At 73.9% G+C, this 114,637-nt stretch carries 97 protein-coding genes and 1 tRNA gene (2 of these 98 only partly in view); 39 read left to right on the top strand and 59 right to left on the bottom strand.

Annotated features, from left to right (window positions below; all coding sequences use genetic code 11):
• Positions 1-6 carry the 3' end of an NAD(P)/FAD-dependent oxidoreductase gene (locus tag ACZ6O5_RS12570; RefSeq protein ID WP_465976659.1) on the top strand. The gene continues 1,371 nt to the left of window position 1, outside the view, so only the last 6 of its 1,377 coding nucleotides appear in the window; its start codon lies beyond the left edge, outside the window; the stop codon is at positions 4-6.
• Between the two features lie 23 nt (positions 7-29).
• Here ACZ6O5_RS12570 and ACZ6O5_RS12565 read toward each other — a convergent pair whose 3' ends face one another.
• Positions 30-407: a DUF3499 domain-containing protein gene (locus ACZ6O5_RS12565; protein WP_107157757.1), complete on the bottom strand. Its 378-nt coding sequence runs from the start codon at positions 405-407 to the stop codon at positions 30-32.
• Between the two features lie 155 nt (positions 408-562).
• Between ACZ6O5_RS12565 and ACZ6O5_RS12560 the strand changes: the two genes are divergently transcribed.
• Complete coding sequence (locus ACZ6O5_RS12560; RefSeq protein WP_107157758.1) at positions 563-1,012, top strand: metallopeptidase family protein; 450 nt, start codon at positions 563-565, stop codon at positions 1,010-1,012.
• A gap of 75 nt (positions 1,013-1,087) precedes the next feature.
• Here ACZ6O5_RS12560 and ACZ6O5_RS12555 read toward each other — a convergent pair whose 3' ends face one another.
• The 6 genes from ACZ6O5_RS12555 to ACZ6O5_RS12530 all read right to left on the bottom strand — a co-directional run bounded on the left by ACZ6O5_RS12555 (position 1,088) and on the right by ACZ6O5_RS12530 (position 7,724).
• Positions 1,088-1,348, bottom strand: a complete 261-nt coding sequence (locus ACZ6O5_RS12555; protein WP_013284161.1) for a WhiB family transcriptional regulator — start codon at positions 1,346-1,348, stop codon at positions 1,088-1,090.
• A gap of 455 nt (positions 1,349-1,803) precedes the next feature.
• Positions 1,804-2,142, bottom strand: a complete 339-nt coding sequence (locus tag ACZ6O5_RS12550) for a phospholipase (RefSeq protein WP_465976656.1) — start codon at positions 2,140-2,142, stop codon at positions 1,804-1,806.
• Positions 2,143-2,155: 13 nt separating this feature from the next.
• A complete protein-coding gene (locus tag ACZ6O5_RS12545; protein ID WP_465976654.1) occupies positions 2,156-3,553 on the bottom strand; it encodes a DUF4331 domain-containing protein in 1,398 nt (465 codons plus the stop codon).
• A 71-nt stretch (positions 3,554-3,624) separates the two neighbouring features.
• The gene (locus tag ACZ6O5_RS12540) at positions 3,625-3,915 is read right to left on the bottom strand and encodes a hypothetical protein (RefSeq protein ID WP_107157760.1); all 291 of its coding nucleotides are present in this window, start codon (positions 3,913-3,915) and stop codon (positions 3,625-3,627) included.
• 152 nt (positions 3,916-4,067) lie between these two features.
• Entirely contained in the window at positions 4,068-6,581 is a 2,514-nt protein-coding gene (locus tag ACZ6O5_RS12535) for a bifunctional FO biosynthesis protein CofGH (RefSeq protein WP_465976653.1), read from the bottom strand.
• A gap of 135 nt (positions 6,582-6,716) precedes the next feature.
• Positions 6,717-7,724 (bottom strand): hypothetical protein, encoded by a 1,008-nt coding sequence (locus ACZ6O5_RS12530; protein WP_465976652.1) that lies wholly within the window; start codon positions 7,722-7,724, stop codon positions 6,717-6,719.
• 99 nt (positions 7,725-7,823) lie between these two features.
• On the opposite strand from ACZ6O5_RS12530, the gene cofD reads away from it, so the two are divergent.
• Together cofD and ACZ6O5_RS12520 are read left to right on the top strand one after the other, a co-directional pair.
• The gene (gene cofD, locus ACZ6O5_RS12525; protein ID WP_465976651.1) at positions 7,824-8,825 is read left to right on the top strand and encodes a 2-phospho-L-lactate transferase; all 1,002 of its coding nucleotides are present in this window, start codon (positions 7,824-7,826) and stop codon (positions 8,823-8,825) included.
• Positions 8,822-9,907, top strand: coding sequence for a coenzyme F420-0:L-glutamate ligase (locus ACZ6O5_RS12520; protein ID WP_465976650.1), 1,086 nt, complete (start codon positions 8,822-8,824; stop codon positions 9,905-9,907). The genes cofD and ACZ6O5_RS12520 overlap by 4 nt, the downstream gene beginning before the upstream one ends.
• A gap of 139 nt (positions 9,908-10,046) precedes the next feature.
• On the opposite strand, the gene ACZ6O5_RS12515 is transcribed toward ACZ6O5_RS12520, so the two are convergent.
• A complete protein-coding gene (locus ACZ6O5_RS12515; RefSeq protein ID WP_465976649.1) occupies positions 10,047-11,027 on the bottom strand; it encodes an ArsR/SmtB family transcription factor in 981 nt (326 codons plus the stop codon).
• A 245-nt stretch (positions 11,028-11,272) separates the two neighbouring features.
• Entirely contained in the window at positions 11,273-12,313 is a 1,041-nt protein-coding gene (locus ACZ6O5_RS12510; protein ID WP_465976648.1) for a hypothetical protein, read from the bottom strand.
• A 39-nt stretch (positions 12,314-12,352) separates the two neighbouring features.
• On the opposite strand from ACZ6O5_RS12510, the gene ACZ6O5_RS12505 reads away from it, so the two are divergent.
• Entirely contained in the window at positions 12,353-12,931 is a 579-nt protein-coding gene (locus tag ACZ6O5_RS12505; RefSeq protein WP_465976646.1) for an NUDIX hydrolase, read from the top strand.
• Positions 12,932-12,956: 25 nt separating this feature from the next.
• Here the strand turns inward: ACZ6O5_RS12505 and ACZ6O5_RS12500 are convergent, their stop codons facing one another.
• Complete coding sequence (locus ACZ6O5_RS12500; RefSeq protein WP_465976645.1) at positions 12,957-14,048, bottom strand: mannose-1-phosphate guanylyltransferase; 1,092 nt, start codon at positions 14,046-14,048, stop codon at positions 12,957-12,959.
• Positions 14,049-14,111: 63 nt separating this feature from the next.
• Entirely contained in the window at positions 14,112-15,257 is a 1,146-nt protein-coding gene (locus tag ACZ6O5_RS12495) for a glycosyltransferase family 4 protein (protein WP_465976643.1), read from the bottom strand.
• Positions 15,258-15,407: 150 nt separating this feature from the next.
• Between ACZ6O5_RS12495 and ACZ6O5_RS12490 the strand changes: the two genes are divergently transcribed.
• The gene (locus ACZ6O5_RS12490; RefSeq protein ID WP_465976641.1) at positions 15,408-16,097 is read left to right on the top strand and encodes a TIGR03089 family protein; all 690 of its coding nucleotides are present in this window, start codon (positions 15,408-15,410) and stop codon (positions 16,095-16,097) included.
• A gap of 128 nt (positions 16,098-16,225) precedes the next feature.
• Here ACZ6O5_RS12490 and ACZ6O5_RS12485 read toward each other — a convergent pair whose 3' ends face one another.
• Both ACZ6O5_RS12485 and ACZ6O5_RS12480 read right to left on the bottom strand, forming a co-directional pair.
• Complete coding sequence (locus tag ACZ6O5_RS12485; protein ID WP_465976639.1) at positions 16,226-18,193, bottom strand: acetoacetate--CoA ligase; 1,968 nt, start codon at positions 18,191-18,193, stop codon at positions 16,226-16,228.
• Positions 18,194-18,374: 181 nt separating this feature from the next.
• Positions 18,375-18,908: an acyl-CoA thioesterase gene (locus ACZ6O5_RS12480; RefSeq protein WP_281944081.1), complete on the bottom strand. Its 534-nt coding sequence runs from the start codon at positions 18,906-18,908 to the stop codon at positions 18,375-18,377.
• Positions 18,909-18,931: 23 nt separating this feature from the next.
• On the opposite strand from ACZ6O5_RS12480, the gene ACZ6O5_RS12475 reads away from it, so the two are divergent.
• The 4 genes from ACZ6O5_RS12475 to ACZ6O5_RS12460 all read left to right on the top strand — a co-directional run bounded on the left by ACZ6O5_RS12475 (position 18,932) and on the right by ACZ6O5_RS12460 (position 23,755).
• Positions 18,932-19,591 carry a hypothetical protein gene (locus ACZ6O5_RS12475; protein WP_396777163.1) on the top strand — a complete coding sequence of 220 codons (660 nt, stop codon included), beginning with the start codon at positions 18,932-18,934 and terminating at the stop codon, positions 19,589-19,591.
• Positions 19,592-19,728: 137 nt separating this feature from the next.
• Positions 19,729-20,568 (top strand): hypothetical protein, encoded by an 840-nt coding sequence (locus tag ACZ6O5_RS12470; RefSeq protein WP_465976637.1) that lies wholly within the window; start codon positions 19,729-19,731, stop codon positions 20,566-20,568.
• Positions 20,569-20,636: 68 nt separating this feature from the next.
• Positions 20,637-21,494 carry a tetraspanin family protein gene (locus ACZ6O5_RS12465; protein WP_465976635.1) on the top strand — a complete coding sequence of 286 codons (858 nt, stop codon included), beginning with the start codon at positions 20,637-20,639 and terminating at the stop codon, positions 21,492-21,494.
• Positions 21,494-23,755 (top strand): AAA family ATPase, encoded by a 2,262-nt coding sequence (locus ACZ6O5_RS12460; RefSeq protein ID WP_465976633.1) that lies wholly within the window; start codon positions 21,494-21,496, stop codon positions 23,753-23,755. Before ACZ6O5_RS12465 ends, ACZ6O5_RS12460 begins: the two co-directional genes overlap by 1 nt.
• On the opposite strand, the gene ACZ6O5_RS12455 is transcribed toward ACZ6O5_RS12460, so the two are convergent.
• From ACZ6O5_RS12455 to ACZ6O5_RS12440, 4 genes are read right to left on the bottom strand one after another with little or no spacing between them, the layout of a single operon-like run.
• The gene (locus ACZ6O5_RS12455; protein ID WP_465976631.1) at positions 23,700-24,926 is read right to left on the bottom strand and encodes a hypothetical protein; all 1,227 of its coding nucleotides are present in this window, start codon (positions 24,924-24,926) and stop codon (positions 23,700-23,702) included. The genes ACZ6O5_RS12460 and ACZ6O5_RS12455 overlap by 56 nt on opposite strands.
• Positions 24,923-25,942 (bottom strand): hypothetical protein, encoded by a 1,020-nt coding sequence (locus ACZ6O5_RS12450; RefSeq protein WP_465976629.1) that lies wholly within the window; start codon positions 25,940-25,942, stop codon positions 24,923-24,925. Before ACZ6O5_RS12450 ends, ACZ6O5_RS12455 begins: the two co-directional genes overlap by 4 nt.
• Positions 25,939-29,775 (bottom strand): FxSxx-COOH system tetratricopeptide repeat protein, encoded by a 3,837-nt coding sequence (gene fxsT / locus ACZ6O5_RS12445; protein WP_465976627.1) that lies wholly within the window; start codon positions 29,773-29,775, stop codon positions 25,939-25,941. Before fxsT ends, ACZ6O5_RS12450 begins: the two co-directional genes overlap by 4 nt.
• A complete protein-coding gene (locus ACZ6O5_RS12440; RefSeq protein ID WP_465976625.1) occupies positions 29,772-30,017 on the bottom strand; it encodes a hypothetical protein in 246 nt (81 codons plus the stop codon). The genes fxsT and ACZ6O5_RS12440 overlap by 4 nt, the downstream gene beginning before the upstream one ends.
• A gap of 135 nt (positions 30,018-30,152) precedes the next feature.
• Between ACZ6O5_RS12440 and ACZ6O5_RS12435 the strand changes: the two genes are divergently transcribed.
• Positions 30,153-31,541, top strand: coding sequence for an aKG-HExxH-type peptide beta-hydroxylase (locus tag ACZ6O5_RS12435; protein WP_465976624.1), 1,389 nt, complete (start codon positions 30,153-30,155; stop codon positions 31,539-31,541).
• On the opposite strand, the gene ACZ6O5_RS12430 is transcribed toward ACZ6O5_RS12435, so the two are convergent.
• Positions 31,531-32,694: an acyl-CoA dehydrogenase family protein gene (locus tag ACZ6O5_RS12430; RefSeq protein ID WP_465976622.1), complete on the bottom strand. Its 1,164-nt coding sequence runs from the start codon at positions 32,692-32,694 to the stop codon at positions 31,531-31,533. The two genes, ACZ6O5_RS12435 and ACZ6O5_RS12430, sit on opposite strands and share 11 nt — an antisense overlap.
• A gap of 245 nt (positions 32,695-32,939) precedes the next feature.
• On the opposite strand from ACZ6O5_RS12430, the gene ACZ6O5_RS12425 reads away from it, so the two are divergent.
• On the top strand, positions 32,940-34,367 hold the full coding sequence (locus ACZ6O5_RS12425; RefSeq protein WP_425785826.1) for a UDP-glucose dehydrogenase family protein: 1,428 nt from the start codon (positions 32,940-32,942) through the stop codon (positions 34,365-34,367).
• A gap of 162 nt (positions 34,368-34,529) precedes the next feature.
• Positions 34,530-39,443 carry an SCO7613 C-terminal domain-containing membrane protein gene (locus ACZ6O5_RS12420; RefSeq protein ID WP_465976619.1) on the top strand — a complete coding sequence of 1,638 codons (4,914 nt, stop codon included), beginning with the start codon at positions 34,530-34,532 and terminating at the stop codon, positions 39,441-39,443.
• A 310-nt stretch (positions 39,444-39,753) separates the two neighbouring features.
• On the opposite strand, the gene purE is transcribed toward ACZ6O5_RS12420, so the two are convergent.
• The 3 genes from purE to ACZ6O5_RS12405 form a co-directional block, all read right to left on the bottom strand.
• Positions 39,754-40,245 (bottom strand): 5-(carboxyamino)imidazole ribonucleotide mutase, encoded by a 492-nt coding sequence (gene purE, locus ACZ6O5_RS12415; RefSeq protein WP_281944104.1) that lies wholly within the window; start codon positions 40,243-40,245, stop codon positions 39,754-39,756.
• Positions 40,242-41,402, bottom strand: a complete 1,161-nt coding sequence (locus tag ACZ6O5_RS12410; RefSeq protein ID WP_465976617.1) for a 5-(carboxyamino)imidazole ribonucleotide synthase — start codon at positions 41,400-41,402, stop codon at positions 40,242-40,244. Before ACZ6O5_RS12410 ends, purE begins: the two co-directional genes overlap by 4 nt.
• 64 nt (positions 41,403-41,466) lie before the next feature.
• Positions 41,467-43,503: a thioredoxin domain-containing protein gene (locus tag ACZ6O5_RS12405; protein WP_465976615.1), complete on the bottom strand. Its 2,037-nt coding sequence runs from the start codon at positions 43,501-43,503 to the stop codon at positions 41,467-41,469.
• A gap of 193 nt (positions 43,504-43,696) precedes the next feature.
• Here ACZ6O5_RS12405 and ACZ6O5_RS12400 point away from each other — a divergent pair, with 193 nt between their 5' ends.
• Entirely contained in the window at positions 43,697-44,731 is a 1,035-nt protein-coding gene (locus ACZ6O5_RS12400) for a phosphatidylinositol-specific phospholipase C domain-containing protein (RefSeq protein ID WP_465976613.1), read from the top strand.
• Between the two features lie 101 nt (positions 44,732-44,832).
• Here ACZ6O5_RS12400 and ACZ6O5_RS12395 read toward each other — a convergent pair whose 3' ends face one another.
• From ACZ6O5_RS12395 to mca, 3 genes are all read right to left on the bottom strand, one after another.
• Entirely contained in the window at positions 44,833-47,322 is a 2,490-nt protein-coding gene (locus ACZ6O5_RS12395; RefSeq protein ID WP_465976727.1) for a putative bifunctional diguanylate cyclase/phosphodiesterase, read from the bottom strand.
• A 222-nt stretch (positions 47,323-47,544) separates the two neighbouring features.
• Positions 47,545-47,829 carry a hypothetical protein gene (locus tag ACZ6O5_RS12390; protein ID WP_405092474.1) on the bottom strand — a complete coding sequence of 95 codons (285 nt, stop codon included), beginning with the start codon at positions 47,827-47,829 and terminating at the stop codon, positions 47,545-47,547.
• 48 nt (positions 47,830-47,877) lie between these two features.
• On the bottom strand, positions 47,878-48,759 hold the full coding sequence (gene mca, locus ACZ6O5_RS12385) for a mycothiol conjugate amidase Mca (protein WP_465976611.1): 882 nt from the start codon (positions 48,757-48,759) through the stop codon (positions 47,878-47,880).
• Positions 48,760-49,002: 243 nt separating this feature from the next.
• Here mca and ACZ6O5_RS12380 point away from each other — a divergent pair, with 243 nt between their 5' ends.
• Both ACZ6O5_RS12380 and greA read left to right on the top strand, forming a co-directional pair.
• Positions 49,003-49,434 carry a DUF4307 domain-containing protein gene (locus ACZ6O5_RS12380; protein WP_396777201.1) on the top strand — a complete coding sequence of 144 codons (432 nt, stop codon included), beginning with the start codon at positions 49,003-49,005 and terminating at the stop codon, positions 49,432-49,434.
• Positions 49,435-49,582: 148 nt separating this feature from the next.
• Positions 49,583-50,083, top strand: coding sequence for a transcription elongation factor GreA (gene greA / locus ACZ6O5_RS12375; protein WP_405092471.1), 501 nt, complete (start codon positions 49,583-49,585; stop codon positions 50,081-50,083).
• Between the two features lie 125 nt (positions 50,084-50,208).
• Here the strand turns inward: greA and ilvA are convergent, their stop codons facing one another.
• From ilvA to ACZ6O5_RS12355, 4 genes are read right to left on the bottom strand one after another with little or no spacing between them, the layout of a single operon-like run.
• Positions 50,209-51,429 carry a threonine ammonia-lyase gene (gene ilvA, locus ACZ6O5_RS12370; RefSeq protein ID WP_281944119.1) on the bottom strand — a complete coding sequence of 407 codons (1,221 nt, stop codon included), beginning with the start codon at positions 51,427-51,429 and terminating at the stop codon, positions 50,209-50,211.
• Positions 51,426-52,385 carry a DUF4328 domain-containing protein gene (locus tag ACZ6O5_RS12365; RefSeq protein WP_465976608.1) on the bottom strand — a complete coding sequence of 320 codons (960 nt, stop codon included), beginning with the start codon at positions 52,383-52,385 and terminating at the stop codon, positions 51,426-51,428. The genes ilvA and ACZ6O5_RS12365 overlap by 4 nt, the downstream gene beginning before the upstream one ends.
• A 51-nt stretch (positions 52,386-52,436) precedes the next feature.
• Positions 52,437-53,849 (bottom strand): amidase, encoded by a 1,413-nt coding sequence (locus ACZ6O5_RS12360; protein WP_465976606.1) that lies wholly within the window; start codon positions 53,847-53,849, stop codon positions 52,437-52,439.
• Between the two features lie 15 nt (positions 53,850-53,864).
• On the bottom strand, positions 53,865-55,007 hold the full coding sequence (locus tag ACZ6O5_RS12355) for a cystathionine gamma-synthase (protein ID WP_465976604.1): 1,143 nt from the start codon (positions 55,005-55,007) through the stop codon (positions 53,865-53,867).
• Positions 55,008-55,175: 168 nt separating this feature from the next.
• Between ACZ6O5_RS12355 and ACZ6O5_RS12350 the strand changes: the two genes are divergently transcribed.
• Both ACZ6O5_RS12350 and msrA read left to right on the top strand, forming a co-directional pair.
• The gene (locus ACZ6O5_RS12350) at positions 55,176-55,589 is read left to right on the top strand and encodes an HIT family protein (RefSeq protein ID WP_405092465.1); all 414 of its coding nucleotides are present in this window, start codon (positions 55,176-55,178) and stop codon (positions 55,587-55,589) included.
• A gap of 74 nt (positions 55,590-55,663) precedes the next feature.
• On the top strand, positions 55,664-56,326 hold the full coding sequence (msrA, locus tag ACZ6O5_RS12345; protein WP_465976602.1) for a peptide-methionine (S)-S-oxide reductase MsrA: 663 nt from the start codon (positions 55,664-55,666) through the stop codon (positions 56,324-56,326).
• Positions 56,327-56,401: 75 nt separating this feature from the next.
• On the opposite strand, the gene ACZ6O5_RS12340 is transcribed toward msrA, so the two are convergent.
• The gene (locus ACZ6O5_RS12340) at positions 56,402-58,531 is read right to left on the bottom strand and encodes a HelD family protein (RefSeq protein ID WP_465976600.1); all 2,130 of its coding nucleotides are present in this window, start codon (positions 58,529-58,531) and stop codon (positions 56,402-56,404) included.
• 373 nt (positions 58,532-58,904) lie between these two features.
• Here ACZ6O5_RS12340 and ACZ6O5_RS12335 point away from each other — a divergent pair, with 373 nt between their 5' ends.
• The 5 genes from ACZ6O5_RS12335 to ACZ6O5_RS12315 all read left to right on the top strand — a co-directional run bounded on the left by ACZ6O5_RS12335 (position 58,905) and on the right by ACZ6O5_RS12315 (position 65,460).
• Positions 58,905-60,695: an N-acetylglutaminylglutamine amidotransferase gene (locus ACZ6O5_RS12335; RefSeq protein ID WP_465976598.1), complete on the top strand. Its 1,791-nt coding sequence runs from the start codon at positions 58,905-58,907 to the stop codon at positions 60,693-60,695.
• 2 nt (positions 60,696-60,697) lie between these two features.
• Positions 60,698-62,539: an N-acetylglutaminylglutamine synthetase gene (ngg, locus tag ACZ6O5_RS12330; protein ID WP_465976596.1), complete on the top strand. Its 1,842-nt coding sequence runs from the start codon at positions 60,698-60,700 to the stop codon at positions 62,537-62,539.
• On the top strand, positions 62,536-63,720 hold the full coding sequence (locus tag ACZ6O5_RS12325) for an osmoprotectant NAGGN system M42 family peptidase (RefSeq protein ID WP_465976594.1): 1,185 nt from the start codon (positions 62,536-62,538) through the stop codon (positions 63,718-63,720). The genes ngg and ACZ6O5_RS12325 overlap by 4 nt, the downstream gene beginning before the upstream one ends.
• A gap of 304 nt (positions 63,721-64,024) precedes the next feature.
• Positions 64,025-64,954, top strand: a complete 930-nt coding sequence (locus tag ACZ6O5_RS12320; RefSeq protein WP_465976592.1) for a ribonuclease Z — start codon at positions 64,025-64,027, stop codon at positions 64,952-64,954.
• Positions 64,951-65,460: a GNAT family N-acetyltransferase gene (locus tag ACZ6O5_RS12315; RefSeq protein ID WP_465976590.1), complete on the top strand. Its 510-nt coding sequence runs from the start codon at positions 64,951-64,953 to the stop codon at positions 65,458-65,460. The genes ACZ6O5_RS12320 and ACZ6O5_RS12315 overlap by 4 nt, the downstream gene beginning before the upstream one ends.
• A 31-nt stretch (positions 65,461-65,491) precedes the next feature.
• On the opposite strand, the gene ACZ6O5_RS12310 is transcribed toward ACZ6O5_RS12315, so the two are convergent.
• A complete protein-coding gene (locus ACZ6O5_RS12310) occupies positions 65,492-66,862 on the bottom strand; it encodes a cystathionine beta-synthase (RefSeq protein WP_357291793.1) in 1,371 nt (456 codons plus the stop codon).
• Positions 66,863-66,935: 73 nt separating this feature from the next.
• On the bottom strand, positions 66,936-67,292 hold the full coding sequence (locus ACZ6O5_RS12305) for a YkvA family protein (RefSeq protein WP_465976588.1): 357 nt from the start codon (positions 67,290-67,292) through the stop codon (positions 66,936-66,938).
• A 132-nt stretch (positions 67,293-67,424) separates the two neighbouring features.
• Here ACZ6O5_RS12305 and ACZ6O5_RS12300 point away from each other — a divergent pair, with 132 nt between their 5' ends.
• From ACZ6O5_RS12300 to ACZ6O5_RS12285, 4 genes are read left to right on the top strand one after another with little or no spacing between them, the layout of a single operon-like run.
• Positions 67,425-68,471 (top strand): SGNH/GDSL hydrolase family protein, encoded by a 1,047-nt coding sequence (locus ACZ6O5_RS12300; protein WP_465976586.1) that lies wholly within the window; start codon positions 67,425-67,427, stop codon positions 68,469-68,471.
• 22 nt (positions 68,472-68,493) lie between these two features.
• Positions 68,494-69,309 carry an SGNH/GDSL hydrolase family protein gene (locus tag ACZ6O5_RS12295; RefSeq protein WP_425785809.1) on the top strand — a complete coding sequence of 272 codons (816 nt, stop codon included), beginning with the start codon at positions 68,494-68,496 and terminating at the stop codon, positions 69,307-69,309.
• A 58-nt stretch (positions 69,310-69,367) separates the two neighbouring features.
• Positions 69,368-70,630, top strand: coding sequence for an acetyl-CoA C-acetyltransferase (locus ACZ6O5_RS12290; RefSeq protein WP_465976584.1), 1,263 nt, complete (start codon positions 69,368-69,370; stop codon positions 70,628-70,630).
• Between the two features lie 40 nt (positions 70,631-70,670).
• On the top strand, positions 70,671-72,158 hold the full coding sequence (locus ACZ6O5_RS12285; RefSeq protein ID WP_465976582.1) for a CYTH and CHAD domain-containing protein: 1,488 nt from the start codon (positions 70,671-70,673) through the stop codon (positions 72,156-72,158).
• A gap of 371 nt (positions 72,159-72,529) precedes the next feature.
• Here ACZ6O5_RS12285 and ACZ6O5_RS12280 read toward each other — a convergent pair whose 3' ends face one another.
• The 3 genes from ACZ6O5_RS12280 to ACZ6O5_RS12270 all read right to left on the bottom strand — a co-directional run bounded on the left by ACZ6O5_RS12280 (position 72,530) and on the right by ACZ6O5_RS12270 (position 73,948).
• Positions 72,530-72,850: a hypothetical protein gene (locus ACZ6O5_RS12280; RefSeq protein ID WP_465976580.1), complete on the bottom strand. Its 321-nt coding sequence runs from the start codon at positions 72,848-72,850 to the stop codon at positions 72,530-72,532.
• Positions 72,851-72,923: 73 nt separating this feature from the next.
• The gene (locus ACZ6O5_RS12275; protein WP_281944166.1) at positions 72,924-73,757 is read right to left on the bottom strand and encodes a Bax inhibitor-1/YccA family protein; all 834 of its coding nucleotides are present in this window, start codon (positions 73,755-73,757) and stop codon (positions 72,924-72,926) included.
• Positions 73,758-73,867: 110 nt separating this feature from the next.
• Positions 73,868-73,948 (bottom strand) — tRNA-Leu (locus ACZ6O5_RS12270).
• 101 nt (positions 73,949-74,049) lie between these two features.
• Between ACZ6O5_RS12270 and ACZ6O5_RS12265 the strand changes: the two genes are divergently transcribed.
• Positions 74,050-75,879 carry a hypothetical protein gene (locus ACZ6O5_RS12265; RefSeq protein WP_465976578.1) on the top strand — a complete coding sequence of 610 codons (1,830 nt, stop codon included), beginning with the start codon at positions 74,050-74,052 and terminating at the stop codon, positions 75,877-75,879.
• 54 nt (positions 75,880-75,933) lie between these two features.
• On the opposite strand, the gene ACZ6O5_RS12260 is transcribed toward ACZ6O5_RS12265, so the two are convergent.
• The 8 genes from ACZ6O5_RS12260 to ACZ6O5_RS12225 all read right to left on the bottom strand — a co-directional run bounded on the left by ACZ6O5_RS12260 (position 75,934) and on the right by ACZ6O5_RS12225 (position 83,053).
• Positions 75,934-77,265, bottom strand: a complete 1,332-nt coding sequence (locus ACZ6O5_RS12260) for an NAD(P)/FAD-dependent oxidoreductase (RefSeq protein ID WP_465976576.1) — start codon at positions 77,263-77,265, stop codon at positions 75,934-75,936.
• Positions 77,266-77,367: 102 nt separating this feature from the next.
• Complete coding sequence (locus tag ACZ6O5_RS12255; protein WP_465976725.1) at positions 77,368-77,931, bottom strand: hypothetical protein; 564 nt, start codon at positions 77,929-77,931, stop codon at positions 77,368-77,370.
• Between the two features lie 5 nt (positions 77,932-77,936).
• Positions 77,937-79,301 (bottom strand): DUF58 domain-containing protein, encoded by a 1,365-nt coding sequence (locus ACZ6O5_RS12250; protein ID WP_465976574.1) that lies wholly within the window; start codon positions 79,299-79,301, stop codon positions 77,937-77,939.
• Entirely contained in the window at positions 79,301-80,296 is a 996-nt protein-coding gene (locus ACZ6O5_RS12245; protein ID WP_405092448.1) for an AAA family ATPase, read from the bottom strand. Before ACZ6O5_RS12245 ends, ACZ6O5_RS12250 begins: the two co-directional genes overlap by 1 nt.
• Positions 80,296-80,880: a hypothetical protein gene (locus tag ACZ6O5_RS12240; protein WP_465976572.1), complete on the bottom strand. Its 585-nt coding sequence runs from the start codon at positions 80,878-80,880 to the stop codon at positions 80,296-80,298. The genes ACZ6O5_RS12245 and ACZ6O5_RS12240 overlap by 1 nt, the downstream gene beginning before the upstream one ends.
• On the bottom strand, positions 80,877-81,611 hold the full coding sequence (locus tag ACZ6O5_RS12235; protein ID WP_465976570.1) for a DUF4129 domain-containing protein: 735 nt from the start codon (positions 81,609-81,611) through the stop codon (positions 80,877-80,879). The genes ACZ6O5_RS12240 and ACZ6O5_RS12235 overlap by 4 nt, the downstream gene beginning before the upstream one ends.
• A 22-nt stretch (positions 81,612-81,633) precedes the next feature.
• Complete coding sequence (locus ACZ6O5_RS12230) at positions 81,634-82,347, bottom strand: uracil-DNA glycosylase (RefSeq protein WP_465976723.1); 714 nt, start codon at positions 82,345-82,347, stop codon at positions 81,634-81,636.
• Between the two features lie 19 nt (positions 82,348-82,366).
• Entirely contained in the window at positions 82,367-83,053 is a 687-nt protein-coding gene (locus tag ACZ6O5_RS12225; RefSeq protein WP_465976568.1) for a dienelactone hydrolase family protein, read from the bottom strand.
• A 165-nt stretch (positions 83,054-83,218) separates the two neighbouring features.
• On the opposite strand from ACZ6O5_RS12225, the gene ACZ6O5_RS12220 reads away from it, so the two are divergent.
• Together ACZ6O5_RS12220 and ACZ6O5_RS12215 are read left to right on the top strand one after the other, a co-directional pair.
• Complete coding sequence (locus ACZ6O5_RS12220) at positions 83,219-83,584, top strand: type II toxin-antitoxin system RelE/ParE family toxin (RefSeq protein ID WP_465976566.1); 366 nt, start codon at positions 83,219-83,221, stop codon at positions 83,582-83,584.
• Positions 83,581-83,898 (top strand): helix-turn-helix domain-containing protein, encoded by a 318-nt coding sequence (locus ACZ6O5_RS12215; protein ID WP_396773106.1) that lies wholly within the window; start codon positions 83,581-83,583, stop codon positions 83,896-83,898. Before ACZ6O5_RS12220 ends, ACZ6O5_RS12215 begins: the two co-directional genes overlap by 4 nt.
• Positions 83,899-83,949: 51 nt before the next feature.
• Here the strand turns inward: ACZ6O5_RS12215 and ACZ6O5_RS12210 are convergent, their stop codons facing one another.
• The 7 genes from ACZ6O5_RS12210 to eno all read right to left on the bottom strand — a co-directional run bounded on the left by ACZ6O5_RS12210 (position 83,950) and on the right by eno (position 89,561).
• On the bottom strand, positions 83,950-84,972 hold the full coding sequence (locus tag ACZ6O5_RS12210; RefSeq protein WP_465976564.1) for an HAAS signaling domain-containing protein: 1,023 nt from the start codon (positions 84,970-84,972) through the stop codon (positions 83,950-83,952).
• Positions 84,969-85,301 carry a PadR family transcriptional regulator gene (locus ACZ6O5_RS12205; protein ID WP_465976562.1) on the bottom strand — a complete coding sequence of 111 codons (333 nt, stop codon included), beginning with the start codon at positions 85,299-85,301 and terminating at the stop codon, positions 84,969-84,971. Before ACZ6O5_RS12205 ends, ACZ6O5_RS12210 begins: the two co-directional genes overlap by 4 nt.
• Before the next feature lie 247 nt (positions 85,302-85,548).
• On the bottom strand, positions 85,549-86,478 hold the full coding sequence (locus ACZ6O5_RS12200) for a Ppx/GppA phosphatase family protein (RefSeq protein WP_465976721.1): 930 nt from the start codon (positions 86,476-86,478) through the stop codon (positions 85,549-85,551).
• A 43-nt stretch (positions 86,479-86,521) separates the two neighbouring features.
• A complete protein-coding gene (locus ACZ6O5_RS12195; protein WP_465976560.1) occupies positions 86,522-87,034 on the bottom strand; it encodes an amino-acid N-acetyltransferase in 513 nt (170 codons plus the stop codon).
• Position 87,035: 1 nt separating this feature from the next.
• A complete protein-coding gene (locus ACZ6O5_RS12190; protein WP_465976558.1) occupies positions 87,036-87,593 on the bottom strand; it encodes a DUF501 domain-containing protein in 558 nt (185 codons plus the stop codon).
• A 22-nt stretch (positions 87,594-87,615) separates the two neighbouring features.
• Positions 87,616-88,248: an FtsB family cell division protein gene (locus ACZ6O5_RS12185; protein WP_465976556.1), complete on the bottom strand. Its 633-nt coding sequence runs from the start codon at positions 88,246-88,248 to the stop codon at positions 87,616-87,618.
• A gap of 29 nt (positions 88,249-88,277) precedes the next feature.
• On the bottom strand, positions 88,278-89,561 hold the full coding sequence (eno, locus tag ACZ6O5_RS12180) for a phosphopyruvate hydratase (protein ID WP_107162353.1): 1,284 nt from the start codon (positions 89,559-89,561) through the stop codon (positions 88,278-88,280).
• 212 nt (positions 89,562-89,773) lie between these two features.
• Between eno and ACZ6O5_RS12175 the strand changes: the two genes are divergently transcribed.
• Positions 89,774-90,466, top strand: coding sequence for a hypothetical protein (locus ACZ6O5_RS12175; protein ID WP_465976553.1), 693 nt, complete (start codon positions 89,774-89,776; stop codon positions 90,464-90,466).
• Between the two features lie 3 nt (positions 90,467-90,469).
• Here ACZ6O5_RS12175 and ACZ6O5_RS12170 read toward each other — a convergent pair whose 3' ends face one another.
• The 4 genes from ACZ6O5_RS12170 to mfd form a co-directional block, all read right to left on the bottom strand.
• The gene (locus tag ACZ6O5_RS12170) at positions 90,470-92,089 is read right to left on the bottom strand and encodes a DUF885 domain-containing protein (protein WP_465976551.1); all 1,620 of its coding nucleotides are present in this window, start codon (positions 92,087-92,089) and stop codon (positions 90,470-90,472) included.
• Positions 92,090-92,207: 118 nt separating this feature from the next.
• Positions 92,208-93,179 carry a nucleoside triphosphate pyrophosphohydrolase gene (locus ACZ6O5_RS12165; RefSeq protein WP_465976549.1) on the bottom strand — a complete coding sequence of 324 codons (972 nt, stop codon included), beginning with the start codon at positions 93,177-93,179 and terminating at the stop codon, positions 92,208-92,210.
• Positions 93,176-93,931 carry a hypothetical protein gene (locus ACZ6O5_RS12160; protein ID WP_465976547.1) on the bottom strand — a complete coding sequence of 252 codons (756 nt, stop codon included), beginning with the start codon at positions 93,929-93,931 and terminating at the stop codon, positions 93,176-93,178. The genes ACZ6O5_RS12165 and ACZ6O5_RS12160 overlap by 4 nt, the downstream gene beginning before the upstream one ends.
• A 95-nt stretch (positions 93,932-94,026) precedes the next feature.
• Positions 94,027-97,671 carry a transcription-repair coupling factor gene (gene mfd / locus ACZ6O5_RS12155; protein ID WP_465976545.1) on the bottom strand — a complete coding sequence of 1,215 codons (3,645 nt, stop codon included), beginning with the start codon at positions 97,669-97,671 and terminating at the stop codon, positions 94,027-94,029.
• 243 nt (positions 97,672-97,914) lie between these two features.
• On the opposite strand from mfd, the gene ACZ6O5_RS12150 reads away from it, so the two are divergent.
• Positions 97,915-98,823: a cyclase family protein gene (locus tag ACZ6O5_RS12150; protein ID WP_465976543.1), complete on the top strand. Its 909-nt coding sequence runs from the start codon at positions 97,915-97,917 to the stop codon at positions 98,821-98,823.
• A gap of 51 nt (positions 98,824-98,874) precedes the next feature.
• Here ACZ6O5_RS12150 and ACZ6O5_RS12145 read toward each other — a convergent pair whose 3' ends face one another.
• Positions 98,875-99,915: a S66 family peptidase gene (locus tag ACZ6O5_RS12145; RefSeq protein ID WP_465976541.1), complete on the bottom strand. Its 1,041-nt coding sequence runs from the start codon at positions 99,913-99,915 to the stop codon at positions 98,875-98,877.
• An 85-nt stretch (positions 99,916-100,000) separates the two neighbouring features.
• On the opposite strand from ACZ6O5_RS12145, the gene ACZ6O5_RS12140 reads away from it, so the two are divergent.
• On the top strand, positions 100,001-101,035 hold the full coding sequence (locus ACZ6O5_RS12140; RefSeq protein WP_465976539.1) for a hypothetical protein: 1,035 nt from the start codon (positions 100,001-100,003) through the stop codon (positions 101,033-101,035).
• A 124-nt stretch (positions 101,036-101,159) separates the two neighbouring features.
• Positions 101,160-103,946 (top strand): phosphoenolpyruvate carboxylase, encoded by a 2,787-nt coding sequence (gene ppc / locus ACZ6O5_RS12135; protein ID WP_465976537.1) that lies wholly within the window; start codon positions 101,160-101,162, stop codon positions 103,944-103,946.
• Positions 103,947-104,017: 71 nt separating this feature from the next.
• Here the strand turns inward: ppc and ACZ6O5_RS12130 are convergent, their stop codons facing one another.
• The gene (locus ACZ6O5_RS12130; RefSeq protein WP_465976536.1) at positions 104,018-104,854 is read right to left on the bottom strand and encodes a hypothetical protein; all 837 of its coding nucleotides are present in this window, start codon (positions 104,852-104,854) and stop codon (positions 104,018-104,020) included.
• A 55-nt stretch (positions 104,855-104,909) separates the two neighbouring features.
• On the opposite strand from ACZ6O5_RS12130, the gene rmuC reads away from it, so the two are divergent.
• Positions 104,910-106,088: a DNA recombination protein RmuC gene (rmuC, locus tag ACZ6O5_RS12125; protein WP_465976534.1), complete on the top strand. Its 1,179-nt coding sequence runs from the start codon at positions 104,910-104,912 to the stop codon at positions 106,086-106,088.
• A gap of 148 nt (positions 106,089-106,236) precedes the next feature.
• Positions 106,237-109,530 carry a S8 family serine peptidase gene (locus tag ACZ6O5_RS12120; RefSeq protein ID WP_465976532.1) on the top strand — a complete coding sequence of 1,098 codons (3,294 nt, stop codon included), beginning with the start codon at positions 106,237-106,239 and terminating at the stop codon, positions 109,528-109,530.
• Between the two features lie 97 nt (positions 109,531-109,627).
• Here the strand turns inward: ACZ6O5_RS12120 and ACZ6O5_RS12115 are convergent, their stop codons facing one another.
• Positions 109,628-110,038 carry a hypothetical protein gene (locus tag ACZ6O5_RS12115; protein WP_465976530.1) on the bottom strand — a complete coding sequence of 137 codons (411 nt, stop codon included), beginning with the start codon at positions 110,036-110,038 and terminating at the stop codon, positions 109,628-109,630.
• Positions 110,039-110,075: 37 nt separating this feature from the next.
• On the bottom strand, positions 110,076-111,062 hold the full coding sequence (locus ACZ6O5_RS12110; protein WP_465976528.1) for a 4-hydroxy-3-methylbut-2-enyl diphosphate reductase: 987 nt from the start codon (positions 111,060-111,062) through the stop codon (positions 110,076-110,078).
• A 69-nt stretch (positions 111,063-111,131) separates the two neighbouring features.
• Here ACZ6O5_RS12110 and xseA point away from each other — a divergent pair, with 69 nt between their 5' ends.
• Both xseA and ACZ6O5_RS12100 read left to right on the top strand, forming a co-directional pair.
• Positions 111,132-112,388 (top strand): exodeoxyribonuclease VII large subunit, encoded by a 1,257-nt coding sequence (gene xseA / locus ACZ6O5_RS12105; RefSeq protein WP_465976526.1) that lies wholly within the window; start codon positions 111,132-111,134, stop codon positions 112,386-112,388.
• Between the two features lie 13 nt (positions 112,389-112,401).
• Positions 112,402-112,614 carry an exodeoxyribonuclease VII small subunit gene (locus ACZ6O5_RS12100; protein WP_465976524.1) on the top strand — a complete coding sequence of 71 codons (213 nt, stop codon included), beginning with the start codon at positions 112,402-112,404 and terminating at the stop codon, positions 112,612-112,614.
• Positions 112,615-112,689: 75 nt separating this feature from the next.
• On the opposite strand, the gene ACZ6O5_RS12095 is transcribed toward ACZ6O5_RS12100, so the two are convergent.
• Positions 112,690-113,532, bottom strand: coding sequence for a hypothetical protein (locus ACZ6O5_RS12095; protein WP_396773072.1), 843 nt, complete (start codon positions 113,530-113,532; stop codon positions 112,690-112,692).
• 89 nt (positions 113,533-113,621) lie between these two features.
• Positions 113,622-114,329, bottom strand: a complete 708-nt coding sequence (locus tag ACZ6O5_RS12090) for a DUF4245 domain-containing protein (protein ID WP_465976522.1) — start codon at positions 114,327-114,329, stop codon at positions 113,622-113,624.
• A 148-nt stretch (positions 114,330-114,477) separates the two neighbouring features.
• On the opposite strand from ACZ6O5_RS12090, the gene glpX reads away from it, so the two are divergent.
• A protein-coding gene (gene glpX / locus ACZ6O5_RS12085) for a class II fructose-bisphosphatase (RefSeq protein WP_107162337.1) crosses the window boundary here: on the top strand, positions 114,478-114,637 show its beginning. 872 nt of this gene lie beyond the right edge of the window; the window shows 160 of its 1,032 coding nt (coding positions 1-160); its start codon is at positions 114,478-114,480; its stop codon lies beyond the right edge, outside the window.

The following is a 114,637-nucleotide window of genomic DNA, read 5'->3' as shown; positions in this document are numbered from 1 at the left end:
CACTGACTCCTGGGTCACTGACCCGACGGTCAGTGGTTGGGCGGGATCACCCGGAGGTGGCCGCGACGGCCCTGCTGGTGCGGAGGCTGGGAGTTCGGCTTGGGGTGGGGGTCCTCGGGGGGACGCGGCGGCGCCGGGCGGGCGGCCTCGCGGACCGCCTCGGCCAACGCGACCAGGTCGTCGGTGGTGGGCGGCGGCGGCTCGAACTCGCCCTCGTGCCGTACCACGTCCCAGCCGCGCGGGGCGGTCAGGCTGCGGGCGTGCTGCTCACACAGGTCGTACGTGTGCGGTTCGGCGAACGCCGCGAGCGGACCCACCACCGCTGTCGACTCGTTGTAGACATAGGTCAATGTGGCGACCGCTTGCCGGGGGCAGCCGTTACGGGAGCAGCGCCGTGGTGACCTCACGTGCGGCAGGGTATCCCCATTACCGGGTCCGGCGCACCGCTTCGCGTTACGACACGCCCGTCACGGTGATCACAATTCGTCCGATCGGCGCACCGGCGCGCCGGGCGTGCCGCGCGACGGCGGAGCGGCCCTGTCACCGGGCTACCCTGTGCGTCATGACGAGCCCGCAGAACAGCCGCCCCGGCTCGGGCCGGCGCACCCACCGCGACCGGCACGGTCGCGGGCTGCGCGGGCGGCTCGTGCCGGCCACCGTGCCGCTGGCCCGGACCAAGGCCGAGGTCTTCGACGACCTGGTGCTCGACACGGTGGAGACGCTCGAACGCCGGTTCGCCAAGGAGCTGGCCGGGGTGGAATTCGCCGTCGAGGACGTCCCACCGGATCTGAACGTCTACGACTCGGACGTGCTGGAGGACGGCGAGGTGCCGCTCGCCCGACTGCTGCCGGGTCGCCCCGGCCGGCAGGAGGTGCCGCCGCGCATCGTGCTCTACCGGCGCCCGTTGGAGTTCCGCGCGATGGACCGGGAGGACCTCGCGGATCTCGTGCACGACGTGATCATCGAGCAGGTGGCGAACCTGCTCGGGGTCGACCCCGACGAGCTGGCCTGATCGCCGGCCCCGTCGCACCCCGCACACCGCGACCCCACGGACCCGGGCGGCCCCCACCGCCCGGTCCATGTCGGGTCAGGCGGCCACCCGCCGCTTGAGCTTGCGCCGCTCCCGTTCGGAGAGCCCGCCCCAGATCCCGAACCGCTCGTCGTGGCCGAGCGCGTACTCCAGACATTCCGTCTTGACTTCACACCGCGAGCAGATGCGCTTCGCCTCGCGGGTCGAGCCGCCCTTCTCGGGAAAGAACGCCTCCGGGTCGGTCTGCGAGCAGAGCGCCCGCTCCTGCCACTCCGGCGCGTTCCCGAGCAGGTCGGCCACCTCGAGCTGGCCGTCCATCGATTGCCTCCTTGTCGCGCACCGGCGTCATTCGCCGCTGCAACCCCCCACGCGAAAGGCGTGCTTGTCCGTACGGACCCAATTAGTGCGTTCCGCGCGAACAACCCCATTCAAATTACACGCGTGTAATGCGTGCGCCGTCAAGCCAAACTTGATAATGGAGTCGCCCTCCCGACACGTCCGGCGCGACCGCTGCGGCCGTCCGTAGCCTCGCAACCTGCCCTATCGATTCAGACCCCGGGCGAGTAACGCCCTCCCCGGCGAGTTGCCCCAAGTTTTCTGCCGTGGCGCAACACCGGCGGGCCGGCCGGACGCCCCCGTCGGCCGCCGCCCAAGATCACTAATGGTGGGGCAAAGGTTAACGCGCTCGGCGCGGTACCGCCCGCCCAGCCCGTCAACGCCGACCGCGCCCCGTCCAACATGTGGACGGGGCGCGTAGGTAGCTGAGCGTTCGATCAGTCGGTTCGCGGTGGTGAACTGGTCGGCCAGACGAATTCGGTGATCGCCCCGCCGGTGACGGAGATCGCGCCGGCCGATGTGTCCTCGTCCCACCAGACGGTATAAAGGCCCGCCTCCAGGTCCGGGTAGACGGCACTGTGGAACACCCCGTCCAGGACGTGCCGCTCCCGTACCGCCGAGTGGGTACGCGGGCCGTCCCGGTCCGCGCGACTGATCTCGATCTCCCGCCCGCGCAGGTCCCGGCCGGTGTGGATGATCAGTGCGCCGGTGTCGCCGCCGAGGTCGAGCATCACCGTCCCGCGGTACGACGGGCCGAGGTCGTGGTGCCGGTGCATGCCGCCCATCCCCTCAGGACCGCTTCACCGGCGGGTTGCCGAACCCGTCGTACGGGGTGCCGAGGAACGGGAAGTCACCGAGGAACGGCGCGGTCACGTCCGTCGCGTCCAGACCCGGCGTGACGGCCGCCGCCGCGGCGTCCGGCTTGAACGTCCTGTCGACCAGCGGGACGGTCAACCCGGCGATCGCGCGCAGCGCGATGGTCACCACGTCGTCGGTGACCCGGCGGCCGTTGGGGAAGCCGGCCAGGTCGCCGCCGAGCACCCCGAACCGGTCCGGCCGGGCACTGGGCCGGATCGCCGTGTTCAGCCGCAGCATGTCGGCCTGGGTGTCGCCGGTGGTGTTCGCGAAGCCGTCCACCAGCCCGGCCGGTACGCCGGTGAGCAGCAGCGCCACCAGGTCGGCGCGCGGCTTCTTCGCCTTGTTCAACGCGTCCAGGTTGGGAAAGACACCCGGGTAGAGCACCGGCAGCAGCGCGGCCAGCTCGGGCCGCTCGACGAACCCGGCGAACCGCTTGTCCTCCGACGGCGGCAGCGTGTTCCACAGGTCCTTCTTCGACATCGGCACGATCACCTCGTTGAACAACGGGTTGCCGAGCCGGGACACCTGGACGAAGGGGCCGGTGGCGGTGTCCGCGGACACCCGGTCGCCGAGCACCCGCACCTGCTGCCGGGACGCGGTGGTCCAGACGCCGATCGTCGACGCGCGGTCGGCGTAGCCGTACCGGGCGGCCTTCCGGCGCACCTTGCCCAACGGCACCTGGACCGCGATGCTGTGCACGTTCAGCCGGTCCAACGCGTTGACCGGCTCGCCCTCGGTCCTGAACAGCTTCTTGCCGGCCACGTGGAGCTGCTGGAACGGCCGCAGCGTACCCAGGTCGAACACCGCGCCCAGGTCGACGAAGAACCCGTCGGCGCGCTGGCCGGCGAACACCTTCTCGCCGGTGGACAGCTTGAACGTCGCCTGCTTCACCAGGTTCTGGTAGTTCGGCGTGGACAGCGGGCCGACGTTGCACGGCGGGCAGGGCAGCTTGTTCGCCAGCACGTGCTCCCGGCCGTCCGCGATCCGGGTCAGCCGGTAGAACTGCCGCCGGTTCCAGTTCTTGCTGTCCAGCGACTCGATCGGCCCGGTGTTGTAGAGGAAACTGTTCTGGTTCGTGATCTCGGTGGTGAATTCGAAACGATAGGTGACGTCCGGGTAACCGTCGCCGTCGTTGTCGACGTGGATCTCGTACCGGACGTCGTCACCGAACTCGAAGAAGTTGGGGCCGCCGGAGGGAAGCTGAACCGGCACGTAGTTGGCGATCAACGTGATCGTGTCCGGCCGGGTCGGGCTGACGAACGCGTACAGGTCGGAACTGTCGGCGACCGGATCCTTGGCGATCTCCGGGGCCTCGCGGTGAGAGGACATGGCGGACCACACCTTCGTCGGGGAAACGTCTGTCGGACCGGCGCCGGGAGCCCGCGCCGGGAGGAACGGGGTCAGCGGCGGGCGGCGCGCACCAGACGGTCGGCCAGCCCACGGTCGCGCACCTGGACCCGGGTCGTGCCGACGAAGACGTCCATCGTGCCGGTGGCGGCGTCGCGCAGGTGGACCACGATCGGCTCGTCGCGCCGGCCCGCGGTGGGGGCGTTCTGCGCGGCGGACAGGCCCGGCACGGTGAGCGCCGCCGCGCCCAGGGTGGCGCTCGCGGCGGCGGTCAGCGTCTGCCGGCGGGTCAGCCGCGGCCAGGGCCGCCGCTTCGGCGCGTCGGTGGTCTCGTCAGTGCTCATCGGCAACCTTTCCGCAACCGGCGCCGCAGCGCCGCGGGGGCCGGGCACCCGGACGCCGCCGGGTCCCCGGGCTGGGGGTCACCGGCGGCGGTCCTCGCCGCAACCGCCGCCGGCACCCACAGGTACGGCGCGGCGCGGCGAAAGGTTCGACGTCAGGCGCGGGCGTGACCGTACGCGGTCGTCCGCTTGCGGAACGGCCGCCCGGCCGCCGTGGCGATCGACCGCAACTGCTCCTCGGTACGAGCCGAACCGTTGCCCGAGCCGGCCATCCGGGAGATGGTCTCCTCCATCAGCGTGCCGCCGAGGTCGTTGCAGCCGCCGCGCAGCATCTCCACCGTGCCGGCGTCGCCGAGCTTCACCCAGGAGCACTGGATGTTGTCGATCCGGCCGTGCAGCAGCAGCCGGGCCATCGCGTGCACCACCCGGTTCTCCCGCCAGGTCGGCCCCGGCCGGGCGATGCCGGCCAGGTAGATCGGCGCGTTGGTGTGCACGAACGGCAGCGCCACGAACTCGGTGAACCCGCCGGTACGGTCCTGCACGCCGGCCAGCACCCGCAGGTGGGCCAGCCACTGGCCGGGGTGGTCGACGTGCCCGTACATCATCGTGGAGCTGGACCGGATGCCCAGCTCGTGGGCCGTGCTGACCACCTCGACCCAGGCGGCGGCCGGCAGTTTGCCCTTGGTGAGCACCCAGCGCACGTCGTCGTCGAGGATCTCGGCGGCGGTGCCCGGGATGGTGTCCAGCCCGGCCTCGCGCAGCCTGCCCAGCCACTCCCGCACCGGCACGCCGGCCTTCGCGGCGGCGGTGACGATCTCCATCGGGGAGAACGCGTGCACGTGCATCCCGGGCACCCGCGCCTTGATCGCGCGGACGATGTCGGCGTAGCCGGTGACCGGCATCTTCGGGTCGATGCCGCCCTGGAGGCAGACCTCGGTGGCGCCGGCCGTCCACGCCTCCTCGGCCCGGTCGGCCACCTGGTCGAGGGAGAGCCGGAACGCGTCCGCGTCGCTCTCCCGCTGCGCGAACGCGCAGAACCGGCAACCCACGTAGCAGACGTTCGTGAAGTTGATGTTCCGGTTGACCACGTAGGTCACGTCGTCGCCGACCGCGTCCCGGCGCACGTCGTCGGCGATCCGGCACAACTCGTCCAGCGCCGGGCCGTCCGCGCCGAACAACGCCAGCGCCGCCGTCTCGTGCGCCGGCGTCAGCAGCGCGGCCGGGTCGTCCGCCGCCAGCCGCAGGCCGGCGCGCAGGTCGGCGTCCCCGCCGCCGGCCCCGGGCACCGGGCGGGTGACCTTGTTCGCCACCTCGGACCAGTCGCCGTAGACGCTGTCGAAGTCGCCGCGCCGGTCCTCCGTCCGCCCGGTCACGTCGATGGTGACGTGCAGGTCGGTCCGGCCGCCGAAGACCTCCTCCGGCTCCTGCCAGGGCCGCCCCACCGGGCGGGCCGCCTCGACCGCCAGCCCCGTCGCCGGGTCGGCGAGCGCGGTGACGTGCGGCAGCAGGCGCGGGTCCAGCCACGGCCCGCCGGGCCGCACGTACTCCGGGTAGACGGTCAACCGCTCGCGCAGCGTGAAGCCCGCGCCGGCGGTCCGCGCGGCCAGCTCGTCGAGCTGCGGCCAGGGCCGCTCCGGGTTGACGTGGTCCGGCGTCACCGGGGAGACGCCGCCCCAGTCGTCGATGCCGGCGCGCAGCAGCAGGTCGTACTCGCCGGCGATCAGGTTCGGCGGGGCCTGGATGCGCGCCCTCGGGCCGAGCAGCACCCGGGCCACCGCCACGGTCGCGGCCAGGTCGTGCAGCTCCGCGTCCGGCATGCCGCGCATCGCGGTGTCCGGCTTGGCGCGGAAGTTCTGCACGATCACCTCCTGGAGGTGGCCGTACTCCCGCATCGCGCGACGGATCGCGAACAACGCGTCGACCCGCTCGGCGAGGTGCTCGCCGATGCCGATCAGGATGCCGGTGGTGAACGGCACGCCGACCCGGCCGGCGTCGTCGAGCACCCGCAGCCGCACCGCGGGTTCCTTGTCCGGCGAGCCGAAGTGCGGACCGCCCGGCTCCGACCAGAGCCGGGTCGCGGTGGTCTCCAGCATCATGCCCATGCTCGGCGCGACCGGCTTGAGCCGCTGCAACTCCGACCAGGACAGCACGCCCGGGTTCAGGTGCGGCAGCAGGCCGGTCTCCTCCAGCACCGCCACCGCGCAGGCGCGCAGGTAGTCGAGCGTGGAGTCGTACCCCCGCTCGTCCAGCCACTCGCGGGCCGCCGGCCAGCGCTCCTCCGGCCGGTCGCCGAGCGTGAACAGCGCCTCCTTGCAGCCCTGTGCCGCGCCCTCCCGGGCGATGGCGAGGACCTCGTCGCGCTCCAGGTAGGCGGCGGGCAGCCGGTGCGGCACGGTGGCGAACGTGCAGTAGTGGCAGCGGTCCCGGCAGAGCCGGGTCAGCGGGATGAAGACCTTCTTGGAGTACGTGACCACGCCCGGCCGGCCGGCCTCACGCAGCCCGGCGTCGCGGATCTCCCCGGCGATGCGGAACAGCTCGTCGAGCGCCGCGCCGCGCGCGGTGAGCAGGGCCGCCGCCTCGTCCGCGTCCAACGCCCGACCGGTGGCGGCGCGGCCCAGCGCCCGCCGAACGCTCGCCTCGGTCGGTACGAACTCGCTGCGCTCACCCATCCCCCCAGCCTATGCGCTGCCGACGGCGCAAGGCGGGGCCCTCTTTTAACGCCTCGGGTAGAGAAGGGTCCCCGCCTCACACCTCCGGGGGCGCGGCGGCGGGCGATGGGATCCACCGCCCGCCGCCGCCGGGACTCACCGGGGCTGGTTCGGGTCCTCGCGGTCGAAGCGCTGGGTGCGCTCGTCGTCGGCCGGGGACGCCGGCTGGCCCGGCTCGGCGCTCTGGCGCGGGATCGCCTGGGTCGGGTCGGCCGACGGCGGCTGACCGAACGGCGGCGCCGACGGCGCCGAACCGGCCGGCGGGGCACCGAACTGGGGGGCGCCGAACTGCGGGCCCCCCGCCTGCGGGCCGGCCTGCGGCCCACCGAACTGCTGGCCCGGCTGCTGGCCGGCGAACGGCGGGGCCGACTGCGGGGCGTGCGGCGGGGCGGTGTTGAACGGCGGCGCCGACTGCGGCTGGCCGTACGGACCGGCCTGCGGCCAACCGGGCTGCGGGGGCGCGCCCGCCGACGGGTAGCCCGCGGGGGCCTGGCCCGGCTGCGGCGGCACCCCGGCCGGCGGGTAACCGCCCTGGGCGGGGTAGCCGCCGGGCTGGCCGGGCTGCTGCGGCCAGCCGGGCTGGGCCTGACCGTAGACGCCGGGCTGCGGCTTGGGCTTCGGCACGAAGTAGAGCGTGCGCCAGATCTTGAACACCACGAACCCGGCGATCGCGAAGACGGCCAGCCAGGCCACCCGGGTGAGCAGCCCGAGGAACGCATCAAGCACCTCGCCGTCGGCGAGCCGGTTCACCAGCCAGATCAGGAACGTCAGCGCACCGAAGACGGCGGAGACGGCGAACTCGATCAACGCCACCTGGGTGATCAGTTTCGCCTTCGGCAGCACCGGACGGATGTGCGTGGCGAGCAGCACGGCCAGCAGCGGCAGGACCGTCGACTCCAGCCCGACGAAGGTGAAGTAGGTGCTGCCGGCCCGACCGCCGAACGTGCTGTAGTCGTCGACCGGCACCAGCAGGCGCAGCAGGCCGACGAAGAGCAGCACGGCGTTCGCGCCGAGCAGAACGAGCGCGGCCAGTTCGCGCAGCGGCTTGGTCAGTTGGCTGGCCTGCGCGGCGTCACCGGACGCGGGCTCGGTGGGGCTGGTCACGGACTCCCCCAGGGGACGAAAGCGGACAGTTGGCGACGTGAGCCTAGTCTCTCCGGCCACCGGGCGATCCACGGCGGCACGTGCGGAAGGATGGACGGCATGCGCATCGTGGTACTGACCGGCGGCATCGGGGGTGCCCGGTTCCTGCTCGGCGTCCGGGCGTACGCCCGGGAGACCGGCGCCGAGGTGACCGCCGTGGTCAACGTCGGTGACGACCTGCTGCTGCACGGGCTGAAGGTCTGCCCCGACCTGGACAGCGTGCTCTACACGCTGGGCGGCGGCGCCGATCCGGAGCGTGGCTGGGGGCGGGTCGGTGAGACCTGGACGGTGAAGACCGAGCTGGCCGCGTACGGGGCGGAGCCGAGCTGGTTCGGCCTCGGCGACAAGGACCTCGCCACCCACCTGGTACGCACCTCCATGCTCAACGCCGGCTACCCGCTGTCCCAGGTCACCGAGGCGCTGGCCACCCGCTGGCAGCCCGGCGTACGCCTGCTGCCGGCCACCGACGAGCGGCTGGAGACGCACGCGATCGTGAGCGGGAGGAGTGAGCCTGCGAGCCCCGCAGGCGCGAACAGCGCCGGCACTGTCTCCGACGAGCAGGGGCGACGGGCGGTCCACTTCCAGGAGTGGTGGGTGCGGTACCGGGCCGAGGTGCCGACCGAGCAGTTCGTCTTCGTCGGCGCGGAGGCGGCGAAACCCGCGCCCGGTGTGGTCGAGGCGATCGCCGCCGCGGACGTGGTGCTGATCGCGCCGAGCAACCCGGTGGTCAGCGTCGCCCCGGTGCTGGCCGTGCCCGGCCTGCGCGACGCGGTGGTCGGCGGTCCGGCCCCGGTGATCGGGGTGTCGCCGATCATCGGCGGCGCGCCGGTACGCGGCATGGCCGACCGCTGCCTGGCCGTGCTCGGCGTGGAGTGCAGCGCGGCCGGGGTGGGCGCCCTCTACGGCAGCCGGTCCGGCGGCGGGCTGCTCGACGGCTGGCTGGTCGCCCCGGAGGACGAGGCCGCCGTGGTGCCGGGCGTGACCGTCCGCGCGGCGCCGCTGCGGATGACCGACGAGGCGGCGACCGCCGCGATGGTGCGCGCCGCGTTGGAGTTGATGTGAGGCTGGAGATCCTGCCGGTGCCGGGCATCGGCCACGTGACCGAGGGCGACGACCTGGCGGCGCTGATCGCCGGCGCGGCACCCTGGCTGCGCGACGGCGACGTGCTGGTGGTCACCAGCAAGATCGTGTCGAAGGCGGAGGGCCGACTGGTCGACGTGCCCGCCGACGGTCCGGAGCGCCTCGCCGCGCGGGACCGGGTGCTGGCCGCCGAGACCGCCCGGGTGGTCGCCACCCGGGGCGCGACCCGGATCGTGCAGACCCACCACGGCTTCGTGATGGCCTCCGCCGGCATCGACGCGTCCAACGTGGACAAGACCCGCCTGGTGCTGCTGCCGGTCGACCCGGACGCGTCCGCCCGGGCGTTGCGGGCCGCGCTGCGCGAGCGGCACGGTCTGGACGTCGCGGTCATCGTCAGCGACACCATGGGCCGCCCGTGGCGCAACGGCCTGACCGACGTGGCGCTCGGCGTGGCCGGCATGCCGGCGATCCGCGACCACCGGGGCGAGGTCGACCCGTACGGCAACGAACTCCAGCTCACCCAGATGGCGGTGGTCGACGAGCTGGCCGCCGCGGGTGAGCTGATCAAGGGCAAGTGCGACCAGGTGCCCGTCGCCGTGGTCCGCGGTTACCTCGGCGCGACCCGGGACGACGACGAGGGCGCCCGCGCGCTGGTGCGCGACGCCGCGCTGGACCTCTTCTCGCTGGGCACCGCCGAGGCGCACGCCGCCGGCCTCCGGGCGGCGGCCACGCTCCCCGACGGGACCGGCCCGACGCCCCCCGACCCGGCCGCGGTGGACCGGGCGATCGCCGCGGTCGCCGACGTGGTCGCCCCGGGCACCGTGTTCACCCACGTCACCGACGACGAGGTACGCGCCGGGTTCGCCGCCACGGTGCCCGACTGGCCGACCACCGCCACCGGTCTCCTGCTCGGCGCGGCGCCGACGCCTGTCGACCGGCCGGACCTGGTCCGGTTCGGCGCGGACCTGCAACGCCTGCGCACCGCGCTGGCCGCCGAGGGCATCGGGTCGGTGCTGCTGCCACCGCCGGCGGGCAGCACCGCCAGCGCCACGCTGGCACTCTGACCGCCCCGGCGCGGTCGGGCGCGGTCGGGCCCGGCCCCGAGGACCGCGCGGGCAGGTAGCGAGGACCGCGCGGGCAGATTGCGAGGACGGCGCGCTCAGGCACCGTGGACGCACGCGTGAGCCACCGTGGACGGCGCGGTCAGGCGTCGAGGACGGCGCGGCCCAGCGGGGTCAGCGTGTGCAGCACGGTGTTGCGGTCCCGGTGGCTGACCAGCAGCCCGGCGTTGCGCAGCACGGTGGTGTGCTGACTGGCCGCGGCGGGGGAGATACGCAGCCGCCGGGCCATCTCGCCGGTGGTGCAGCCCTCGTCGGCGACCTGGAGCACCGCCGCGCGGGTGCGGCCGAGCAGCGCGGCGAGCGCCTCGCTCTGCCCGGCGCCGAGGCCGGGCGTGAGGCCGCCGAGCCGGTCGACCGGGTAGACCAGCACCGGGGGCAACGTCGGATCGACAAGCGCCACCGGAGTGCGGGAACAGAAGAAGGACGGGACGAGCAGCAGCCCTCGGCCGTCCAGGTGCAACTCCCGGCTGTCCGGGTAGTCGAGCACCTCGAGCACCCCGCCGCCCCACCGCATGGCGGGTCGCAGGCTGGCGAGCAACCCCTCGGCGCCACCGTCGAGCATGGCGCGGGCACGGCGGGCCCGGTCCGCCTCGACGGCGGCCTGGACCCGGGCCCAGTAGGGCGTGACGGCCAGGGACTGGTAGCGCGCCATGGCGTCGGTGAGGTTCTCCAACACCTCGGGTTCGCCCCGGGCGAGCGTGGTCGCCGAGGGCGGCAGCGGGGTCTCCGTGGCCAGCATGGTCAGGTCACGGCGCAGCATGCCGCGCGGGGTGCCGCGGACCGCCTCCAGCCCCGCTTCGATGCCGTCCTTGCTGGCGGACGGCGTGAGGAAGTCGGGAAAGTAGCCGCGCGGTGGATTGAGCGCGAGGAGCAACCGGTAGCGCTCGGCGCTGTTCTCGGCCCGCAGCCCCTGCGCGACGGCGCGCCGCCAGGTGGTCATCATGGGGTCACGGCCGCGCCCCTGGAGCAGGTGCAGGCTGAGGACCAGTTCCCAGAGCGGGTCCGCGGCCGGGGCGACCCGGGTCCGCAGAATGTCCTCACTCGAGAAAATAATCTTCAGCATGGAGAGCGCTCCCGGGTGGACGGCGGAGGTGCCCGCCACCCCTGGCACTTTACCCGCCGGCAGTAATCTCCATCTTTAAGCGTGACGTGAAAGACCTCGACGGTAGGGCGGCCGGTTCGGCAGACTCTCCCTTGCCCGCCGACGCCGGGGCGCAGTGTCGACCCAGGCGCCGGCTGACGGGCGTGGCCGGGCGGCACCACGAGGGTCTGCGGATTCGTTCCGCAGGGGTGCCGCCCGGCCCTCGCTCATCCGATCCAGAGCGCCACCCGGTGGTCCTCGTCGGTCACATAAAAGCAGCGTCCCGACTCCTCCGCCAGCCCTTCCACGTGGTGGAACGGGGCCAGCTCGGCCACCAGCTCCGCGCCCACCCGGGCGTCGTCCGCGGCACAGTGGCGGAACCGCACGTGGCGGGACGTCACCTTCCCGCCGTGCGGATGGTCGTCGAGCAGCACCGACCCCTTGCCCAGCGCGTCGATCGACCCGATCACCGCCGCGTAGCCACCGTCGTCGGTCGGCGTGATCGCGCGGAAGCCGGCCAGCGCGCCGGCCGGCGTCACCCCGGTCAGCGCGTACGCCCCGAGCGCCCGGGGCCAGCTCGGCGCGACCCGGTCGAACATCCCCGCCACCCCGGCCAGCTCCACGTAGATCGGCTCACCGGCGGCGGTCACCGGGAAACGCAGCCCGAGCAGCGCCGTCCCGGCCGGCGTGAACGCCGCCGCCTCCACGTTCAGCGGCAGGTCGTCCTCGGCCAGCCGACTCACCCAGCCCTTGGCCCGGGCGGTGCCCCGCGCCACGGTCTCCGTCACGAACCGCTGCCGGACCCGCTCGCCCGGCGGCAGCGTGGCCAGCGGCGCGGCGACGAGCGCGTCGTTGATCACCCGGTGCAGCCGGAACCGGTTGCGCACCACGTGCACGGCGAGCGGCCCGGACACCGCCTCGTCCTCCCGGAACCGGGCCACGAACGCGCGCCGGGGCCGCAACGGCCCGGCCTTCGACCCGAAGTGCGAGCCGAAGACGTAGACCCAGCCGTCGTGGTGGGCGAGCGCCTCGCCGTCCTCGGTGCGGCCGTTCTCCGGGCCCGCGTCGGCGGGCACGTGGTGCGCCACCCACTCACCGTCGTCGCGCTCCAGCAGCAACGCCAGGCACTGCTCGACCGGCCCCTCGTCCAGGACGGTCCAGAAGCCGCGCCGCGCGCCGTACGCCCGCAGCAGCGTCGGCGAACGGACCGGCAGCAGGTCGCTGGCCTCGTTGCCGGCCACCAGGAACTCGACGAGTCGAAGGGTCACCGGGTCAGGGTACGGAGGCCGCGCTCGTACAGTGTCCGGGTGCCCGACACCGATCACACCGCGTACGCCGACCTGCACGCCGACGCCACGACGACGCTGAGCCGCTGGACGGCGACCAGCCCGGCCGCCGCCGCCAACCGGGACCGGACGCTGGCGCTGCTGGCCGCCGGGCCGGTGGCGATGAGCCGCGCGCACCGGCCCGGGCACGTCACCGCCAGCGCGTTGGTCCTCGACCCGACCGGGGGTCGGGTGCTGCTCTGCCTGCACGGCAGGTTCCGCAAGTGGGTGCAGCTCGGCGGGCACTGCGAGCCCGGCGACCGGACGCTGGCGGCGGCGGCGCTGCGCGAGGCGACCGAGGAGTCCGGGATCACCGGCCTGACCCTGGACCCGGAACCGATCGACGTGGACGTCCACCAGGTCGCCTGCCAGGGCGGCTCCCTGCACTACGACGTCCGGTACGCGGGGTTCGCCCCGGCCGGCGCGGTCGAACGGGTCAGCGACGAGTCCGAGGCGCTGGGCTGGTTCCCGCCGGACCGGCTGCCGGAACCGCTGGCCGGCGGGACCGTCCAACTGGTGGCACCGGCGCTCGCGGCGCTGGCCCGTCGCGCCGCCGGGTGACGGGACGGGCCGGCGGCGCGGCTGCTCAGACCAGGCCCTCCTCGCCGCGCTCCTTGAGCTGGTCGACGATCTTCTTCACGTCCTGTGCCCGGTCCCGGGGGCAGACCAGCAGCGCGTCCGGGGTGTCCACCACGATCAGGTCACGCACGCCGACGGTGGCGACCAGGCGGCCGGAGTGCGGCACCACCACGGTGCCGGTGGTGTCGTACAGCAGCACGCCCGGCTTCGCGTCGCCGCCGAGCACCACGTTGCCGGCGGCGTCGGTCGGCAGCACCTCGCTGAGCGTGTGGAAGTCGCCGACGTCGTTCCAGCCGAAGTCGCCGGGTACGGTCGCCACCCGGCCGGCGGTCGCCGCGCCCTCCATCACCGCGTAGTCGACCGAGATCTTCGGCAGCGTCGGCCAGACCGTGCCGAGCACGTCGTCCTGCTCGGGGCTGCCCCAGGCCGCCGCGATCGCGGTGATCCCGGCGTGCAGCGCCGGCTGCTGGCGGGCCAGCTCGGTCAGGAAGACGTCCACCCGCCAGACGAACATGCCGGCGTTCCAGAGGTGCCGGCCGGAACGGAGGTACCCCTCGGCCACCTCGGCCGCGGGCTTCTCCTTGAACTCGTGCACCGGGCGCAGCGGCCCGGCGCCGACCGGGTCGCCGGTCTCCAGGTAGCCGTAGCCGGTCTCCGGGCGGGTCGGGGTGATGCCCACCGTCATCAGCAACCCCTGCTCGGCCCCGTGGATCGCCTGTCGTACCACCTCGGCCCAGCCGGCCGGGTCGGCGATCAGGTGATCGGCGGCGAACGCGCCCATCACCGCGTCCGGGGCGCGGTCGGCGATCACCGCGGCGGCCAGCGCGATGGCCGCGCAGGAGTCCCGTGGCGACGGCTCGACCAGGATGTTCTCCTCCGGCAGGCCAGCCAGTTGCCGGGCCACCGCCGCGGCGTGCGCGGCCCCGGTGACCACCAGTGTGCGTTCCGGTGTGGTCAGCGGCCCCAACCGGTCCACCGTGGCCTGCAACAGCGAGGCGGAGGTGCCGGTCAGCGGGTGGAGGAACTTGGGATGGCCGGCGCGGGACAGCGGCCACAACCTTGTGCCGCTGCCGCCCGCCGGGATGACGGCGTAGAACATCAGCACATCATGCCCGAAGCGGGCGAGCCGCCACGGCGGATGAGGCGGCGCGCCGCCCGCCGGTCAGGCGCGGGCCCGCCGCCAGGCGGCGATGTGCACCTCGGCGCTGGACTCCCAGGTGAACTCCTTGGCCCTGTCGAAACCGGCCTTGGCCAGCGACAGCCGTCGCTGCTCGTCGTCGAGCAGGGCAGCCAGATCGGCGGCGATCTGATCCGGGTCCTCGCTGGTGTACGCCACCGCGTCGCCGCCCACCTCGGGCAGGGAGAGCCGCGGCGTGGTGAGCACCGGCGCGGCGCACGCCATCGCCTCCAGGATCGGCAGTCCGAAGCCCTCGCCGTAGGACGGGTAGGCGGCGACCAGCGCGCCGCCGAGGAAGCCGGGCAGGTCGGCGTAGCGCAGGTAGCCGGGGCGCAGCAGCCGCAGGTGCGACGGGACCTCGGCGACCGCGCGATCGATGTCGTCGTCGTGCCCCTGGCCGCCGGCCACCACCAGCACCGGCGGGTTCGGCCGGTCGGCCACCGCCCGGGCCCAACCGCGGATCAGGTTGGGCACGTTCTTGCGCGGCTCCTTGGCGCCGAGGAACGCGATGTAGCTGTTGTCACCGAGACCCAGCCGGGCCCGGACCCGGGCCTTCTCCTCGTCGCCCGGCGCGTGGAAGGCGGCCTGGTCGACACCGTGGTAGGCGACGTCGATCCGGGTCGGGTCGGCGTCCAGCAGCCGGATCAGCTCGTCCCGGGTGGCCTTGCTCGGCACGATCACCCGGGCGGCGCGACGCAGCGAGGTCTTGATCGCGCTGCGGAAGAACGTCCGGCGCGACTTGTCGTAGTGCTCCGGCTCGGTGAAGAACGTCGCGTCGTGCACGGTGACCGTCACCGGACACCCGGCCCGAAGCGGACAGGTGTAGAACGGCGAGTGCAGCACCTCCGCGCCGACCTGCTGGGCCAGCAGCGGCAGGCCGGTCTGCTCCCAGGCGAGCCGGGCGGGCCGGTGCGCCACCGCCGCCGGCGCCGGGACGATCTCGGCCCCGGGCAGCATCCGGGTGTAGCGCTCCAGGTCGGTGCGGAGACTCACCACCGCCAGGTCGACGCCGTCGCCGCAGACCCGGCCGAGCGCGCCGAGCAGGCCGTCGACGTATCGACCGACGCCGCCGCGATCGGCGGGGACACTCGTGGCGTCGATGAGAACGCGGGGCGGGCGACCGGCGGTCACGGGGCGACTCCTCAGGTGGCACGGTTGTGGGGAAGAACACTGTCGGCAAGCCTACGCCGCGCGGGCCGTCCGACGCTGACTGCGACCCGACGGTACGCCGACTTGTCGCCGTCATCGAGTACGCGGTCCGGGCGCGTATCGTTCGCTCCGATGGCCGACAACATTGCCCGGATGTTCGCCGACGCGATCGCATCCGACCCCACCCGACCGCTGCTGACCTGGTACGACGATGCCACCGGCGAGCGCACCGAGCTGTCCGGCGCAACGCTGGCGAACTGGGTGGCCAAGACCGCCAACCTGCTCGTGGACGAGGTCGGCACCGCACCGGACGAGATGGCCGGCGTGTTGCTGCCGCCGCACTGGCAGACCGCCGCGGTGCTGCTCGGCTGCTGGTCGGCGGCATTGACCGTGGTCGACACGCCGGGCCCGGTGGAGGTGCTGTTCACCGCCGTCGACCGGGTCGACGAGGCGGCCCGCTGGCCGGCCGGTGAGCGTTACGCGCTGGCGCTGGACCCGTTCGCGCTGCCGATGCGGCAGGTGCCGGCCGGCTGCACCGACTTCGTGTCGGCGGTACGCGGGCACGGCGACCACTTCACCGCGTACCCCTCGGGTGGCGCGGGGGACGCGGCGCTGCTGGCCCGCGCGGAGGCCCGCGCCGCGGAGCTGGGCCTCGCTCCCGGCGACCGCCTGCTGGTCGACGTGACCCGGCATCCCGACCCGGTCGACTGGCTGCTGGCCCCGCTGACGGCAGGCGCCACGGTGGTCGCCTGCGCCCACCCCACCCCAACCAACCTGCCGTCCCGCGCCGAGACGGAACGAACCACCCACACCCTCCCCTAACCCGCCCCCCTTCCCCCTCCCCCCCTCCCCCTCCCCGCCGATCTTGCAGTTTCGGCCCCCGTTCCGGGGCTTTCATCCCTTTCGCCGGGGCGGAATGTGCAAGATCGACGGGGTGGGGTGGGTGGGGGTCAGGAGGCGCGCTGCTGGGCCAGGGCGGCGAACGCGTTGAGGGACTCGGGGTTGACCAGGGCGCCCTTGGCCGCCGCCGAGTCGACCGGGGTGCCGGTCAGGATTTTCTTGACCGGGACCTCCAGCTTCTTCGCGCTCAGGGTGCGCGGGACCGCGCGGACCTGGTGGATCTCGTCCGGCACGTGCCGGGGCGACAGCGCGGTCCGCAGTTCGCGGCAGATCTTCTTCCGCATCGCGTCGTCCAGCTCCAGGCCGTCCGCGAGCACCACGAACAGCAGCAGCTCCCCCGCGCCGCCCTCGTCGTCCTCCAGGTGCACCACCACCGAGTCGACCACCTCGTCGAGCCCCTCCACCACGGAGTAGAACTCGGCCGTGCCCAGGCGCACGCCGCCCCGGTTCAGCGTGGCGTCCGAGCGGCCGGTGATGACGCAGCCGCCGCGCTCGTTCACCGTGATCCAGTCGCCGTGCCGCCACACCCCCGGATAGACCTCGAAGTACGCCTCCCGGTAGCGGGCGCCGTCCGGGTCGTTCCAGAACCCGACCGGCATGCTCGGCATCGGCTCGGTGATCACCAGCTCGCCGAGCTGGCCGACCACCGCCGACCCGTCGGCGGACCGGGCCTCCACCTTCGCGCCGAGCGCCCGGCAGGCGATCTCACCGGCGTGCACCGGCAGCAGCGGCACGCCGCCGACGAACCCGGTGCAGACGTCCGTGCCGCCGGAGAGCGACTGGAGCTGGAGGCGGTCGCTGACGTTCTCGTACACCCAGGTGAAGCCCTCGGCGGGCAGCGGCGCGCCGGTCGAGCCGAGGCCGCGCAGCGCGGACAGGTCGGCGATCTCCCGCGGCACCAGCCCGGCCTTGCGGGAGGCCAGCAGGAACGGGGCCGAGGTGCCGAAGTAGGTGGTGCCGGTCTCCGCCGCCAGCCGCCACAGCGCGCCCAGGTCCGGATGGCCCGGATTGCCGTCGAACAACACGATCGCCGCGCCCACCGCCGGCCCGGAGACCAGGAAGTTCCACATCATCCAGCCGGTGGTGGTGAACCAGAAGAACCGGTCGGCCGGGCCCAGGTCGTGGTGCAGCGCCAGCATCTTCAGGTGTTCCAGCAGGATGCCGCCGTGGCCGTGCACGATCGGCTTCGGCAGGCCGGTGGTGCCGGAGGAGTACAGCACGTACAGCGGGTGGTCGAAGGCGACCGGGGCGAAGGCCAGCGGCTCGTCGGTCTCCGCCGCCAGCTCCGCCCAGGTCATCGCGCCGTCCGGGGCCGGGCCGGCCGGATCGAGGTACCCGACGGCGACGGTGTGCCGCAACGACGGCAGCGCGGCCCGGATCGCGGCCACCTCGGCGCGCCTGTCGATCGGCTTGTCGCCGTACCGGTAGCCGTCCACCGCGACCAGCACCGTGGGCTCGATCTGCTGCCAGCGGTCGGTGACGCTGCGGGTGCCGAACTCCGGCGCGCAGGAGGAGAAGATCGCGCCCAGGCTGGCGGTGGCGAGCAGCAGGACGTACGTCTCCGGGATGTTCGGCGCGTACGCGGCCACCCGGTCACCGGGGCCGACGCCGAGCCGGCGCAGGCCGGCGGCCACCCGGCGGACCCGCTCGCGCAACTGCGCCGCGGTCAGCGTCTCCGGGGCGCGGGTCTGCCCGTGCGCGATAACCGCCGGGTCGTCGTCGCCGAGCCCCGGCATGCGCAGCACGTTCTCCGCGTAGTTGAGCGTCGCGCCGGGGAACCAACGGGCGCCGGGCATGGCCCGCTCGGCGAGCGTGGCGGTCGGCGGGGTGTGCGCGACGACGTCGAAGTAGTCCCAGATCGAGGACCAGAACCCGGTCAGCTCGGTCACCGACCACTGCCACAGCGCGTCGTAGTCGGCGAACTCCAGCCCGCGGTGCTCGGCCAGCCAGCGCAGGTAGTCACCGATCCGGGACCGCTCGCGCACGTCGGCCGGGGGCGTCCACAGCACGTCAGACACGTTCCACCCTCCCCTGGGGCCCGGCACGACACTGTGCATGGGCCGTGGCGCCATCTTGCCCTACCTCGTACCGCCATTCTCCGCACCCGGTGCCGGCTACGGGGCGTGCCCACCCCACACCCCGCACCCCCACCCCATGTGGGCCGCGCGGCAAGCGGGGGCGTTTCCTCTACCGGAGGCGTTAAGCGGGGGCCCCTCCTTTCACCTCGCGGTGGAGTTGGATGGCGCGGCGGCGGGCCAGGCGGTGGGCGCGCCGGATCTCCGCCTCCCGGAAGCGGCGCTCGTCGTCGGGCGTCTCGGGCAGCACCGGGCGGACCGGTCGGGGCGCGCCGCCGACGTCCACACCCACGAAGACCAGGTACGCGGTGGCGACCCGGACCGGCTCGTCCTCGGCCGAGTCCCAGCGTTCGGCGACCACCCGCACCCCCACCTCCATCGAGGTGCTGCCGGTCCAGTTGACCTGGGCGTGGGCGTGCACGAGGTCACCCACCCGGACCGGCTCGGAGAAGACGATCTCGTCGATGGAGGCGGTGACCGCGGTGCCGCCGCTGTGCCGGGCCGCCGCCGCGCCGGCCACGTCGTCGACGAACTTCATCAGTACCCCACCGTGCACGGTCCCGTACAGATTGACATCGACGGCGGTCATGATGCGACTCAGCGTGACGCGGGAGTACGAGGTCGGCTTACCCGACGGGACCGCAGGATGATCTGTCATGCCGAAAACGGTACGGTGCGCGGATGCGACATCTCTGGAGCTTCCTCGCCGGGTTGGTGGTGGCACCCGTCACCTGGGTGCTCGTCACCCTCGGTCAGGACGGATCTGGGCGGACCGTCAACCGCTGGGTGGAGATCGGTACGTACAGCACCCCCAACCTGATCGAACCGGCCGTCTACCTGGGCGTCGCCGGCATCCTGCTCGGCCTGCTCGGCACGCTGCGTTTCTCGCCGCTCGGCCCGCTGGTGGCGGGGCTGCTGCTCGCGGCCCCGTACGTGGGGCTGTTCGTCGCGCCCTTCACCGTGCGGGACCGGATCCCCGGCGACCTGAAGCTGCTCGGCGACCCGCTGCCGCTGCGCCAGCCGCTGGACAACGGCACGCTGTTCCTCATCGGCCTGCTGCTGCTGATGGCCGTGTTCAGCGGTGGACGCTGGCGTCGCCGGCCCGCGCCGGAGGGAGCCGGGGCGGAGCTGACCCCGGCCGGCGCTCCGGCCGAGCCCGAGCCCGCGCTCACCGGCTGGTCCGCGCCGGGCCCGGCGAAGGACCCGGACACCGCCCCGCTCACGCTGGCCTATCCCGAATCCCCCACCGAACCCCTGCCCCGCCGCACCGGCGGCGAGTCGCCCTGGTCGGCGCCACCGCGCGCCGGCACCCGCCCGGACAGCCCCGACAACCTCCGCTGACCACCCGGGTGGGCCGCCGGTCCCCGGTCGGCCCACCCCCTCCGGCGGGCCGGCGACGCATCGGCCGAGTCGGATCTCGGACCCCGACCGCGGTACCCACGAACGAGTGACTGTCACTACAGTCAGCCGTTATGCCGATGCCTTCCGTCAGGACGCGACGGGCCGTCGGCGTGGCCACCGTCGTCCTGGCGTCGGCGCTCCTGGTCACCGGCGTCCGCCTGGCCACCCGGGGCGCTCCCCCGGTCGACGACGCCACCCGGGTCTGGTGCCTGTCGGCGACCCACCGTCCGGGCCTGGTGGACGCCGCCCGCGCGCTCGGCCTCGCCACCCCCGGCCCGGCCGAGGGGCAACTGAGCTGGTCCGGCCGCCAGGGCAGCCCGGAGCAGTGGCAGGCCGACCGGCGGGCCGACTTCGACCGCACCTGCCGGGCGCTGACGGCCGCCGCCCGGTTGGACCGGGCCGGCGCCGGCACGCCGCCGCCGTCGCCCTGGGCCACCCTCCTCCCGTCGATCCTGCTGGCCGCCGCCAGCGCCGCGCTGGCCGGCTGGTTCAGCCGCCGGTCGGCCACCGCCGGCACCCGGCGGACGGAGGCGGACGCGCTGCGCGCGGCGACCCGGGAGTACGCGCTGGCCGTCGAGTCCCTGCTGTCGCACGTGGAACGGGTCACCCCGGGCCCGTTCCCGGGGGTGGACGACCTCCGGGCCCGGCGCCGCGAGCTGGCCAGCCGACTGCACACGGTGACCGGCGCGCGTCCGCGTTGGCGGCTGGCCCGCCGGCTGGGTGACACGCTCGACTCGTCCGCGGGCCCGCTGCACGACGTGCCGCGCGGTGGCGCGGCGGACGATCCCCGGCGCGCCGAGTGGGTGCGCCGGCAACGCACGGAACTGAGCCGGCTGGAGGCGCAGGTGGAGCAGGTGGCCCAGGCGGTGGAGAATCCCGGGCTGGTCCCGGGCCGCACCCCGGCGGCCGTACGGTGAACCCCCAGCCGCCCGACGCGCCGCCGCCGGCGCCGGGTCATCCGCCGAACCCGTTCGCGGTGCCCAGGTTGGGCAGCACCGACCCGCTCAACCCGCTCTGGTACGCCGAACATGTCAACTACTACGTCCCGGTGGACAACACCGAGGCGTCCTTCGAGCAGTGTCAGGGACGGTTCGCCGACGTCGCCCACCTGCACCACGAGGGGCGGCTGGTGCTGGTCCGGGGCGAGCGGGGGTGCGGGAAGACCGCGCTTGTCAACCGCTGCGCGCACTGGCTGCGCGATCGGCTCGGCCGGGACGCGCTGCGGGCGGAGGTGGTCAACCTGCGCCAGGAGGCCCACGAGAACGACCCGATCCCCACCCGGCGGGAGCACACCTGCCGGGCGCTGCTCGACAAGCTGAACGAGCTGCAACTGCTGCGCCACAACCTGGCGTACGAGATGCGCGACCGGCCCGACGACGCGTACCGCAACCTGCCCGGCGGCCTGGACACCGACCAGGCGCTGATCGTGCTGCTGCCGCCGGTGGAGCTGATCGAGGAGCTGCACTACTACGCCGCGCGGGCGCCCCGGCGGATGGTCTTCTTCGCCGAGACCACCAGCGCGCTGGACCGCCGGGACCGGGACGTGCTGGGTCGCAACACCGTCCACCTGGAGGTCGACGGCTTCGACCACCGGCACGCGGCCCGTTTCGCCGCCGACCGGCTCGGCCGGCTGAGACCCGGGCTGCTGCCTCCGCTGGCGGATACCGCACTGGAGGAGTACATAGACGACGGCAGATTGGCAACGATCCGCGAGATGCAATGGTTACTCTTCGGCGTGTACGAGACACTACGTGTGCAAGATGAGCGACCCAACCAGGTGACCTGGCAGGATCTGGCCCGACACTTCATGAGAGAAGCCCGCCGCCTCAGGGAGCAGCCTTGATGGACGCGTACGACCCGGCCCCGATCGGCGAGGCGAACCCCTATCCGTCGAGCGCCGTGGCGCAGGTCGCCGACACCGGGTCGACCGTCTACACCATTCCCACCGCAGCGGTCCGCCGGGCCACCGACGCGATGAACGGCTACCTCGACGCGCTGCACGACGCTCCGCAGACGCCGGCCGGTCGGGTGGTCGCCGTGGTGGGCGACTACGGCACCGGCAAGACCCACCTGGCGTCCTACCTGGTCCGACACGCCACCGAGCGCCTCGACGGCGACCTCCAGTCGATCTACCTGACCGCCCCGCCGGACACGTTCGTCTCGCTGTACCGCACCTTCGCCGACAAGCTCGCCGACCGCCGGGAGGTGGTGCACCGGCGTGTCCGCGGCCTGTACGCCGACATCCTCGCCGTCGAGCTGCGCCGGTCCCGGGTCACCGAACCCCTGGCCGAGCAACTGCTCGCCGGCACCCTGGACCCGGTCGCCGTGGTGGACACGTTCAACATGATGGAGAGCCAACTGCTCGGGCAGTTGCGCGACCGGCTGCGTAAGGTCACCGAGAACGCCGAGTTCGCCCGCGCGCTGACGCTGCTGCTGCGCGGCGGGTTCGAGGACCCGGTCTGGGAGTGGATCGCCGGTCGGCCGCCGGCCGACGTGCTCCGCGAGCGGGGGATCACCGGCACGCTCACCGGCAGCGAGGCCACCGCGCTCCAGGCGATGGGCGTCTTCGCGCTGCTGATCGGCTACGGCCCGAACCCGTTCGTCCTGGTCATCGACGAGTTGGACCAGCTACTCACCGCCGCCGGCCGGCGGGAGGACGAAGCCCTCGACGCGTTCAAGGAGATGCTGCGGGTCTTCGCCGCCTCCAACACGTTCCTCCTGCTCGCCGGGCTGCCCGACCTGCTCGGCACGCTGCGCCGCGACGTGCGGGACCGCAGCGGCGAGCAGATCACGATGACCCCGCTCAGCGCGGCCGACGTGCTCGACTACGTGCTGCGGCGGCAGCGGGGCCGGCTGGAGCCGTTCAGCGAGGCGACCGTCGGGCAGCTCGTCGAGCTGGCCAACGGCGTCCCCCGGGGCATCATCTCGCTCTGTCACCGGCTCTGGCGCCGGGCCCGCGACCAGGGCGGCCAGGTCACCGCCGGCATGGTCCGGGAGGCGGCCCGCGAACTGTACGGGGGCGTCGGCGCGCAGAACATCCTGGCCGAGATCCGGCGGGTGCTGGTGAGCACCGGCCACGAGAACTCCCAGCCGGACTACTTCCCCATCGACGACCCGGACAGCCGCGTCGACTACTGGATCCCGGCCGGTCGGGACGACGCCGGCTGCGGCATCCTGGTCTCCGGGCCGCTGCTGGAGGAGAGCGACGCCGCCCGGGTGGAGACCCGGGCCCGGATCAGCCACGCGTACCACGACTGCGAACTGCTGCTCGTCGTGCTGGAGCCGGTGCCCGAGCGCTTCCTCCCCCGCATCCGCGAGGCCGTCGGCCGGGAGCCGCTGCTCTACCGCCCCCGGTCGTTCGCCGACCAGCTCGCCGCCGAGGTGACGTCGATGACCGGGCGGATCAAGGAGCGTTACCCGGCCGACGGGCCGCTGGTGCCGTTGGCACCGCACATGGCCCGGCTGAACCGCCGTCACTCGGCCACCCAGCACCTGCTCGGCCTGCTCACCGGCTCGCTCAGCGACCTGCGGGCCCAGAACGACGAGCACCAGGCCGCGATCCGCCGGGAACTGCGCGAGCTGCAACGCTGGCCGGTCCCGCCCGGCGACCGCCGCAACGGCGACGACCTCGCCGATCTGCCGACGTCGGTGACCGAGCTGTTCGACCGCGCCTTCGCCGTGGTGGACCTGCGGACGCCGGTCGGCGTGCTGTTCCGGCGGGCGTTCGTCGAGGACGAGGGCGGCCGGGGCGCCCGGCAGGCGGTCCGGGCCCGGGTCCGGACCCCGGAGGTCCAGTCGGCGGTCGGGGTCGCCGCGCTGCTGAACGCGCTCGTCGAGGCGTTCGGGCTGGCCGTGGCGGAGTGGTACCGTGCGGCCCGCCAGCGCCCCAACGGTCCCGCCACCCACCAGTGGGACCGGCTCAACGAGATGTGCCAGATCTTCGACGCCGTGCACGAGTACCTGCCCGTGCGGCAGCTCCGCGGCGCGCGGGACCTCGTGGACGACGACGTCCGCCGGCCGGAGACGGCGAGCGACGTGCTGACCGACTTCAGTGCGCGGGTACGTCGGGAGCTGGTGACCGCCCTGACCGACGACGCGGCCTGACCGGCGGCGCCGGCCCGGCGGGGGCCGTCCCCGGACCACCCCGGCCCGACACCTCACGCAGGCCGTTCGTCAACGCGTGCACCAGGTTGACGACGAGGATCGCCGGCGCCACCACGGCGACCGTGCCGACGAACTGCCGTTCCAGCACCAGCGCCAGGATGACGGCGGTGATGCCGTTCTGCTGGCCGAGCAGCACGTCGAGGCGGTCGGCGGCGGGGAGCCGGGCACAGATCACGGACGCCACCACCACGTGCGCCGCCACGGCGGCCAGCCCCAGCACCACGCCCGGTGCCGGGTCCACGCCACCGACCAGCACCAGCCCGAGCGCGAACGTGGCGGCCAGGAACGCCCAGCGGGTCAGCAGGTCGAGCACCCGCCCGATCGGCGGGCGGTAGAACAGCCCGGCCACGGCGAGCCCGAGCAGCAGGAACTGGGTGACCGCCAGCGCCGCGAGCCCGAGCAGGACCACGAGCTCACCGACGGTCACCGCCCGGCCGACCCACCGGGCGCGGGTGGCCGCCCGCCGGTGCAGGGCCCGGGTACCCCACCAGGCCACCCCGGCCACGGCGGCGAGCAGCGCGTTCCGCGCCAGGGAGAGCGTGAACCCGCCCAGCTCCGCCGTCGTCGGGCCGGCCGGATCGCCGGGCAGCGCGGGGACCACCCAGGCGGCGGCGTACACGGTCAGCAGCACGGTGACCGGGTCGTCGAACGACGCCCACGCGGACAGGATCGACTGCGCCTGCCCGGACATCCGGGAGCGCAACCGGGTCGCCGCGAACGACAACGGGTCGATCTGGGCGACCGCCACCCCGAGGACCAGGAACGCCGGCCGACCGAACGCGAGGTACATCACCGCCGAGATCAGCGCCGCCTTGACCAGTACGCCGACGGTGACCGCCAGCAGCACCAGCCGCAGGTTCCGCCGGGCCGCCGCGAGGTCGATGCCGTGGGTGCTGGCGAACAGGCCGACCGCCAGCAGCGCGGTGGCCACCGTCAGGTAACCGGCGGACCGGTGGACGTCGGTCCAGCCCCGCCCGGCCGCCAACGCCCAACCGGCGGCGGCGACCAGCACGAACAGCGCGCTGCGGCGCAGCGACGGCAGCACCGCCTCGACCACCCGGGCCCGGCGGTCGGCGGGAGCCGGCCCCGCCCCGCCCGGCGGCGCGCTCACCCGGCCAGCTCGGCGCCGAACACCGCCGCCTTCTCGTCCCCCTCCGCCACCCGGTCCTGGTCGAGCGTGACGGCGAGCAGGTAGCGGTCCAGCCCCACCGGATAGCAGTAGAACGCGCCCAGGTCGACGTCGAGCACCAGCCGGCGCACCCGGGAGCCGATCGCCGGGTGCGCGGACCGCACCACGGCGCGCAGCAGCTCGTCCACCCGCTGGGCGAGGTGGCCGTAGAAGGCCCGCCGCCGGGCCGGGGACGCGTCCGCGAAGAAGCCGTCCAGCCGCGGGTCGTCGAGCACGTCCGCGGTGGCCTCCAGCCGGCCCGGCCGGCACACCGCCACGTAGTGCAGGCCCTCGGCGTGGACCTGCCCGGCGCAGCGGGCCGCCAACCCGGCGTACGACTCGTCGCGTACCCAGGTCCGGGGCCGGGCCTCGGCGGCGGGCGGACCGGACGGGCCGGGCGGTCCCGACGCGGTGCTGGCCGGGGTGAGCCAGCCGCCGTAGTTGGTGGGCTGCTCGCCGGCGGCCGTGTGCTCCGCGTTGGCCAGCCGGGACAGGCCGATGTCGGCAGCCCGGATCGTCGGCTGCCGGGGCGGCGGCCCGTCCGCCGGATCCTCCGCCCGGACCACACCGACGAGGTGCTGTTCCCGGCTCAGTTGCAGGGCGAAGAGCGCGCCCCGCGCGGTGTGCAGCACCACCCGGATCAGGTCGCCGCTGCGTGCCGGGCGCAACACCCCGCCCAGGGTGGTCATCGCGTGCACCACGTCCCGGTCGACGAGCTGCCGCTCGTCGGCGTCCAGCTCGTGGGCGCCGGCCACCGGCGCCGGGGCGTCCAGGGCGAAGTCGCAGACCCCGGTGCGGTACCGGGCGAGGTGGAGCATCCCGGGCACGCTCCGCATCAGCCGCTCGCACGCGTCCACCAGGGCCGGCCGCTCCCGGACGTGGTCGGCGAGCATCACGTCGATCCGCCCGTCGACACCGGACGGCTTGGCCGCCTCGTCGGCGGGAATGGGGGCGCTCATGTCGCCGGGACCTCCATGTCGACGAAGTCGAGCTTCGCGGGCCCGTACGGGATGCCACCGCTGATCTCGCCGTCGGTCACCAACGCGGCCAGGAGCCGCCGGGTGGCGCGCAGGTACGGGTGTTGGAGCCCGAGGAAGTGGCGGCCCTCGTCGAGGACACCGCGCAGCAACCGTTCCGCCTCAATGGTCCGCTGCGCCGCCGCCAGGCTGCCGGCCAGGTTGACCTGACCGCCGAGCGTCCACGGGTGCGACTCGCCGAGGGTGGCCGCCAGTCCGGTGGCGGCCTGACGCCCGGCGGACACCGCGCCGTCGAGGTCGCCGATGCCGCGCAGCAGCACCCCGCGCAGGCTCAGGCAGACCTGGGTGAACGGATGCTCGGGCGGGAGGTCGCGCCGGTAGCCGGCGAGGCTCTCGTCCGCCAGCCGCACCGCGTGTTCGCTCTCCCCGCCCAGGTGGTAGTCGACGGCGAGACTGAGCCGGCAGGACTGGGTACGCGGATTGTCCTCGCTGAGCAGCCGTCGCAACGCCAGGTAGGCGCGGCTGTTCAGTTCCTTGGCCCGGGTGAGTTCCTCCTGCCGGCGGGCGATGACCGCCAGGTGGCGGATGATCCGCAGCAGCAGCGTGTCCTCCTCGCCGTTGCGGCCGGCCGGCAACCGCTCCTGGTACGCCTCCTGGAGCAGCTTCCGCGCGCTGGCGAGGTCGCCCAGGTCGCCCAGGTAGCGACCGAGGTCGCCGGCGAGTTCCAGGGTGTCGGGATGGTCGTCGGCGAAGAGCCGCCGGCGGCGGGCCAGCGTCTCCCGGGCCACCCGGACCGCCTCGTCGGTGCGCCCGGCCAGGTAGTACGACTGGGCCAGGTTGTGCGCCGCGACCAGCGTCTCCGGGTGGGAGTTGCCGAACTGGTCCCGGAAGCCCCGCCAGGTGGCCTGGTCCTCGATGAGCGCCGGCCGGAACCGGCCGAGCCCGCGCAGGTCACCGGCGAGACCCCGGCGGGTGACGAGGACCCGCGGATGGTCGTGACCGAGCAGGACCGTGCTCTCCCGCAGCACCTGCCGGCTGAGCGTCAACGACTCGTCGCTGTGGCCCAGGGACCGGGTGACGTCGGCGAGGCGGGTCGCCAACCGCAGCGTGATCCGGTCCTGCCAGCCGTACGCGGCCAGCCAGCGGTCCAGCACCGGCCGCCAGAGCCGGTGCGCCTCGGCGGCCTCGTCCTCGCCCCGGGCGATGAGGTGTTCGAGCTGCTCGACCACCAGCCGGCGGACGTCGTCCGGGCCGTCCGCGTCGAGCGCGCCGGAGCTGAGCAGGTGCTGGTGCAGCTCGTGCCGCAGCTCGGAGGCCGCCGCGATGGTCCGGGGCGCCGCCCCGGCCAGGGCGAGCAGGAACCGCCCGCGGCGCGCGGCGTGCTTCCCGGCGGTCATGCCGGCCAGCACGGTGGCCTGCACGGCGGGGTGCATCCGGACCGCCCCGTCGCGGCCCCAGGCGACGTCGAACAGCCGGAACCGCATCCCCAGCGCCAGCGCCCGGTCCATCTCCCACCCGTCGGCGCGCAGCAGGGCCGCGTCCTCGTCGGTCAGGTCGGCGGCGACCTGCCCGCGCATCCGCCGGGACTGGACCAGCGCGAGCGACATGCCGATCGGCGCGGCGAAGGCGTACATCTCCGTCAGCATCACCGCGACCCGGCCGCTGAACTCCTCGTCCATCAGCCGCAACGCCACCCGGACGATCCGCCGGGTGGGGGACGCCCCGTCGCCGGTGGGCCGGATCGCCTCCAGGAAGGCCGGCACCGCCGCGTCCGGGCCACGCGACCCGGTGACCGCCTCCCGCTTGTCGAGCAGGATGCCGGCCTGGCCCAGCAGCCCCGACGCCAGCCGCAGGTCCAGCGGGAACGTGCCCACCCCGTCGACGACCGCGGCGGCCGGGGCGGCGGACAACCCGGGCACCTGCCGGATGAGCAGCCCGATCGCGTCGTCGCGGCGCAGCCCGTCGACGGCCACCGAGGGGCCGTAGACCGGCTGGTCCCCGGTGCCGCCGGTGACCACGACGTGCCCGCGGCCGGAGGGCAGCAGCCCGACCAGGTCCGCCGGGTCACCGACCCCGTCGTAGACCAGCAGCCACTGGTCGCCGCGCTTGCGCAGCTCGGCGAGCATCTCGTGGACGGCGTTGCCGCTCGGCTCGACCCCGAGCGCGTCGGCGAGCGCCGCCAGCGCGGTACGCACCGCGTGCCGGCTGCCCGCCGGGATCCAGACGACCAGGCGGTAGTCGCGGAGGAACCGGGCCACGTACTCGCGGGCCAGCGTGCTCTTGCCGGCGGCCAGCGGGCCGCGTACCCACACCGGTTGGCCGCCCGGGTTCGCCAGCAGCGCGTCGCGCAGCTCGCTCAGCTCCCGGTCCCGGCCGACGAACAGCCGCGGCCGGTCGGGCAGGCCGAACGTCTTGCGGGACTGGTCGTCCCGGCCCGGGAAGCCCACCCGCCAGGGCCGGTCCAGCGGCGAGGGTTTGAGCGCGGCCAGGCCCAGCGCGGCGCGCAGGCGTCGGCGTGCCTCCGGCTCGTCGCAGTCGAAGAGGTCCACCGGTCGACCGGCCGGGGGTGGACCGGCCGGGACGGTACGCAGTACCAGCAGCTCCGTGCCGGGCCGCGCCGCCACCTCCCCGGTCAGCGCGTCGAGCCACGCCTCGTCGTCGTCCTCGACGCCGGGCCCGCCCGCCCGCTGCGCGGTGGGGTCCGGGGCGACCGCCAGCACGGTGGCCGGCCCGTCGGGGGCCGGACCGCGTGGGCGCCAGGGCCGGACCCGGATGTCGAGTTCGGTCAGCTCGGCGCTCAGCCAGTCGGCCCACGGCCGCTGCCGTTCCGGGGTGGCCACGAACAGCTCGCCGACGTTCTCGGCGAGCGGCCGGCTGAGCCCGAACCGGTAGCGCGCCCGGACCGGCTCCGCCTCCGGCTCGGCCCGGTCCAGCTCACCCTGCGTCACCAGACTCAGCAACTGGCCGTACGCCGCCAGCACCGACGCGCGGTGCGGGGACTCCTCCAGCAGCGGGGCGAGCGGTTGGCCCTCCGGGCCGCCGGGGATGGCGACCTGCCAGAAGTCGACGCCCACCGCCGGCTCGTCCAGGGCGCCGCGGAAGCTCGACGCCACCTCGTCGGCGTGCCGGCGGGCGGCCACCGCGTCGGCGGGGGCCGACTGCGTGGTGGCGGCGATGATCCGGATCCCGGCGGGAGCGCCGCGGTGCACCTGGCGGGCCACGGCGGCGGCGTCGGCGAGCCGGGGTGCCCGGTAGGGGAAGCAGACGACGAGCGCGTCGCAGAGGACGGCCAGCCACTGGGCGACCGTCTCGGAGAAGTCGGCGGGGTCGAGCAGGACGTCGTCGTACTCGATGAACCGCAACTGCCGGCGCAGTTCACTGCGGATCGTGCCGCCCAGCCCACCGCCGATGTCGGTCACCGGCGGCCAGGTCGCCGACTCGGGCACCCACACCACGTCGAGGTGACCGGCGGGGGCGGCGTAGCGCCGCAGGGTGGGCTGCCCGGTGGCGAACCCGGGCAGCGCGAACATCAGGTCGGTCAGCCCGCGCGGCAGGTGGTCGGTGAGGGGCGACTCCCCGCTGTAGAAGGGGCTGAGGTGCTCGTGCACCCGGACCGCCCCCCGGCCGGCGTCCACCACGAGCACCCGGCGGCCGGCGCGCGCCAGCAGCCAGGCCACGTTGCTTGTCACGTTGGTGCGCCCGGTCAGGCTCTCCGCGGCGACGAAGGCGGTCACCCTGGTCTCGGTCGCCCCCGGCTCGGGCCGGGACGCGGACGTGCCGCGCGCCGGGGCGTCCGGAAACCCGTCGATCGTCATGCCGTCCCCCCGTCGGACCCGGTGCCGGACGTCGTCCACCGCCGCCGCGCGCCCGGATTGTCGGCCTGGTTGCCGAACCAGAGGAACTCGGCGGTCGGGTCGCCGCTCTCGTCGATCAGCCGCCGCAGGGACCGGTGCAACTGCCGGCGCGGGATGGCGTCGAGGTCGGCCGGGTCGAGTTCCGCCACATCGAGCAGTTGGGATATCAGTGGCCGGTCGCCACCGCTCACCCGTTCCGACATCTCCGGCCCAACCTTCGATCCATCGACACCACCACTCCGCACGCACAGCCAGCGTTCCGGCAGTAACATATCGTAGCCTTCATCGATGTCCACCGTCGTCGCGGTGGGCCGCCGACTGGTCTGGGGAGGCCGCGCGTGCGGACGGGCCGGTACGAGATGCCCGTCGGCACGTTCCGGGCGCTCGCCCGGGGCGGTGGCGGCGGGGAGGTGGTCCGGCGGTTGCTCGCGGTGCCGGTGAGTCGGAACCTGCTCGCGCTGCGCTCGGCAGTGGTGCTCGCCACGGACCTCGGACACCCGCACGCGCCGCTGGTCAACGACGCCTGGCAGCTCCTCGGCGAGCTGCGGCGGTCGGCTCCCGGGCCCACCCGCGTGGTGCTCGGCTACCCCACCGTGAGCGTCTGGGCGGCGGGCACGCTGCGGGCCCTGGGGCACGGCGACCGGGGGTCCGCCGACGATCCGGCGACACTGGGCGCGGTGGTGGCCGCGGCGGCGATGCGGGCCGGCGGGCGGGCCCGTGTCAGCTTCCCGACAAGCCCCTCCGGCGCGGTGACGGTGGCGCTGCCCGGCCTGGGCCGGGTCCACCGCGGCCCCGGCGGCGGGGCCGGGCTGGCGGAGCTGACCGTGGACGGGGCGCGCCGCACGCTGACGCTCGACGGCGTGCCGGTGACCGGCCCGGGGCTGTGTCCCCGGACGACCGGGACGGCGGGCGGCGGCCCGGCGCCGGCCTGGCACCCGGTGCCCCGGCTCCGGGCCGACGGGCACGGCCCCCGGCTGCACCTGGACGATCTCCGGTCGCTGGCCCGCCCGGCCGCCGTCGCACCTGTCGACGCGGTCCGGGCCGCCCGCTGGGCGGCCCGGCTGTCCCCGGGCTGGCGGCTGCTGGCCACCCGGCACCGCCGGGCCGCCACCGAGCTGACCGAGGCGATCTCCATGGTGATGCCGCTGGCCCGGGACGCGGCCGGCCGGCCGTGGGCGGCGGTGACCAGCGGGGGCACACCCGACGAGCTGACCGCCCCGCTGATCAGCGGCACGTTCCCCGCCGCGGTGGGGTGCGTCGCCCTGTCCGACGGCCCCGGGGCGGCCGGCCCGATCGCCGCGGCCCTCGTGCACGAGCTGGCGCACAACAAGCTGGCCGCCCTGGACCACCTCTTCCCGCTCGTCGAGGCGGCGGAGCCGGCCCGTCACCCGGTGCCGTGGCGGGTCGGCGCCCGTCCGCTGCCGGCGCTCGTGCAGGGCCTCTACGCCCACGTGGCGGTCGGCGAGTTCTGGCGTCGGGAACGACGCTTCGGTACGACCACCGGCCGCCACCTGGCGCACGCCGAGTTCGCCCGGCTCCGGGACGCCTGCCGCGAGGTGGCCGACCTGCTCCGGACCGCCGACGGGCTGACCGGGTACGGACGGCTGCTCGTCGACCAGCTCGACGACGTGGTCGACGGCTGGTCCGGCCGGCGGGCCGGGCCGATCGGCACGGGCCGGGCCGGGCGACGCCGACGGCCCCGCCCGGCCCCGCCGGTCAGCCCTTGAGGAGCTGGCGGGCCATGACGATGCGCTGCACCTGGTTGGTGCCCTCGTAGATCTGAGTGATCTTGGCGTCCCGCATCATCCGCTCGAGCGGGTAGTCCCGGGTGTAGCCGTAGCCGCCGAGCAACTGGACCGCGTCGGTGGTGATCTCCATCGCGGCGTCCGAGGCGAAGCACTTGGCGGCCGCGCCGAAGTAGGTCAGGTCCGCGTCGCCCCGCTCGGACTTGCCGGCGGCGGCGTACGTGAGCTGCCGGGCCGCCTCCAGCTTCATGCCCATGTCGGCGAGCATGAACTGGATGCCCTGGAACTCGGCGATCGCCTTGCCGAACTGCTTGCGCTCCTGGATGTAGCCCTTGGCGTAGTCGAGCGCGCCCTGGGCGATGCCGACCGCCTGGGCGGCGATGGTGACCCGGGTGTGGTCGAGCGTCTTCATCGCGGTGGCGAAGCCGGTGCCCTCGGCGCCGATCATCCGGTCGGCCGGGATCCGGACGTTGTCGAAGTAGACCTCGCGGGTCGGTGAGCCCTTGATGCCGAGCTTCTTCTCCGGGGCGCCGAAGCTCACCCCCGGGTCGGACTTCTCCACCACGAACGCCGAGATGCCCCGCGACCGGGCCGTGGCGTCGGTCACCGCGAAGACGGTGTAGTACTCGGAGACGCCCGCGTTGGTGATCCACCGCTTCACGCCGTTGAGCACCCAGTGGTCACCGTCACGCACCGCCCGGGTGGTCATCGACGCCGCGTCACTGCCCGCCTCCGGCTCGGAGAGGCAGTAGGAGAACATCGCGTCACCCGAGGCCACCGGCGTCAGGTACCGGCGCTTCAGCTCCTCGGAGCCGGCCAGCAACAGCGGCATGGTGCCCAGCTTGTTGACGGCCGGGATCAGCGAGGACGAGGCGCACGCCCGCGCCACCTCCTCGATCACGATGGCCGTGGCCAGCGCGTCCGCGCCGGCGCCGCCGTACTCCACCGGGACGTGCGGGGCGTGGAAGTCGGCCGCCCGCAGCGCGTCGTAGGACGCCTTCGGGAACTCACCTGTCTCGTCCGCCTCAGCGGCGTGCGGCGCCACCTTGGCCGCACAGACCTCACGGACCGCCTCCCGGATCGCCTCGTGCTCCTCCGGCAACCGGTAGACGTCGAACGACTGCTCTGCGGCCATGTCGGCCCTCCCCTTTCACCGCTATCATGCGCAGTCCGGGCCGCCCGAGGGCCGCCGACTGCCGCAGACTGAAGAATAGCCACCGGGCCTCGACCGGCCCTTACCGGCGGGTAGGCTCGCGCCCGGGCGGTGGCAGCCCGACCCACTACCCTCACACCAGAATCAGTTTCCCTCGGTGCCCGGCCTAGGCGCCCAGCCGAATGCGACGCGAGGATGCGCCGCCAGTGCGAGCGGAGAAGACAGGCGTGACGATCCCGTACCCGAACTCCCAGCCGATGCCCGCCATCGCCGCGGTGACCCCGCCGTCCGGCGCGGCCCGGCCCCGGGTGACCTTCCTCGGCACCGGTTACCTCGGTGCGACGTACGCCATCTGCTACGCCGAGCTGGGCTACGAGGTGCTCGGCTTCGACGTCGACGCCGACAAGATCGCCAAACTGAACGCCGGCGAGGTGCCGATCCACGAGCCCGGCCTCGACGAGCTGCTCCGGCGCAACCTGGCCGCCGGCCGACTGCGGTTCAGCACCGACATCCAGGAGACCGCCGACTTCGGCGACGTGCACTTCATCTGCGTCGGCACCCCGCAGCGCGCCGACGGCATGGGCGCCGACCTGTCGTACGTCGAGGCGTCCGTGACCAGCCTCGCCCAGCACCTGACCCGTAAGGCGCTGATCGTCGGCAAGTCCACCGTGCCGGTGGGCACCGCCGAGTGGGTGGAGCAGCTCGTCGGCAAGCACTCGCCGGCCGACCTGGGCGTCGAGGTGGCGTGGAGCCCGGAGTTCCTCCAGGAGGGCTTCGCCGTCGACGACGTGCTGCGCCCCAACCGGATCGTGGTCGGCGTCAAGAGCGAGTGGGCCAACGGCATGCTCTTCGCGGCCCACAAGGGCGTCTTCGACCTGGCCGCCACCGAGGACCGCGAGGTCCCGCTGGTGGTCACCGACTTCGCCACCGCCGAGCTGGTCAAGGTCGCCGCCAACGCGTTCCTGGCCACCAAGATCTCCTTCATCAACGCGATGGCCGAGGTCTGCGAGGCCGCCGGCGGTGACGTCACCCAGCTCGCCCGCTCCATCGGGTACGACCCACGGATCGGCAACCGCTTCCTCCAGGCCGGCCTCGGCTTCGGCGGCGCGTGCCTGCCCAAGGACATCCGCGCCTTCCAGGCCCGCGCCCAGGAGCTCGGCGCCGGCGAGGCGCTCCGCTTCCTGCACGAGGTGGACCTGATCAACCTGCGTCGGCGTACCCGGGTGGTGCAGCTCGCCGCCGAGCTGCTCAACCGCCGCTCCGGCCCGGCCGGCCCGGACCTCTCCGGCACCCGGATCGCGGTGCTCGGCGCGACCTTCAAGCCCAACACCGACGACGTACGCGACGCCCCCGCCCTCGCGGTGGCCGCGCTGCTCGGCAAGGCCGGCGCCGACGTGCACGTCTTCGACCCGCAGGGAATCGAGAACGCGCGCCGCGCGGTGCCCGGCCTGGCCTACGAGGAGACCATGAACGACGCCGTCCAGGGCGCCGACCTGGTCTGCGTGCTCACCGAGTGGGCCGAGTTCCGCAACGCCGACCCGGTGGCCCTGGGCGAGCTGGCCAACGGTCGGCGGGTCGTCGACGGGCGCAACTGCCTCGATTCGACACTGTGGACGCAGGCCGGCTGGGAGTACCGCGGCCTGGGCCGTCCCTGACCGATCGACGCCGGACCGGCCGGCCGGGGAGCAGCCTCCCCGGCCGGCCGGTCCTTTTTGTTGTCCGGAACGCGCCGGCAACTGTCGAAATCCCGGCCCGCTCAGGGCATGCTGCCTCTGGGAGGTCCACAGTGCGAGGGCACAGGCGGACGGGAGACGGTCGTGGAGAGCTTCAGGTGCGCCTCGTGCGGGCGGGAGATCAAGCCCGCCGCCATCTGTCCGCACTGCGGCGCGGAGCAGCCGCAGTGGGCCGAGCACCTGGCCGACATCGAGCGGTCGATCGCCGAGATGAAGGCCCGGGACGCCGAGATCGCCCGTGAGCAACGGCAGATCGCCGCCAAGATGCAGGCCGCGCTCTTCCAGCGGGACATCCTGGCGCACGCCGGTGAGGAACGGGTCAAGCAGGCCACCCGACCCCGCCGGGTGCTGCGGCGACGACCGGGACGCCGGCCGCCCACCGCCGCCACCGGCGCGCCACCCCGGGTGCCCCGGCAGGGCACCCCGCCGCCCGGACCGGACGACCTTCCCCCGTCGCCGCCCCGCGGCCGGCCGCAGTGGCTCGACGTGGACGACCCGGAGCACCCGCCGGAGGCGTCCTCGCGCGAGGTGCAGAACATCCCGCTCGGGCTGGGCGCACTGCTGCTCGGCGTCGCGGCGGTGGTGTTCGCGGCGGTCGCCACCAGCTCGATGGACGCGCTCGCCCGGCTCGGCGTGCTGCTGGTCGCGACCGTGCTGATGCTGCTCGCTCCGCCGGTGCTGGCCCGCCGCGGGCTCACCTCGACCGCCGAGACGATCGCCGCGGTCGGCCTGCTGCTGGTGCCGTTGGCCGGGTACGCGGTCTGGGCCGTGGACCGGATCGGTGGCGGCACCTCGGGCGCCGCGTTCGCCGGCGCGATCTTCCTGGTCACCACCGTGGTCGCGGTCGGGTACGCGTACGGCACCGGGCTGCGCGCGCCCCGTTTCGCCACCGTGCTGGCCGCCCAGCCGGTGCTGCCGCTGCTGGCGTACGAGCGGGTGACCGGCCCGGCCGGCTGGGCGCTGGTGCTCACCCTGGTGGCCGTGCTGGACCTGGCGCTGGTGCGCTCCCCGGTGGTGCGCGAACGGCCGGTCCGGACGGACCTGCCCCGCACCGTCCCGCCGGCACCCGCCGCGTCCCGGCAGCGTGCCGACGAGGACCGGCCCGAGTCGGCGCCGGAGGAGTCCGGCGAGGTGCTCGGCGGCGAGCCACCGGCCGGTCCGGCCACCGCCGCGCCGGCCCGGCCGGTGCCGTGGCTGCGCGAGCTGACCTGGCTGCTGCACGGCGCGGCGGTGGCGCTCGCCCTGGCATACGCGGTCACCGCCCTGCTGCGCGCCGCCACCGTGCCGGTCGCCGCCGGCGCGGGCGCGGTGCTGCTGCTCGCCGCGCTGACGGCGCTGGCCGGCACGTTGGCGCTGCGCCGGCCGCCGCTGCCCGACCTGGGCGCCGGCATTCTCACGCTCGCGGTCATCGGCGCGCTCGGGCGGGTCGCCTCGGTGGCGCTGCCCGGCCGGTCCCTGCTGCTGATCGCCGCGGTCATCGCGCTCACCGGCCTCGCCGTGCGGGCCATGCCGGAGACGGCCCGCCGGGGCCCGCAGCTCGCCTCCGCGGCGGCGTTGACGGTCAGCGGCCTGGTGGTCGCCGGTGGCGCGTTGCGCGCCGGGCTGGCCCCGGTCCGGGCGTCGCTGCCCGCCTGGTCCGCCGACCTGGGCGGCTGGCACGCCGAGCTGGCCCGGGCGGTCGGCCCGACCGGCTGGCAGCTCGCCGCCGCCGCGCTGCTGCTCACCGTCGCCGCGGTGGTGGCGCTGCCCACCTCGATCCGGCGCGAGTTCGCGGTGGTCGGTGCCGCGCTCACCGCGCTCGCCGTGCCGGCCTCGCTCGGTCTGGGCTGGGCGGCGGCCTGCTGGCCGATGCTGGTGACCGCCGTCGCCATCGGGGTGTTCGGGCTCACCGCCGGCACGGAACGGGCCGCGGTGGTGCACGCGGTGACCGCGGCCGGGCTGGGGCTGACCGGCGCCGGCGCCGCGCTCGCCCGGCCCGCGCTCACCGCGGCCGCGCTGACCCTGCTCTTCCTGGCCGGGGCGTTGGTCTCGCTCGCGCCCCGGGTCCGGATCGCCGCCGCCGCGACGGACCCGGTCTGCGCCTGGGCGGCCGGTGGCGCGGCGTTCGCCCTGCCCGGCGCGGTGGCCGCGTTCGTCGCCGCCACCGTGCCGACCCCGCCGGCGCCCACCCCGGCCAACCTGCGCGAGATCACCGTGCCGATCCTCGCGGCGAGCTTCCTCGCCGTCTGCGTGACGCTCGCCTACGCCGCCCTGGTGCAGGTGGCGCAGCGGCAGCTGAGCATGCCGCACGCACTCGGCACCGTGCTCGGCGCGGTGGCCGTCGCCGTCGCCGGGCTCTTCGCGCCCGGCGCCACCTCGGCGGACGGCTGGGTGGGCGGGCTGCTGCTGATCGCCGCCGCGCTGCTGGCGGCGGCGCCCCGGATCGACGCCCGACGCCGCGCCGACATGTCACTCGACGGCTCCGACCTGGCGCTCGCCGCCACCACGGTGGCGCTTGTCGCCACGCTGGTGCGGATCGCCGCGGTGCTCGCGCCGGGCGGCCAGCTCATGGTGGCCGCCGCGCTGGTGCTGGTGGTGGCCGTCGCGGCCCGGGCGCTGCCGGAGGAGTGGCGGCGCGGCCCGATCCTCGGCATCGCCGCCGGCGGCACCCTGATCGGTCTCGTCGCCGCCTGGAGCGCGCTGCGCGGCGGCGTCGGCGTGCTGGCCACCCCCGGCCCGATCTGGGCCGGTGACCTGAGCGGCTGGCCGGCCGCGCCGACCGGCGGGACGACCTGGCAGGCGCCGGTCGCGCTGGCGTTGCTGGCGGCGACCGCCGCCGTCCTGCTGCCACCGCCCTGGAAGTACGACGTGTCGGGCGTGTGCGCGGTGCTCGCCACCGTGGGCGCGCCGGCCGCGTTCGACCTGCCCTGGTGGTCACCGGTACTGGTCGGCACCATGGTGGCCGCGGTCTTCGGGATGGCGGCGGTGGCCGCGACGGACCCGAGGGCCGCGCTGTCCCGGGCCACCGTGGCCGGTGTGGTGGCGTTGCACGCCACCGGCGCCGGGCTGGTCCGGCCCTGGACCACCGCGTTGGCGCTGAGCAGCATCGCGTTGATCGGGGTGACGGTGGCGGCCCTGGCCCGGTCGTTCGCGCCGGCGCTGGTGGAGGACGTCCGCACCGAGGGCATGCCGCCGCACCTGGTCCAGGTGGGCGGCGCGGCGGCCGGGTCGGCCCTGATCGCCCTGCCCGGCGCGGTGGCCGCGCTGTCGGTCGAGTTCGGCCGTCCCGCGCAGGTGGTGCTCACCGCTGCCCTGGCCGCCGCCAGCCTCGGCCTGGCGGTGGTCGCGGCGGTCCGCCGGCAGGTGCCGCAGTACCTGCCGTACGCCAGCGTGGCCGTGGTGGGAGCGGGCACCGTCACGGCGGCCACCGCCCTCGTCGTCCAGCTACCCGCCGGGGTGTTCGCCGCCGCCGCCGCGCTGCTCGGTGTGCTCGCCGAGCTGATCCGGGCGGCCACCGTCCCGCCGGTCGGCTCGGCCCGGCCGGTACGCCGGTGGTCGGTGCTGCTGAACGGGGCGCTGCGCCGGGACCCGGACCGCCCCACCGAGCTCCGGTGGCGGGTCAGCCCGGCGGCCGGCGCGTTGGCCGCGGCGGCGCTGCCCACCGCGCTGGCGCTCGTCACGCTGGCGCCCACGCTGGTGGTGGCGCTGTTCTCGACGTTCGTGGTGCTGGGCCGGGTGTGGCAGGGGCCGCCCCCGGAGCTGCTCACCCCGCCGCCGGACGCGGTGGACCCGACCCACGTGCTCACCGCGCTGCTGCTCACCGCGACCGCGGCGCTGGCCGCGACCGGGTTCAGCGGCGGTCGCCGCTCCCGGGCGGTGCCGGTGATCCTGCCCGGGGCGGCCCTCACGCTGCTGATCGCGCCGGTGGCGCTCGGCCAGGGGTGGCCGGTGACCGCGGAGGCGGGGCTGGTGGTGTTCACCATCTCGATGCTGGGGTTGGCGCTGACCCCGCCGCCGGCGTTGGCCGAGCCGGGTCGCTCGATCCGGGTCGCCCGGGTGCTGGTCTTCGCCATCGGGCTGGCCGCCGGTGGCGCCGGGCTGGCCGGCGCGCTCGCCACCCGCGACCTCACCCTGATCACGTTGGGGAGCGCGGTCGGGGTGGGCGCGGTCGCCGCGTTCTTCGGCACCACCCAACGGGCCCGCATCCTCGGCTGGCTGTTCGCCTCGCTGATGGCGCAGCTCTTCGTGCTCACGCTGGGGTTGGTGGCCGGGCTCGCCGCGGTGTGGTCGGCGTTCGGCGTGCTGGCGGTGGGCGCGGCGTTGCAGGTGTTCGCCGCCACGCTGCCCCGGCTGCGCCGGCCCGAGGCGTACCGGGAGGCGGCCACCGTCGAGTGGAGCGGGTACGCTGCGGCGCTCATCGCGCTGGCCCTGGCGTTCGACTCGCCCCGGCACATCGCCGCGTTGCTGGCCGCCTGGGGTGCGGTGCTCGGGGTGGCGGCCAGCCGGCCGGGGCGTCGCCCGTTCGAGCGGAACCTGCTGTTCTGGGCGGTGGTGGCCTGCGAGATCACCGCATGGTGGATCCTGATGTGGGTGGCCGACGTGGCGCTTCCGGAGGCGTACACCCTTCCGTTCGCCGCGTTGGCCCTGCTGGTCGGCGTGCTGCAACTGCGGCACCGGCCGGACATGTCGAGCTGGGTGCCGTACGGGCCGGCGCTGGTGACCGCGTTCCTGCCCACGCTGGCGATCGTGGTGGCCACCGACTCCAGCATGCTGCGTCAGGTGTTGCTGCTGCTCGGGGCCGTGGCGGTGCTGATCTTCGGCTCGATGAGCCGGCAGCAGGCGCCGGTGATCGTGGGCGCGACGGTGACCGCCGTCGCCGCGGTGCACGCGTTGTTCAGTCTCGGCCCGTGGTTGGTGCTGATCCCGGTCGGCATCGTGCTGCTGGTGCTCGGGGCCAGCAACGAACGGCGCCGCCGCGCCCAGGAGCGTCTACAGACCGCGCTGCGCGGCATGCGGTGACGGGGTCCGCTCGTCCCGCCTGACCCACCGGCCGGTCACCGACGGCGGTCACCCTCCGCACCGAACCGGCCGCCGGCCCGACCACCGCTAGACCCCTTTGCTGTGCAGCCACGGGCGCAGCAGTCACCCTGCGCAACCAGGCATCCTCGAACCACATGGCGAGCGCGAAACGGGCACCGCAGGTCGATGCAGTGCTGCGTCGATGGCTGCAGAGCAAAGGGGGCGAAGGGCAGCCACCACTCCGACACCGTCGACCACACTCGGTGACCGCAGGCCGCCAACACGCAGAGTGAGTGACCTGTGGAAGTGGTCAGGCCAGCGAGGCGCGGAGCGCCGCCTCCTTCTCGGCGACCAGGTCCTCCAGGCTCGCCTGGTAGGCGGCCATCCGGTCGCGCAACGCCGGGTCGGCGGCACCCAGGATGCGGACCGCGAGCAGCCCGGCGTTGCGGGCGTTGCCGATCGACACCGTGGCGACCGGCACGCCGGCCGGCATCTGCACGATGGACAGCAGCGAGTCCATCCCGTCCAGGTACTTCAACGGCACCGGCACGCCGATCACCGGCAGCGGGGTGACCGAGGCGACCATGCCGGGCAGGTGGGCGGCCCCACCCGCGCCCGCGATGATCACCCGGATGCCCCGGCCGGCGGCGGACCGACCGTACTCGATCATCTTGAGCGGGGTGCGGTGCGCGGAGACCACACCGACCTCGTGCGGCACGCCGAACTCGTCGAGCGCCTCGGCGGCGGCCCGCATGGTCGGCCAGTCCGAGTCGCTGCCCATGATCAGCCCGACCGTACTCATGCTGTTCCCTCCTGAAGCCACCGCGCCGCGCGGGCGGCCCGGGCCCGCACGTCGACCAGGTCCGTGCCCAGCACCGTGACGTGCCCGATCTTGCGGCCCGGTCGGACCTGCTTGCCGTAGAGGTGGACCTTGGCGCCCGGCTCGGCCGCGAACAGGTGGTGCAGGCGCTCGTCGATCGAGATGCCGCCCGGCTCACCGCCGAGCACGTTCGCCATCACCACCACCGGCGCGGCGAGCGAGGTGTCCCCCATCGGGTAGTCCAGCACCGCGCGCAGGTGCTGCTCGAACTGGGAGGTGCGCGCGCCCTCGATCGTCCAGTGGCCGGAGTTGTGCGGACGCATGGCCAGCTCGTTGACCACCAGCCCGGCGGGCGTGTCGAACAGCTCCACCGCGAGCAGCCCGACCACGCCGAGCGCGGTGGCCAGGTCGATGGCGAGCTGCTGCGCGGCCACCGCCCGCTCCTCCGGCAGGTCGGGCGCGGGCGCCAGCACCTCGACGCAGATGCCGTCGCGCTGCACGGTCTCCACCACCGGGTACGCGGCCACCTGCCCGAACGGCGACCGGGCGACCTGCACGGCCAGCTCCCGACGCAGCGCCACCCGCTCCTCGACCAGCAGCGGCGTGCCGCCGTCGAGCAGCGTGGCGGCCAGCTCGGCGGCCTGGTCGGCGTCGTCCACCAGCCAGACGCCCCGGCCGTCGTAGCCGCCCCGGGCGGCCTTGAGCACCACCGGCCAGCCGGTCTCCTCGCCGAACCCGAGCAGGTCGGCCGGCGACTCCACCGGACGCCAGGCCGGGTTCGGCGCGCCCAGCTCGGCGAGCCGCTCCCGCATCACCCGCTTGTCCTGCGCGTGCGCCAGCGCCTCGGCCGGCGGGAACAGCTTGACGCCCTCCGCGGCCAGCGCACGGATGTGATCGTTCGGCACGTGCTCGTGGTCGAACGTGACCACGTCGCAGCCCTTCGCGAACGTGCGTAGCGCGGTCAGGTCGGTGTGGTCGCCGTACTGGACGTCGGCGGCGACGAGCGCCGCGCCGTCGTCCGGGGCGAGTGCCAGCACGCGCAGCGACTGGCCGAGGGCGATGGCGGCCTGGTGGGTCATCCGGGCCAGTTGGCCGCCACCCACCATGCCCACGACGGGGAGTCCGGTCCGGGAGTCCATAGCGCCGCCAGCCTAACCGGGCCGGCGGCGGGCCCGACCGTGAGGGCGGCCCGCCGCCGGGGACTCAGCCGAGCTGGGCGACCAGCTCCTCGACCGAGGTCACCGGCCGCTGGCAGACGAACCCCCGGCAGACGTACGCGGTCGGCCGCCCGTCGACCAGGGGCCGGCCGGCCAGCAGCGGCACGCCGGGCTGATCCGGGGCGCCGGCGACCACCACCGCGCCGGGCGGGGCGTGCCGGTGCGCGGCGGACACCAGCGGGTCACCCGTCGGGTCGTCGGTCGCCACCGCGATCTCGTACGGCCCGGAGAGCAGCGCCTCGCCCACCGTGGCGGCGTAGCCGGTGAACCGGGCGTGCCGGTCCACGATCGGCGCGACGGTCGACAGGGTCGCCTCGGCGGCCTCCCGGTAGCGGGTCTCCCCGGTCAACGCCGCGTACGCCACCAGCGCCGCGACGATCGCCGACCGGCCCGACGGGGTCGCGTTGTCGGTCGGGTCGGCCGGCCGGGTGACCAGGCGTTCGGCGTCGTCGGCGGTGTCGTAGAAGCCGCCGTCCGGCGCCGCGAACCGGGCCAGCGCCACGTCGAGCAGCTCACCGGCCAGCGTCAGCCACCGCCCCTCGCCGGTGAGCTGGTGCAGCGCGCAGAACGCCTCCGCGACGCAGCCGTAGTCCTCCAGCACCCCGGCCGGCGCGCCCACCACCCCGTCCCGGGACACCCGGCGCAGCCGGCCGTCCACCAGGTGTACGGCGGCCAGGTGCTCGGCGGCGTCGCGCATCGCCCCGTCGGCGACGACGACCACACCCTCCATCAGATTCGCGTCCTCGTCCTCCGGGGCCGCGTAGAGCGCGGCGACCTGCTGGAACTCCGCGATGGCGGTGATCGCCAAGCCGTTCCAGGCGGCCACCACCTTGTCGTCGCGGGCCGGTTGGGGGCGGGTGTCGCGGGCGTGCAACAGCCGGGCCGCCACGTCCCGCCAGCGGGCCCGGACCGCCGGATCGGCGTCGTCCACGTCCCGGGCCAGCCGCAGCACGCTGGCGCCCTCCTCGAAGGTGCCGTCGGCGGTGACGGTGAACAGGTCGGCGGCGAACCGGCCGTCCTCCTCGCCCAGCACGTCGACGAGCTGGTCCGGCGTCCAGACGTAGGTGAGCCCCTCGACGCCCTCGGTGTCCGCGTCCAGCGCCGAGGCGAAGCCCTCGCCGGCCCGGTGCAGCTCGTCGGCGAGGAACCGGGCGGTGTCGCGGGCCACCCGGCGGGCCAGCCGGTCGCCGGTGACCCGCCAGAGCTGGGTGTAGACGCGCAGCAGCAGCGCGTTGTCGTAGAGCATCTTCTCGAAGTGCGGCACGGTCCAGTGGCCGTCCACCGAGTAGCGGGCGAAGCCGCCGGCGAGCTGGTCGTTCAGGCCACCGCAGGCCATCGCCTCGGCGGTGTGCCGGACGATCTCCAGGCTGCGCGCCGACCCGGTCCGCCGGTGGTGCCGGAGCAGGAAGAGCAGGTTCATGTGCGGCGGGAACTTCGGGGCGCCACCGAAGCCGCCGTTCGTCTCGTCGTACTCCTTCGCGAGCTGGGCGGCGGCGCCGTCGAGCAGCTCGGCGGTGAGCGGGGCGGTCACGCCGCCGACGGCCTGGGCGCCGCCGATCGCCTCGACCACGGCGGCCCCCTGCCGCAGCACCTCCTCGCGCTGGTCCCGCCAGGCGGCGGCGACCGAGCCGAGCAGCCGGACGAAGTTGGCCCGGGGGAAGTAGGTGCCGCAGAAGAACGGGGTGCCGTCCGGGGTGGCGAAGACCGTCATCGGCCAGCCGCCCTGGCCGGTCATCGCCTGGGTGGCGGTCATGTAGACGGCGTCGATGTCGGGGCGTTCCTCGCGGTCGACCTTGACGCAGACGAAGTCGTCGTTCATGAGCCGGGCCACGGCCTCGTTCTCGAACGACTCGTGGGCCATCACGTGGCACCAGTGGCAGGCGGCGTAGCCGACCGAGATGAGCACCGGCACGTCACGCCGCTTCGCCTCGGCGAACGCCTCGTCACACCAGGGCCACCAGTCGACCGGGTTGTCGGCGTGCTGGAGCAGATAGGGCGAGGTGGCTTCGGCGAGTCGATTCACCATCCGACCATAGCGAGCGCGCGGTGCCCGCGCGCCGCGAGTGGACCGGCCGCCCTCCGCTGCCCCGCACCGGCGGGATGTCGGCAGCCCGACGGCCCGCCACGGAACGTCCTTCCGTTATTCATCCTGGTCTATTTGAATCGGTCGCATGGCCGGCGTCGCCCACCGCCGGCACGTCCGAAGGAGACGGTCCATGCGCAGACCCCCCGTCCTGCTCGCCCTCGCCGCCCTCGCCGCCCTCACCGGCGCCGCGCTGACCCCCGCCGCCGCATCCGCCGCGGTGCCACCGGAGACCCGGTGGTCCGCCACCACCGCCGTCGGCATCCACAACACGTACGAGCGCGGCACCTACACCTACCTGGCCCAGGCGCTCGACGCCCGACCCGGGCTGATCGAACTGGACGTCTGGCCGGACGTGCTCACCCGGCAGTGGCGGGTCAGCCACAGCAACCCGCTCGGCAGCGACAACAACTGCGTGGCCGCCACCAGCGCGGCCCAGCTCTACACCGGCACCCGGAACAAGAACCTGGAACACTGCCTGGACGACATCCGGCTCTGGCTGGGCGCCCACCCCGACGCCGGCCCGGTGATCCTCAAGCTGGAACTCAAGACCGGCTTCAGCAGCCGTACCGGGCAGGGGCCGGCCCAGCTCGACGCGGTGCTCGCCGCCCGCCTCGGCGACCGGGTGTTCCGCCCCGCCGACCTGCTCGGCGGCCACCCCGGACTGGACGCCGCCGCCCGCGCCGACGCCTGGCCCACCCGGGGGCAGCTCGCCGGCAAGGTGATCGTGGAACTGATCCCCGGCACCGTCGAGGAGGGCAACCCGACCGACACGCTCTGGACCGACGTGGAGTACGCGCGCCACCTGGCCGGCCTGGCGGCGGCCGGCACGCTTGACACCGCCCGCGCGTTCCCGGCCGTGCACCGCGCCCAGGCCGGCGACCCCCGCGCCCGGTACGCGGACCCGGCCCTGCGCCAGTGGTTCGTCGTCTTCGACGGCGACGCCTCGGCGTACGTCACCGGCGGCATCGACACCGCCTGGTACGACACGAACCACTACCTGCTGGTGATGACCGACGCGCAGAACGTCCCGCCGGCCGTCGGCGCCGGTGACGCCGACGCGGCGGCGGCCCGGGTCGCCCAGCTCGCCCGGGCGCACGCCACCATCGCCTCCGCCGACTGGTCCAGTCTCCCCACCGTCCTCGACGACGTCCTCCCCCGAGGCTGACCGCCCACCCCTGAGCGACGCCCCTGTTTCACGGAAAGCGTGGCTGTCCGGGCTCGGATGGCCACGCTTTCCGTGAATCTGCGGCAGTGGGGGGTGGGGGGTTAGGAGGCGCCGTCGGCGCGTAGGGGGAAGACGTTGCCGCGGGCGGTGTCGCGCAGCGAGCCGAGCACCGCACCGATCTTGTCCGCCGGCATCGGCTTGAAGAAGTGGTAGCCCTGGGCGGCGGTGCAGCCCAGCTCCGCCAGCGCGGTGCGCTGCTCGGCGGTCTCCACGCCCTCGGCCACCACCCGCAGGCCCAGCTCGTGGGCGAGCCCGACGGTGGTACGCACGATCGCCGCCGCCTCCGGCGAGTCGGCCATCCGGATCACGAAGGAGCGGTCCACCTTCAACTCGTCGACCGCGATCCGGGTCAGGAACGTCAACGACGAGAAGCCGGTGCCGAAGTCGTCCACGGCGAGCTGCACGCCCATCGCCCGGAGCGTGGCCAGCACCTCGTCGATGACCTCCAGCTCGCTCATCACCACCGTCTCGGTGATCTCCAGGACCAGCCGGCGCGGCGGAACCTGGTGCCGGCGCAGCGCCTCCTCGATCTCGGTGGGCAACCGCGGGTCGAGCAGGCTGCGCGCCGACAGGTTCACCGAGATCGGGACGTCCAGCCCTTCACGCGCCCACCCGGCGGCCACCGCCAGCGCCTTGTCCAGTACGTAGCGGGTGAAGCTGCCGAGCTGCTCGCTGTTCTCCACCGGCCGGATGAAGTCGGACGGTCCCAGCCAGCCCCGGCGCGGATGCCGCCACCGGATCAACGCCTCCACCCCGGTCGGCGCGCCGGTGGCCAGGTCGACCGCCGGCTGCAACGCGAGCACCAACTGGTCGTCGGCGGCCAGCGCCTCGCGCAGCTCCGCGAGCAGCGCCAGGTGGTCGGTGCTCGCCGCGTCCCGCGAGCTGTCGTACGCGGCGACGCTGCCGCCGCCCTCCTTGGCCTGGTACATCGCGATGTCGGCACGCCGCAGCAGCTCGGTCAGGTCGGCGGCGCCCGCGTCGGCCGCCACCACGCCGACCGCCACCTCGACCGACATCCGCACGCCGGCCACCTCGGTCGGGGCGGCGAGCCGCTCGGCGACCTCCCGGGCCTGACGCAGCGCGTACGTCAGCGGGGCCGTCCGGTCGTCGATCACCGGGACGGAGGTCAGCAGCAGCGCGAACTCGTCGCCGCCGAGCCGCCCGAGCAGGTCGCCGGGCCGGGTCAGCGCGGCCAGCCGGTTGGCGGTCAGCCGCAGCAGCTCGTCGCCGGCGGCGTGCCCCAGCGTGTCGTTGACCTCCTTGAACTGGTTCACGTCCAGCAGGAGCAGGGCCACCGGGTGGTCGTGCGGGCGCTGCCGCAGCGCCTGGTCGCCCCGGGCCAGCAGCGCCGCCCGGTTGAGCAGCCCGGTGAGCTGGTCGTGCACCGCCTCGTACGACGACCGGGCGGTGACCAGCCGCAGCTCGCGGTGGGTCGCGGCGTCGTGCAGCGCGGCGGCCAGGGCGTCGGAGAACGCGGCCACCCCGTCACGTTCGGCGGGGCTGGGCGGGGCGGACCGGGCGAAACGCACCCGCAGCCGGCCCACCTCGACGGTGCCGACGGCGAGCCGCCGGACCAGCTCGTGCTCGCCGGTGTCGGCTTCCGCGGTCGGGTCCACCTCGACGTCCCGCACCTGACCGCCGAGGTCGGCCCGGTAGCGGCGCCAGTGCCCCTCCCCGCGCGCCACGTCCACCTCGACCAGCTCGGCCCCGAACAGGGTGAGCGCGCCGGTCACCGCGGCGCTCGCGACGCCGCGTTCGTCGAGCTGGTTCAGCGCGGCGGTGGCCTCGGCGAACGCCCGCCAGGTCCGCCGTTCCTGGTCGGCCCGGAGCCGGTGCCGATAGGTCTGTTGCAGCAGCCACAGCGGGGGCGGCAGGAGCAGCAGCCAGCGTGCGTCGAGTTCGAGCAGCGCGACCACCACCAGGCCGACCGCGACGTTGCCGACGAACATGGGCAGCTTGCCGCGGAGCGCGGCCAGCAGCGGCGGCCCGATCGGGATGCCGTGCCGCAGGGCGATCGTGGCAGCGCCCAGCCAGGCGGTGGTGAGCAGGTAGGTGACCGCGCCGGCGCCCAGCGCCAGGGCCAGCTCGGGGGTCGGCGCGGCGAGCAGCGGCCGGCCGAGCGCGCTCGCGACGGCCCCGGCCAGCGCCGTGGCGGCGGTGAGCGAGCCGGCGATGCGGACCAGTTCCAGCACCGGGCGGCGGTCGGCGACCAGCGACATGGTGGTCCAGGCGGCGCCGGCGCCGAGCAGCGCCGCGCCCGGGAGCCAGCCGGCGGGCACCAGCCAGAGGCAGACCACGAGCGCGGCCTCGCCCCAGGTGATGCTGACCATGCCGGCCGCGGTGCGGAAGCGCAGGCGGGCGAGTTGGGCGACGGCGAACGTGACCGCGGCGAGGCCGAACCGCGCCGGCCCGGGCAGCGGGTCGTCGACCGGCAGGTGCGCCGGTACGGCGAGACCGAGCACCGCGGCCAGCAGCGCGGTGACCGCGACCGCGGCGGTCAGCAGCACGACGCTCAACGGGGTGCCGCGCAGGCCGAGCCGGTCGGGGGGACGGTCGGCCGGTTCGGAGGTCACGGCCCCGCCCCGGGAGGGCCCGGGATCGGGGCACGGTTGGGGCCCGTGGCTGTCCTCGACATCGACGCCCCCCTTCCGCGCAGGGTCCGGGGCCTGACGGTCCCCCCGGCGGAAGGCTAAGCCAAAGCCGGTGGTCGCAACAGGGGTCGACGACCGACTTGGGCGTGATTCACGTGGTGTTCAGCTGTTGCGGCGCTGCTGGGAGCCGTTGGGAGTATTCGTCGGTGAATCCTGCTCGACAGTCCCCTCTGTCGGATCGACGACCGCCGCGTCGACCCGCCCCGGCTCGCCCTGGTGCGGGAACCGGTCCGGCAGCCGGCGCAGCCGGGCGTTCATGTTGCGGATCAGCAGGACGGTGACGGTGCCCAGCGCGACGATGAGGAAGAGGCCCATCGGACCGGCCAGACCACCCGTGCGGGTGTCACCGAAGTTGTTCTCCGCGAGCACCTGGGCGGTGGTCAGCATGGTGTTCCTCCGATGTGCGGCTGACGACCAGGGTAGCCCGCGCCGCCGTCAGTGGGCACGGCACGTCTCGCGCACGCCGGCGAAGAGGTCGGACTCGGGGAGCGGGCTGTCCACCAGCGAACGGGCGAGTTGGAAGTCCTCCGTGGGCCAGGCGCGCTGCTGGAGGTCCATCGGCACCTGGAACCAGAACCCGTCCGGGTCGATCTGGGTGGCGTGGGCGCGCAGCGCGTCGTCGCGGACCGGGAAGTAGGCGGCGCAGTCGACCCGGGTGGTGATCCGGTCGCCCTTGTCGGGGCGGTCCTCCCAGCGCTTCATCCACTCCCCGTACGGCGACTCGCGGCCGACGGCGAGGATCGCCTCGTGCAGGCTCATGATCTTGGCGCGGGAGAAGCCCACGTCATAGTAGAGCTTGAGCGGCTGCCACGGCTCGCCCAGCTCCGGGTGGCGCTCCGGGTCACCGGCCGCCTCGAACGCGGCCACGGTGACCTTGTGGGTCATGATGTGGTCCGGGTGCGGGTAGCCGCCCTCCTCGTCGTACGTGGTGACCACGTGCGGGCGGAACTGCCGCATCAGCCGCACCAGTGGCGCGGCGGCGGCCTCCACCTCCTGGAGGGCGAAGCAGCCCTCCGGCAGCGGCGGCAACGGGTCGCCCTCGGGCAGCCCGGAGTCGACGAAGCCGAGCCACGCCTGCTCGACGCCGAGGATCGCGCGGGCGGCGTCCATCTCGGCCCGGCGGATGTCGCCGATGTTGGCCCACACGTCCGGCCGGTCCATCTTGGGGTTCAGCACGCTGCCCCGCTCGCCGCCGGTGCACGTGACGACCAGCACCTCCACCCCCTCGGCGACGTATTTCGCCATGGTGGCGGCGCCCTTGCTCGACTCGTCGTCGGGATGGGCGTGCACCGCCATGAGACGCAGTTGCTCTGCCACCTTGGGCGCTCCTCGTCTGTGCCCACCGGCCGACCCACCCCGGGCCGACCGGCTGACCTGCCGGAATCTCCCCCCGCGCCCGCGAAAGCCCCCGTGCTGGCCGGCCGGCACCCGTCGGAGTGGCCGGGACCACTCGGGCCGGTCGGGGCCGACCTGCCATCCTTGGCTCAGCGCCGGGCTGGGAAGATGGACCCTGCCATTCTTGCCGATGCCGCCGACAACAACGCCAGGAGATACCCGCCGGTGAGCGAGACGCACGCCACAGTCGTACCGGGTACGCCGGTCTTCCCGCCCGGCCGCTACGGCCGCCGCCGGGAGCCGGGTCGCCGCCGGCCGCTTCTGCTCGCGCTGACCGTGGCGGTCGTGCTGGCCGTGCTCGGGTTGGGTGCCGCGAAGCTCTACACCCAGTACGGCGACCCGGAGTACCGGGGCGAGATGATCAGTTACACCGGGATCACCGACTCCCGGGTGGTGGTCGACTTCCGGGTCACCGTGCCGCCGGGCGGCGCGGCCACCTGCCTGCTGCGGGCCCGCTCGCACGACGGCGCCGAGGTGGGCCACGTGGAGGCCACGGTGACCGCCGGGCCCGGCCAGCGGCACGTCCGGGCCAGCCAGGAGGTGCCGACCAGCGCCCGGCCGTTCATCGGTGAGGTGTTGCGCTGCCGACCGGCCTGAGCCGGAGCGCCGGCGAGCCGCCGGACCTCGCACCCGGGTGGGTCCCGCGGCCGGCACCCCGGGTGATCGAGCGCACCCGGACGGGCACGGCACTGGTAGCTTGGTAGTTCACCTGTCAGCCAGTCCGCACCAATCGAGGAGATCGCCTGTGTCCACCAACGGAAACGAGGCGCCCGCCACCTGGCTGTCCCAGGACGCGTACGACCGCCTGCAGGGCGAGCTCGACGAGCTGATCGCCAACCGGCCGGTCATCGCCGCCGAGATCAACGCCCGGCGCGAGGAGGGCGACCTGCGGGAGAACGGTGGCTACCACGCCGCCCGCGAGGAGCAGGGCAAGGCCGAGGGACGCATCCTCTACCTCAAGGAGCTGCTCCGCACCGCCAAGGTCGGTGGGGCGCCGGATGCCGACGCGGTGTCGCCCGGCATGGTCGTGACGATCTACTTCGACGACGACGCCGACGACACCGAGACCTTCCTGCTCGGCTCCCGCGAGATCGCCTCCACCACCGAGCTGACCGTCTACAGCCCCGAGTCCGCGCTCGGTAAGGCGATCCTCGGCGGCAAGGCCGGCCAGACCTGCACCTACACGGCGCCGAGCGGCGCCGACATCAAGGTGACCGTGGTGTCCTTCGAGCCGTACACCGGCTGATCCCGCTGGCGGACCCGCGCCGGCCGGCTCGGGTCCGACCCGACCGAGGCTGACAGGCTTCCTCGGACCCGAGCCACACCACTCGAACGCCCCGACCGGATCATCCGGCCGGGGCGTTCGCGATCTCACACGGCGCCGACCAGATCCACCTGGTAGCCGCTGGCCCGCAACGCGCTGATCAGCTTGTCCGAGTGCGTCACCCCGCGGGTCTCCACCGAGAGCGCCACCTCCACCTCCCCGAGCCGCAGGTGCGGGTTCGCCCGCTGGTGCACCACGTCCACCACGTTGGCCCGGTGCCCGGCGATCTCGCCGAGCAGCGAGGCGAGCTGCCCGGGCCGGTCCGTGCAGCGCACCGTGATGCGCAGGAAACGCCCGGTCGCCGCCAGCCCGTGTTCGATCATCCGGAGCATCAGCAACGGGTCGATGTTGCCGCCGGAGAGCACCGCCACCACCGGCGACTCCACCTCCACGACGGCCGCCAGCAGCGCCGCCACGCCGACCGCACCGGCCGGCTCCACCACCTGCTTGCCGCGCTCCATCAGCGTCAGCAACGCCCGCGAGATGTCCTCCTCGGAGACCGTGACCACGTCGTCGACCAACCGCTGGACGTGGGTGAACGTCAGTTCGCCGGGACGCCCCACGGCGATGCCGTCGGCGATCGTCGAGAAGGCGGGCAGCCGCACCGGCTCGCCGGCCCGCAGCGAGGGCGGGAAGGCGGCGGCGCTCGCCGCCTGCACCCCGATCACCCGGATGTCCGGGCGCAGCGCCTTGGCCACCACCGCGATCCCGGAGACGAGGCCGCCGCCACCCACCCCGGTCACGATGGTGCGCACGTCCGGGCACTGTTCGAGGATCTCCAACGCCACCGTGCCCTGACCGGCGATGACGTCCGGATGGTCGAACGGGTGGATGAACACCGCGCCGGTCCGCTCCGCGAACGTCTGCGCCGCGACCAGCGCCTCGTCGACCGTGGTGCCGACCAGTTCGATGCGGGCGCCGTACCCCTTGGTCGCGGAGACCTTCGGCAGCGGCGCGTTCACCGGCATGAAGACGGTGGCCTCCGCGCCGAGCAGGCCGGCGGCGAGCGCCACGCCTTGGGCGTGGTTGCCGGCGCTGGCCGCCACCACGCCCCGGGCCCGGTCCTGCGCCGAGAGCCGGGAGATCCGCACGTACGCGCCGCGTACCTTGTACGACCCGGCGCGCTGCATGTTCTCGCACTTGAGCATGACCGGCCCACCGAACGCGGCGCTGAGCGGCCGGAACGGCTCCAGCGGGGTGGTCCGGGTGACGCCGGCGAGCAGCTCCCGCGCGGCCTGTACGTCGGCGAGACCGACCAGTTCCGTCATGCCCCGATCGTGCCACCCGCACCGGGCGGAAGCTGCGGCGACGTCGCCTCGGGCGCACCGGGCGCGGGCCCCACGACAGGTGCGGGGCCGGCCGCCCCGGCCGCCGGCCAGCCGGGCCGGCCGACCTGACCGGACTGCCCTGACCAGCCGGAATGCCCCGGCCAGCCGGGGTGACCGGGCCAGCCCGGGAACGCGGGTCGGGTCCGCGCGATCCGGTCCTGCTGGGCGGCGGAGATCCGGCGAACCAGCACGACGAAAGAGATCGCGGCGACCAGGCAGGCGAGCACCGGCACCAGGCGGGGCGCGAGCGCCTCCCGGTAGAACGTGACGTACGTGGCGAACTCGGCCTCGCTGCGCGGCCACTCGGTGAGCCGTTCGTACCGCTGCTCCTCCAACTGCGCCACCACCCGCTCCCCGATGGAGAAGACCAGCCAGGCCGCCCACCAGAGCGGCACCAGCCACGGCGTGCGGCGGCGCCACAGGCTGAACCGCGCCACCTCGGCCACCACCCGGGCCGGCACGACGAAGTTGGCGAACGGCACCAGCCAGCCGGCGATCGCCCAGGCGGGGCTCTGCGTCGGCGCGGCGCCGGAGAAGGCGTCCAGGTTCTTGCGCACCCGCCACGTCCAGATCACCACCAGTGTGGCGGCCACCAGCACGGCCAGGATGAACGGCAGGGTGAGCAGGACCTCGGCGAACACCGCGCCGAGCAGCACGTCCCGGTCGAGCTGCTCGGCGGCCGAGCGGGCCAGGCGGACGCCGAGCAGCGGGAAGAGCGCGGAGAGCGTGAACAGTGCGGCGGTCGCGCCGACCGCGACACAGACGGCCGTCCCCAGGCCCCGGACCGGGTACGTGGGCACGCCGGGCAGGACCGGGGGCTGGCCGTGGCGGGTGCCGCAGCGCTGGCACTCGTCGAAGGCGGGCGAGGTGGCGTCCCCGCAGGTCTGGCAGTGCATCGGGACCGTCCGAGGGAGTGCGCGCGACAGGGACGCGCACACATTAGACGATCATGCGACGGCCGGTGACCCCGTTCCGACGCGGGGATAGCCGGGGGCGTGCCGTTGCCACGGCGCCTGCATCTCGAACTGGCCGGCCACCCCGAGCAGCAGCAGTTCGGAGCCGGGCGGGCCGACGAACTGCACCCCGACCGGCAGCCCGTCCGGGCGACGCCCGACCGGCACCACGATCGACGGCAGGCCGGCGATGTTCCACGGCGCGGCGTACGGGGCGTACCGGATGTTCGTCGACATGTTCGCCAGCCAGGAGCGGCCGGACCAGCCGGAGGCCTCCGGCGGCGGCCCGGCCAGCGCCGGGGTGAGCAGCAGGTCGACCGACTGGTCGTCGAAGAAGTGCACCGACCGTTCGCGCCAGGCGGCCCGGTCGGCCTCCCTGACGTACCCCCGGCGCTGCGCCCACTCGCCGAGCGCGACGTGCCGGCGGCTGCGCCGCTGGAGCTGGCGCGGCGCCACCCCGGCGGCCCGCACGTCGGCGGCGGCCGCCGCGAACCAGGTGGCGATGCCCTGGAGGCCCAGCCGGGTCGGGTAGACCGGGTCGGCCGGGACGGTGTCGTGCCCGGCAGCGGCCAGCAGCCGGCCGGCGGCGGCCACCGCGTCCCGGTTCGGCGCGTCCGGCGAGACGCCCCGGACCGGGGAGCGCAGCGAGACGCCCACCCGCAGCCGCGGCGGCGGGACCAGCTTGTCCGGCCGGCGGCCGGCCAGCACCGAGAAGCCGACCACCGCGTCCGCCACCGTCCCGGTCAGCATGCCGTGCTCGGTGAGACCGAACCAGTCGTCCGCGCCGAGCTGGCAGGGCACCACGCCCCGGCCGGGCTTGAGCCCGACCAGACCGCAGCAGGCCGCCGGGATGCGGATCGAGCCGAGGCCGTCGTTGCCGTGCGCCATCGGCACCAACCCGGCGGCCACCGCGGCGGCGGCGCCGCCGGAGGAGCCGCCGGGGGTACGCGTCCGGTCCCAGGGGTTGCGGGTCACACCGGTGTCGTCGTCGGTGAGGGCCCAGAGGCCGAGTTCCGGCATCCGGGTCACCCCGAGGATCACCGCGCCCGCGCCGCGCAGCCGCCGGACCACCTCGTGGTCGGCCTCCGCCACCGGGGTACGCATCGCGGCCGACCCGTTCCAGGTGGGCAGGCCGGCCACCGGCGTGTTCTCCTTGACCGCCACCGGCACCCCGGCCAGCGGCAGGTCGGCCAGTTCCTCCTGCTCGTCGACCTTCTCCGCCTCGGTGATCGCCTCGCCGCCACGGACCGTGCGGAACGCGGCCAGTTCGGCGTCGACCCGTGACACGTGGTCGAGGTGGTCGGCCACCACCTGGGTGGCGGAGACGTCGCCGCGGCGTACCGCGCGGGCGATCTGCTTCGCGGTCGCCCCGACCCAGGTCGTCGGCAAGATGTCCGGCACTGCCACCCTCCCGTCCAGCGGTCAGCCCAGTGCCTGCTCCAGATCGGCGAGCAGGTCGTCGACCGTCTCGATGCCGACAGACAGTCGCACGAGATCGCCGGGAACTTCAAGCGGCGAGCCGGCAGCGCTGGCGTGTGTCATCCGGCCGGGGTGCTCGATCAGGGACTCCACCCCGCCGAGCGACTCGGCGAGCACGAACAGCCGGGCCCGGTTGCAGATCTCCACGGCGTGCTCCTCACCGCCCGCCGCGCGGAACGAGATCATGCCACCGAACCGGCGCATCTGCTTGGCGGCCACCTCGTGACCCGGGTGCGACGGCAGGCCCGGGTAGAGCACCTGGGCGACCTTCGTGTTGCCGTCCAGGAAGGCGGCGATCCGCTCGGCGTTGTCGCAGTGCCGGTCCATCCGTACCCCGAGGGTCCTGATGCCGCGCAGCGTGAGCCAGGCGTCGAACGGGCCGTTGACCGCGCCCATCGCGTTCTGGTGGTAGCGCAGCTCCTCGCCGAGCCCGCGGTCCGCCGCGACCAGCGCGCCGCCGACCACGTCGGAGTGCCCGCCGACGTACTTCGTGGTGGAGTGCACCACCACGTCCGCGCCGAACGCGATCGGCTGTTGCAGGTACGGCGAGGCGAACGTGTTGTCGACCACCAGCAACGCGTCGGCGTCGTGCGCCACGGCGGCCAGGGCGGCGATGTCGGCGATGCCGAGCAGCGGGTTCGTCGGCGTCTCCACCCAGACGATCCGGGTCGCGCCGGGTCGGATGGCGGCCCGGACCGCGGCCGGGTCGGAGACCTTCGCCGGGGTGTAGTCCAGGCCCCAGCGCTCGGCCACCTTCGCGAACAGCCGGTAGGTGCCGCCGTACGCGTCGTCCGGGATCACCACGTGGTCGCCCGGCTTGCAGACGGTCCGCAGCAGCGTGTCCTCGGCGGCCAGGCCGCTGGCGAAGGCGAGCCCGATCGGGCCGCCCTCCAGCGCGGCGAGGCACTCCTGCAACGCGTCCCGGGTGGGGTTGCCGGAACGGCTGTACTCGTAGCCCTCGCGGGGCGCGCCGACCGCGTCCTGGGCGTACGTGCTGGTCTGGTAGATCGGAGGGATCACCGCGCCGGTGCGGGCCTCCGGGTCCTGGCCGGCGTGGATGGCGAGCGTCTCGAAGCCGTGACTCATGCCCGAGACGTTAGTCCGCCGGTTCACCCCGGTTCCGGGAACCCGCGTCGATCATGAAGTTGACGGTGCACACGGCCCGGAATGTCGCCGCCAACTTCATGATCGACACCGTCGGTCGGGGGCAGGGTGCGCCCGGCGGGACCGGTGGGGTGGGCCTAGCCTGGGCGGATGGCTGGGTGCGTGTTCTGCGGGATCGTGGCCGGTGAGGTGCCGGGCTTCGTGGTGACGGACGAGCCGGACGGGGTGGCGTTCCTCGACACCCGGCCGGTGTTCAAGGGCCACGTGCTGGTGGTGCCGCGCACCCACCTGGTGGCGCTGACCGACCTGCCGGGCGACGCGTTGCCCGGCTACTTCCGGCTGGTGCAGCGGATCGCGGCGGCGGTGGAGACCGGTCTGGGCTCCGGTGGGACGTTCGTGGCGATGAACAACAAGGTGTCCCAGTCCGTCCCGCACCTGCACACCCACGTGGTGCCCCGGACCAAGGGTGACGGGCTGCGTGGCTTCTTCTGGCCCCGGACCCGCTACGCCGACGACGCCGAGGCGACCGGCTTCGCCGGGCGGATTTCGGCCGCGCTGGCCTGACGCCGGGGCGGACGGGTAAGGAACCGGGGACCGGCGCTGTTACACGCTGGGAAAGCCACGAGAGGAGTCCCACCGTGTTCCTCCGCCGCATGAAGGCCGAGATGATCACTCCCGACCAGGCCCTGCCGGGCCGCCCGATCGCCATGCCGATCGCCGACCGGCACGAGGTGCTGCCGTCCTCGCTGAAGGGCCCGTTCCCGGAGGGCGCGCAGGTCGCCGTCTTCGGCATGGGCTGCTTCTGGGGCGCCGAGCGCCTGTTCTGGACGCTGCCCGGCGTGCTCACCACGTCGGCCGGCTACGCGGGCGGGTACACCACCAACCCGACGTACGAGGAGGTCTGCTCGGGCATGACCGGGCACGCCGAGGTGGTCCAGGTGGTCTACGACCCGTCGACGATCAGCTACGAGGACCTGCTCAAGGTCTTCTGGGAGAACCACGACCCGACCCAGGGCATGCGCCAGGGCAACGACGTGGGCACCCAGTACCGCTCCGCGATCTACACCACCACCGACGAGCAGCTCGCCGCCGCCGAGGCGTCGCGGGACGCGTTCGCGCCGATCGTGGCGCGCGCCGGCAAGGGTGAGATCACCACGGAGATCACGCCGCTGGGCGACTACTTCTTCGCCGAGGACTACCACCAGCAGTATTTGGCCCCGACGAAGAACCCGAACGGCTACTGCAACCACGGGCCCAACGGCCTGAGCTGCCCGGTCGGCGTGGCCCGCACCGGGAGCTGAGGCCGGCGGCGCGGCGGGCACGATGAGCGGCGCGGCGGGTACGCCGCCCCGGTCGTCGTGCCCGACAGGCGACCGCTACGCGAGCACCACCTGTCCGAGTTCCTGGGTGCAGCGGGTGAGCGCGACGTAGAGGCCGTTCCAGCCGCGCGGCTCGGCGGCGATGCCCTCGGGGTCGACGAGAAGCGTCGCGTCCCATTCCAGTCCCTTCGACTGGGTCGCGGTGAGCACCGGCACATCAGTCAGCACGGCCAGGAGTTCGGCGATGCGGCCGACGGGAGCGATGACGCCGACCGTCCCGCCTGGCCACCGTTGCCGCAGCTCGCGCACCGCTTCGACGGCGACGCCGGCCAGCTCGGCGGGCGGGGCCGTGCGCACCCAGGGGGTGCGGCCGGAGGAGCGCACCGCCCGGGGCGGCGCGTTGCGGCTGCCGGCTTCTCGCAGCACGGGCCCGGTGAGGCTCATGACCTCACGCGGGGTCCGGTAGCAGATGGTCAGTTCCGCGGCGGTCCAGCGGTCCCGGAAGACCGCCTGCACCGCCTGGGCCCAGCTGGTGTGCCGGTGCGCGGCCGCCGCCTGGTCGATGTCGCCGACCGCGGTGACGGAGCGACCGGGACAGCGCCTAAGGACCATCTGCCACTGCATCTCGGACAGCTCCTGCGCCTCGTCGACGACGATGTGGCCGTACACCCAGTCGCGTCGCCGGCGGGCGTGGTCGGCGACGAACTCGCCCTGGGGCTGCGGGGTCTCGACCTCGCCCAGCAGGTCGGCGAGCGCGTCGAGCAGGGGGATGTCGCTCGACGCCCATGGTGCCGGCTCGGCCGAGACGGCGATGATCTCGTCCGTGGTGAGCCGGGGGGCGAACCGGGTCAGCAGGGCGCGGTCGGCCAGGAGATCACGCAGGAGGGTCTCGGCGTCGAGGCTGGGCCACCACGCCTCGACGAACCGGGCGATGGCGGCGTTCTCGGCGATCCGGCCGGGCAGACTCTCCACTTCCTCCTCGGAGAACAACCCGTCCACGTCGCTGCCGGTGGCTCTCCTGCCGACGTGGTCGTGCCGCATGCTCCGGTCGACGCGGGCGAGGATGTCCTCGAAGCCCTCCTCCATCTCGTCCATCAGCGCCTCGCGTTGCGCGACGACGGCGTCGGCGAGGATGTGGTGCAGCTGCTCGGCGAACGCCGTGCGGGCGCGGTGGTACGGGCGGCCCTGCACCGCCGACACGAGCGCCTGTGCCACGGTCTCGGCGGGGATGACGTAGAACTCGCCCTCCCAGCGCAGCTTCAGCTCACGGGCCGGGGGAAGCAGCGACGTGACGTAGTTCTCCAGCGCGGTCTGCCACAGGGCGCGGCCCTTGATCTCGGCGAGGGGCCGGCTCTCGTCCCGGCCCACTCGGATCCCGGGCAGCAGCGTGTCGCAGGTCGCCGAGACGACGGCGGTCTCACCGAGCGCGGGCAGCACCTGGGCGATGTAGCGGAGGAACCGCGGCGAGGGGCCGAGGACCAGGACCGCCTGCTCCGCCATTGTCGGGTGGGCGAACAGCAGATAGGCGACGCGGTGCAGGGCGACCACGGTCTTGCCGGTGCCGGGCCCCCCTTGGACGATCAACGGGCCGGTCGCCTCGGCCCGGATGATGTCGTCCTGTTCGCGTTGCAACGTGGAGACCGCCGTCGACATGCGGCCCGTACGTCGCTCGTCCAGGGCGGCCAACAGCGCGCCCTCACCGACGAGTTCCGCGGTCGCCGTCCCGTCCAGTGGTTCGTCGTCCACGCCGACAACTGTCGATTCCGTCGTGCGGATGTGACGACGCCGTGCCTGACCCTGCGGGTCGACCGCCGTCGCGGTGTAGAACGGTCGGGCCGCGGGAGCCCGCCAATCCAGCAACAGCGGCTCACCGTCCTCGCCGTCGTCGCGCAGACCGACGCGGCCCACGTGTCGCACGGTGCCGTCACGAGCGTCGAGACGGCCGAAGACCAGCCCTTCCCGTGCTCGCCGCAGTTCCTCGTGCTGCCGGCGGAGCATGCGCTGCCGCGCCCGTTCCACCGCATCCGCGGGGTCCGACGACAGTTCGGTCCGCAGATGGTCGGCGAGCGTGTCGCGCCGGGCCGTGGCCAGGTCGAGAAACGCCTGTTCCTCGGCGATCGCGGATCGACGTGCGACACCGTCGGCGGCACCGGTGATGCTGTTGTTGGAAGAAGAATTCTGGCGCATTCGCGAATCCCCGTATTGAGGCTTTCCGGCGGCCCCGATGAGCCGCGGCGCATTCCGGCGGCAAGCATAGGGGCGGATTCTCCGCATCGCCCAGGAAACCAATCCGCGGAGACAGGAGTCTCAATGCCTTGCCGTCCACGGACCGTCTGTGGCCTCCCGACAGGCGACCGGCCGGCCGGCGGCGGCCCGAACCGGGTCTGCGGGGTTCGTCACACCTCAGGGTCGGCGGGTTTCCGGCATTCGTCGCGGGCGGGCAGGAACCGAAACCGTGACAGGTAACCACCGTCGGTGACGGCGCATCGTAGCAAGCTGTCACACGTTCGTCATCGTCTCAACAGGCGAACTGCAACAAGCTCTGGCAGCATTGGCTCGTATGTGCGGACTTGCGGGAGAGTTCCGTCGTGACGGTTCACGGGCCGATGTCTCGGCCGTGGAACGGATGGCGGCCACGATGAGTGACCGAGGGCCCGACGACAGCGGCATCTGGTCGCAGGGCCCGACCGCGCTGGGACACCGGCGCCTGAAGATCATCGACTTGTCCGCGGCCAGCGGCCAACCCATCGTGGATGCCGCCGCGGGCCTCACCGGGGTCTTCAACGGCTGCATCTACAACTACCGCGAGCTGCGCGCCGAGTTGCAGGCCAAGGGGCATCGCTTCTTCTCCGCCGGGGACAGCGAGGTCGTGGTCAAGGCGTACGCCGAGTGGGGGCTCGACTTCGTCGACCACCTGGTCGGCATGTTCGCGGTGGCGATCAGCGAACGGGACACCGGCCGCCTGGTGCTGGCCCGGGACCGGCTCGGCATCAAGCCGTTGTACCTGGCCGAGAGCCCCGGCGTGGTGCGCTTCGCCTCCACCCTGCCGGCGCTGCTGGCCGGTGGCGGCGTCGACACCACCATCGACCGGGTGGCGCTCGCCCACTACCTCAGTTTCCACAGCATCGTGCCGCCGCCGCGGACCATCCTCGCCGGCGTCACCAAGCTGCCGCCGGCCACCGTCAAGGTGTACGAGGCGGACGGCACCACCCGCGAGCGGGTCTACTGGGACCCGACGTTCGGCCGGGCCACCGAACGGGCCGGCTGGTCCGAGCGGGACTGGCAGGACGCGCTGCTCGACTCGCTCACCACCGCGGTACGCCGCCGGATGGTGGCCGACGTGCCGGTGGGTGTGCTGCTCTCCGGCGGCCTCGACTCCAGCCTGGTGGTCGCGCTGCTGGCCGGCGAGGGGCAGGCCCGCTCCGGCCTGGCCACGTTCTCCATCGGCTTCGACGCGGTGGGCGGCCGGGAGGGCGACGAGTTCGTCTACTCCGACCTGGTGGCGAAGACGTTCGGCACCGACCACCACCAGATCCGGGTCCCCACCGGCGACCTGCTGCCGCCGCTGGAGGCCGCCGTGGCGGCCATGAGCGAGCCCATGGTCAGCCACGACTGCGTGGCGTTCTGGCTGCTCAGCCAGGAGGTCGCGCGGCACGTGAAGGTGGTCCAGTCGGGCCAGGGCGCGGACGAGATCCTGGGCGGCTACCACTGGTACCCGCCGCTGGCCGGGGTGGACCGGGAGGCGGCGCTCGACACGTACGCGAAGGCGTTCTTCGACCGCGACGCGGCCGGACTGGCCCGGGTGCTCAACCCGGACTGGCTGGCCGACGGCGACCCGGCGCGCGAGTTCGTCGCCGCGCACCTGGGCCGGCCGGGCGCGCAGACCGCGGTCGACGCCGGCCTGCGGATCGACACGCAGGTCATGCTGACCGACGACCCGGTGAAGCGGGTCGACAACATGACCATGGCGCACGGGCTGGAGGCCCGGGTGCCGTTCCTCGACCACGAGTTCGTCGAGCTGGCCGCGAGCTGCCCGCCGGAGCTGAAGCTGGCCCAGGGCGGCAAGGGCGTGCTCAAGGAGATCGGCCGCCGGGTGCTGCCGCACGAGGTCATCGACCGGCCGAAGGGCTACTTCCCGGTCCCGGGCCTCACCCACCTGGAGGGCAAGCTCCTCGACCGGGTACGCGACGCGCTCAGCGCCCCCGAGGCGCGCCGCCGTGACCTGTTCCGCGCCGACTACGTCGACGCGCTGCTCGCCGACCCGAACGCCGAACTGACCCCGTTGAACGGAAACAAGCTGTGGCAACTGGGACTCCTGGAAATGTGGCTCCAGAGCCACGGAATCGACTGACCGTGACCGACACCCTCGCCACCGGCACGGCTCGCACCGACCGGGAACGGGTGCTGGGCCGGCGTCGCGAACGCACCGGCCCGGGCGGTGACCCGGTCGCCCCCGGTACGCCGGAGCCGACGCTGCCGTCCACCGCCGTGGCCACCGACGCCTCCGGCGTGGTGCTGGACTGCGGCTGGGGCCGGCTGGTCTTCGGCCAGACCTTCACCAACCAGGTGCACGTCGCCGACGTGCTGCGCTCCGAGGCCAACGGCGCCCGGGACATCTGCATCTACCTGCGCGACCCGCACGTGCTGGTCTCCCGGCTGCCGGACGAGCTGTTCATCGACCCGTCGCTGACCTACCGGCTGCCGTTGGGCGAGCACCGGCCGGCCGCCACCGAGGGCGAGGACATCCCCGGGTTGACCGTCCGGCCGCTGCGCGACGCCGACGACGCGGACGCGGTGAACCGGATCTACGCCCGCAACGGCATGGTCACCGCCCCGGTCGGGGTGCTGGTGGACAACGCCGCCACCGACCGGTTCCTGCACCTGGTCGCCGAGAACGCGGCCGGCGAGGTGGTCGGCACCATCACCGGCGTGGACCATGTCGCGGTCTTCGCCGACCCGGAGCAGGGCGCCAGCCTCTGGTGCCTGACGGTGGACTTCAACACCGCGCCGCCCGGCACCGGCCAGGCGCTGCTGACCGCGCTCGCCGACCAGCTCGACGCGCGCGGCCGGGCGTACGTGGACCTGTCCGTGCTGGCGGAGAACTCGGGCGCGATCCGGCTCTACGAGCGGCTCGGCTTCCACCGCACCGGCACGCTCTGCGTGAAGCGGAAGAACCCGATCAACGAGCGGCTGTTCCTGCCGGCCATGCCCGAGGGTTACGACGAGCTGAACCCGTACGCGAAGATCGTCGCGGACGAGGCGATGCGGCGCGGCATCCGGGTGGAGGTGACCGACCCGCACTGGGGTGAGCTGAAGCTGACCAGCGGCGGCCGGACCATCCACACCCGCGAGTCGCTGTCGGAGCTGACCTCGGCGGTGGCGATGAGCCGCTGCGACGACAAGCGGGTGACCCGGCGCATCCTCACCGAGGCGGGCCTGTCCGTACCGCGTGGGCGCACCGCCACCGGCGAGCCCGACGACCTGGCGTTCCTGGCCGACGTCGGCCCGGTGGTGGTCAAGCCGGCGCGCGGCGAGCAGGGCAACGGGATCACCGTCGGCGTACGGACGCCGGAGGCGCTGACCGCGGCCGTCGAGCTGGCCCGGCGGTTCTGCCCGGACGTGCTGATCGAGGAGCTGCGCGCCGGCGAGGACCTGCGGGTGGTGGTGATCGACCACGAGGTGGTGGCCGCCGCGGTCCGCCGGCCGGCGCAGATCACCGGCGACGGCGTGCACGACGTCACCGAGCTGATCGGGCGGCAGAGCCGCCGCCGGGCCGCCGCCACCGGTGGCGAGTCCCGGATCCCGATCGACGACATGACCCGCGAGGTGGTGGCCGAGGCCGGCTACCAGATGCACGACGTGCTGCCGGAGGGTCAGGTGCTGGCGGTCCGCCGGACGGCCAACCTGCACACCGGCGGCACCATCCACGACGTGACCGCCGAGCTGCACCCGGCGATCGCCGAGGCGTGCGTGACGGCCAGCCGGGCGCTGGACATCCCGGTCACCGGGCTGGACCTGCTGGTGCCCGCGCCGGACGCCCCGGAGCACGTGTTCATCGAGGCCAACGAGCGGCCGGGGCTGGCCAACCACGAGCCGCAGCCGACCGCCGAACGCTTCGTCGACCTCCTCTTCCCGGGCACGCGGGCACCGCAGCGACTCTGGTCGCCGGCCGGTGCGGCAGGCTCAGGGGCATGACCGCACGCAAACCCCAACCGCTCAAGCTCGACCTCGAATACCTGCGCCAGGTGCTGGTGGAACTGCTGGAGATCCCCAGCCCGTCCGGGCGCACCGACCACATCCAGCAGTACGTCGGCGAGCGGCTCTCCGCGCTCGGGATCAGCTCCACGCTGACCCGGCGCGGGGCGCTGAGCGCCTGCCTGCCCGGGCCCCGGCCGACCGGCGCCGACCGGGCCGTCGTGGTGCACACCGACACCATCGGCGGCATGGTGAAGCGGCTCAAGGAGAACGGGCGGCTGGAGATCAATCCGATCGGCACGCACAGCGCCCGCTTCGCCGAGGGCGCCCACGTGCGGATCTTCACCGACGACCTGGACCGGGTGGTCACCGGCCAGATTCTGCCGCTGAAGGCGAGCGGGCACCGCTACAACGAGGCGGTCGACCTCCAGGGGGTCGGCTGGGAGCTGGTCGAGGTCCGGGTGGACGAGCCGGTGCACGACGAGGCCGGCCTGCGGGCGCTCGGCATCGACGCCGGGGACTTCGTCGCGCTGCTGCCCAACCCGACCATCACCCCCACCGGGTACGTCAAGTCCCGGCACCTGGACGACAAGGCCGGGGTGGCCGCGGTGCTGACCGCGTTCAAGGCGATGGTCGACGCCGGGGTGACCCCGGCGGTCACCGCGCACCTGCTGGTCACCGTCACCGAGGAGATCGGCCACGGCGCCAGCCACGGCCTCGACCCGGACGTGGCGGAGATCGTCTCGGTGGACGCGGCGGTGGTCGCGCCCGGCCAGCAGTCCCGGGAGACCGCCGCCACGCTGGCCATGGGCGACGGGGTCGGGCCGTTCGACTACCACCTGACCCGCAACCTGGCCGCCATCGCCAAGGAGCACGGCGTCGACCTGGTCCGCGACGTCTTCGACTACTACCGCTCGGACGCGGCGTCCGCGGTCGAGGCCGGTGCGCACGCGCGGGTGGCGCTGCTCGGCTTCGGCGTGGACGCCACCCACGGCCACGAGCGGACCCACCTCGACGGCCTCCACCAGCTCACCCAACTGCTCTGCCTCTATCTCCAGAGCCCGCTGGTCTTCCCGGAGTGGGACGCCGAGCCGGAGGGCGACCTGGCCGACTTCCCGTCGCTGGCGGTGCAGCCCGCGCACGAGGAGGGACCCCGGGAGGGGCCCATCGGGGTGGAGTAGAGGTCTGTGATCGAAATCCGTTGCCGTGGCCGCCGGGAAGTGGATAGCGTGGCGGTACACGTGAAGGGAGGTGGTCCAGACTTGTATTGCAATCGGACTCGTGAGGTGGCTGTCCGCTAGCCGCTGTCCTCGACAGTGAGACATCGTCCGCCGCAAGGCGGGCAGCACGATCGTCGAGACCGTGTGGCAGCGGTGCGGCGAAACCACGACAGCCACCCGACCCCCGGGGTGCCGGCCATAGTCCAGCCGGCCCGCGCGCGAGCGCGGTAAGCCCCGGGGGTCGCTTCATGCCCGGGAGAAAACCGTGTCCATGCGTGAGCTGGTGGTGCTCGGCACGGCCAGTCAGGCCCCCACCCGGGCCCGCAACCACAACGGTTACCTGCTGCGCTGGGACGACGAGGTGATCCTCTTCGACCCGGGCGAGGGCAGCCAACGCCAGATGCTGCACACCGGCGTGACCGCCACCGACCTGACCCGGATCTGCGTCACCCACTTCCACGGCGACCACTGCCTCGGCCTGCCCGGCATGATCCAGCGCCTCTCGCTGGACCGGGTCCCGCACCCGGTGGCCGTGCACTTCCCGGCCGGCGGCGCCGACTACTTCGCCCGGCTGCGGCACGCGTCCAGCTTCCACGAGACCGCCGAGCTGGCCGTCGAGCCGATCGACGCCGACGGGCAACGGATCACGCTGGGCGTCGGCACGCTGGAGGCCCGCCGGCTGCGCCACCCCATCGAGACGTACGGCTACCGACTCGTCGAGCCGGACGGCTGCCGGATGCTGCCGGAGCGGCTGTCCGCGTACGGCATCGTCGGTCCGGCGGTGGGCAAGCTGCTCCGCGAGGGCCACCTGGACGTCGACGGACGCCGCGTCACCTCCGACGAGGTGAGCGTCACCCGACCGGGGCAGCGGTTCGCGTTCGTCATGGACACCGGGCTCTGCGACGGCGTGTACGCGCTGGCCGAGCACGCCGACCTGCTGGTCATCGAGTCGACGTTCCTGGCGTCGGAGGCCGCGCTCGCCGCCGAGGTCGGCCACCTCACCGCCGGCCAGGCCGCGCGGGTGGCCACCGAGTCGGGGGTACGCACGCTCGTGCTCACCCACTTCTCCCAGCGGTACGCCGACCCGCGCCGCTTCCACGACGAGGCCCGCGAGCACTTCGCCGGCGACCTGGTGATCGCCGAGGACCTCCAGACGGTGCCGGTGCCGCCCCGGCGGGTACCGTCGCCCGGGTGACCGTCTCCCTACGCCCCGCGACCGAGACCGACCTGCTGGCGGTCGGTGCCCTGCACCAGCGTTCCCGGGTGGCGGCGTACTCGTCGTTCCTGCCCCCCGAGGCGCTGGCCGAGCCCACCGCCGAGGCGATGGGCCACTACTGGGTGGAACGGTTGACCTGGGAGGGCACGGACCACCGGATGACCGTGGCCGAGCGGGACGGACGGCTGGTGGGCTTCAGCTATCTCGGGCCGGACGACGAGGGTGACCCGGCGACCGGGCTGCTCCACGCCCTGCATCTCGACCCGGACGAGCGGGGCCGGGGCACCGGCCGGGCGCTGATGCTGGACGCGCTGGACGCGGCGCGCGCCCGTGGGTGGGCCCGGGCGGCGCTGTGGGTGCTGGCCGACAACGCGTCCGCGCGCCGCTTCTACGAGCGCGGCGGCTGGCACGCCACCGGCACCCGGAGCACCGACCGGATCGGCCCCCGGTCGGTCGCCCGGCTCCGCTACGCGCGGGAGGTGTGAGGGGCCCCGTCGCCGAGGCCCCGCACCCCGCTCAGCGCGCGCCGAGGTGGGCCAACAGGTCCTGCCGGGTCAGCACACCCTTCGGCTTGCCGTCGACCAGCACGAGCGCCGCGTCGGCCTTCTCCAGCAGCGTCACCGCCTCGCTGACCGGCTGCCCGCCGCCGATCATCGGCAGCGGCTCGCCCATGTGCCGCTCGATCGTGTCGTGCAGGTGGGCCTGGCCGGTGAAGAGCGCGTCGAGCAGGTCCCGCTCGGCGATCGAGCCGGCCACCTCGCCGGTCACCACCGGCGGTTCGGCCTTGAGCACCGGAAGCTGGGAGACGCCGTACTCGCGCATGTAGTCGATGGCGTCGCGGACCGTCTCGGTCGGGTGCACGTGCACCAGCTCGGGCAGGCCACCCGGCTTGCCACCGAGCGCGTCGGCGACTGTCGGCTCGGCGCCGGCGTCGTCCAGGAAGCCGTACCGGGCCATCCAGCGGTCGTTGAAGATCTTCGAGAGGTAGCCCCGGCCGCCGTCCGGCAGCAGCACCACCACCACGTCGTCCGGGCCGGCCTTGCGGGCCACCTCCAGCGCGCCCACCACGGCCATGCCGCAGGAGCCGCCGACCAGCAGCCCCTCCTCACGGGCCAGCCGGCGGGTCATCTCGAAGGACTGCTTGTCGGACACCTCGACGATCTCGTCGGCGACGGACCGGTCGTACGTCTCCGGCCAGAAGTCCTCGCCGACGCCCTCGACCAGGTAGGGCCGGCCGGTGCCGCCGGAGTAGACCGAGCCCTCCGGGTCCGCGCCGATCACCTTCACCCGGCCCTCGGACGCCTCCTTGAGGTAGCGACCGATGCCGGAGATGGTGCCGCCGGTGCCGACGCCGGCGACGAAGTGGGTGATCTTCCCTTCGGTCTGCCGCCACAGCTCCGGACCGGTCGTCTCGTAGTGCGAGCGCGGGTTGGCCGGGTTGCTGTACTGGTTGGGCTTCCACGCGCCGGGGATCTCCCGGGCCAGCCGGTCGGAGACGTTGTAGTAGGAGCGCGGGTCCTCCGGCGCGACGGCGGTCGGGCAGACCACCACCTCGGCGCCGTACGCCCGCAGCACGTCCTGCTTGTCCTGGCTGACCTTGTCCGGGCAGACGAACACGCAGCGGTAGCCCCGGAGCTGGGCCACCAGGGCCAGCCCGACGCCGGTGTTGCCGCTGGTCGGCTCCACGATCGTGCCGCCCGGCCCGAGGATGCCCGCCTTCTCGGCGTCCTCCACCATGCGCAGCGCGATCCGGTCCTTGACCGAACCGCCCGGGTTGACGTATTCCACCTTCGCCAGCACGGTCGCCTGGATGCCCTCGGTGACGTTGCGCAGGCGAACCAGCGGGGTGTTGCCGATCAGCTCGACGACGTTGTCGTAGTACCGCACCTCGTTGTGCCCTTCGTAGCGCCGCCGTCGGAGGGCGGCCGGTCAGCCGGTTCGCCGCCCAGCGTACGTGCCGTCAGGGGGCCACCTGCCCCGGGATGACGGAGCTGCGGCGTGCCTCCCACTCCAGGAACCGTTCGGTCTCGGCGAGCACGCTGCCGGCCAGCCAGGTGACCATGACGGCGTCGTCGGCCAGCCCGAAGATCGCCAGCGGGATCTCCGGCAGCAGGTCGATCGGGGAGACGACGTACGCCGTCGCGCCGGCCATCAACGCCAGGCGCAGCCCGCCGTCGTACTCCCCCCGCCCGGTGGCCCGGATCATGCGCGGCAGCGCCGCCAGCCGGGCACCCAGCGACGGCCCGCCCCGCGCCCCGGCCGCCAACGCCCGGGCCAACGCGGCGAACGCGGCGCTGCGCTTCAACGTCTTCCCCATGATTCCGCCTCTCTTCGCCGGACCAGGGTGCGGCCCCGTGGCAAGCCCACCCCCACCGGTACCCAGAACGGCCGGCTCCCAGCCGCAGGATCAAGGACAGCGGTCGTCGTACCGGCGCGATACTGTCGGTTCATGGGGGACGTCGGTTCCGTCGCGCCGGCCCGCTGGCGACGCGCCCGGCAGATCGCCCGCCTGGCGGCGATCGGCACGGGCGCCACGGTGGCGGCCACGGCTGCCACCGGTGGTGTGCTGCTCGGCCAGGCCCGGCAGGCCCGCCGCACCATCCCGATGGCCGAGGCGCCGCCACCACGCTGCGACGGCGTCTACGGCGCGCGATTCCCCGGCCAGCCGGTCACCATGGTCGTCCTCGGCGACTCCTCCGCGGCCGGCTACGGCGTGCACCGGCGCCGGGAGACGCCCGGCTCGCTGCTGGCCACCGGGCTGTCCCGCCGGCTGCACCGCCCGGTCCGGCTGCACCGGTTCGCCGTGGTGGGCGCGCTGTCGGCCGGGCTGAAGCCGCAGGTCGAGTCCGCCCTGGAGGTCACACCGGACGTGGCCGTGGTGCTGGTCGGCGGCAACGACGTCACCAACCGCACCCCGCCCGCGTTGGCCGTGCGCTACCTGGTCGACGCGGTCCGCACGCTGCGCGCCGCCGGTTGCGAGGTGGTCGTCGGCACCTGCCCCGACCTGGGCACGATCCGGCCGATCCAGCCGCCGCTGCGTTGGCTGGCCCGACGCTGGAGCCGCCAGCTCGCGGCCGCCCAGACGGTGGCCGTGGTGGAGGCGGGCGGCCGGACGGTCTCCCTCGGTGACCTGCTGGGGCCGCGGTTCGCCGCCGAGCCCGGTCGGATGTTCGCCTGGGACCGGTTCCACCCCTCCGCGGAGGGGTACGCGATGGCCGCGGCGGCGCTACTGCCCACCGTGCTCTCCGCCTTGGGCGCGGTGCCGGAACGCCGTCCTTCGCGCATCGGGCTGGAAGGCGTACGGTCGCTCCCGGAGGCGGCCCACGAGGCGGCCCGGCACGCCGGCACGGAGGTCAGCGGCGCCCAGCTCCGGGGCCGCGACCGCGGGCCGGGCGGTCGGTGGGCACAGCTCCGCCGGCGAGCGTTCTTCGGCGTCGGCGCGATGCCCCCCAGCGGCACCGCCACCGACTCGGCCACGCTGGAGGGAATGGCATGAGCGAGCGAAGCGGAGTGCCGGCATGAGCGGATCGAACGAGACGGCGGCCCGATGGGGCCGGGCCGCGGCGCTGTCGCTGCTGGCCGGCACGGTGGGTGGCGCGGCGGTCCTCGCCGGCCAGGCCATCGCCGCCCGCACCCGGGAGTACGCCCAGCCCGAGCTGGGTCTGGTGCTGCGCGCCACCGTCGGCCGGGCCGACGCCCCGCCGCTGCGGCTGGTGCTGCTCGGCGACTCGTCGGCGATCGGGGTGGGCGTCGACCGGTTCGAGGAGACCATCGGCGGCCAGCTCGCCCACCTGCTCGCCGAGGGGCCGACCGGCCGGCGGGTGCACCTGTCCAGCGTCGGCGTCTCCGGGTCCCGCGCCACCGACCTGGCCACGCAGGTGGCCCGCGCGCTGCTCGGCGAGCGGCCCGACGTGGCGGTGGTGCTGATCGGGGCGAACGACGCCACCGCCATGGGCCGTCCGGCCGACGCGGCGGCGTACCTCGGCTCGGCGGTCCGCCGGCTGCGCGAGGCTCACATCGAGGTCGTCGTCGGCACCTGCCCCGACCTCGGCGCGGTACGCGCCGTCGCCGCTCCGCTGCGCCAGGTGCTCGGCTGGTCCGGGCGGCGGATGGCGCGGGCCCAGACGGCGGCCGTGCTGGACGCCGGCGGCACCGTCGTCGACCTGGGCACCGAGACCGGCCCGGTGTTCCGGGCCGACGCCGGCACGCTCTGCCACGACGGCTTCCACCCCTCCGCGGACGGCTACCGGGTCTGGGCGCACGCACTGCTTCCGGCCGTCGAGGCCGCCGCCGCGGTCGCGTTCCGGCACCACCGCCGGCCGCCGGCAGGGTGACATTTCCCGCCCGGGGCGCGGCTTCCACCGCAAGTTACCCGCGGGTTAACGTTGGTTCATGCCGATTGAGTCGCCCCGCGACGCCGTCATCGTCGCCACCGCCCGGTCCCCCATCGGCCGCGCGTTCAAGGGTTCCCTGCGCGAGGTCCGCCCGGACGACCTCGCCGCCACCATCGTCCAGGCCGCCCTCGACAAGGTGCCGGCGCTCGATCCCACCACCATCGACGACCTCTACCTCGGGTGCGGTCTGCCCGGCGGTGAGCAGGGCTTCAACATGGCCCGGGTGGTCGCCACGCTGCTGGGCCTGGACGGGCTGCCCGGCGCCACGCTGACCCGCTACTGCGCCTCCTCGCTCCAGACCACCCGGATGGCGATGCACGCGATCCGGGCCGGTGAGGGCGACGTGTTCGTCTCCGCCGGTGTGGAGATGGTCTCCCGGTACGCCCGGGGCAACTCGGACACGCTGCCGCCGGAGGCGCAGGCGCTGGTCGGCGGCGGTTGGGAGAACCCGCGCTTCGCCGAGGCACGCGAGCGCTCGCAGGCCCGCACGCAGGCCGGCGCCGAGGTGTGGACCGATCCGCGGGAGGCCGGCGGGCTGCCGGACATCTACCTCGCCATGGGGCAGACCGCGGAGAACCTGGCCCAGGTGTACGACGTGTCCCGCGCGGACATGGACGCGTTCGGCGTCCGCAGTCAGAACCTGGCCGAGAAGGCGATCGCGGACGGCTTCTGGGCCCGCGAGATCACGCCGGTCACCACGCCGGACGGCACCGTGGTCGGCTCGGACGACGGTCCCCGCCCCGGGGTGACCCTGGAGGGCGTGGCCGGCCTCAAGCCGGTGTTCCGCCCGGACGGCCGGATCACCGCCGGCAACTGCTGCCCGCTGAACGACGGCGCCGCCGCCGTGGTGATCATGAGCGCCGGGCGGGCGGCCGAACTGGGGCTCACCCCGCTGGCCCGGATCGTCTCCACCGGCGTCACCGCGCTCTCCCCGGAGATCATGGGCCTCGGCCCGGTCGAGGCGTCGAAGCAGGCGCTGAAGCGGGCCGGCATGACAATCGACGACGTCGACCTGGTGGAGATCAACGAGGCGTTCGCCGCCCAGGTGATCCCGTCGTACCGGCAGCTCGGCATCCCGGAGGAGAAGCTGAACGTGGCCGGCGGCGCGATCGCGGTCGGTCACCCGTTCGGCATGACCGGTGCCCGGATCACCGGCACCCTGCTCAACGCGCTGGAGTGGCACGACAAGACCATCGGCCTGGAGACCATGTGCGTCGGCGGCGGCCAGGGCATGGCCATGGTGCTCGAACGACTGAGCTGAACTCGGTTCACCACGGCACGCGCCGGGTACCGGAACCCGCATGGCGACCGTCGTGGAACGCGAGCGCAAATTCTCCGGCGACGAGGGTTTCCGGCTGCCCGACCTGACCGGGTGCGGTGGCGTCGTGACGATGTCCGACGCCACCGCCTCGGAGCTGGACGCCGTCTACTGGGACACCGACGACCTGCGGCTGCTGCGGAGCGCCCACGCGCTGCGGCGGCGTACCGGCGGGCACGACGCGGGCTGGCACCTCAAGGTGGGCGCGGTCGGTGGAGCCCGGGTCGAGCACCAGTTCCCGGCCGGGGCGGCCGACGCCGGCCCACCGGCCGAGCTGGTCGCGTTGATCCGGGGCGCGTCCCGGGGTCGGCCGGTGGCCCCGGCGGCCCGGGTCGTCAACCACCGCCGGGAGCGACGACTGTTGGACGCCGACGGGCGCGTGCTGGCCGAGGTGGCCGAGGACGACGTCCGGTCCGAGGACCTGGTCGACGGCACCGCCCGGACCTGGCACGAGATCGAGGTCGAGCTGGTCGACGGCGAGGAGGAGCTGCTCGACGCGGTTTCCGCCCGGCTGGCCGAGGCCGGTGCCCGGGAGGTGCCGGTCAGCAAGTCCCACCGCGCGGTCGCCGGGCGGCTCGCCCGGTTCGACGACCGGGCGCCCACCGGCCCGGCCGAGCCGGTCGTGAGGTACGCCCGGAAGCAGCGGGACGCGATCGTCGGCAACCACGCGGCGGCGTACCAGGGGGACGCGGACGCGGTGCACGACATGCGCGTCGCGATCCGCCGGCTGCGGGCCACGCTGCGCACGTTCCGCGGCCTGTGGGACCGGCAGGAGAGCGAGGCGGTCCGGGGCGAGCTGCGGCAGCTCGGCGGCGACCTGGGCGGGGTCCGCGACGTCCAGGTGCTGACCGCCCGACTCGCCGCGGCGGTGCACGAGCTGCCCGACGAGCTGGTGCTCGGCCCGGTCGCCGCGCGGCTCGGGGAGCGGTTCGCCGCCGACCTGGCCGAGTCGACCACCGCCCTGCGCGCGGCGCTGGACGCGGACCGTTATCCCGACCTGCTGGCTCGTCTGGACCGGCTGCTCGACGGCCCGACCGGCGAGGTGAACCGCCGCTGGGTGGACCGCCGGGTACGCCGGGCGGTGCGCCGCGCCGACGAGCGGCTGGACCGGGCGCTGGCCGACCGGGGACCGGCCGGGGACACCGCCCTGCACGAGGCGCGCAGGAAGTACAAGGCGGCCCGGTACGCGGTGGAGGTCCGGGTGCCCGACGCCGGCAAGCCGGCCGCCCGCCGCCTGGTGAAGCGGCTCAAGGCGCTCCAGAACCTGCTCGGTACGCACCAGGACTCGGTGGTGACCCGGGAGGCACTGCGCCGGCACGCGCTGCGGGCGTACGCCGAGGGTGAGAACACGTTCACCTACGGCCTGCTGCACGCGCGGCAGGCCGAGGCCGCCGGGCACGACCTGCCGGCGGTGCTCCGCGCGCGGAACCGGGCCCGTCAGCACAAGGTGCGCCGCTGGCTGAGCCACTGAGCTACTGAGCTACTGAGCCACTGGACCAGATCGGGTCCGGTGGGCCGCCGGCTGAGGTGTCCTCCTGCGCGCCCTTTCGAGCTGATAGCAGGAACGACTCAGGCCCGGACGGCCATGCCGCCGGCCAGGGGTGCGGCCCGACCAGGGCGACGGCGCCGGCTCCCGGCGGTCCTCGCGGCTCCCGGCGGTCCTCGCGGCTCCCGGCAGTCCGTCCCGACTACCGGCGGTCCTTCGCCGCTACCGATCGTCGGGGAGCAGGCAGCGACAACGCCGCACCGGCGTTGACGCGAGGCGCGGTGAGTCGTTTCTGCTATCAGCTCGAAAGGGCCCGCAGGAGGACCCGTCGGGGTCTCGGGGCAGGGCGGCGACCCCTAGAGCGCGGCGCGGGTGCGGGTTATCGCGTCGGCGGCGGCGGCCAGGACCGGGGCCGGTGGGGCGGCCAGGGCCAGGTCGGCGGCGACCACCCGGAGCTGGTCGGGCAGGGCCAGGTCGCTGGGCAGCCGGGGCACCTCGCGGCGCGGCTCACCGGCGGCGTCGGCGGCCAGGTTGGCGAGTTCCTGGACCAGCTTGTGCACCAGGTCGGCCCGGGACACGTTGCCACCCCCGGCCGGCGCCGACCAGCGCGGCTGCTGCCAGTGCCCGACCTGTCGGACCAGCAGGGCCACCGCCCGGTCCAGTTCCGCTTCGCTCATCACCGCCGAGTCTACGGACGACGCCCGCCGCCGCGGGATGCGGCAGGCGGGCGTCGACGGGCGGGCGGGACGGTCAGTCGTCGCCCTGGAAGTAGCTGAGCAGCCGCAGGATCTCGATGTAGAGCCAGACCAGCCCGACCACGATGCCGAACGCGGCCGTCCAGGCGTAGCGCTGCGGGAGCCCCATCCGGACCCCCTCCTCGATCTGGGCGAAGTTGAGCACGAAGCTCAGCGACGCCACCACGATGCAGACCAGGCTGAAGCCGATGGCGAGCGGGCTGCCGTCCCGCAGGTGCGTGTTGACGCCGAACAGCGACAGCACCAGGTTGACCAGCATCACCCCGAACAGACCGGCGATGATCGCCACCATGATCCGGGCGAACTTCGGGGTGGCCCGGATGATCCGCGCCTTGTAGATCATCGCCATCAGGAAGAAGACGCCGAAGCTGGCCGCCACCGCCTGGAGCACGATGCCGTCGTAGAGCGAGTCGAACGCCTTGCTGACCATGCCGACGAAGACGCCCTCGACGATCGAGTACGCCACCACGAGCGCCGGGTTCGCCATCCGGGAGAACGAGATGATCAGGCCGAGCACCAAGCCGACCACGGCGGCGCCGATCCAGGCGACGCCGACCAGGGCGTCCGGCACGAGCACCCAGGCCGCAGCGGCCGAGGCGCCCAGGATGGCGAGCATGAGGACCGTCTTGACGACCACGTCGTCGAGGGTCATCGGGGTCACCGCGGGCGGGGCCACCGGCTGGCCGTAGCCGCTCGGGTAGTGCTGCTGCGGCGGGTACTGCTGGGGGTATCCGGGCTGACCGTACGGCCCGGGCTGGGCGTACCCGGTCGCCCGCTCACGCTCGGCCGCCTGGCCGAGCCGGGCGAGCACCGGGTTCGAGGTCTTCACTTCTCAGGCCTCCCTCAGGGGGTCGTTCGCACGTAGACGTGCACCTCCCAGCGTAGACGCGGCGACAAGACCCTGCGCGGCGTCAAGCTGTGGGAAAGCTGAGAGTTCCGTGCCCGGGGCGGGGGTCGAACCCGCACGCCTTTCGGCAGCCGCTTTTAAGGCGGCCGTGTCTGCCGTTCCACCACCCGGGCGGGTGACACCGCCGCGCCGACACGCGCGGTGCAGATCTCACCGTAGCGGCTGCGCCGCGTCGCGGCGTACCCCGTGGGGGGCGGCCGATAGGGTCGGGGCCGTGACCAGCGCCGCCCGCGCGGCCCCCGGGCCCGACCGCGACCAGGCGGTCCGCCCCGCACCGGCGACCACCGCGGCGCGGGTCGGCCGGGTCCGGGCCGTCGCTCGCCGGCACCGCGCGGACCTGCTGGTCGGGCTGCTGTTCGTGGCGTTCGCCGGCGGCCTCACCCACGGCCTGTGGCCGACGCCGGGCGCCCGGATGCTCGCCCTCAACCCGGCCGACCAGACGCTCTACGAATGGTTCCTGGCGCTCGACGCGCGGGCCCTGCGCGGTGACTTCAGCCTGGTTACCGACCGGCTCAACGCGCCGGACGGGGTCAACCTGATGGCCAACACCTCGGTCGTCGCGCTCGGGGTGCTGCTCGCACCGGTCACCCTGGCGTTCGGTGCGCCGGCCACCTTCGCCCTGCTCGTCGCCGGCAACCTGGCCGGCACGGCGGTCGCCTGGTATCTGCTGTTCACCCGGACGCTGCGGGCCCACCGGCTCGCCGCCGGGCTCGGCGCGGCGCTCTGCGGCTTCGGGCCGGGCATGGTCTCGCAGAGCAACGGTCACCTGCACATGACCGCGCAGTGGCTGGTCCCGGTGCTGGTCTGGCTGGTGGTACGGCTGCTGCGCGCCGCCGACCCGGCCGGTCGCCCGGACGGCCCGGACCGCCGCCGGATGATCTCCTCGGCGGTCGGGCTGGCCGGCACCGCCGTCGTCCAGGTCTTCGTCGGCGAGGAGGTGCTCTTCCTCACCGCGCTCACGCTGGCGGTGCTGGCCGTCGCGTACGGGCTGGCCGACCGGGAGCTGCCGCGTCGGGCGCTGCCCGGCTTCGCCGGCGGGCTGCTCGGCGCCGCCGGGCTCGCGCTGGTGGTGCTGGCGTACCCGCTCCGGCTCCAGTTCGCCGGCCCGCAGGGCGTCGCCGACGGGATCTTCCCGCCCGCCTACTTCTCCGCCGACCTGACCGGCTGGACCCGGCTCTCCGCGCTGACCGTGCTCGGCAGCCCGGAGGCGGTCCGGCTGACCACCGGCCCGGCGGAGTTCACCACGTTCCTGGGCTGGCCGCTGCTGCTGGTGACGGCCGGCTGCGCGGTCTGGCTGGGCCGGCGCGCGCTGGTGCGCGCCCTGGTCGCCGGGGCGCTGGTGCTGGCCGCGTTCTCGCTCGGCCCCGAGGTGGTGGCCGGCGGCGAACGGACCGGCGTGCCCGGCCCGTACGCGCTGCTGGCCGGGCTGCCGGTGGTGGACGGCGCGCTGCCCACCCGGTTCGCGCTGGCGGTGCTGCCGCTGGTCGGCACCGTACTCACGCTCGCCGTGCACCGGGCGCTGCACGAGCCGGGTCCGGCGCGCCGGCTGGTGCCGCTGGCGGTCGGCGCGGCCCTGCTCAGCGTCTTCCCGACGCCGCTGCCCACGATCGACCGGCCGCCGCTGCCCACGTTCGTCACCGGCGGCCACTGGCGGCAGTGCGTCCGCCCCGGCGGGGTGCTGGTGCCGGTGCCCACGGCCACCCCGCAGCACCCCGGGCCGATGCGGTGGGCCACCGCCACCGGCGTCGGGTTCGGCATGCCGGAGGGGTTCTTCATCGGCCCGTACGGTCCCGGCGGCTCGGCCACCATGGGCACCTGGCAGCGTCCCACCTCGGCGCTGCTGGCCGACGTGGCCCGGCGGGGCGTCGCGCCGGCGATCGGTGACCGGCAGCGCCGTCAGGCGGCCCGGGACGTCGACGCCTGGGGCGCGTCGTGCGTGGCGCTGACCGACGACGCCCCGCACGCGGAGCTGCTGCGCCGCACGCTGGAGGCGCTCTTCGGGCCGGGCCTCCGGGTCGCCGACGCCTGGACCTGGCGGTTCTGACCCGGGTACGACGAAGGGCCCCTCCCGTGCGGGAAGGGCCCTTCGGGACGAACGTCAGACGCGCGCGCCGACCGGCGGGGCGGACGCCTCGGCGAACTCCTCACGCGGGTCGTGGAGCTGACCCAACGCGACCACCTCACGCTTGAGGAAGAACGCCAGCGACCAGTCCACCACCACCCGGACCTTGCGGTTGAACGACGGGATCCGCGACATGTGGTACGTCCGGTGCATGAACCACGCCGGCCAGCCGGTCATCTTCACGCCGTAGACCTGCGCCACGCCCTTGTGCAGGCCGAGGCTGGCCACGCTGCCGACGTGCTTGTGCTTGTAGTCGACCGGTTCGCGCCCGCGGACCACGTTGACGATGTTGTCGGCCATCCGGGCGGCCTGCCGCACCGCGTGCTGCGCGCTGGGCGAGCAGAAGTTGCCCGGCTCCTTGGTCAGGTCCGGCACGGCGGCGCAGTCACCGGCGCTCCACGCGCCCTCGACGACCCGGTCGCCATCCACGACCTGGAGCGTCGGCCGACAGGTCACCCGGCGACGCTCGTCGCGCGGGAGGTCGGTGGCGTCCAGCATCGGCGACGGCTTCACGCCGGCCGTCCACACGATGGTGTCGGACGGGAAGCTGTCACCGTCGGAGAGCTTGACCACCCCGTCGACGCAGGACTCCAGTCGGGTGTCCAGCCGGATGTCCATGTTCCGCTTCAGGAGCTGCTGCACCGTGTAGGCGCCCATGTCCCGATCGACCTCGGGCAGCACCCGCTGGGTCGCCTCGACCAGCACCCAGCGCATCTCCTCCGGCTTCAGCTCCGGGTAGTAGCGCAGCGCGTCGCGGGCCATGTCCTCCATCTCGGCGAGCGCCTCGATGCCGGCGTAACCGCCGCCCACGAACGTGAACGTCAACGCGCGACGACGGACCTCCGGGTCGGTCGTGGCGGCCGCCACGTCCAGCCGGTCCAGCACGTGGTTGCGCAGGAAGATGGCCTCGCCGATGGTCTTGAACCCGATGCCGTTCTCGTGCAGGCCCGGGATCGGCAGGGTGCGGGAGACCGAGCCGGGGGCGACCACCACGTGGTCGTACGGGATCTCCCGGGTCGGGCCGCTGATCGGCTGCACCACGGCGGTCTTGCGGTCGTGGTCGATCCGGGTGACCGTGCCGGCCACCACCGTGCACTTGCGCAACTCCCGCCGCAGCGGCACCACAGCGTGCCGCGGGGAGATGTTGCCGGCCGAAGCCTCCGGGAGGAACGGCTGGTACGTCATGTGGGGCTGCGGGTCGACGACGACCACCTCGGCCTCACGCGAGCTCAGCTTCTTCGACAGACGCAGAGCGGCGTACAGGCCGACGTGCCCGGCACCCACGACAAGGATCCGCTTCGGATTCACGTCATCCATCTTTCCCCGGGCGGCTCCGGTAATACCGCGCGAGACCCCCTTCTGTGACGGAGCACAACCCGTGTGACCTGCGCAACGTCCCGCCGCGTCCCGTCATCTGCGACGCAGCAGCCACCCCAGCAACGCGCTCAGCCCCACCGCGACCAGCAGTCCCACCACGGTCGCCACCTGCGTCCCGTCGGTCCCGCCGACCCCACCGAGCCAGGCCAGCACGACGCCGAGCACGGCGCTGCCCAGCACCACGCCACCGGCCCGGGCCAGCCACCGCAGCACCAGGTCCGGGTCGAGCAACCCGTCGTAGGGCAGCAGCGCGGCCAGCGCGCAGAGCGTGTGCGCCAGGTAGAGCAGCGTCGCCACGGCGAGCAGCCGCCACAGCGCCGGCGGCCGGTCGTAGCCGAGCATGGCCAGCAGCCAGCCGCCGACCGTCACCAGCGCGGCGAACGTCGGCCAGAGCCGGCGCGGCGCGACCGCCGGCAGCACCGCGGCCACCGCCAGGGCCAGCAGCGACCGCGGGGCCAGCATCTGCACCGGGTACGCCAGCAGGAAGCCCGCGAACACGACCAGGAAGATGCCGACGCGCACCAGCAGCGGCAGCGGGCTGACCCGGGCCACCTTGTACCGCACCGCCCGCACCCGTTCCACGAGCCCGCCCGCCAGGTCACTCACCGCAGCCCCACCCTCGGCGCCATGGCCAGGCGGGACACGTCGCGCAGCACCTCGTCCAGGCTGCCCGCGCCGGCCCAGCGCACCACCGGCACGCCGTGCTCGCGAAGCTGCCCGATCATCGTGTCCCGGTCCAGCCGCCACAGCCGGTACGCCACCTCGGCCCAGCCCCGATCCTTCGGCACCGGCAGCTCCGCCGGCAGCGTGTCCACCGCCACCACGAACCGCCCGCCCCGGGCCAGCCGGGCCAGCATCTGCGCCGAGCGCTCGTCCAGCAGCGGGGTGAGCACCACCACCAGCGCGTCCGAGGAGAGCACCTGCGGGCCGAAAACCTGGTCGTACGGCTCGTGCGGGGACGACTCGGCGTGCACGTCGAGCAGCCACTCCAGCACGGTCAGGTACTGCCGGCGCCCGGTCGCCGGACGCAGTCGCCGGGCGGCCGGACCGTACTCCAGCAGCGCCACCCGGTCACCCCGGTGCAGGTAGTGCTCGGCGATCGCGGCGGCGGCCCGGACCGTGGTGTCGAGCACCGACGCCGGCCCGCGTACGCCGCCGGAGCGGCCCGCCTCGGCGAGCACGTCCAGCAGCACCACCACCTCGGCGTCCCGGTCGGAGAGGGTGGCCGCGACGTGCAGTTGGCGGGCCCGCAGCGACACCCGCCAGTCGATGCGGCGCAGCCGGTCCCCGGGCGCGAAGACGCGTACGCCGGCCAGTTCGCCGCCCTCCCCCGGCCGCCGTGACCGGTGCGCGCCGACCAGCCCGGCGGCCCGGGGCATCGCCTCGACCGCGTCGAACGGCTCGGTGCGCGGGTAGACCCGGGCGCGGATCGGGGCGGTGATCACCGCCCGGGAGACCAGCAGCCCGTCGGCGGCGGCGACCCGGACGCCGGCCGGGCCGAACGGGTGCCGGCCCCACCGCAGCGCGGTGCCGGTCAGCTCCAGGTCGACGGCGCTGCCCCGGGGCACCGACGTGACGAACGGCCGGTCCGCGCCGCCGGAGCGGCTCACGTCCAGCTCCGCACCGCCGAAGCCGACCTTCTCCACCCGCAGCCAGGGCGACATCCGGGTCCGGACCACCGCCAGGTCGTAGCCGATCAGGTCCGGGTTGGCCACCGCCACCGTGGTGGCCATCGGCGACCCTTCGACCAGGTGCGTGTCCGCGACGCTCAGCTCCAGCTCGGGCTGGGTGGCCGGGCGGCGGCGCAACCCGTACGCGGTGCCCAGCGCGAACGGCGTGGCCAGCACCACCAGGTCGATCCGGCCGAGCAGCACGGCCGCGACGAGCAGCACGCCGGTGAGCAGCACGGCCCGGCCGAGCGCCCAGGTGGGCGCCCAGCCGTTCGCCGGCTCGGCCCGCTCGTCCATCAGCGCCCGGCGGCGTAGCTGGGCAGCGCGCCGCTGGCCGGGGCGGGCGTCGACTCGAGCACCTCGCCGACCACGAACGCCGGGTCGACCCGGCGCAACCACATCTCCGGACGCAGCGTGATGCGGTGCGCCAGCGCGGGCGCCGCCACCGCCTTGACGTCCTCCGGCACCACGTAGTCCCGGTTGGCGAGCACGGCCCGCACCCGGGACAGCAACAGCAACGCCAGCGAGCCGCGCGGCGACGCGCCGACCAGCACGGACGGGTGCTCGCGGGTGGCCGCGGTGAGCGCCACGATGTACCGGCCGATCGAGTCCTCGACCACCACGTCCTCCAGCGCGGCCTGCATGGCGCGCAGCGTGGCGGCGTCCACCACCGGCGTGATCTCGGCCTCCTCGCGCCGCCGGGCGATGCGGCGGCGCAGCACGTCCCACTCCTCGTCGTGGTTCGGGTAGCCGAACGAGACGCGCAGCAGGAACCGGTCGAGTTGCGCCTCGGGCAGCGGGTAGGTGCCCTCGTACTCGATCGGGTTGGCGGTGGCCAGCACGTGGAACGGCTCGTCCAGCCGGTAGGTCACGCCCTCCACCGAGACCTGCTTCTCCTGCATCGCCTCCAGCAGCGCCGACTGGGTCTTCGGCGGCGTCCGGTTGATCTCGTCGGCGAGCAGCAGGTTGGTGAAGAGCGGCCCGGCCCGGAACGAGAAGTCGCCGCTGCTCTGGTCGTACAGGAACGAGCCGGTGACGTCGGCGGGAAGCAGGTCCGGGGTGAACTGGAGCCGGCGGAAGTCCAGCCCGAGCGCCTGTGCGAAGCACCGCGCGGTGAGCGTCTTGCCCAGGCCGGGCAGGTCCTCCAGCAGCACGTGGCCGCCGGCCAGGATGCCGGCCAGCACCAGCTCCAGCGCCTCGCGCTTGCCGACCACGACGGTGCCGACCGCGTCCAGGACGGTCCGGGCGAGCCGGCCCACCTCGGCGGGAGGCATGCTCCGGTCCTCGTTCATCAGATCTTCTCCAGTTCGGCGACGATCGCCGCGAGGTCGCGCGGCGTCGGGGGGCGGCGGGCGGGGGTGCCGAGGAACGTCCACAGCGGCTCGCCCAGCAGGGCGCGGGCGCGCGGCGGGTCGGACTCGCGGGTGACGCCGTGCCGCTGGCGCAGCCGCTCGTCGGCCAGCTCGCCGAGGCGGGGCAGCACCCGCTCGGTGAACCGCTCCCGGTTGTCGGTGCACCAGTCGAGCGGTCGTTCCCAGCCGTTGATGGCGGTCCGCAGCGCGTCCCGGGCGGACCAGTTCCAGGTGCCGGACTCCTCGCCGCCGGAGGACCGCAGCCCGGCGCGCGGCGGCGGCGGGGGCGAGAGCGCGGCGGTGACCCGGCGCACGGCGAGCACCGCGAGCACACCCGCCACGATGATCCAGAGCGGCACCCGCAGGCCGACCGCGCGGAGACCGACCACGATCACCACGACGGCGGCGGCGGTGACCAGCACGATCCGCAGCAACCACCGGGCCCGGCCGCCCGCCGGTCGTTCGGCGGCGGAGCCGGTGGGCTCCTCACCGGAGCCGAGCAGGTCGTCGATGCTGGTGCTCACGGAGCGCCGACCTCCCCCGCCGCCACCCCGGTCAGCTCGCCGCGCAGCCGGCGCAGCGCCGCCCGGGCCTGGTCGCGGGTGCGTTCGTCGACCGGGTGGGTGGCGTAGCGGGCCTCCCGGTAGACGTGCGCGAACCCGTCCAGCACGTCGGCGCTGGCGATCGCCGGGGTGCCCGCCTCGGGGTCGCCGCGCAGCAGCCGGCTGACCAGGTCGGTGGGTGTGTCGCCGGTCCTCCGGGGCACCCCGGTGTCCTCGGCGGCCTCCTCCAGCCGGACCCAGCAGGCGATCACCGCGGTACGCGGGTCGGTGGCGCGGTCGTCCAACTCCTCCAGCCCGGCGTCCAGGGCGGCCACCACCTCGCGGGCGGTCCCCTCGGCGGTACGCCGGGTGCGCCGCACCGGCACCGCGCGGGTGGTCCGGCGCAGCGCGCCGCGGAGCACGCTCCAGAGCAGGTAGCCGACGACGACCAGCACGATCGTGAGGAGCAGCGCCACCGCGGCGGTGCCCAGCCAGTCGGGCACCCCACCCTCGGAGGGCACGCCCGCCTCCCGGGGTTCGACCGGGATCGACGGCGGCGCCTCGGACGGATAGTCCGGGACGTACGGGACGTTGTCCACGGGCGGGATCCGGCTGGCCCCGATCGCGGAGTGGCCGGCGGCGAAGGCGGCGACCGCGAGCAGCACCGCGACCGCCGCGACCGGCCACCACCTGCGCAGCACGCCGAAGTCCATTCCCCCGCCTCAGGTGTGTTCCTCAGTCCACCCCGGACAGTTGCTTGGCCTGGGTGAACACGTCGTCCAACATCGCCGGCGTGAGCCGGCCGGTGAACGTGTTCTGCTGGCTGACGTGATAGCAGCCGAGCAACGCCGGCACGGACTCGCCGGACCAGTGTGCCCCATGACCGAACACGGGTCGCGGTGTGGGCGGGCGCTGTCCGTACACCTGGCGGAGCACCGGCCACCACGCGGCCCAGGCGAACGCGCCCAGCGCGACCACCACGCGCAGCGTGGGGCGGATCAGTTCGACCTCGCGGTGCACCCACGGCGCGCAGGTGTCCCGCTCGGCCGGGGTGGGCTTGTTGTCCGGCGGGGCGCAGCGCACCGCCGAGAAGATGCGGGTCTCCCGGAGCGTCAGGCCGTCGTCGGCGGCGACGCTCGTCGGCTGGTTGGCCAGCCCGGCCCGGTGCAGCGCGGCGAAGAGCACGTCACCGGAGCGGTCCCCGGTGAAGAGCCGGCCGGTGCGGTTGCCGCCGTGCGCGGCGGGCGCCAGGCCGAGGATCGCGATCCGCGCGTCCGGCGGCCCGAGCCCCGGCACCGGCCGCCCCCAGTAGTCCTGGTCGCGGAACGCGGCCCGCTTGACCCGGGCCACCTCCTCGCGCCACGCCACCAGCCGCGGGCAGGCGAAGCAGTCACTGACCGCGCCGTCGAGGTCGGTCAGGTCGGTCGCCCGCGCCGCGCGGGCGACCACCTCCCCCGGGGTACGCGACTCAGCCAAGCTTCGCCCGGAACAGTTCCAGGGTGCGGGCCCAGGCGGTGGCGGCGGCCCGCTGGTCGAACTGCTCCGGCCGGTCCTCGTTGAAGAACGCGTGCGCGGTGCCCGGGTAGTCGAACGTCTGGCAGGTGCCGCCGGCGGCCTCGATGGACCGGCGTACGCCCTGCACCCCGTCGGCGGCGGAGAGACCGTCCGCCTCGGAACAGTGGACGAGCGCGGCTTTGCCGGCGTAGCCGGACCAGTCGGCGACCATGCCCTCCCAGGGCAGGCGCGGGTAGAACGCGGTGGTGGCGACGATCCGCTCGGAGGTCGTACCGGCCCACAGGGCGAGGCTGGCGCCCGCGCAGAACCCGGCGCAGCCCACCTTGCCGGCCACCTCGGGGCGGCTCGCCAGGTATTCGGCGGCGGCCGAGATGTCGGTGGCCGCCTCGTCCATCTGGCTGCTGTTCAGCATCTGCCGGGGCTCGGTCGGCTTGACGGCGGGACCGCCGTGCCGGAAGTCGGGCGCGAGGGCGACGAAACCGGCCTCGGCGAAGCGGTCGACCACGGCCCGGACGTGGGGCACCAGGCCCCACCAGTCCTGGATGACGATGACCGCCGGGCTGGCCGCACCGCCGGAGGGTATCGCGAGATACCCCTCGCTCGTCCCCCCGTTGCCGGTGAAGCTCACCATCTCGCCCATGGGCCCGTCCTCCTAGCGGTCAGTCACCGTTGGCTGGTCGCACAGTTGGCTGTTACGTGCCGGTAGCGTGCCACGCCGTCACCGGCCCGGGGAAGACGGAAGAACAGTGGCATTCACCTCCTGTTTGAACCGCCAAGGGGGTTTAGCGATTGCTAAACTCGCCGCGTGGTGGCTGGTGAGTGGGACGTCTACCTCGTCGACGAGGTGAGGCAATGGATCGACACCTTGGATCAACACCTCCATGCCCGGGTCATCCAGGCGATCGACTTACTCGCGGAAGTCGGTCCAGGGCTCGGGCGACCGCTCGTCGACACCATCCACGGTTCGTCCATGGCCAACTTGAAGGAGCTCCGACCGGGAAGCGTACGTATCCTCTTTGCGTTCGATCCATGGCGTTCGAGCATCCTTCTGGTCGCCGGCGACAAGTCGGGCCAGTGGAACAGGTGGTACCAGGAGGCCATTCCGACGGCCGAGCACCGTTACGAGCTCTATCTCAAGGATCGGGCACGAGAGGAGGAGGGGAGGGCATGAGCGACTACACCCGGTGGCAGGACATCCGCACCGCTCACGTCACCCGAGCCGGCGGCGAAGAGGCAGTCGAGGCGGGCAAGCAGCAACTCCTCGCCGAGGTTATCGGTCACCGGCTCGCCGAGGTGCGTCGCGCCCGAGGACTGACCCAGCAACAGGTGGCGGACCGCATGGGCGTCACGAAGGGGCGGGTCTCCCAGATCGAGCAGGGAAAGATCTCCGGCCAGGAGGTGGTTGCCCGGTTCGCCGCCGCGCTGGGCGGCCGACTGCACCAGGCAATCTACTTCGACGACGGCGACATCGCCGCCATCGCCTGAGCCGGTCGTCCTCACCGCCACCCGGGCGGCGGTGAGGACGACGGCGACAGATCAGTTGGCCGGAGCCGGCGCTCCAGATTCCGCGGTCGCGCCGGTGGCAGACGCGGTCGGCAGGGCCGTAGCCGCCGATCCCGGCGTCGCGCTCGCGGTCGGCTCGGGCGTGCCGGAAGCCGTGGGCGAGGCCGTGTCGGTGGCCGTGGGCGGGGCGGCGGGTGCCGGCGTCACGGCCGGTGCGCCGAACGGGGCCAGCTCCGGACAGTACGGATAGGCGTTGCGGGGCGCGGGCACCGCGCCGGACGAGTCCAGGCAGTTCGGCAGGCCGAGCCGGATCGGCACGCCGTTCTGGTCGAAGAGCTGGGCGTCGCGGATGAGCCGACCCTGCTGGTCGTAGACGAAGACGTCCTCGATCCGGTCGTACCGGTGGTCGACCGACGTCTGCTCGTAGCTGCTGTAGACGTCGGTGTCGGCGCGCTGGTCCACCTCGGCCAGCACGGCGAAGGAGAACAACAGCAACGCGGCGGTGGCGATCTGGTGCAGTTGCCGACGCCACCCGGTGATCCCGGCGGAGCGGCGACCCCACCACATCGACACGACGATCGCGCCCAGGAGCAGCAGCAACCCGGCGGAGCTGTTCCCGTTCACCCGGGGCACCAGGCCGGAATCACCGTCCACCATTGCCGCCAGGAGCAGGGCGGCCAGCCAGCCGCGTACCAGCCACCAGGCCGGTCGCAGCGGGCGCAGGAAGTCGGTGACCGTCTCGTGCCCGAGCAACGGGCCGAGCTGGCTGTCCATCAGGCGCAACTGAGTGACCGCCTGCTCCCGCACCTCGGCCAGGCGGTGGAAGCGCGCCGGTCGCTGCCCCTCCCCGGCGCCGGCGGCGGCGCGCAGCTCGGCCGCGTACGCCTCCGGTGCGCCGAGCCGGTCGACGAGCGTGCCGTCGCCCTCGGCGGCCACCTCGGCGAGGTGCTCCGGAAGGTCCTCGGTCAACTCGTCGCGGAGCGTCGGCGGCAGGTCGGCGAGCGCGGCCCGCACCCGGTCGACGTAGTCCGTGATCTCCTGCCCAGTGACGGTCATGCCGCCATCCCCCGATCGTCGAGCAGTGCGTCCATGGTGGCGGCGAACGAGCGCCAGGTCTTGCCGGAGCGGGTGAGCTGGTCCCGCCCGGCGGCGTTCAACGCGTAGTACTTGCGGTGCGGTCCGGACTCGCTGGGCACCACGTAGGTGGTGAGCAGGCCGGCGCTGAAGAGCCGGCGCAACGTGCCGTAGACCGAGGCGTCGCCGACCTCGGTGAGGCCGGCCTCACGCAGCCGCCGCAGGATGTCGTAGCCGTAGCCGTCGGAGTCCCTGAGCACGGCGAGCACCGCCAGGTCGAGGACACCCTTGAGAAGCTGCGTCGTATCCACGCTCCGCACACTAGTGCGCAATGCACAGTACCGTCAACAACGACACCCCCTCTCCCCCTCCCCCTCCCCCTCCCGCTTCGTTGATCAAGGAGTTTGCGTCGGGACTCGCCGCGAACGCCGACGCGAACTCCTTGATCAACGAAGCGGAGGGCGGGCGGCCGGGAGGGCGGGGGCGGGAGGGCGGGCGGCCGGGAGGGCGGGGGCGGGAGGGCGGGCGGCCGGGAGGGCGGGGGCGGGAGGCGGGGGGCTAGGCGAGGCTCCAGGCGATGCCGTCGAGGATGTCGTGCTCCGAGGCGACCACCGAGGACATGCCGGCCCGCTCCATGATCACGCGTAGCACCAGCGCGCCGGCGCCGATCACGTCCGCCCGGCCGGGGTGCATCACCGGCTCCGCCAGCCGCTGTTCCCGGGTGGCGCCGAGCAGGTAGGCGGTCACCTCGGCGACCCGCGCGTACGGGACCCGGGCGTGGTGGATGCGGCTCGGGTCGTACTCCCGGAGCCCTTCGGCCAGGGCGACCACGGTGGTGACCGAACCGGCGAGCCCGACCAGCGTGGCGGCCTCCCGGCCGGGGACGGCGGCCAGCGCCCGGTCCACCGCCGCCGCGATGTCCGCCTCGGCGGCGGCGATCTCGGCCGGCGTGGGCGGATCGCCGGGCAGGTGCCGCTCGGTCATCCGGACGCAGCCGATGTCCACCGAGATCGCCCCGCGCACGCCGTCGGCGCGGGTGCCGACCACGAACTCGGTCGAGCCACCGCCGATGTCGACCACCAGGTACGGCGGTTCGGCGTCGGCGGGCAGCCCGCGCACCGCGCCGGTGAACGACAGCCGGGCCTCCTCGTCGCCGGTCACCACCTCCGGCGGTACGCCGAGCGTCCGCTCGACCATTGCGCGGAAGTCGTCGGCGTTGGAGGCGTCGCGCGACGCCGAGGTGGCGCACATGCGCACCCGCTCGACGCCGGTCTTCTCGATCTCCGCCGCGTAGTCGGCGAGCGCCACCCGGGTCCGCTCGATCGCCTCGGGCGCCAGCGTGCCCGTCCGGTCGACGCCCTGCCCCAGCCGCACGATCTCCATCCGCCGGCTGACGTCGGTCAGCGGCGCCGCCGCCCCGGCGGAGGGATCCGGCAGGTCCGCGATCAGCAGTCGGATCGAGTTGGTCCCGCAGTCGATGGCCCCCACGCGCACGCTCACGGCGCCCACCCTACGGCAGCCCGGGGGCGACTCAGAGGCGCAGCAGCATGCGGGTGTTGCCCAGGGTGTTGGGTTTGACCCGTTCCAGGTCGAGGAACTCGGCCACACCCTCGTCGTAGGAGCGCAGGAGCTGCTCGTAGACCAACTGCGGCACCGGGGCGCCGTCGATCTCGTAGAAGCCGAACCCGCCGAAGAAGCCGGTCTCGAACGTGAGCACGAAGATCCGGGCGATGCCCAGCTCGCGGGCCGCGTCGATCAGCTCACCGACGATCCGGTGGCCGATCCGGTGCCCCCGGCAGGACGGGTCGACCGCGACCGTACGGATCTCGGCCAGGTCCTCCCACATGACGTGCAGCGCGCCGCAGCCGACCACCGTGCCGTCCGGCGTCACCGCCACCCGGAACTCCTGCACGTCCTCGTAGAGCGTCACGGTGGCCTTGCTGAGCAGCCGCCGGTCGTCGGTGTACGTGTCCACCAGCCGGCGGATGCCGCGCACGTCGGCGGTGCGGGCCCGGCGGACAGTGACCTGGTCGACGGTGGTCATCTCACTCCCCGGCGGGCACGTCCACGCAGGGGCCGGCGGCCCACCACTTCTCCACCAGCGCCAGCGTCTCGTCGCCGAACGGGTTCACCCCGGGGCCGGCGGCCAACGCGTGGCCGAGATGCACGTGCAGGCACTTCACCCGCCCGGGCATCCCGCCGGCCGAGATGCCGGCGATCTCCGGCACCTCGCCGATCGCGTCGCGGCGGGCCAGGTAGTCCTCGTGCGCGGCCCGGTAACGGGCGGCCAGCTCCGGGTCCTCGGCGAGCCGGTCGGCCATCTCCTTCATCAGCCCGGCCGACTCCAGCCGGCTGCACGCCGCGGTGGCCCGCGGGCAGGTCAGGTAGAACAGCGTCGGGAACGGCGTGCCGTCGGCCAGCCGGGGCGTCGTCTCCACCACGTCGGGCAGGCCGCACGGGCACCGGTGGGCCACCGCCCGGGTGCCGCGCGGCGGGCGTCCGAGCTGCGCGGCGACCACGGCCAGGTCGGCCTCGGTGGCCGGTCGGCGTTCCGGCGGGGGTACGGAGTCCGCCGCCGGCTCCTGCGGTGGTACGACGCTCACGGGTTGCGCCTTTCGAGGTAGCTCACTTGTCGGGGCGCTCGGCGTTCGCCGCCTGCACGCTCGACCACAGCGTGTCGTACCAGGGGTCGGGCGGTCTCGGCGCCCCCGGCTTCGCGCCCCTGCCGGCGTCCTTGGCGGCCCCGTCCGGGTCGGAGAGCACCACCAGCAGCGTCTCCCCCGGCTTGCCCATGAAGAACCGTTCCCGGGCCTGCGTCTTGACGTACTCCGGGTCCTTCCACTTGGCCGCCTCGGCGGTGAGCCGGTCGATCTCCGCCCGCTGCGCCGCCTGGGACGCCTCCATCCGCTCGATGTCGGTCTGCTGGTCCAGGTAGACCCGGACCGGATAGGTGTACGCCAGGGCGAGCGCGATCAGCACCGCGAACAGCACGGTGGCGCGCCCGGTGAAGCGCCGGGGTTGGGGTGCGGTGAGCCGCTTGACCGTGCCGCCGGCCGCGGTACGCCGGGCCGCGCCCGGACGGTTCGCGGAGCGTACGCCCTCGGTGACGCGGGACGCGCCGGGTGACCGACCGGCGGCGCGCGCCTCCGCGCGGACGCCGTCGCGGGCCGTGGACCGGGTTCGGCCCCCGCCCGCCCGGCCGGCCTGACCCGGCCGACGGGCGGGCCGCTGGCCACCCGGTGTGCGGCGCTGCTGCATCGTCACACCCCTCCCCCGGAGCGTCGACCTCAGGCCGAACGGTAACGCGGGAACGCGCCGGCGCCGGCGTACCGCGCCGCGTCGGCAAGCTCCTCCTCGATCCGCAGGAGCTGGTTGTACTTGGCGACCCGGTCGGAGCGGGCCGGCGCGCCGGTCTTGATCTGACCGCAGCCGGTGGCGACCGCCAGGTCGGCGATGGTGGTGTCCTCGGTCTCGCCGGAGCGGTGGCTCATCATGCACCGGAAGCCGGCCCGGTGGGCCAGGTCCACGGCGTCCAGCGTCTCGGTGAGCGAGCCGATCTGGTTGACCTTGACCAGCACCGCGTTGGCGGCCCGCTCGGCGATGCCCCGGGCGATGCGCTGCGGGTTGGTCACGAACAGGTCGTCACCGACGATCTGGATCCGGTCGCCCAGCGCGGCGGTGAGCGTGGCCCAGCCGCTCCAGTCGTCCTCGGCGAGCGGGTCCTCGATGGAGACGATCGGGTAGTCGCCGGCGAGCTTGGTGTAGTAGTTGCTCATCTCCTCGGCGCTCTTGGTGCTGCCCTCGAACGTGTAGGAGCCGTTGTCGAAGAACTCGGTGGCGGCCACGTCGAGCGCGAAGACGATGTCGGTGCCGAGCCGGTAGCCGGCCTTCTCCACCGCCTCGGCGATCAGGTCCAGCGCGGCGGCGTTGGTGGGCAGGTTCGGGGCGAAGCCGCCCTCGTCGCCGAGGCCGGTCGACAGTCCCTTCTTCTTCAGCACCGACTTCAGCGCGTGGTAGACCTCGGCGCCGGAGCGGACCGCGTCCCGGAACGTCGGTGCGCCGATCGGCGCGATCATGAACTCCTGGACGTCGACGTTCGAGTCGGCGTGCGCGCCACCGTTGAGGATGTTCATCATCGGCACCGGGAGCAGGTGCGCGTTGGGGCCGCCCAGGTAGCGGAAGAGGCTCAGCTCGGCGCTGCCGGCGGCGGCCTTCGCCACGGCCAGGGAGACGCCGAGGATGGCGTTGGCGCCCAGCTCGCCCTTGTTGTCCGAGCCGTCGATGTCGATCATCTTCTGGTCGATCAGCCGCTGCTCGCTGGCCTCGTAGCCGATGAGCTGGTCGACGATCCGGTCCTCGATGTTCGCGACCGCCTTCTCGACACCCTTGCCCAGGTAGCGGTCCTTGTCGCCGTCGCGCAGCTCGACCGCCTCGAAGGCGCCGGTGGAGGCGCCGGACGGCACCGCGGCGCGGGCGATCGTGCCGTCGTCGAGCCCGACCTCGACCTCGACCGTCGGGTTGCCCCGCGAGTCCAGGATCTCCCGGGCGACAATTCCCTCGATGGTTGCCACTGAGTCGCTCCTCGTTTGTGTGTTCCGGTCCGGTGTGGGCCGCGACGGTGCGGCTGAGGCAGGTGTTGAACGCAGCGTATCGGTCCCCGCTCTCCGGTACGGCGCTCGGGGCGCACCCCCGGGCAGCGAATGAGACGGACATTCCCGGTTTACCGGTCGTCAACCGGCAACGGGTTTGCGATAGGTTGCGTCGATCGACAAGGCTGGGCATCATGCCTGCCGCTTCGACGACCCTCCGCGTGCTCGCCGCCTCGGTCATCGCGTCGCTCTCGGTCACCGGCTGTCAGGCCCTGGACGACGCGGACGTCGCGCTCGGCCGGGCCGACCTGGTCAACGACCTCGCCGCGCGGATGGACCGGGCGCTGGAGCGGACCTGGGCCGCGGAATACCAGCTCACCGGCGGCGGGACCGCCTCGATCGCGCAGACCGCCAAGCCGCTCCGCTCCACCTACGCCTGGCCCGGCGGCAAGATCACGGTGACCCAGGAGGCGGTGACCCGGTGCGCGAGCACCACCGCCCGCACCTCCTGCACCATGTCCCCGCCGGTGCTGACCGCCGGCAAGCCGTCGGTGATCGTCTACGACGAGGCGCGCAAGCAGGGGCTGGTCACCCCGCCGGCGGTGATCCGGCTGCTCACCGCCGCCGCGCTGGAGCCCCAGGCGGTCATCAAACAGACTGACACCACGCTGGCCGGGCACCACGCCACCTGCATCGACGTCACCGACGCCGGGGAGCGCTTCACCGCCTGCGTCACCACCGAGGGGGTGCTCGGCAGCTTCACCGGCACGCTCGACGGCAAAGCGGCCGAGCTCACCATGAGCCGCTACACCGAGACGGTCGAGGCCGGCGCGTTCGCGGTGCCGGCCGGCGCCGGTGTGGTGGACCGCCGCCCGAAGGCGTCCTGACCCTCACACCCCCAGCAGCGTGCGCAGGTGACGCGGCGGCGGGCAGTCGTGCGACAGCATCGCGTCGTGCCAGTCGCGCGCCGGCACGCCGGCCGGCCGGGCGGCGGCGATGTCCGCCATCTCGCTGTAGCCGACGAAGTACGTGGAGAGCTGGGTGGAGGTCAACAGCGCCCGCCGCCACTTGCCGGCCGCCTCGCCCTCCTCCTGGAAGCCGCGCCCGGTCATCAACGCCATCGCCTCGGCCTCGGGCAGGTCGTCGCAGTGCACGAGCTGGTCGAGCAGCGCGTTGATGGTCATCCGGAGCTGCATCTTGAGCTGCTGCAACCGCACCGGCAGCCCGCCGAATCCGAGCCCGGCCATCAGCTCCTCGGTGTAGACCGCCCAGCCCTCGACGAACACGCCGGACTCGGTGAGCGCACGCACCCGGGTCGGGCCGGCGTACCGGCGGGCGTGCGCGAGCTGGAGGAAGTGACCCGGCATCGCCTCGTGCACGGTCAGGTTGCGGATCATGTGGTCGTTGTACTCCCGGTAGAACGACTCGACCCGCTGCGCCGGCCAGTCCGCCGGGGTGGGCGCGATGCAGTAGAACGTCGGCACGTCGGCCGTCTCCAGCGGGCCGGGCGAGTCGCAGTAGGCCACCGCGACGCCGCGCGCGAACTCCGGCATCTCCTGGATCACGCACGGGTCGTCGACCAGGCTGACCAGGTCGTGGTGGCGGACGAAGTCGGTGGCCTCGTCGAGCGTGCCGGAGGCGAGGCCGACGATGGTGGCGTCGTCCGGGTGCTCGGCGGCCAGCAGGTCCAGCGCGCGGCGTACCGTCTCGTCGTCGGCCGGACCGCCGACCAGCTCGACGGCCGCCGCGCGGATCTCGTCGGTGACCCGGTCGAGGTTGGCCCACGCGCGGCGCTGCACCTCGGCGGCGCCCAGCTCGGTGTCGAGCGTGTGCCACAGCCGTGCCTCCCAGCGCCGCCGGCCCAGCCGGGGGTCGCGCCCCGGCCCGGCGTCGGCCGCCAGCCCGGCCCGCAGCCACGCCACGAACTCGTCGAGCGCGGCGATCGCCGCGGTGGCGGCCGGCCCCACCCGGTCACGCAGCGCCGGCGCCTGGGCGAGCAGCGCCGGCACCTCGTCGCGGACCAGCGCCGCCGCGCCGATGAACTGCCCGACCGCCGTCTCGGCGTGGACCCGCGGCATGTCCCGCAGCGTCGCGCGCGCGGTCGCCAGCGCATCCGGTACGGCGGAGAGGCGCCCGGCCAGGTGGGTCAGCCGCTCCTCGACCGGCGCGTACGGCCGGGCCAGCAACGCGTGCAGCAGCGGGCCCGGGTTGTGCCGCAGTGGGTCCCACTCGTGGCTGCGGATCTCGGAGTCCTCGAACAGCCCGCGGTCGACCAGGGCGCTGAGCAGCGCGTGGTCGACACTCTCGTCGGTGTCGAGCACGTCGGGGTCGATCTCGGAGAGCGCGTCGGCCGCGTCCCGGAGCATCGCCCGGTCGGCGGCGAGCGCGTCGGCGGAGAGGTCGGGCAGGCGGTCGTCGTAGCGGTGGTCCCCGACCGAGGTCGCCAACCCGGGCCGGCTCTCCAGCACGGCCTCCACGATCCGCTCCGCCAACACCCCAAACGCTTCCATCCCCGAACCCTACCGATCACCCCCGACGCCCATCCCCCGCGATCTTGCAGTTGCGGCCCCTCCGATGCCGGATTCAGCCGATTTGTCGGGGCGGAAAGTGCAAGATCGCCGAAGCGGGTCAGGCGCGTTCGGCGGCGCGGACCGCGTCGGCGTACGCCAGGGTGGCGCGGCGGAGCGCGGCCTCCGGGTCGATGCCGGCCTGCCGGGCGGCGGCGACGGTGGCCAGCAGGCTCGCGCCGAGCCGCGCCTCCGCGTCCACCTGGGACTCGGCGAGCGGCGGCGGCACCGCCAGCCCCACCCGGCCGGCGCGGTCCAGGATCTTCGCGGCCAGGGCCAGCGCGGGCTGGCTCAGCGCGATGCCGTCCAGCACCGAGTCACGGGTCTTCTCGGCCCGCTTGATCCGCTCCCAGTTCGCCTCGATCTCCTCGATCGAGCCGGCCCGCTCGCCGGAGAACACGTGCGGGTTGCGCCGCACCATCTTGTCGACCAGGCCGCCGGCCACGTCGTCGACGGTCCAGCTCTCCCCCTCCGGCAGGTCCTCCGCGAGCCGGGCGTGCAGCAGCACCTGGAGCAGCACGTCGCCCAACTCCTCGCGCAACGCGTCGGTGTCGTCGGCGCCGATCGCGTCGTACGCCTCGTAGCACTCCTCCAGCAGGAACGGGGCCAGGCTGCGGTGCGTCTGCGCCCGCTTCCACGGATCACCGCCCGGGGAGGCCAGCCGGTCCATCACCTCGACCGCGTCCAGCAGCCGGGCACCCGGCGGATCCCACGAGCCGTACATCAGCTCCAACTCGGCCAGGCCGGGCTGCCGGGCCAGCCGCAGCCCCAGCTCACGGGCGAGCGCCTCGTCGCCGGCCGGGCCGGCCAGCCAGACCGCGCCGCCATCGGTCGCGGCGGCGTCCAGCAGCGCCTGCGTCGCGCCCTCGGTCACCACGCGCACCTCGGCGCCGGCCGTCCGGACCGCCCGGGTCAACTCGCTCTCCGCGCCGGTGAGGACCGGCGCGGAGCGTACGGCGTCCCAGGCGGCCGACGTCAGCAGACCGGCCGGCAGCCGGGGCGAGGTGACCAGCAGGACGATGCGCGCGGTCATGCGCCGGGCGCCGCCGACGGGTCGATCACCGGCACCGACTCACCGGTCTCCGGCTCCGGGGTGGAGACGTCGGTCACCGACGAGCCCGGCTCGCCCAGCGGCACGGCCACCGCCGGCACGTCGCCCTTGAAGCTGAGCAGCGGGAACGCCAGCGGGCGGTAGCGCGGGTTGACCGAGACGTCGTACCCGCCGATGGCGTCGGCGAGCACCTTGCGGGTGGCCAGCGCGGACCGGAGCTGCTGCCCGTCGAGCTGGCTGGCCGCGTCGGCGTCCTTCACGTCCGGCGGGATGGCGCCGGCGGCCCGGCCGGCCGCGATCACGGTGGCCAGGTCCTCGGCCGTGGGGGCGGCCGGCTCGCCGGCCGGCAGGCCGGACATGCAGGTGTAGAACTCGGCCACCTTCTTCGCGTACGTCGCGCCGGCGGGCAGCCCGGTCTGCTGGGCCACCTGATCCGGCGTCACCTGGCCCTGCGGCTGGTAGCCCTTGTCGGCGGAGAGTTCCCGGCACACGTCCGACAGCACGAGGGTGGCGACCACCTGGTCCCGGGCCGGCAGCAACGCGTCGGCCTGCGGAGCGGTGGCCGGCTGGCTGGACAGGCCGTCCCGGACCTCGTCGAGGATCGAGGTGACCCGATCCTCGGTGACGCGGGTGTCGCCGACGTAGGCGGCGACCCCGGGCTCGGTACGGCAACCGGAGAGGGCGACGAGGCCGACCGCCACGCTGGCGACGGCGACAAGACGGCGAGCACGCATGACGGTCACTCTCTCACGCCCCGTATCCGGCTGTGACGCCGCCCACCTCACCGCGCCCCCGCCCCGGCCGGCTGCGCCGCCGCCGGCTCGCTGTGTCACCTTCCGCTCGCCACTGCGGGGCTGGCAGAACCGGCCAGCTCCTCGGGCTCCCCCAACACGTCGGAGAGGAGTTGCGCGCACCACTCCAACAGCGCCTGGTCGCGCAGCGGCTCGCCACCGATCCGCCTGGTGCTCGGCCGGGGCACGCTGACCTGGTCGAGCGCCTGCTTGTAGACCGAGTCGGGGTGGTAGCGCTTGAGCCGCATCTGCTTCGAGTCGGGCAGCGGCAGCGGCCCGAACCGGATGTGCTTGCCCTGCATCGACACGTCGGTCAGGCCGTAGCGGCGGGCCAGCAGCCGGAAGTTCGCCACCGCGACCAGGTTCTGCACCGGGGCGGGCGGCTCGCCGTACCGGTCGGTCATCTCGGCCACCACCTCGCGCAGCCGCTCGGCGTCGCGGGCCTCGGCGAGCTTGCGGTACATCTCCAGCCGCAGCCGCTCCACGCCGACGTAGTCGTGCGGCAGGTGCGCGTCGATCGGCAGGTCGATCTTGACGTCGGCCTCCTCCTCGGTGCTCTCGCCCTTGAACGCGGACACCGCCTCGCCGACCATCCGCACGTACAGGTCGAAGCCGACGCCCTCGATGTGGCCGGACTGCTCGCCGCCGAGCAGGTTGCCGGCGCCGCGGATCTCCAGGTCCTTCATCGCCACGTACATGCCGGCGCCCAGCTCGGTGTGCTGGGCGATGGTGGCCAGCCGCTCGTGCGCGTTCTCGGTGAGCGGCTTCTCCGGCGGGTAGAGGAAGTACGCGTACGCGCGCTCCCGGCCCCGGCCGACCCGGCCGCGGATCTGGTGGAGCTGGGCCAGGCCGAGCAGGTCGGCGCGCTCGACGATCAGCGTGTTGGCGTTCGGGATGTCGATGCCGGACTCCACGATCGTGGTGCAGACCAGGACGTCGAACTCCTTCTCCCAGAAGCCGACCATCACCTTCTCCAGCGCCTCCTCGCCCATCTGGCCGTGCGCCACCGCGACCCGCGCCTCGGGCACCAGCTCACGGATCCGGCGGGCCGCCTTGTCGATCGACTCGACGCGGTTGTGCAGGTAGAACACCTGCCCGTCGCGGAGCAGCTCACGGTGGACGGACGCGGCCACCTGCCGGTCGTCGTACGCCCCGACGAACGTGAGCACCGGGTGCCGCTCCTCCGGCGGGGTGGCGATGGTGGACATCTCCCGGATGCCGGTGATCGCCATCTCCAGCGTCCGCGGGATCGGGGTGGCCGACATGGCGAGCACGTCGACCGAGGCGCGCAGCGTCTTCAGGTGCTCCTTGTGCTCGACGCCGAAGCGCTGCTCCTCGTCGATGACGACCAGCCCGAGCGACTTGAACCGGGTGGCCGCCTGGAGCAGCCGGTGGGTGCCGATGACGATGTCGACGGTGCCCTCGGCGACCATCTCCAGCGTCCGCTCGGACTCCTTCGGGGTCTGGAACCGGGAGAGCTGCCGGATGTTCACCGGGAACTGGCTCATCCGCTCGGCGAACGTGTTGTAGTGCTGCTGCACGAGCAGCGTGGTGGGCACCAGCACGGCCACCTGCTTGCCGTCCTGGACCGCCTTGAACGCCGCCCGGACCGCGATCTCGGTCTTGCCGTAGCCGACGTCGCCGCAGATCAGCCGGTCCATCGGGACGGTCTGCTCCATGTCCCGCTTGACCTCCTCGATGGCGGCCATCTGGTCCGGCGTCTCCTGCCAGGGGAACGCGTCCTCCAGCTCCCGCTGCCACGGGGTGTCCGGCCCGAAGTTGTGCCCCTTGGACGCCTTCCGGGCCGCGTAGAGCTGGATGAGCTGGGCGGCGATCTCGCGGACCGCCTTGCGGGCCCGGGCCTTGGACTTCTGCCAGTCCGAGCCGCCCATCTTGTGCAGCGTGGGCTGCTCGCCGCCGACGTAGCGGGAGAGCTGGTCGAGCTGGTCGGTGGGGACGAAGAGCCGGTCGCCGGGCTGGCCGCGCTTGCTCGCCGCGTACTCGATGACCAGGTACTCCCGGCTGGCGCCGTTGACGGTGCGCTGCACCAGCTCGACGTAGCGGCCGATGCCGTGCTGCTCGTGCACCACGAAGTCACCGGCCCGCAGCTCCAGGGGGTCGATGGTGTTGCGCCGCCGGCTGGGCATCTTGCGCATGTCGCGGGTGGAGGTGCCCCGGCCGCCGGTGACGTCGTTGCCGGTCAGCAGCACGAACCTGGACGCCTCGTCGACGAAGCCGGCGGTCAGGCAACCGCAGGAGACCAGCACCTCACCGGGGGCGGGCGCGGCCGGCACCTCCGCCACCAGCCGGGCGCCGAGGCCGGCGTCGCGGAGCACCTCGACGGCCCGCTGGGCGGGGCCGTGCCCCTCGAAGACCAGCGCGATCGACCAGCCCTCGCCGGCCCAGCGCTTCAGGTCGTCGACCACCCGGGCGGTCTCGCCGTGGTAGAGCGGAGCCGGCTGGGCGGCCAGGCTCACCGCGATGGCGTCGTCGGGCGTGACGTCGACCTCGGCCGGCGCGTCCTCCCAGGGCTGCCGGGCCGGGTCGGCCTCCACCAGGCCGAACGGGGCGAGCGTCCACCAGGGCTGGCGCAGGGCGCGGGCCTGCGTGCGTACCTCGGCCAGGGTCTTGAAGGCGGCGGCGCCGAGGTCGACCGGGGCCTGGCCGCCGACGGCGGCCGCGGCCCAGCTCGCCTGGAGGAACTCCTCCGAGGTACGGACCAGGTCGTGCGCCCGGGTGCGGATCCGCTCCGGGTCGCAGAGCAGCACGTGGGTGCCGGCCGGCATGCAGTCGACGAGCAGTTCCAGCGCGTCGTCGCCGATCAGCGCCGGCGCGAGCGACTCCATCCCCTCGACCGGGATGCCCTCGGCCAGCTTGTCGAGGATCTCGGCCAGCTCGGGGTGCTCGGCGGCGAGCGCGGCGGCCCGCTGCCGGACCTCCGGGGTGAGCAGCAGCTCACGGCAGGGCGGCGCCCAGAGCTGCGCCACCCCTTCGATGGTGCGCTGGTCGGCGACCGCGAAGGTGCGGATCTCCTCCACCTCGTCGCCCCAGAACTCGACCCGGGACGGGTGCTCGTCGGTGGGCGGGAAGACGTCCAGGATGCCGCCGCGCACGGCGAACTCGCCGCGCTTGGTGACCAGGTCGACCCGGGCGTACGCCATGTCGGTGAGCCGGCGGGCGACCTCCTCCAGGTCGGCCTCCTCGCCGGCGGCGAGCTGCACCGGCTCCAGGTCGCCGAGGCCCTTGAGCTGCGGCTGGAGCAGCGACCGGACCGGCGCGACGACCACCCGCAGCGGCCCGGTGCGCCCGTGCGCGTCGGCCGAGTCGGGGTGGGCCAGCCGGCGCAGCACGGCCAGCCGCCGGCCGACCGTGTCGGAGCGGGGCGAGAGCCGCTCGTGCGGCAGCGTCTCCCAGGACGGGAAGACCGCCACCTGCTCCGGCGGCAGCAGGCTGCCCAGCGCCGAGACCAGGTCGTCGGCCTCCCGGGTGGTGGCGGTGACCGCGAGCACCGGCCGCCCGGCCCCCTGCTCGTCGGCGGCCACCGCCGCGACCGCGAACGGGCGCAGCGCGGCGGGTGCGGTGAGGTCGAGACCGTCGACCTGCGCGGCACCGGAGCGCGCCAGGTCACGCGCCCGGGCCAGCCCGGGGTCGGCCAGGGCGGCGGCGAAGAGTCCGGTGAGCATCAGTGATCACTTCCAGCGCTTGACACGACGACGACCCCGCGTCCAGCCGGACGGGGGGTGCACCCGTCGAGCCTATCCCTCTCCCGTCCCCCACACCCCCCACCCACACGTCCCGCCCTCCACCCCCGCCCTCGCCGCGCGCAGATTCACGGAAAGAGGGGCCTTCGGGGTGCCGACAAGCACGCTTTCCGGGAATCTGCCGCGCTTCTTGACGGGGTGGAGGGGGCGTGGTGCGGTGGGCGGATGGGCGAGTATCGGGCGGTCTTCGACGCCGAGGTGGTTTTCGTCAACGGCGGCGGCCTGCGCACCGACGGGTTCCGGCTGGACGTGCCCGACCCCGGGATCACCGACGACGAGCTGGCCGCGTTGCTGGTCCGGCACCTCGGGCTGCTCATGGTCGGCGAGGTGCGGATCACCAACCGGACCGTTGTCGAGGAGCCGCACAAGGGCGGGCGCGGCACCACCGTCCCGGCCACCGGCGGGCGGCGGCTGGTCGAGCTGAGCCACGAGATCACCGACGGCCTGGTCACGCTGCCCGGCTGGCCGGGGCCGCGGATCACCGACTGGCTCACCCGGGAGACCTCCCGCCAGCGGTACGCCCCGGGCGTCGAGTTCCACGTCGGGCGCATCGACATGATCGCCAACACCGGCACATACGTCGACACGCCGTCGCACCGCTTCGCGGACGGTCCCGACCTGGCCGGGGTGCCCCTGGGCCAGCTCGTCGACCTGCCCGGTCTGGTGGTCCGCGTGCCCGCCGGGGTCCGCGCGGTGGACCGCCTGCTGCTCGCCCCGTACGAGGTGGCCGGGCGGGCGGTGCTGCTGCACACCGGCTGGGACACGCACTTCGGCACCGACCGGTACGCCGCCGAGGACGCCCCGTTCCTGACCGGCGACGGCGCGTCCTGGCTGGTCGAGGCCGGCGCGACGCTTGTCGGCATCGACTCGGTCAACATCGACGACATGACCCCGGCCGCGGCCGGTGAGCGCCCGGCGCACAGCACGTTGCTGGCCGCCGGCATCCCGATCGTGGAGCACCTGACCGGCCTGTCCGAGCTGCCGCCCACCGGTTTCCGGTTCACCGCCGCCCCACCGAGGGTGGGCGGCATGGGCACGTTCCCGGTCCGCGCCTTCGCCACCACCAACCCCTGACCACCTCGACCTCCGCCGATCGCCTGGGCGACCTGCGCGTGTTCGTGCGGGTCAGTAGCGCACGGCGATCCGCCGCTCGACGGCGTCGACCAGGATCTCGCCGCCGTACGGGATGATCAACTGCGGGTCGGTGTGACCGAGGTCGACGTCGAAGACCACCACCGGGTCGTCGACGTAGGGGCCGATCGCCCGCAGGATCGCCGCCCGCTGCGCCTCGCCCCACGCGGCCCGCTCCGCGACGGACAGCGGCCGGTCGAAGTCCCACGCCTTGGGGCGACCGACCACGATCGCCGGGAAGCCGGCCAGCAGGCCGCGCTCGCCCAGGTTCCGCACGATCCGGAAGACCTCCTGCGCCGACGGCATCTCCTCCGAGGTCTCCAGCAGCAGCACCGAGCCGGCCAGCTCGGCGGCGGACGGCACCCGGTCGGCCGCCGCCAGCCAGTGCAGGATCTCCAGGTTGCCGCCCCAGGTGCGGCCCCGCACCACCCGGGCCGGGCCGTGCCAGCGCCAGCCCGCGCCGGGCAGCATCGGCGGCTCCTCGGTCAGCGTCGTCGGGTCCTGCCAGTCGAGCGGCTCGTCGCCCCACTCGGCGGCCGGCGTCAGGTCGTACCAGTCGGAGGTGAACAGCGCCGCGCGCAGCGAGTCGAACGTCAGCGGGTGCGGGCGGCCGGGCCGGCCGAGGTGCACCAGCACCGAGCCGCCGTGGTAGGCCACCATCCCCAGCCGGTACAGGTGGTTGAGCACGTTGGTGTTGTCGGAGTAGCCGAGGTACGGCTTCGGGTTGGCGCGCAGCACGTCGTCGTCGAGGAACGGGGTGACCGTGATCAGGTCGTCGCCGCCGACGGTGGCCAGCACCGCGGTGATGGTCGGGTCGGCGAACGCGGCGGTCAGGTCGCGGGCCCGGTCGCGCGGGTCGGCGCCCATCACGCGGGTGGTCGGATACTCCACCGGCACCAGGTGCAGCTCCTCGCGGAGCCGGCGCAGGCCCAGCTCGTACACGTGGGGGAAGAGACCCGGCAGGCCGGCGGACGGCGAGACGACCGCGACCCGGTCGCCCGGCTGCGGCTTGGTGGGGTAACGCGGCGTCGTCATGATCCGAACGCTATCGGGAGGCACCAGCGAATTCCGCCCGGCGAAACCGCAAAAATGGGGCACATGCCGGCAATAGGCTGGGCCCGTGGACGACGAGCCGGAGCTGCGGACCCGGGACTGGCTGCCGCGCACCGCCGCGCTGGTGCTCGGCACCCTGGCGCTGGCCAGCGCGTTCATCGCGGCCTACGTCGGCGCGCTGCACAAGCCGGAACCACGCGACCTGCCGGTCGCCGTGGTGACCTCCGACCAGCAGGCGCAGGCCGTGATGACCGCCGTCCGCGCCCGCACGGACACCATCAAACCCGTCGGGTACGACAGTCAGGCCCGCGCCGTCGACGGCCTCAACGACCGATCGGTGTACGCGGTGCTCAGCTCCGCCCCGGGCGGACTGACCCTGGCCACCGCCAGCGCCGGCGCGCCGGCCGCCACCGAGCTGGTCACCGACGTGTTCACCCGGGCCGCCCAGCAGGCCGGGGTGCCGTTGCAGGTCACCGACGAGGTGCCGGTGTCCGACGGCGACCCGCGCGGCCTGGTCCCGTTCTACCTGGCGGTCGGCGTGGTGCTCGGCGGCTACCTGGCCTCCACCGCGCTGGGCATCTCGCTCGGCACCAGCCCGCGCGGGCTGCGCCAGGCCGGGCTGCGGATCGCCACGCTGGCGGTGCACTCCATCCTGCTCGGCACCATCGGGGCGGTGCTGGTCGGGCCGGTGCTGGACGTGTTCGACCACGGCGTGGGCACCATCGCGGTGGTCGGCGCGCTGGCCGCGTTCGCGGCCGGGATGGTGGCGGCGGCCGTGCAGGCGTGGCTCGGCCTGCTCGGCACCGGGCTGGTGATCCTGCTGCTGGTGGTGCTCGGCAACCCGGGCTCCGGCGGCATCTACGCGCCCGAGTTCCTGCCCGCGTTCCTGCGCGGGATGCACCGCTGGAACGTGCCAGGGCTCGCCACCGACCTGTTCAAGTCGGCCGTCTACTTCGACTGGCGCGGTGGCGGCTGGGCGTTGACCGGGCTCCTGGTCTGGGTGGTCGTGGGGCTGGTCGGGCTGCTCACCGCCACGGTGTTCCGGGCCCGTCGGCGGGCCGCGCGGACCGGCGCGGGACGGCACACCGCCGTCGACAGGTGACCGGCCGGCACGTCCCAGAGTGCAGATCATCACGCCGTCCCCCTCCTCCGTCCGGGGCCCGCGCGGATACCATCCAGGGGAGTCGGACAGCGCTGTCCTTCGTCCTCGCGTAAGGAGCGCACCCGTGACCGACCAGCACGACCACGACGGCCCCGACGCCGCTCTCCGGGCCGACATCCGCCGCCTCGGCACGCTGCTCGGGCAGACCGTGGCCCGCCAGGAGGGCCGCCCCCTGCTCGACCTGGTCGAGGAGATCCGCGCCCAGGTCCGCTCCGACGCGCCGGCCGCCGCGCAACGCCTCGCCGGGCTCGACGTCACCACCGGCACGAAGCTGGCCCGCGCCTTCTCCACCTACTTCCACCTGGCGAACATCACCGAGCAGGTGCACCGCGCCCGCGACCTGCGCCGGCGCCGCGCCACCCACGGTGGCTGGCTGGACCAGGCGGCCAAGATGATCGCCGAGCGCGGCGTGCCGGCCGAGGAGATCGCCGCCGCGGCCCGCCGGCTCGCCGTCCGCCCGGTGTTCACCGCGCACCCCACCGAGGCGGCCCGCCGGTCCATCCTGTCCAAGCTGCGCGCGGTCGCCGACGAGCTGGACGCCGAGACCGCCAACGCCATCCTCTACGGCGCCAGCGACGAGGGCCCGGCCAACCGCCGCCTCGCCGAGCTGCTCGACCTGATGTGGCAGACCGACGAGCTGCGGCTCGACCGGCCGGACCCGACCGACGAGGCCCGCAACGCCATCTACTACCTGCGCGACCTGCACGCCGAGGCCGCCCCGCAGGTTCTCGACGACCTCGCCGACACGCTGCGCACGCTCGGTGTGGAGACGTCGCCGACGGCCCGCCCGCTGACGTTCGGCACCTGGATCGGCGGCGACCGCGACGGCAACCCGTTCGTCACCCCGACGGTCACCCGCGAGGTGCTGCGCATCCAGCACGAGCACGGCATCGAGGCCACCGAGAAGGCGATGGACGAGCTGATCAGCGAGGTCAGCGTCTCCCGCCGGCTGCGCGCGGTCTCGCTCGACCTCTCCGCCAGCCTGGCGAAGGACCTGGACGCGCTGCCCGAGGTGGCACCCCGGTTCCGCCGGGTCAACGCCGAGGAGCCCTACCGCCTCAAGGCCCGCTGCGTGAAGGCGAAGCTGGCCAACACCCGGGGTCGGCTGCGCGCCGGCACGCCGCACGTGCCGGGCCGTGACTACCGGGGCGCGACCGAGCTGATCGCCGACCTGGAGCTGCTGCGCGCCTCGCTGGCCCGCAACTCCGGCCAGCTCACCGCCGTGGGGCGGCTGGCCTCCACCATCCGTACGGTCTCCGCGTTCGGGCTGCACCTGGCCACCATGGACATCCGGGAGCACGCCGAGAAGCACCACGAGGTGCTGGCGCAGCTCTACGAGACGGTAGGCGAGGTCTCCGACTACCCGTCGCTGACCCGGCTGGAGCGCACCAAGCTGCTCGCCGACGAGCTGACCGGCCGCCGGCCGCTCTCCACCCAGGACAGCCCGCTCACCGAGTCGGCCCGCAAGACGTTCGACGTGTTCTCCGCGATCCGCGAGGCGCAGGACCGGTTCGGTCCCGAGGTCATCGAGTCGTACATCATCTCCATGACGCTGGGTGTGGACGACGTGCTCGCCGCGGTGGTGCTGGCCCGCGAGGCCGGCCTGGTCGACGTGCAGAGCGGGCGGGCCCGGATCGGCATCGTGCCGCTGCTGGAGACGCCGGCCGAGCTGAACACCGGCGGCGAACTGCTCGACGAGCTGCTGTCGCTGCCGGCCTACCGCGCGCTGGTGGCGGCCCGGGGCGACGTGCAGGAGGTGATGCTGGGCTACTCCGACTCCAACAAGGAGGCGGGCATCACCACCAGCCAGTGGTCCATCCACCGGGCCCAGCGCGCGCTGCGCGACGTGGCCGCCCGGCACGGCGTACACCTGCGGTTGTTCCACGGTCGGGGCGGCACGGTCGGTCGGGGCGGCGGCCCCACCCACGAGGCGATCCTGGCCCAGCCGTACGGCACGCTGGACGGCGCGATCAAGGTGACCGAGCAGGGTGAGGTCATCTCCGACAAGTACACGCTGCCGGCGCTGGCCCGGGAGAACCTGGAACTGACCGTGGCGGCCGTGCTCCAGGCCACGCTGCTGCACACCGCGCCCCGGCAGCCGGCCGAGATGCTGGAGCGCTGGGACGCGGCGATGGACGTGGTGTCGGAATCGGCGTTCCGGTCGTACCGCTCCCTGGTCGAGGACCCGGACCTGCCGGCCTACTTCTGGGCCTCCACGCCGACCGAGCTGCTCGGCGCGTTGAACATCGGCTCCCGCCCGGCGAAGCGCCCGAACACCGGCGCGGGCCTGTCCGGCCTGCGGGCCATCCCGTGGGTGTTCGGCTGGACGCAGACCCGGCAGATCGTGCCGGGCTGGTTCGGCGTCGGCTCCGGGCTGGCCGCCGCGCGCACGGCCGGGCTGGCCGACGTGCTCGCCGAGATGAATCGGAACTGGCACTTCTTCCGCACGTTCCTGTCGAACGTCGAGATGATGCTGACCAAGACCGACCTGACCATCGCCCGCCGCTACGTGGAGACGCTGGTCCCGAAGAAGCTGCACCCGATCTTCGCCAAGATTGAGGAAGAGTACGAGCTGACCAAGCAGGAGGTGCTGGCGATCACCGGCTCGCCGGCCCTGCTGGAGAACTCGCCGGTGCTCCAGCGCACGCTCGCGGTGCGGGACACCTACCTCGAACCGCTGCACCACCTCCAGGTGGCGCTGCTGCGGCAGTACCGCGAGTCCGGCGCCGCCGGGCGGGCGGTGGCGACCGCGCCGGGCGGACGGCGTGCCCCGAACGACGGTACGGCGCTGGAGCGGGCGCTGCTGACCACCGTCAACGGCATCGCCGCCGGCATGCGCAACACCGGCTGAGATGTAAGGAGGGGCCCCCGCTTAACGCATTCCGCATAGGCGGGGGCCCCTGTTAACGCCAGCGGCGCGGGCTACCAGTCGCCGCCGCCGAAATCGCCACCACCGAAATCTCCGCCGAAATCGCCACCACCGAAGTCCCCGCCGCCGCCGAAGTCGCCCTGACCGCCGCCGAAGTCGCCCTGACCGCCGGCGTAGTCGCCCTGACCGCCGAAGTCGTTGCCGCCCGGGTCGCCGTAGTCCTGGCCGTCGCCGAAGCCGTCCTGGAAGCCCTCCTGGTAGCCGGCCTCGTAGCCGTAGCCCGGGTCGGCGAACGCGGGCGAGAAGAGCGCGTCCGCGATCAGCATGCCGCCGAGCACCCCGGCGCCCGCGCCCAGCGCGGTCTTCCACCACGGGGTGGAGTACCAGCCGGCCGGCACCGGCCGGCCCTGCATGTGCCCGCCGGGGTAGTAGTAGGGCGTGTGGCTGCCCGGCTGCGGGCCGGCCCGGAACGTCTGGCCCTGCACGTTGACCTCGCGCTCCTTGGTGAGCTGGCCGACCCCGCGGGCGGCGGCCAGCGGCGGCAGCTCCGGGCCCGGGTCGATGCCCATCGCCGTACGCGCCGCCCGGATGTACGCCAGCCCCTCCAGCGCGGTCTCCCGGGCCAACGCGAACTGGTGCGGCGTGCGCGCCTGTTCGAGCTGCGAGCCGGCGGCGTTGTAGCGCTCACCGGCGTCGGCCAGCGCCTGCCGCACCGCCGGCGCGTCGCCGTGCAGGTTCATCAGCTGGCCGCCGAGCCGCTCGTACCAGCGCTGCGCCTCGGCCCGCGCGTCCGCCATCTCGTTGGCCCGCCGGGACCTGCTCCCCCACCGCCAGAACACGAACGCACCTCCGAGCATCAGGACCAGGAACAGCCACAGGGCACCTTCCATGACCTCGAAGGTACCCAGCTCGCGCACGTCGTACCCGTTTGGCAAGCTCTCCGGCATGAGCTTCTCGACGCTGGCCGTGGTGGTGCTCTGCCTCGCCGCCGGCGGCGCGGTGGGCTGGCTCGCGGCGCGGGCCCGGTCGGCGGCCGAGGTGGCCCGGCTGGAGGCGACGCTGGCGGCCACCCGGGAGGGTGAGGGGCGGCTGGAGCAGTCGATGCGCGCGCTCAGCTACGAGGCGACCGCGCAGTCGCAGGAGGCGGTGGCGCGGGCGGTCGCGCCGCTGCACGACTCGCTGCGCCGCTACGAGCAACGCGTCGCCGAGCTGGAGCACGACCGGGTCGACGCCTACGCCGAGCTGCGCGAGCAGGTGCGCGCGATGAGCACGGTCTCCGGTGAGCTGCGCACCGAGACCAAGCAGCTCGTCGCCGCGCTGCGCGCGCCGCAGGTGCGGGGACGCTGGGGCGAGCACCAGCTCCGGCGGATCGTCGAGGCGGCCGGCATGCTGGAGCACTGCGACTTCAGCGAGCAGGTCACCGCCGTCACCGAGCACCAGGGGGTCCGTCCCGACCTGGTGGTGCGGCTGCACGGCGGGCGCACGGTGGTGGTCGACGCCAAGGCGCCGTTCGACGCCTACCTGACCGCGATGGAGGCGCGCGACGAGCGCGGGCGGGACACCCAGCTCGACGCGCACGCCCGGCACCTGCGGGCACACGTGGACAGCCTGGCCGCCAAGTCCTACTGGACCGCGTTCGACCAGACGCCCGACTTCGTGGTGCTGTTCGTGCCGGCCGATCCGTTCCTGGACGTGGCGTTGCAGCGTGATCCCTCGCTGTTGGAGCACGCGTTCGCCCGCAACGTGGTGCTGGCCACGCCGGCCACGCTGGTGGCGCTGCTGCGTACGGTCGCCTACTCCTGGCGGCAGGAGGCGTTGGCGCGCAACGCGGCCACCGTCCACTCGCTGGCCCGTGAGCTGTACGGGCGGCTGTCCACGCTGGGCGACCACGTCGGCAAGCTGGGCAGCTCGCTGAGCGGGGCGGTGACGGCGTACAACAGGGCGGTCGGTTCGCTGGAGGCCCGGGTGCTGGTCAGCGCGCGCAAGCTGGCCGAGCTGGGCGTCTCGGGCGACGAGCTGGCCGCCCCGGCGCAGGTCGAGCTGGCGCCCCGGCAGCCGCAGGCGCCGGAGTTGCTGAACGGGCCGTCCACATCGGCCGAACGGTCGGCGGGCATCGACGTCTAACACGGTCGGTATGACGATGACGGCCGATCCTTGTCACGGAGTGGTCACAAAGCAAACCCCGGTAGTGACACGACTCGACACGCCACGAAGGATCTGCGTCACACGCGCCCTGTCCCCTGAAGGGCCCTGTTCTCTGGAGGAAGAGAACGTGAGTCAACCCCGCAATCGGAGCCGGCGCCCCTCCGCCGCGCTCTTCGCCTCGGTCCTCGCGGCCGGGGCCATGACCGTCGGGGGTGGCGCCGCGACCGCGAGCGCGGCCCCCGCCGCCCCCCGACCGTCGCAGCCGACCGCCGCGAAGGCCCTGGGCGCCCACGATGCCAAGCTGCTCGACGCGGCCGAGGCGAAGCACGCGCCGACCGTCACGATGATCATCGCGGCGAAGAAGGGCTCGGCCAAGAAGGTCGTCGACGGGCTGACCGGCCTCGGCGCGACCGTGAGCCAGCGGTACGACCAGGTCGGCTACGTGCTGGCCAAGGTCCCCACCGCCAAGGCGCTCAAGGCCGCCACACTGCCCGGCGTCGCCGCCGCCGACCTCGACGAGACCATCACGCTCCCCGACCCGACGCCGGAGGCCGCGCCGAAGGGCGCCAAGGCCGCCGAGCAGGGTGAGACGCTGGCCGGTCCCGGCGGGGACACCGGCGCGGTCAACCCGTACATGCCGACCAACGAGACCGGCGCGGAGGCGTTCAAGGCCGCCCACCCGGAGTGGGACGGCCGCGGCGTCACCATCGGCATCATGGACTCGGGCGTCGACCTGAACCAGCCGGCCCTCCAGCAGACCACCACCGGCGAGCGCAAGATCGTCGACTGGGTCACCGCGACCGACCCGCTCGAGGACGCGTCCTGGCGTCCGATGACCACCGAGGTCGCCGGCCCGACGTTCAGCAACTCGCTGGGCACCTGGACGGCACCGGCCGGCACCTACAAGTTCAACGTGTTCCGCGAGAACATCACCGCCGGCAGCGACGCGCGGGGCGACGTCAACCGGGACGGGGACACCACCGACGCCTGGGGCATCCTCTACAACCCGGCCAACGGTGACATCCGCGTCGACGTGAACCAGAACAACGACTTCACCGACGACACGGTGATGCGGCCGTACAAGGAGAAGTTCCAGGTCGGGCAGTTCGGCACCGACAACCCGGCCACCGACGTGCGGGAGCAGATCCCGTTCGTGGTCGAGTACCGGCGCAACGTCGACACCACCCCGGTCGGGGGACCCGGCCTGGTCGACTACGTCAACATCGGCATCGTCGAGAGCACCCACGGCACGCACGTCGCCGGCATCACCGCCGCCAACGACATGCTGGGCAACAGCGCCTTCGACGGCGCCGCCCCGGGCGCCAAGCTGGTCTCCGCCCGGGCCTGCTCGTGGGGCGGCGGCTGCACCGCAGCGGCGCTCACCACCGGCATGGTCGACCTGGTGGTCAACCGCAGGGTCGACGTGGTGAACATGTCGATCGGCGGCCTGCCGGCGCTGAACGACGGCTCGAACGCGCGCGCCGTGCTCTACAACGACCTGATCAACACCTACGGTGTGCAGCTGTTCATCTCGGCCGGCAACTCCGGGCCGGGCCTGAACACGGTCGGCGACCCGTCGGTCGCCACCGACGTGGTCAGCGTCGCGGCGAACGTCAGCAAGGACACCTGGCTGGCGAACTACGGCTCGGTGGTCCGCAAGGACAACTGGCTGTTCAACTTCTCCTCCCGCGGCCCGCGTGAGGACGGCGGCTTCAAGCCGAACATCACCGCTCCCGGTTCGGCCATCTCCACCGCGCCGACCTGGCAGGCCGGCAACCCGGTGCCGGAGGCGGGCTACCCGCTGCCCCCGGGCTACCAGATGCTGAACGGCACCTCGATGGCCGCTCCGCAGACCGCCGGCGCCGCCGCGCTGCTGCTGTCGGCCGCGAAGGCGACCGGCACCGGCGTCACCCCGGCCGCGCTGCGCCGGGCCGTCTACACCTCGGCCAAGCCGATCGCGGGCGTCCCGACGTACGCGCAGGGCTACGGCATGGTCGACGTGCCGGGCGCGTGGAACCTGCTCGCCCAGGGCGTGCCGACCCGCACCTACACCTCCGAGGCCGCGGTCTGCACCGAGCTGTCGCCGAACCTGACCCGCTACGACCGGGCCTCCGGCACGTTCGTGCCGAGCCCGAACGTGGGCACCGGCGTCTACAACCGCTGCGCCGCCGACCGGGGCGGGCAGAAGGCCAAGGAGAGCCGCTACTACGAGGTCAAGCTGACCCGCACCAGCGGCCCGAACCGGGGCGTCAAGCACCTGGTCGACTTCCGCGGCAACGACGGCACGTGGACCGCCCCCAAGGAGGTCTGGCTGCCGCTGAACTCGACCGTCACGGTCAAGGTGAAGGCCAAGCCGATGACCGTCGGCGCGCACGGGGCGATCATGACCGTCGACGACCCGGCCACCTCGGTCGTCGACTTCGAGGTCGCCACCGTCGTGGTCGCCTCGCACGCGGTGACCGGCCCGGCGTACTCGTTCTCGGCCAACGGCTCGGTCGAGCGGAACAGCTTCACGTCGTACTTCGTGACGGTTCCGCAGGGCGCGGGCGCGCTCCAGGTCAACCTGTCCGGCATCGCGACCGGCTCGCAGACCCGGTTCATCGCCATCAACCCGTACGGCGTGCCGGTCGAGAGCACCGCGAGCACCGCCTGCTACACCAACTTCTCCGACGCCGCCGCCTGCAAGCCGCAGGAGCGCGACTACCAGAACCCGATCCCGGGTGTCTGGGAGATCGAGGTGGAGTCGCGGCGTACGTCGCCGGCGCTGGACAACCCGTTCACGCTCCAGGCGCGTGTGCAGGGCGTGCAGGTGGAGCCCGCCGTCGTCGAACTGCCGTCGGTGACCGCCGGCACGCCGGCCCCGGTGAGCTGGAACCTGACCAACACGTTCGGCCCGGTCCAGGTGACCGGCGTCGGCGGCCCGCTGTCCAGCGTGCGCGCCGAGCGGCCGACCATCACCGAGGGCGCGACCCAGGAGTACACGGTGGACATCCCGGCCGGGACCACCTCGTTCTCCGCCCGGATCGGCAACACCGCCGACCTCGGCGCCGACCTGGACCTGTACATCTTCCGGGGCACCACCGAGGTGGGCCGGTCGGCCGACGGCGACTCGGAGGAGGCCGTCACGCTGACCAACCCGGTGGCCGCCACCTACCGGGTGGTCATCGAGGGCTACGCGGTCGCCGCGGGCGGCACGGCGTACGACTACCGTGACTCGTTCGCGTCCCCGGCGCTGGGCTCGCTCTCCGCGCCGGCCACGCCGCTGTCCCTGGCCAACGGCGCCACCGCCACCCTCACCGGTGCGGTGACCGCGCTCGCCACCCCGGCCGCCGGCCGGGAGCTGTTCGGTGACATGGCCGTCACCACCACCGAGGGCGCGGTCGTCGGCCGCGGTTCGGTGCAGATCCACGCGGTCAACTAGCCGCTGGTACGACGGGAGCCCCGTCCCCCGGTCCGGGGGGCGGGGCTCCCGCGTGCGTCCGGTGGCCCCGAACGGGTCGCCGTGGGCCCGGGGTGCGTCAGGCGGGGCGGGCCGACTCGACGACGAACGGGGTGCCCTGCTGGCAGGTGGTCATCATGCCCGGCTCGGGACGGCCGGTGACCTCCACCTTGGCGCCGGCCTTGAGCAGGTCGCGCGGGCCGCCGACCAGCAGGTGGTCGTCGAGCAGCAGGCAGTTCGGTTCGACGCCGGCGCGGATGGTGCCGCTGAGCGTGGTGCCGCCCACGCCGGGCGGCGTCGACGGGCCGCCCTTCCAGGTCGGGTTCGGGCGGCTGGGGCTCGCGCTGGGGGCGGGGTCGGGCTGGCTGGTCACCGGGGCGGCTCCCGTCGGACTCGGGCTGGGGCTGGCGGGCTCGTCGCCCGGGCCGGCGCAGGCGGTCAGCGCGACACCGGCGAGGAGGGCGACGAGCACCGTCCGAGGAGTATTCATGTCGATTGGACGCACGGGGTGCCGGATCCGTTCCCGGTCAGCCGCGCGCCGCGGCGGCCTTCATGTCGCGCTTGAGCTCCTGCGGCAGCGAGAAGGTCAGCCGCTCGTCGGCGGTGGTGATCTCCTCGACGTCGGCGAAGCCGCGCTCGGCCAGGTGCACGAGCACGTCCTGGACCAGGTCGTCCGGCACGCTCGCGCCGGAGGTCAGCCCCACGGTGCGGGCCCCGGCGAGCCAGGCGTCGTCGATCTCGTGGGCGAAGTCGACCAGGTGCCCGGCGCGGGCGCCGGCGTCCAGCGCGACCTCGACCAGGCGGACCGAGTTCGAGGAGTTACGCGAGCCGACCACGATCACCACGTCGCACTCGGGGGCGATCTCCTTGACCACGTGCTGGCGGTTGGAGGTGGCGTAGCAGATGTCGTCGCTGGGCGGCGACTGGAGCAGCGGTAGACGCTGCTTGAGACGGGCCACGGTCTCCAGCGTCTCGTCGACCGAGAGCGTGGTCTGGGAGAGCCAGACCACCTTCTCCGGGTCACGCACGGTGACCTGGTCGACGCTGTCCGGCCCGTCGACGAGCTGGATGTGGGCGGGGGCCTCACCGGCGGTGCCGATGACCTCCTCGTGCCCCTCGTGACCGATGAGCAGAATGTCGTAGTCCTGCTGGGCGAACCGCCGGGCCTCGTGGTGCACCTTGGTGACCAGCGGGCAGGTGGCGTCGATCGCCTTCAGCGAGCGCTCCTTGGCCTGCTCGTAGACCTCGGGGGCGACACCGTGGGCGGAGAAGATGACGGTGGCGCCCTCCGGCACCTCCTCGTTCTCCTCCACGAAGATCGCGCCCTGGGCCTCCAGCGTGCGCACCACGTGCTTGTTGTGCACGATCTGCTTGCGGACGTAGATCGGCGCGCCGTAGAGCTTCAACGCCTCCTCGACGGTCTGCACCGCCCGGTCCACGCCCGCGCAGTAGCCGCGGGGCTTGGCCAGGAGCACGCGCTTGCCGGTCCGGGGAGTCGTCTCAGCGTCAGTCACCCGACCATGGTACGTGCGCCCGCCGCGCCCTCGCCCGGCCTGTCGGCCCCGGGCCGTAGGGTGGGCGGGGTGAGCGCGGGTGAGGTGGGTCGGGGCACACCCCCGGAGGGGAGCACGCCCCCGGAGCGGAGCACGTCCGAGGAGCCGTGGCCGGTCCGGGTGGTCAGCCAGAAGGTCGGCGCCTGGATCGCCCGGCTCGGCTGGGTCTGGGTCGACGGCCAGGTGGCGCAGATCAGCCGCCGGCCCGGCGCCGCCACCGTGTTCCTCACCCTGCGTGACCCGTCGGCCGATCTCAGCCTGACCGTCACCACCAACCGCGACGTGCTCGACGCGGGCGCGCCGGAGCTGCGCGAGGGCGCCCGGGTGGTGCTGCACGCCAAGCCCGAGTTCTATGCCGCGCGGGGCACGCTGAGCCTGCGCGCCGACGAGATCCGCCAGGTCGGCCTCGGCGAGCTGCTGGCCCGGCTGGAGAAGCTCAAGAAGCTGCTGGCGGCCGAGGGGCTGTTCGACAGGTCCCGCAAGCGGCGGCTCCCGTTCCTGCCCGGCCGGGTCGGCCTGATCACCGGGCGGGCCTCGGCGGCCGAGCGCGACGTGTTGACCAACGCCCGCCGTCGCTGGCCGGCGGTCGACTTCCGCACCGTCAACGTGGCGGTGCAGGGGTCCGCCGCGGTGCCCGACATCGTCGGCGCGCTCAAGGTCCTCGACGCCGACCCGACGGTCGACGTGATCGTCATCGCCCGGGGCGGCGGCGGCATCGAGGACCTGCTGCCCTTCTCCGACGAGGCGCTGTGCCGGGCGGTCTTCGCCTGCCGCACGCCGGTGGTCAGCGCGATCGGCCACGAGACCGACACGCCGCTGCTCGACTACGTCGCCGACGTCCGGGCCTCCACGCCCACCGACGCCGCGAAACGGATCGTGCCCGACCTGACCGAGGAGGTCCGCCTCATCGGGCAGGCCCGGTCCCGGCTGGAGCGCGCCGTCCGCCATCTCGTCGACCGTGAGCAGCACCGGGTCGACCTGCTCCGCTCCCGCCCGGTGCTGGCCCGGCCGCAGGTGATGGTCGACCAGCGCGCCGTCGAGGTCACCGCGCTGCGGGACCGCGCCGGCCGGTGCCTGACACACCGGCTGGGCGCCGCCGACGACGACCTGCGGCACACGCTGGCCCGGCTGCGTGCGCTCTCCCCGGCGGCGACGCTCGACCGCGGCTACGCCATCGTCCAGCGCGCCGACGGCCACGTGGTCCGCGCGGCGTCCGAGGTCGCCAAGGGCGATCCACTGCGGGTACGCCTCGCCGAGGGCGAGCTGACCGCCACCGTCGACGGCTGATGAGATGGGACCGATGACTGAGAAGACCAAGGACGAGCAGCTCAGCTACGAGCAGGCGCGCGCCGAGCTGGCCTCGGTGGTGGAACGGCTGGAGGCGGGCGGCACCTCGCTGGCGGAGTCGCTGGCCCTGTGGGAGCGCGGCGAGCAGCTCGCCGGGGTCTGCCAGCACTGGCTGGACGGCGCGCGGGCCCGCATCGACGCCGCCCGGCAGCGCGCCGGGGAGTGAGCCTCGGAAGCGGTACGCCGCAGCGGCGTCGGGATGCCACTGCGGCGTACCGGCGACGAGCCGGACGACCTCCGGTCAGTTGAACAGGTTGTACAGCTCCGGCGGCGCCTCGACGACCTGGTCGGCCGGGGGCTTCTGGGCCGCGGCGGCGGCGCCGTAGTCGCTGTAGGTGATCTTGACGTCCTGCGCGGCGCTCTGGCCGGCGGCCGGGATCTTGAGCACCAGCTCGCTGAGCCGGCCCTGCGGGTCGACCTTGGCGGTGAACGGCACCGACTGGGCCTGCGCCCCGAGCGCGGTGATCACGGCCGGGTCGAGCGAGCCCGCCTCGGCGGCCTTCGACACGTCGACGGTGCCCTCGTACGCGCCGTCGCCGCTCTGCCGTACGTCGGTGATGCCCTGGGTGAGCACCGCGCTGCCGGCCGGGTCGACCTTCTCGAAGTCGAAGCCCAGCGCCCGGTTGCCCTTGATCCGGTTCTGGTCGAGGTGGTGGTACTTGCCGGTGTTGAGGTTCTTCACGCCGGGGATCTGGGTGGCGGCGGTGCCGCCCAGCTCCAGCTTGACCCAGCTGTCCGGCTTGGCGTGGATGAGGTCCAGCTTCATCATCAGGTCCGACGACGGGTCACCGATCGTCATCCGCATCTCGGCGCTCTGGCTGGGCTGGTGCACCTGCCCCTCGGCGGTGGAGCCGGCACCGGTCATGGCGAACCGGAAGTTGCCCTCCCGGATCGCGTTGGTGGAGTCGAGCAGCGCCTGCTTGGCCGCGCTGCCGGACGCCGTGGCGCTGGGGGCGACGCTGCCGGAGGCGCCGGCGCTCGGGGTCGCGGAGGCGTCGGACGTGCCGTTGCCGTTGCAGGCCGCCAGGCCGGGAATGAGCAGCGCCGCGGCGAACGCGGTGGCGCTGAAGCGTCGTATCTTCACGTCAACCTCTCCAGGTGGGTCGTCCGGGATCGTGTCCCTTCTGTTCCCTGAAGCGGCGTTCGGCAATCCCGGTCATCCGACCGGGGACGTCAGCGCAGCGAGGTGGCGAGCCGGCGCAGCTCCGCCTCCCCCGCGTCACCGACCACGATCACCGTGCGGTTCGGTTCCAGCAGGACGAGCGCCTGCTCGTTGCCGCGGGCGGTGTACCGCTGCCAGCTCAGCCCGTCCGGCAGGTCGGCCGGGCCCTGCGGCCGGCCGTCGCTCAGCTCGGCCGGCAGCAGCTTCTCCGCCGGGATGTTGCTCTCCACGAGCTGCGCGCCCCGGCCCTCCGGGGTCAGGTACCCGATGCGCAGCGTCGCGCCGTCCGTCTCGGTCCGGAAGCGGGCGTTGACCGTACGCCAGTCGTCGCCCAGCCCGGTCGGCGCGGCGACCGGGAAGGCGCCTGCCGCGCGGGCCTGCTCCAGCGCGGGCGCCGGGTCGACGGTGACCGGCGAGTCTCCGCCGAGAAAGCCCCGGTAGAACGCGATCAGCAGCGCGATCGGCACCAGCAGGATCAGCAGCGACAGCACCATGTCCTTCGGGGACCGCTCGGAGCGGGCCTTCTCCTTCCCCGGGGGCGGGGCGGGACGCTCACCGGCGTCGGCGTCGGCGTCGGCGTCGGCGAGCGGCGCGGACGCCGACGGCTCGACGAGCGCGGGCGGCCCGTCCGGCGGGGTGGCACCGGGCCGCACCGGCGGCTGGCCGTCGGGCGGCGTGGCGTCGGACGGTACGCGGTCGGCAGGCTGTGCGGGTTCCACCCGGCCATTGTCGCAGCCCGACGGGGAAGGTGATCCTGGCCTCCTCCGCCCCGCCGGGGCGGCGAACCTGGGATCGTGTGAGGATCAGCGACAAAACCGGCGGCACCCCCGCCGGTCCACCCCGCAACGTCGCGAGGAGGAGGCCGCCATGACAACCACCGGTACGCGGACGCCCCAGGATCTCGACCGCAATCTCGCCCTCGATCTGGTCCGGGTCACCGAGGCCGCGGCCATGGCCGCCGGCCGTTGGGTCGGCCGGGGCGACAAGGAGGGCGGTGACGGCGCCGCCGTCGACGCCATGCGCAAGC

The organism is Micromonospora sp. NPDC049201 (assembly GCF_055586805.1).
This window is presented reverse-complemented; position numbering and strand designations above follow the sequence as displayed.

Excerpts from the sequence above, each read along its gene's own strand:
- ACZ6O5_RS12175 (WP_465976553.1), top strand. The coding sequence starts at position 89,774 with ATGCCTGCCGCTTCGACGACCCTCCGCGTGCTCGCCGCCTCGGTCATC.
- fxsT (WP_465976627.1), bottom strand. The coding sequence starts at position 29,775 with ATGACGATCGACGGGTTTCCGGACGCCCCGGCGCGCGGCACGTCCGCG.
- ACZ6O5_RS12490 (WP_465976641.1), top strand. The coding sequence starts at position 15,408 with ATGGCCGACAACATTGCCCGGATGTTCGCCGACGCGATCGCATCCGAC.
- ACZ6O5_RS12325 (WP_465976594.1), top strand. The coding sequence starts at position 62,536 with ATGACCGCACGCAAACCCCAACCGCTCAAGCTCGACCTCGAATACCTG.
- ACZ6O5_RS12100 (WP_465976524.1), top strand. The coding sequence starts at position 112,402 with ATGACTGAGAAGACCAAGGACGAGCAGCTCAGCTACGAGCAGGCGCGC.
- ACZ6O5_RS12115 (WP_465976530.1), bottom strand. The coding sequence starts at position 110,038 with ATGAATACTCCTCGGACGGTGCTCGTCGCCCTCCTCGCCGGTGTCGCG.
- rmuC (WP_465976534.1), top strand. The coding sequence starts at position 104,910 with ATGAGCTTCTCGACGCTGGCCGTGGTGGTGCTCTGCCTCGCCGCCGGC.
- ACZ6O5_RS12225 (WP_465976568.1), bottom strand. The coding sequence starts at position 83,053 with ATGGGCGAGATGGTGAGCTTCACCGGCAACGGGGGGACGAGCGAGGGG.
- ACZ6O5_RS12290 (WP_465976584.1), top strand. The coding sequence starts at position 69,368 with ATGCCGATTGAGTCGCCCCGCGACGCCGTCATCGTCGCCACCGCCCGG.
- ilvA (WP_281944119.1), bottom strand. The coding sequence starts at position 51,429 with ATGACGGAACTGGTCGGTCTCGCCGACGTACAGGCCGCGCGGGAGCTG.
- ACZ6O5_RS12410 (WP_465976617.1), bottom strand. The coding sequence starts at position 41,402 with ATGGACTCCCGGACCGGACTCCCCGTCGTGGGCATGGTGGGTGGCGGC.
- ACZ6O5_RS12390 (WP_405092474.1), bottom strand. The coding sequence starts at position 47,829 with ATGCTGACCACCGCCCAGGTGCTCGCGGAGAACAACTTCGGTGACACC.
- ACZ6O5_RS12440 (WP_465976625.1), bottom strand. The coding sequence starts at position 30,017 with ATGTCGGAACGGGTGAGCGGTGGCGACCGGCCACTGATATCCCAACTG.
- ACZ6O5_RS12160 (WP_465976547.1), bottom strand. The coding sequence starts at position 93,931 with ATGCGTGCTCGCCGTCTTGTCGCCGTCGCCAGCGTGGCGGTCGGCCTC.
- ACZ6O5_RS12450 (WP_465976629.1), bottom strand. The coding sequence starts at position 25,942 with ATGAGCGCCCCCATTCCCGCCGACGAGGCGGCCAAGCCGTCCGGTGTC.
- ACZ6O5_RS12280 (WP_465976580.1), bottom strand. The coding sequence starts at position 72,850 with ATGAGCGAAGCGGAACTGGACCGGGCGGTGGCCCTGCTGGTCCGACAG.
- ACZ6O5_RS12145 (WP_465976541.1), bottom strand. The coding sequence starts at position 99,915 with ATGACGACGCCGCGTTACCCCACCAAGCCGCAGCCGGGCGACCGGGTC.
- ACZ6O5_RS12285 (WP_465976582.1), top strand. The coding sequence starts at position 70,671 with ATGGCGACCGTCGTGGAACGCGAGCGCAAATTCTCCGGCGACGAGGGT.
- ACZ6O5_RS12305 (WP_465976588.1), bottom strand. The coding sequence starts at position 67,292 with ATGGGGAAGACGTTGAAGCGCAGCGCCGCGTTCGCCGCGTTGGCCCGG.
- ACZ6O5_RS12195 (WP_465976560.1), bottom strand. The coding sequence starts at position 87,034 with ATGACCACCGTCGACCAGGTCACTGTCCGCCGGGCCCGCACCGCCGAC.
- ACZ6O5_RS12235 (WP_465976570.1), bottom strand. The coding sequence starts at position 81,611 with ATGGACTTCGGCGTGCTGCGCAGGTGGTGGCCGGTCGCGGCGGTCGCG.
- ACZ6O5_RS12515 (WP_465976649.1), bottom strand. The coding sequence starts at position 11,027 with ATGCTGAAGATTATTTTCTCGAGTGAGGACATTCTGCGGACCCGGGTC.
- ACZ6O5_RS12250 (WP_465976574.1), bottom strand. The coding sequence starts at position 79,301 with ATGGACGAGCGGGCCGAGCCGGCGAACGGCTGGGCGCCCACCTGGGCG.
- ACZ6O5_RS12480 (WP_281944081.1), bottom strand. The coding sequence starts at position 18,908 with ATGACAGATCATCCTGCGGTCCCGTCGGGTAAGCCGACCTCGTACTCC.
- purE (WP_281944104.1), bottom strand. The coding sequence starts at position 40,245 with ATGAGTACGGTCGGGCTGATCATGGGCAGCGACTCGGACTGGCCGACC.
- ACZ6O5_RS12545 (WP_465976654.1), bottom strand. The coding sequence starts at position 3,553 with ATGTCCTCTCACCGCGAGGCCCCGGAGATCGCCAAGGATCCGGTCGCC.
- ACZ6O5_RS12430 (WP_465976622.1), bottom strand. The coding sequence starts at position 32,694 with ATGGCCGCAGAGCAGTCGTTCGACGTCTACCGGTTGCCGGAGGAGCAC.
- ACZ6O5_RS12340 (WP_465976600.1), bottom strand. The coding sequence starts at position 58,531 with ATGCGCCAGAATTCTTCTTCCAACAACAGCATCACCGGTGCCGCCGAC.
- ACZ6O5_RS12500 (WP_465976645.1), bottom strand. The coding sequence starts at position 14,048 with ATGTTCTACGCCGTCATCCCGGCGGGCGGCAGCGGCACAAGGTTGTGG.
- ACZ6O5_RS12300 (WP_465976586.1), top strand. The coding sequence starts at position 67,425 with ATGGGGGACGTCGGTTCCGTCGCGCCGGCCCGCTGGCGACGCGCCCGG.
- ACZ6O5_RS12165 (WP_465976549.1), bottom strand. The coding sequence starts at position 93,179 with ATGACCGCGCGCATCGTCCTGCTGGTCACCTCGCCCCGGCTGCCGGCC.
- ACZ6O5_RS12555 (WP_013284161.1), bottom strand. The coding sequence starts at position 1,348 with ATGGACGGCCAGCTCGAGGTGGCCGACCTGCTCGGGAACGCGCCGGAG.
- ACZ6O5_RS12245 (WP_405092448.1), bottom strand. The coding sequence starts at position 80,296 with ATGAACGAGGACCGGAGCATGCCTCCCGCCGAGGTGGGCCGGCTCGCC.
- ACZ6O5_RS12355 (WP_465976604.1), bottom strand. The coding sequence starts at position 55,007 with ATGAGTCACGGCTTCGAGACGCTCGCCATCCACGCCGGCCAGGACCCG.
- ACZ6O5_RS12475 (WP_396777163.1), top strand. The coding sequence starts at position 18,932 with ATGCGACATCTCTGGAGCTTCCTCGCCGGGTTGGTGGTGGCACCCGTC.
- ACZ6O5_RS12470 (WP_465976637.1), top strand. The coding sequence starts at position 19,729 with ATGCCTTCCGTCAGGACGCGACGGGCCGTCGGCGTGGCCACCGTCGTC.
- ACZ6O5_RS12335 (WP_465976598.1), top strand. The coding sequence starts at position 58,905 with ATGTGCGGACTTGCGGGAGAGTTCCGTCGTGACGGTTCACGGGCCGAT.
- ACZ6O5_RS12365 (WP_465976608.1), bottom strand. The coding sequence starts at position 52,385 with ATGCACTGCCAGACCTGCGGGGACGCCACCTCGCCCGCCTTCGACGAG.
- ACZ6O5_RS12295 (WP_425785809.1), top strand. The coding sequence starts at position 68,494 with ATGAGCGGATCGAACGAGACGGCGGCCCGATGGGGCCGGGCCGCGGCG.
- ACZ6O5_RS12550 (WP_465976656.1), bottom strand. The coding sequence starts at position 2,142 with ATGCACCGGCACCACGACCTCGGCCCGTCGTACCGCGGGACGGTGATG.
- ACZ6O5_RS12185 (WP_465976556.1), bottom strand. The coding sequence starts at position 88,248 with ATGCAGCAGCGCCGCACACCGGGTGGCCAGCGGCCCGCCCGTCGGCCG.
- ACZ6O5_RS12215 (WP_396773106.1), top strand. The coding sequence starts at position 83,581 with ATGAGCGACTACACCCGGTGGCAGGACATCCGCACCGCTCACGTCACC.
- mfd (WP_465976545.1), bottom strand. The coding sequence starts at position 97,671 with ATGCTCACCGGACTCTTCGCCGCCGCCCTGGCCGACCCCGGGCTGGCC.
- ACZ6O5_RS12350 (WP_405092465.1), top strand. The coding sequence starts at position 55,176 with ATGGCTGGGTGCGTGTTCTGCGGGATCGTGGCCGGTGAGGTGCCGGGC.
- cofD (WP_465976651.1), top strand. The coding sequence starts at position 7,824 with ATGCGCATCGTGGTACTGACCGGCGGCATCGGGGGTGCCCGGTTCCTG.
- ACZ6O5_RS12130 (WP_465976536.1), bottom strand. The coding sequence starts at position 104,854 with ATGGAAGGTGCCCTGTGGCTGTTCCTGGTCCTGATGCTCGGAGGTGCG.
- ACZ6O5_RS12535 (WP_465976653.1), bottom strand. The coding sequence starts at position 6,581 with ATGGGTGAGCGCAGCGAGTTCGTACCGACCGAGGCGAGCGTTCGGCGG.
- ACZ6O5_RS12460 (WP_465976633.1), top strand. The coding sequence starts at position 21,494 with ATGGACGCGTACGACCCGGCCCCGATCGGCGAGGCGAACCCCTATCCG.
- ACZ6O5_RS12210 (WP_465976564.1), bottom strand. The coding sequence starts at position 84,972 with ATGACCGTCACTGGGCAGGAGATCACGGACTACGTCGACCGGGTGCGG.
- ACZ6O5_RS12170 (WP_465976551.1), bottom strand. The coding sequence starts at position 92,089 with ATGGAAGCGTTTGGGGTGTTGGCGGAGCGGATCGTGGAGGCCGTGCTG.
- ACZ6O5_RS12560 (WP_107157758.1), top strand. The coding sequence starts at position 563 with ATGACGAGCCCGCAGAACAGCCGCCCCGGCTCGGGCCGGCGCACCCAC.
- ACZ6O5_RS12540 (WP_107157760.1), bottom strand. The coding sequence starts at position 3,915 with ATGAGCACTGACGAGACCACCGACGCGCCGAAGCGGCGGCCCTGGCCG.
- ACZ6O5_RS12400 (WP_465976613.1), top strand. The coding sequence starts at position 43,697 with ATGCGCAGACCCCCCGTCCTGCTCGCCCTCGCCGCCCTCGCCGCCCTC.
- ACZ6O5_RS12150 (WP_465976543.1), top strand. The coding sequence starts at position 97,915 with ATGGGCGAGTATCGGGCGGTCTTCGACGCCGAGGTGGTTTTCGTCAAC.